Source organism: Methylophilus methylotrophus DSM 46235 = ATCC 53528, from assembly GCF_000378225.1.
Taxonomy (GTDB): domain Bacteria; phylum Pseudomonadota; class Gammaproteobacteria; order Burkholderiales; family Methylophilaceae; genus Methylophilus; species Methylophilus methylotrophus.
The window spans coordinates 1,194,279-1,309,621 of record NZ_KB905141.1 but is presented as its reverse complement, the minus strand read 5'-3'; the positions used below and the strand labels follow the sequence as shown (position 1 = coordinate 1,309,621).

Here is a 115,343-nt window from a genome sequence, read left to right as displayed (position 1 = left end):
TGCAAACTTGACCAAGTCTTCCACTTTAGTCAGGGGTACATTGATCATGTCCGGGTTGGTGGCGGTCCCTGCGTTGCCGGGTGCGACATACACACGGCTCACCTCTTTGTTTTGAGCGACCTTCCATGCCAGCGCGTGCTCGCGGCCGCCGCTACCAATGACCAAGATTTTCATTAATCAGCTACCTTAAATGTTGAATGTGATAAAACAATAATTGACCGCAGATAAACGCCGATATTGTCGAGAGTTGATCGGCGGATAAAATTAATGCCTGAAATGACGGATACCCGTCACCACCATGGCTAATCCACGTTCGTCCGCAGCAGCAATGACTTCTTCGTCGCGCATGCTACCACCCGGGTGGATGACGCAGCTTGCACCAGCGTCGGCCAATACGTCTACACCGTCACGGAACGGGAAAAAGGCGTCAGAAGCGACCACAGACCCCTGCAGGCTCAGGCCTGCATTTTGTGCCTTGATCGCGGCAATCTTGGTGCTGTCCACGCGGCTCATTTGTCCAGCCCCTACGCCCAGGGTCATGCCGTTACCGCAGAACACAATGGCATTGGATTTCACATACTTGGCCACATTCCAGGCAAACAGTAAGTCTTGCATTTGCTGCGGACTGGGTTGCAGCTTGGTCACCACTTTGAGGTCGGCCAATTGCATGTCATGGTTGTCGGCAGATTGCAGCAAAATGCCTGAGCCAACACGTTTGGAATCAACCGCATTGCGGCCTTGCTCCCAGGCGCTTGGGTTTGATGGTAAGGCCCCGCCTTGTGGCAAGGCGATTTTCAATACACGCACATTGGCTTTCGCGGTAAAAATGGCCAGGGCTTCCGGTGTAAAGTCAGGCGCAATCAGCACTTCCACAAACTGCTTGGAAACGGCTTCCGCTGCGGCGCCATCCAGCATCGTGTTAAATGCGATAATGCCGCCAAAAGCAGAGGTTGGGTCGGTTTTGAAAGCCTTACTGTAAGCTTCGAGGGCATTCACACCCAATGCCACGCCACATGGGTTTGCATGTTTAACAATTACGCAAGCAGGACCAGTGAAAGATTTTACGGCTTCCCAGGCGGCATCTGCATCTGCAATGTTGTTGTAACTGAGCTCTTTGCCTTGCAGTTGCTGGGCAGTCGCCAGGCTGCCGGGGGCAGGGTAGAGGTCGCGGTAAAACGCCGCTTGCTGATGGCTGTTTTCACCATAGCGCAAGTCTTGTACTTTAACAAAGTTGCTGTTCATCTGGCCTGGGAACTGGCTCAGTACCGGTTTGCCAGCCGACTCCGTTTCTGCAAAATCAATCGCAGACAGGTAATTGCTAATGGCAGCATCGTATTGCGCAATGCGGTTAAACGCAGCCACGGATAATTTGAAGCGTGTCGCTTTAGAAACTGTGCCATTGTTGGCCTTGAGCTCAGTCACAACTTCGGCATACTGGGCTGCGTCGGTTAACACGGTCACGTCGTTCCAGTTTTTTGCCGCGGAACGCACCATGGCTGGGCCGCCGATATCAATATTCTCAATTGCGTCTTCCAGCGTACAGTTGGCTTTGGCCACCGTGGCTTCAAATGGGTAAAGATTTACTGCCAGCAAATCGATGTTTTCGATGCCGTATTGCTGCATGGCGGCGACATGCTCCGGCAAATCGCGGCGCCCTAACAAGCCACCATGTACTTTGGGGTGCAGTGTTTTGACGCGGCCATCCAGCATTTCAGGGAAGCCGGTAAAGTCGCTGACTTCCTTGACAGGAATGTTGTTGTCGCGGAACAGTTTGGCAGTACCGCCAGTAGACAGGAGTTCAACACCTAATTGATGGAGGGATTGTGCCAGTTCGAGCACACCGGTTTTATCGGAAACACTGATAAGCGCGCGTTTAATCGTCATAATGAATGTGAGTGGAGTTGCGTGATAAAAGTAAAAAGGTCTGATGATGAATGTCACCAGACCGGGATTAATCTATTCCAGGCCATAGACGGCCATTTTTTTTCTGAGGGTATTGCGGTTGATTCCGAGCATCTCTGCCGCTTTGCTTTGGTTGCCGCCTACTTTGTTGAGCACATATTCCAGCATGGGTTTTTCCACGCAGCCTAGCACCATATCGTAAATGGCGTGAGGCGGTTGGCCGTCCAAGTGCGTGAAATACTCATCCAGTGACTCGCGTACGGCGAGGCTCAATTTGCCATCGCTTTGCATTATGCCGCCAACTCCTGGTTATTTTCGGTATCGGAGTCTTCGTTGTCAGCGTATACCAGACGCTCGTTCCTGGCACGCAGCTCGGCAAAAAAGTCGTTGATGGCCTCCAATTGCAACTCAATGGTCTGCAGGGTGTTCATGTTGTGGCGGAAGGCTGCAGAGCCCGATAAGCCCTTGGTATACCAGGAGATATGCTTGCGCGCGACGCGCATGCCGGTGAGGTCACCATAAAATGCGTACAAATCATGCAGATGTTCCAGCATGACCTGGTGAATTTCGTCCACTGTCGGTGGCAGCATATGTTCGCCGGTGTTCAGGAAATGCTCGGTTTCACGGAATATCCAGGGGCGGCCTTGTGCGGCACGGCCTATCATCACTGCATCCGCTTTGGTGTAATCAAGCACAAACTTGGCTTTTTCCGGTGTGGTGATATCGCCGTTGGCGATCAATGGAATCTTGATGGCTTGTTTGACCGCCGCGATGGTGTCGTATTCTGCGTCACCATGGTAGAGGTCGTTACGGGTGCGGCCGTGAATGGTGAGTGCCTGCACGCCAATATCTTCCGCCATTCTCGCGATTTGGATGGCGTTTTTATTTTGCCTGTCCCAGCCGGTGCGGATCTTGAGTGTGACCGGGACATCGACCGCATTGACCACCGCCTTGAGAATTTGCGACACCAGTGGTTCATCGCGCAGCAAAGCAGAGCCTGCCATGACATTGCAGATTTTTTTGGCTGGGCAGCCCATATTAATGTCTATGATTTGGGCGCCATTCTCGACGTTGTGTCTGGCGGCTTCGGCCATCATGGCTGGCTCAGCGCCTGCAATTTGGACTGAAATCGGACTGACTTCGCCTTCATGGTTGGCACGGCGTTTGGTTTTTTCACTGCCGTACAACAAGGAGTTGGAGGTAACCATCTCGGACACAGCCAAGCCTGCCCCCATTTTTTTGCATAGCATACGGAATGGTCTGTCCGTGACGCCTGCCATAGGAGCAACGACCAGGTTGTTTTTTAGTTGATGTGGTCCGATTTGCATGGTATGAATCAGTGGCTACTGATAAGTCAGTGAAAAGACTGACTATTTTAACTGCAAAACGCGGATCAGGGAATCCGTAAAATGAATTATTGCTTATTTTTTACGCAGTTTGATGTGGGCATCAATGAGTTGCATGGCGCGGTCGCGGAATAATGTTCCTTCTGTGTCTTTGACCCACATATGCAGCAGGCCTGAGAAAAATAAATGTGTATCCAGTGCCAATTCAGCTGCCGTCAGTTGTGTGCCTACCTGGCCAATTTCCTGTGCTTTTGCATAGGCCTGTTCCATTTTGTGCACGAGTCCGCTACAGTTACTTAAAATTGACTTCAATACATCGGCAAACTCATCGACATATTCGCATTTGGTCATCATGACTTCATAGGTGGCGCGTGTCGTCTGGTCGTCGTCCAGAATCTGGATAGTGCTTTCCAGATGTTTGCGGATGCGGCCCAGTGGATCTGGATTAGCTTCATCACTATTGCCGAGCAGTGTGTCGTCCATGCGGTCAATCAAAGGCAGGTAGACCTCTTCGCGCATGGCATGAAACAATTCGGCCTTGTTCTGAAAGTGCCAGTAAACAGCACCGCGCGTGACGCTGGCATGTGAGGCAATCTGTTCCAGGCTGGTGCGGCTCACGCCTTTTAACAGGAACATTTCGCGTGCAGCATCAATAATGCGCTGGCGGGTAATTGCGGCATCTTCTTTGGTTTTACGTACCATAGTCTCTATCGCTCTTTAAGCATTCATTAAAGTTTCTTGTATGACGGGTATTTTACCAGTTGCGCCGGGTGAAATATTTGGCAACTTTTTTGCAATACCCCATTTACATACATACATGTTTGTATATAATATACATCCAAGAGTGTATGTAATCAAGTCTATTTTAAAAATTTTTGAGGATAACATGTTGATTTCACAGACTATCCAGCCTCGTCGTACCTTGCTCGTGCTTGCTTTGGGTGTTGTACTGAGTGCCTGCGGCAAATCATCCAACGAACAAAATCCTGCAGCAGGTGGTATGCCTGCGATGCCGGTGACCGTGCAGGCAGTCACTGCGGAAACGGTTCCGATTCAAACTGAAGTGGTTGCACAAACTGAGGGGGCCAAGCAGATTGAAGTGCGTCCTCGTGTTGGCGGTATTGTATTAAAACGTCTATATCAGGAAGGTGAGCCGGTTAAAGCGGGGCAGGATATGTTCCTTATTGATCCCGTGCCTTATCAGCTTCAGGTTGAACAGTCCAGAGCCTTCATTGCCCAGCAGAAAGCACGTATTGAGCAAACAGCACGTGAAGCACAACGTTTGAAAGGTTTGCTGGACAGTAAATCTATCAGCCAGCGTGAATATGACAATGCGGTCTCTGATAACTCAGTAGCCGCGGCGATCTTGTTGCAATATCAGGCACAACTGCGTGAAGCAGAGCTGAACTTGTCTTATACGCATGTGAAAGCACCTGAAAGCGGTATCGGTGGCCGTTTTGTCTTGTCGGAAGGGGCGCTGGCCAGTGCCAATACCACCTTACTAAGTACTATTGTGCAAGTGTCCCCGATCTGGGTACGTTTCAGTCTCTCCGAGTCTGAGTTACAAGCATTGGGCGGGCATTTGACTCCAGGAAAGGTGAAGGATGTGCGTCTGATTCTGGCAGACGGTAGTGAGTATCCCTTGTCAGGAAAAATCAATTTTTCTGCTAGCCAGATTGATCCGGCTTTGGGGACACAACAGTTGCGTGCAGAATTTCAGAATCCTGATAGGGCATTGTTACCAGGTCAATTTGTGCGTGTACGTGTGACCACCGGCAAGCGTGATGGCGTATTCCTGATTCCTCAAACGGCTGTACTGACTGGGCAACAAGGCAAGTTTGTGTTTGTGGCAGAAAAAGACAAAGAAGGTAAAACGGTTGCTGCGGTACGTCCTATCGTCGCGGGTGCCTGGTTTAATGACCGGTGGGCTGTGCTGGATGGCCTCAAAGCAGGCGATCAGGTGATTACTGATAACCTGATCAAAGTGCGTCCTGGCGCACCAGTGGCCCCACATGCACCAGATGCAGCGCCTGCCGCCCCTGCGGCTGCAGGCCAGGAAAAAGCCAAAAGTTAACAAAAATTTTTCTGACGCTTACCTCCTTTTATTGACGGCCTGAGACACAGGTGTCCAGGCCGATTTCAGGAAAAACGATATGACCCGATTTTTTATCACACGCCCGATTTTTGCTAGCGTGCTGTCTATCATCATCGTGTTGGCAGGCCTGGCTGCGGCATTCAAGTTGCCGATTGCCCAGTATCCGCAAATTGCGCCACCAACCGTATTGATTACAGCCACCTATCCTGGTGCCAGTGCAGAAACCCTGTCCAAAACCGTCGCGGCGCCCATCGAGGAGCAATTGAGCGGGGTTGAAAACCTGCTGTACTTTAACTCCAGTTCTGACAGTAGCGGTACGTTGACCATTACTGCCACGTTTGATATCGGTACCGATGTTGACCAAGCAACGTTTAACGTCAGTAACCGTGTGAACATTGCCTTGCCCCGCTTGCCTGAGGACGTACGTAGGACTGGTGTCGTGGTGCAAAAACGCTCCAATGACATTTTACTGGTGGTGATGCTTACCTCAAAAAACAAAGATCACAACCGACTGTTTTTGAGTAACTACGCTACCTTGAATATGCTGGATGAATTCAAACGCATTAAAGGGGTGGGTGATGTCACTATTTTTGGTGGACAAGACTATTCCATGCGTGTTTGGTTGCGTCCCGACCGTATGGCGCAGCTGGGGGTTTCAACCAGCGATATTGCCACTGCCATCAGCGCCCAAAACGCGCAATATGCCGCTGGTAAAATCGGCGCTGAGCCTGCAACTCCCAACCAGCAATTAGCTTTTACTGTAACCGCCAAGGGACGCCTGATTGATCCTGAGGAGTTTGGTAACATTATTATCCGTGCACAGGGTCCGAACGGGGTGTTATACCTCAGAGATGTAGCACGTGTTGAGTTGGGCGCGCAAAACTATAACGTGCAGTCTGCCCTGGACGGGCAAGCAGGGGTGGCGATGCCTATCTTCCTGCAAACAGGGGCCAATGCACTGGATACAGCGAATGCTATCAAAGCTAAAGTTGAGGAGTTAAAAGCCAAGTTCCCGCAGGGCATGGAATACAACATTCCGTATGACACGAGTGATTTTGTGAAGGCCACCATCAAAGAAGTATTTCATACTTTTGGTGAGGCGCTTGTACTCGTCGTGATCGTTGTGTTTCTCTTCCTGCAAAGCTGGCGTGCAACCCTGATCCCGATGATTGCGGTGCCGATTTCGATTATCGGTACATTTGCCGGGTTGTACCTGTTCGGGTTCTCAATCAACCTGCTCACGCTGTTCGCCATGATTCTCGCCATTGGTATTGTGGTGGATGATGCGATTGTGGTGCTCGAGAACACCGAGCGCCTGATGAAGGAGGAAAACCTTAACCCGTTACATGCGGCTATTAAATCGATTGCCCAGGTGCAAGCCGCCGTAGTGGCGATTGTGCTGGTGCTGTGCGCGGTATTCGTCCCTGTGGCATTCCAGGGCGGGATTGCAGGGGAGCTGTATCGCCAGTTTGCCGTGACCGTGGCGATTTCTGTGGTGATTTCGGGCGTGGTTGCGTTAACGCTGACGCCAGCCTTGTGCGCCATGATCCTCAAGAATGATCATCATGAAAATGCATTTTTCCGTAAGTTTAACCAGGGGTTTGGCAAGCTGACACGCTTGTATACTGGTACGGTTAACTTGACTTTGCATCATAAGATCATTGGTGCCATTGTGTTTGGCGGCATGCTGATTGTGATGATTTTCCTGTTCCGTACGGTACCGGGCGGGTTTGTTCCACCAGAAGACCAGGGTTATGTGATTAGTATCGTGGTGATGCCAGATGGTGCGACCCTCAAGCGTACTTCGCAAACCACGGAGAATATCCGTGCAGCGGTTGCCAAGGATCCTGCCACTGCGCATGAATTCGCCGTGAATGGGTTTGAATTGCTGACGGGTGCCAATAAAACCAATGCTGCAACCATGTTTGTGCGTATGACAGACTGGGATGCGCGGACCACCAATGCTGACCAGATGGTAGGTAAGCTGATTGGTATCGGTATGAGCCAGCCCGATGGTATGGGCTTTGCCGTGAACCCGCCAGCGATTCGTGGCCTGGGTTCTGCCGGTGGGTTTGAAGTGTATGTCCAAAGTAAGGGCGATACGGACCCGATCAAACTGTCGCAAGTCATGAACAACTTTATGGACGCGATGCGTGCTGATCCCAAACTGACCGGCATCAACAGCTTCTTCCGCCCAACGGTGCCGCAACTCTTTATTGAGGTGGATGAAGCCAAAGCCTTGTCACAGAATGTGAAGATTGCGGACATTTATGCCACCCTGCAAAGTACCATGGGTTCGCTGTACGTCAACGACTTTAACCGCAATGGCCGTACCTACCGGGTACAGCTACAGGCCGAAGCTGAGTACCGCATGAAGCCTGAAGATCTGGGTAAGGTCTACGTGCGTAGCCAGCCAACGGCCGAGAGTCCGGATGGCAATATGGTGCCGATGTCAGCCCTGGCTAAAGTCAGCAATATTGTCGGTGCCGAGCAACTGGAGCGTTACAACGGTCTGCTGTCTGCCAAGATATTTGGTAGCGGTGCGCCGGGTGTGAGCTCTGGTGATGCGATCAAACTGGTAGAAAAAATCGCCAAGGAAAACTTGCCTGATGGCTATCAGGTTGCGTGGACAGGCCAGGCTTATCAGGAGAAACGCACAGGTTCTGCCGCATTGGTTGCGTTTGCTTTCGCTACCGTGATGGTGTTCCTGATTCTGGCCGCACAGTTTGAAACCTGGGCATTGCCACTGGCAGTGATTATGGCGATTCCGTTTGCCATGACCGGTGCCCTGATTGCAGTGCTGACACGCGGTATGAACAATGACATTTACTTCCAGATTGGGTTGATTACCCTGATTGGCCTGGCGGCGAAAAACGCCATCCTGATCGTGGAGTTTGCCTCACAGAAAATGGAAGAGGGCATGCCATTGGCTGAGGCGGCACTGGAGGCTGCGCGCTTGCGCTTCAGACCGATTGTGATGACGTCGATGGCGTTTGTGCTCGGGATTATACCACTCGTGTTTGCGACAGGTGCCGGTGCGGCTGCGCGTCAATCCATGGGGACGGGCGTGTTCGGCGGTATGTTGCTGGCCACCTTTGTCGCTACCATCTTTATCCCATTGTTCTTTACCTGGCTGACCAATGAGAAAAAAGTGCGTCACCACGGGCATATTGTAGAAGAGGAATCGGTATGAAACCGACGATTAAATTGACATTAAAACCGTTACAACAGTCATTGCTGTTAGGGCTTGCTACCCTGTCACTGGCAGGTTGCCAGGTGCTGGGGCCATTCTACTCACGTCCTGAACCACAAGTGCCGACCCAATATACGGATGGCCAGGCGAGCCAGATGACCCAGGAGCAACAACTGGCGCTGCAACAATGGTGGACACTGTTTAATGACAGCCAGCTCAACCAGCTGGTAGAAACTGCGCTGGCAAAAAACAACAATTTGCAGTCAGCGATTGCACGCATTGAAGAAGCCGATGCCTTTGCACGCGAAAGTGGTTCCAACTTGTTGCCCACTGTGACAGCGACAGGTTCAGGCATACGTAACCGGGTGACTGAATCAGGGATTTTCCCGGTGTTTGGCGAAAATCCGCGTAAAACCTATAAAATCGGCTTGAACGGTAGCTACGAGCTCGATTTCTGGGGCAGGTTGCGCCGCGCAAATGAGGCTGCGCGTGCACAACTGCTGTCAAGTCGTTACGCAAAGGAATCGGTGACCTGGTCTCTTTCCAGTCTGGTGACCAACCATTACCTGATGATACGCAGCCTGGATGCCCAACTGCGCGTTAATGAGCAAAACCTCAAAACGGCACAGGATAGTTTTGACTTGGCGAAGCGCAGGGTTGAAGGCGGCATCGCTACTGTTCTTGATGCGCACCAGGCAGAATTGGTGGTGACCACGTTGCAAACACAGGCACTGGAACTGAAAAGACAGCGTGCTTTAAGTGAGCACCAACTTGGCTTACTCACCACTGATCTTGGCTTGAAAATTCCGGCAGGTGACCTGATGGCTATGCCAGCCCCGGTCACACCGCCAACCGGCCTGCCTTCAGCATTGATGGAAGCTCGGCCGGATGTGCGTCAGGCAGAGCAGGCCATGATTGCGGCGAATGCCAACATTGGGGTCGCGCGCGCAGCCTTTTACCCAAGCATTTCACTGACCGGAACCTACGGTGCTGAAAGTATTGCGCTCAACAATTTGCTGAAATCTCCGGCGCGCGTCTGGTCACTGGGGTTGGATATAAACCTGCCAATCTTTAACGGCGGACGCCTCAAAGCCCGTGAAGACCAGGCCACGGCACAACAGAAGCAAACGCTGGCAAGTTACCAAAATACCTTGCAGACGGCCTTTACTGAAGTGAGCGATGCGTTGTCGAATACCAGTCAGTATCGTGAGCAGGAGTTGCTGGCCCAGTCCAAGGAGAAAACGACCGCCAATATTCTGGCCGTCGCCCAGAACCGCTACCAGGCAGGTTACACCAGCTATCTGGAAGTGCTGGATGCACAACGTAATCACAACGAAGCCACCCAGGCGTTGGTACAAAGCCGTCAAAACACCTTGATTGCCACCGTTGATTTATTCAAGGCATTAGGAGGCGGCTGGAAACCCGAAACCGTGAAACAGGAAGAGTATTACAAAAAGTAATTCTTCAGTGCCTGATCAACAAAAACCGGGATTGCCCATCAGGCATTCCCGGTTTTTTGTTTCCTGCTTTGCAAAACCGTCAAGGCCACTTTAAGATGCTGCCATGCATTCTCCTTCCTTATCCCGCATCGCCTTTGCCAGCTTTATCGGCACCGCCATCGAATTTTACGATTTTTATATTTACGCCATGGCTGCAGCGCTAGTGATTGGTCAGGTATTTTTTCCAGCCAGTGATCCTTCTGTCCAGTCTTTAAATGCCTTATTAACGTTTGGCCTGGCCTTTATTGCGCGGCCGGTGGGTGCATTATTATTTGGCCATTTTGGCGATCGCATTGGTCGTAAAGCCACGTTGGCCGCTTCATTACTCGTGATGGGTACATCCACCTTTTTGATTGGTTTGTTACCCGGGTATGCGACTTGGGGTATTTGGGCGCCCATCTGCCTGTGTCTCTTGCGTTTTGGCCAAGGCATAGGGTTGGGCGGTGAATGGGCTGGCGCTGCATTGCTTGCCACCGAATATGCACCGCCAGGCAAGCGTGGCTGGTATGGTATGTTTCCGCAGCTGGGTCCTTCGATTGGTTTTTTACTGGCGACGCTGACATTTCTGGGGCTCAACGTAGGGCTAAGTGAACACCAATTTGAACAATGGGGCTGGCGCGTACCCTTCATCATCAGTGCAGCATTAGTGATGGTAGGTTTATATGTCAGGTTTAAACTGGCCGAAACGCCGGTATTTGCGCAGGCACAGTCCACCCAACGTTTACATCGCTGGCCTTTGAAAACCTTGGTATTTAAGCATGGGCGCGCCATTGTGCTCGGCGCGCTGGCCATGGCGGTGTGTTACCACCTGTTTTATACAGCCACCGTCTTTTGCCTGAGTTATGGTACACAAACCCTGCATATTGCGCGGCCCGTTTTCCTGGCGTTGCTGTGTATTGCCGTGATTGGGATGGCAATCGCCACCCCGTTTGCTGCCGGGTGGTCAGATCGGCTGGGCAGGCGTCCTGTACTGATGTGTGGGCAGTTGCTGGCGATTGTGTTGGGGTTTACCCTGACGCCCATGCTGGGTAGCGGTGACTGGCTATGGATTTTGCTTTTCCTGTTCGCCGCACTATTTTTGATGGGGGTGACCTTTGCACCCATGGGGGCATTCTTACCTGAACAGTTCCCCGTCGCGGTGCGATACAGCGGTGCGGGTTTGAGTTACCAGTTAGGCGGCATTTTAGGCGCTTCATTTGCACCTGCGATTGCGCAAAGCCTGGTGCAACTGGGCGGTCTGCCCTGGGTGGGTGGCTATATGTCATTGATGGCCGTGATCAGCCTGCTGGCAGTATGGCAAATGCCTGGCAATGCGCACAGCCTCTGAGTCATATCCACGTCACTGCGCTGACAGCAGGTATAATGCAGTTTTTTTCACGGTGAGTCGGCATGTTTACCCATCCTGGATTTAACCCCATCGCATTGCAAATCGGCAGTTTTGGTATCCACTGGTATGGCTTGATGTACCTGGTTGGATTTTTTGGTGGCTTGTGGTTGGGGCAATATCAGGTCAAGCGGTTGCGCAAAATAGACCCCGCTTCTCCCTGGCAGGAACGAGATCCCGACGATATGCTGTTTTATATCGCGCTGGGCGTGGTCTTGGGCGGACGGTTGGGGTATGTGCTATTTTATCAACCAGCTTACTTTTTGCAGCATCCGCTGGAGATTTTTGCCCTGTGGCAAGGCGGGATGTCGTTTCATGGTGGGTTTATTGGTGTCATGGTCGCCATGGCGCTGTTCGCGCGCAAGCGTGGCGTGGCGTGGTTGCAGTTAATGGATTTCGTCGCCCCTTTGGTCCCGATCGGACTGGGCGCGGGCCGCCTGGGTAATTTTATCAATGCCGAGCTATGGGGGCGCCCAACCAACGCTGACTGGGGCATGGTATTTCCCGCGGTCGATCACCTGGCGCGCCATCCCTCGCAACTATATGAGTTTGCATTAGAAGGCATTGTGCTGTTTGTGGTGCTGTGGACTTTTGCAGGCAAAAAACGCCCAGTTGGTGCCATCTCTGCCATGTTCCTGCTCTGCTACGGCAGCTTTCGCTTCCTGGTCGAATTCACGCGAGAGCCTGATAGCTTTTTAGGATTGCTGTCATTGGGCCTGAGTATGGGCCAATGGTTGTGCGTGCCCATGATTTTGACCGGCATCTTGATGATGCGCTGGTCGTATCGCAAGCATTAACGGTCGGGCTGGGTTGCTAACTCCAAAGCACTCAGCCATTCGATTGCATACTCGCGGGATTGATTAGCTTGCCCGCACATTTCGAGGCTGGGTTGCAAGCTGCCGCAAAATGTAGGCCGTTCTGGCTTGCCAAACAATTGGCATTTAAAATCTTGTGTTAAATTAACACAAGGTACACCTGCTGGCTTGCCGTTGGGCATGCCCGGGATGGGACTATGAATGCTGGGAGCGATACAGCATGCGCCGCAGCCTGCTTTGCAATTTATCAAGGAAGTGGATTTCACGGCTGCTTTTACCTATCGCTGATAATCCACATGCTGTAAATCAAAGCCTGCCTGACTTTGCAAGCCATGCATAGTCACGGGAATTTCAAGGGGGAGGCTGGCAAACGTTCTCCCCTCAACGCAAAAATAGACGGGAAACCCTCGAGCAAGCATGGGGCTTGATAATCGCGTGATACAGCCTTTTCGATTATCAAAATAACGTTTTTCATATACCCCCGCAGCGATATATTCTTGTTCAAAACGTGCTGCATCATCGCTATTTTTCTGCCAATGGTCCTCTATGGTTGCTGGCATGCCTGTGAGTTGGGTATACACATCACCGGCCCCGTAGATCAGTGAAAAATATCCTAAAAAATATAGCAGTACCGGGCTGCACACTATTAAAAATAGCTGCTTGTAGCGTGAGAGGTCAGCTTTTCGCTGACGCCACATCAAGCAGTAAAAAGCACCTGTCACCATCGCACTTATCAACAGGTTGCAGTAAAAGCCAGCGCTTTGCCAAGCCGCACTGGGAATAAAGTGATGTGCCAGCGCCCAAAGCAAAAGCAGACATTGCACTGTGAGTAATGCCAAAAGAAACAAAACATGCCTGGGAAGCGCTTGGACTGGAACAACGCCTTGTACTGGGTTGGCGTGGGGAGTGCTTGTTGATTTTTTTCTTTTTTTCGTCATGGCGATGGTAGGCTGGCATGCCAAGGGTAACCCAGCGCTGTCACCCCTGCCTTTAAATCAGTCATTCCCAACATCACTCGTGCACTCGCACCTTTTAACCCAACTTCGGTGGTTCTGCGCTGATTGGTTCTGGGTAAACTAAACAGCTTTAATTCCGGGTATTGCCTCAATATTTCGTGCATCAAATCAATCAAGTCACTTTCCCCAGCCTCGGTCACCACGATGGATTGTTCCAGGTAGTCATTGGCGTGAAAAAGCTGGCTGTAATAAGTCTCCAGCACCCATTCAATCATGGGATGAGCCATTTCGGGAAAGCCCGGCACAAAGTAATGTTCTCGCAGACTAAACCCTGCCACGCGGTTGACCGGGTTGGGGATCAGGTCACATCCTTGTGGAAAGTCTGCCATCAGCACCCGTTTAGGGTAAGCCGCTTCACCATAATGGGCTTCAATATTGGCAACCGCACCGACATGTCGTTCAATAGGCACGCCCGCTGCCGCAGCGGCGCATTGCCGCGTATGGTCATCAGGCGTGGCGCCAATGCCGCCAAAACTGAACACCACATCACCACGCGCCATGCTGGCTTTAAGATGCGAGGTGATCTGTTCCGGAATATCCCCAATAAAATGGGCCCAGCTTAAGTGCAGGCCGCGTGCCGAAAGCAATGAAATCACCTTGTTCAAGTGAGCATCCTGCCGTTTGCCAGACAGGATTTCATCACCAATAATATAAATGCCGAATGAGCGCATAGGTCAACAGAGTGAATAAGTTGCGAAATATTACCTCACCAGACGTTCGTCCCCAAACAGGTTTTGAGGACAACAAAAAAGGCGATGACCTAAGTCATCGCCTTTTGTTCTGGATTGCAATCAGGCTGAGCGCAATAAACGTGAAATGAAAATCAGGAAAACAGCGCCTATGGTCGCTACGATAATGCTGCCTACCATGCCGCCGCTTGCACTCAGGCCGAGTGCGCCGAATAACCAGCCGCCAACAACAGCACCTGCAATCCCCAGGATCAGGTCCCAGATGAGGCCATAGCCATCACCCTTCATAATCAAGCCTGCCAACCAACCCGCGATAATGCCAACTACAATTGTCCAAAGCATGTATGTACTCCCTTGTTGTTGTGATGAGCGCCCATCCTAACTATAAGCTGCGTGGTAATCTGTCAGAGAGCGTAGGAAAAACCTGTCAGAAAAGACTGGCAAGTCAGCTTTTTATTCTATTTTTTCAATCCGACCAATACCATGGCAACCCCTGCTGCCAGCACGATGATACTCAGTGCTTGCGGAATCTCGACATCCTTGGTGATGTCGGCACTGGCTTCGAGTGAGCCAATTTTGGCGACAGTCTCTTTGCTTTCATAACTAAAGCCTTTGAATACCAGACCGGCTGCACCGAGTGCAACCAGGATGATGCCTATCATAAGTGTTGATTTCATTGCGGGTTTCTCCTGTTTGTTAATTGGTTTTTTTGAAATAACACCATACCATAGTAAGGATTAATGTGCGCTTTCCCAGTTACTACCAGTGCCGACTTCAGCCAATAAAGGCACATCCAGTGTGGCGACCCCCTGCATCAATGCGGGCAATTTCTCTTTAACCAAGGATAGCTCAGTCTCCGGTACTTCTAGCACCAGCTCATCATGTACCTGCATGATCAGTTTAGTTTGCAGCTTTTCCTCCCGCAACCACCTGTCTACAGCAATCATGGCCAGCTTGATCAAGTCAGCCGCGGTACCTTGCATGGGAGCATTAATGGCGGCACGTTCGGCACCGTTTCTTCTTTGTACGTTAGCGCTGTTGATTTCAGGCACCCACAAGCGTCTGCCGAAATAGGTTTCGACATAGCCTTGCTGTTTGGCCAGCGTGCGCGTGTTTTCCATATAGGCTTTGACACCGGGGTAACGCGCAAAATAGCGCTCAATGTAGTTAGCTGCCGCGCCGCGCTCGATATTGAGGTTTTGCGCCAGGCCAAACGCACTCATGCCGTAGATCAGGCCAAAATTGATGACCTTGGCATAACGGCGTTGCTCGTTGTCGACGGCTGCTTTGTCCACGCCAAAAATTTCGGCGGCGGTGGCACGGTGGATATCTTCGTTATTGGCAAAGGCGGTCAGCATCCCTGCATCTTGTGAGAGATGGGCCATGATGCGCAATTCAATCTGCGAATAGTCCGCCGAAATGATCTGGCTACCCGCGGGCGCCACAAAGGCTTCGCGGATGCGGCGACCTTCGGCCGTGCGCACCGGAATGTTTTGCAGGTTGGGGTCAGAGCTGGCCAGGCGGCCAGTGATGGCAACCGCCTGGTTGTAATTGGTGTGCACCCGCCCGGTTTGCGCATTAATCATTTTTGGCAGTTTGTCGGTGTAGGTGGATTTAAGCTTGGCTAAACTACGGTGCTCCAGAATCACTTTGGGCAGCGGGTAATCCAGTGCCAGCTCCTGCAGTACGTCTTCGTCCGTACTCGGTACGCCGGAAGGCGTTTTTTTCAACGGCTTGATGCCGAGTTTGCCAAACAGGATTTCTTGCAATTGCTTGGGAGAGCCCAGGTTAAACGGTTGCCCGGCCAATTCATATGCCTGTTTTTCAATCTCCATCAACCGCAGGCCAATTTCATTGCTCTGGCGGTTGAGCATATGGCTGTCGATCAGCACGCCGTTACGTTCCATGCGTTGCAATACTTGCATGCTGGGCATTTCCACCTGCTCATAAATAAAGCGCAGTTTGTCTGACACCGTCACTTGCGGATAAAGGGCGTGATGTAATTGCAGGGTGATGTCGGCATCTTCAGCGGCATATTCAGCAGCGACTTCGACGGTGACCTGGCTGAATGGCACTTGTTTTGCCCCTTTGCCGGCCACGGTTTCGTAGCTGATGGGCGCGATGCCAAGATGGCGCTCGCTGAGTTCATCCATGCCGTGCCCTTTGTGACTCTCAAACACATACGATTGCAACAGGGTGTCATGCGCGATGCCTTGCAGTTGAATGCCATGATTGGCCAGCACATGCATATCGTATTTCAGGTTCTGGCCGACTTTTTGAATGTTTGGGTTTTCCAGGATAGGCTTGAGTTTGCCTAGGGTGGCCATCAAGTCCAGTTGTACAGGCGCGTCAAAGTAATCATGGGTGAGCGGGATATACGCCGCTTCACCAGGCGTCACGCTAAACGAGACGCCGACAATTTTGGCCTGCATGGGGTCGAGTGAGGTGGTCTCGGTATCAAAGCAGAGTAGTTCGGCTTGTTGCAGTTTGGCCAGCCAACTGTCCAGGTCTGCGTCAGTCAGTATGGTCTGGTAGTGGCGGCGCGTATCAGGCGTATAGCTCGGCAGGGAGGCGGAGTTGTTTGCATCAGTAGTGATTGCTGCTGCGACAGGCGCAGCTGGATTTTCAACCACAGGCGCAGTGGCGCCATCGGGCAATTTGTCCAGCTCACGTTTCCAGGTGCGGAACTCAAAATGATCAAACAAAGCCAGCAGTTTGACTTTGTCTGGCACTTGCGGAATCAGTTCGTCAAAATGTTCACGAATCCCAATATCACAGCGGATGGTGATCAGCTCACGTGCCGTTGGCAGCCATGGCAAGGCCTTGCGCAGGTTTTCACCCACCACGCCTTTGATATTGTCGGCATTGGCAATAATGTTATCCAATGAGCCATATTCTGTCAGCCATTTCACTGCCGTTTTAGGGCCTACCTTTTCCACCCCAGGCACATTGTCTGAAGTGTCGCCGACGAGGATCAGGTAATCAATAATTTTGCTGGGTGGAATGCCAAACTTGTTTTCAACGCCTGCAATATCGAGTACGTCATCGGTTTTACGGAAGGCATCGCGCATGGTATTGACCACCGTAATATGTTCATTGACCAGCTGTGTAATGTCTTTGTCGCCGGTTGAGATAATGGTCCTGATGCCTTCTTTTTCTGCCTGTTTGGCCAGTGCACCGATGACGTCATCGGCTTCCACGCCTTCTTCTATGATGAGTGGCCAGCCCATGGCGCGTATGGTTTCGTAGAGTGGTTCGATTTGTACGCGCAGGTCATCGGGCATGCTGACACGGTTTGCCTTGTATTCAGGATACAGGTCATCACGGAAGGTTTTACCTTTGGCATCAAACACACAAGCGCTGTAATCCGAAGGATAGTCCTTGTGCAGGCGGCGTAACATGTTTAGCACGCCCTGAATCGCGCCCACAGGTTCATTGGCTGAATTGCGCAAATCAGGCATGGCGTGAAAGGCGCGATAAAGGTAACTGGAGCCATCTACCAGAAGCAGGGTTTTCATTGTGCGTTCTCTTGAATCAAATCAATGGCGTATTTTACGCATTTCAAAGCGACTTCATGTACACTAATTTGGTTTGTAATATGAAGGACTGATGTATGACCAGCCAAAAGCTACCAAGTATGGTGCAGCCGGAGTTACTTGATGGCGATGATGTGAACCATGAATCGTGGCGAGCGTTTGAGATCATGGCCGAGTTTGTCGGCGCAACTGAAAACCTCAAGGCCATTATGCCGGCAGTCTCTATTTTTGGTAGTGCGCGTACCAAGCCGGATCACCCTAATTACCTGCTCACTGAAGAAATTGCGCGTTTGCTGTCAGATTCCGGGTTCAGTGTCCTATCCGGCGGTGGGCCGGGCATTATGGAGGCGGCCAACAAAGGCGCGTTCCCCGGGCGTGGTGCCAGTGTTGGCCTGAATATCAAATTGCCTTTCGAGCAACACGGCAATGCTTACCAGGACATCGGCATTAGCTTTAAATACTTTTTCATGCGCAAGGTCATGTTTGTTAAATATGCCAGTGCTTTTGTTGTCATGCCGGGCGGTTTTGGCACGCTCGATGAGTTAATGGAAGCGATTACCCTGGTGCAGACTGGCAAGAGCCGCAAGATTCCGATCATATTGGTCAGTAAGCAGTATTGGGCTGGGCTGGTGGATTGGCTACAAAATACGCTGGTGGCAGAGGGGATGGCCTCACCGGCAGATATGGACCTGATACAAGTGATTGATGAGCCACAAAAAATTGTGGACGCCATTTTCAAACACTATGAAACCACCGGTTTTGAACTGACGCCAGCCGAACGCAAGATGTTACTTTATCTATAAGTGAAGGCCGACATCGCTTTATTTAAGATTATTGTGTCTGCAATTACCGCCAGCGGGGTGGTTTTTGCTAGAATAGCCTTCACTGACTAAGGAGTCCTTCATGCGTGATTTTTCCCGATTATTGCTGGCCGCTATCTGCGCGACTGCGATAGCGTTGCCAGCGTGGGCAGCTGCCCCAAAAGATGCAGAACTGCTCGAAGAAGTGCCGTCTCCGCCCAAAGTGATTGAAGGACAACCGATAGACCAGCCGACCGTCAACAAACGCAAAGATGGCGAAAATGATATTGAGGAATACAGCCTGAACGGTGAAGTGTATATGGTGAAGGTGACACCACCAAGTGGCAAGCCTTACTACCTGCACCGCGAAGACCGTAATGGTGACTGGGTGAATGATGGCCCCACACGTCCCCTGTCTGTTCCTAAATGGATCCTGTTCCGATTCTAAATCTTAAACGCCTGCCTTGATTTGCAGGCTAGCCTATCAATATGTCTGTTTTTACCACGCTGAGTTTGGATGAAGTGCGCCAGTGGCTGGCGCCTTTTAATGTCGGTGAGTTGCACACATTACGTGGCATTGCTGCCGGGATCACCAATACCAATTATTTCGTCGAAACCAGTCAGGCGCGCTTTGTGCTGACGGTGTTTGAAAAAAATGATTTTGACGAGTTGCCTTATTTCGTGCACTTGATGACTCATCTGTCACGGCATGATATTCCGTGTCCCAAACCAATTGTGGACCAGAACAACACTGCCTTGCATCGCATTCACGGTAAACCCGCCTTGATGGTGAGTTGCCTGCGAGGCAGCGATGTCAGCCAGCCCAATTTAAAGCAGATTGAGGCGGTGGCACGGACATTGGCGCGCCTGCATGTGGCCGGCTTGGATTTTCATGAGCAGTCGCACAATCAACGTGGCCAAGGCTGGCGTGTCATGACTGCGCAACAGGTGATGCCAAAACTGGCACCTGTCCAGCAGCATCTCTTGCAGGAAGAATTAGAGTTCCAGCATGGCCTGGATTTGTCACGTTTGCCACATGGCGTGATTCACGGTGACCTGTTCCGTGACAATGTGCTTTTTGATGGCGATGTGCTCGGCGGCTTTATTGACTTTTATTATGCCTGCCATGATGTCCTCGCCTATGATGTGGCGATTGCGGTCAACGAATGGTGTGTGGATAGCACCGGCAACTTTGTGGATGAGAAACTGGCAGCATTCATGAATGCCTACCAGTCCGAGCGGCCATTTACCGAGGCTGAAAAAACCCATTGGCCTGCCTTGTTGCGCCGGGCTGCCTTGCGCTTCTGGCTCTCGCGCCTGTATGATTTTTATTATCCGGTGGCGGGTGAACTGACACATGCAAAAGACCCGGCGCATTTCGAACGGGTGCTGTTAAATCGTAAAGCTTTGACTTAATATCAAGAGTATCAAGGGAGACACATGACTGAAACCGGAAGCCAGCGCGGCTTGCGCTGGGTGAAAGAAAGCCTGGCCTTATTCCGAACGCAGCCACATGTATGGATGCTGTGTTCACTCGCCTATATCGTTATTTTCATGGTCTTGCCATCGTTACCCATGCTTGGCTTCCTCGGCTTGGTTTCGGTTGTGATCTGGCCAGTGTGCATGGCGCTGGTGGTCATGCTTTACCGTCAGGTGGATTTGCAAGGCCGTATGTCTCCGCGTGAAGTGATTGAGCATCTGCAACAGCATTTCAGACCGCTGGTGCTGCTGGGTGCCAGTTGCCTCGTATATGCCATATTGGCCACTTATTTGCTCAGTAGTGAGCTGGCCTCGCTTATTTCACATGCGCCGACCAAGGCAGGCATGACAGAGTCGCAAATGACTCAATTTCTGGAAAATACGCTGTCATTTATCGTCAAGGTGATGTTGCTACTGTTGCCACTGTTTATTGCCACCTGGTTTTCGCCCATGCTGATTGCATTAAATGGCTATCCTTTGATCAAGGCCATCAAATCCAGTATTGCCGGCATGCTGCAATATGCGCTGCCCATGGCGGTTTCCTGGCTGGTCATGACTGTAGGCATGCTGGTGGTGATGTTGGGCCTGGGGCTGGTGATCGGGATTTTGGGAGCCTTGATTCCGATGCTCGCACAGTTGCTGATGCCATTGTTGGTGTTTGCCGCCTTGCTGGTGATTAACGCCTTGATGTTTGCCTTTCAATACATCAGCTATAAGGATGTATTCAGGGCTGCGCCACAAGTTTAGCCATGACGCTTAATAATTAGGCAAGGCGCTCATCCGCTGCCCGGCTGGCTGATGGAGCCAGCCGCCGGCGTTCTATAAACAGGCTGTTGCCTACAATTTTCTTGGCCTGTTTCTTGGCATTGCTCATGGCGCCTGCCACTTCGTGATGGCTGGCAAATGCGTCCGGATGCACTTGTACCGCGCCGATGGACAGGCTGCCAAACGGGTAAAAATGCTCATTCCCCAAGCGATCTTCTATTCGTATGCCACCTTGCTGGATATCTTTCAGGTCGTAAAAATCCGGCGTCACCTTGACGATGGTGTCCAGGATGTCATTGCAAGTGGCCTCCCAGCCTTCGCTCTGGAACACCAGTACAAAGTCGTCGCCACCAATATGGCCGACAAAGTCATGTTCATTGTTCACCTGGCTGCTTAACAGGCGGCCGACAAACTGGATCACTTCATCTCCACGACGGTAGCCATAGGCATCATTAAACGGTTTAAAGTGGTCTAGATCACAATAGCAGGCCACAAAGGGGATGCGGCGCTCCAGCAGCTTATCAATATGGGCATTGATAGGCACATTTCCAGGAAGCAATGTTAATGGATTGGCATAGCGCGCGGCGTGGATTTGCATGTTGGTGACTTCGCGTAGCAGAGCATGCCCACTCCCCATGCCTACATACCGCTCACCATCAGCAATGATAAATCCATTGAGCAAGTATTTGGGGTCTGCGGCCAGGATCAGTTCACTCATGGCCAGGATGGACATCTCTTTTTGAACGACCAGGCAGTTAGCGTCCATAAATGTCGTGCATGGCTTCTTGCCATGCAATTCTTTTTGGTAGCGTCGCGCAAACCGGTCTATGGTGTCGTAACGGCTGATCAAACCAATCGGTTTTGACTGGTGATTAATCACGGGAATCGAATTGAGCGTATTTTCACGGTCAAACCAGTTATACACTTCCTCATTGGTCATTTCGGGAAAGGCGGCTGTTTGGTAACTGGCCAGACTAATGACCGTGGCCTGTTTTGCAGTATTCTGATGTTCCGCAAACAGGCGGATAATATTTTTATTGAGCAGGTTGTTGACCTCCTCAGTCAGGACATACTGAAATTTCGGGAAGGGTCGTCCAAACAGGTAGCCCTGCGCAAAGTCTATTTTCAGGTCCTTGATCACCGCCAATTCTTCTTTGGTCTCAATGCCTTCGGCAATGGTCAGCGTATTGGATTCAACCGCGATTTTCTGGATGCCGCGCACAAACTCTAGCTTGATTGGGTCATTGTGTATATTGGCAATAAAATGCTTGTCGATTTTGACATATTCGGGTGAGAGTTCAGACCACAAGCGCAAACCGGACGTCCCTTCACCAAGGTCATCCAGCGCAATCTTGAAACCCAGTGATTTAAAGCGGGTGACCGCGTCACGGAGTACGGCATAGTCACGGATGGTAGAACTCTCGGTGATTTCAATCACGATATCACTGGCTTTGAGCCCGCTACGTGCGAGTTGCGTCAAGCCAAAGGCCAAATGACTGTCGGTGAGCAGCAAAGCGTCCGGGCTGAAGTTGACAAATAGCGGATGCGACCGGTCGCTACGGCTATATTCATTAAAAATGACTTCACGAGCCGTGTATTCCATGTCGATATTCAAACCACACAAGCTGGCTGCATTAAACAGGGCAATCGGTGAGTGGAGTTTGGATTCAACAGGACCCCGGATCAATGCTTCATGGGCAAATACACGCGCCTGTTTAATATCGACAATCGGTTGAAACAGCGGCAGCAGGTTTTTCTGCGCAAGAATGGTCTCGACTTCAAGCTGAGGAGGGGCATATATCATGCAAGCAGTATCGACTGATTTAACTGCTTCTTGATTAAAGCTATGCAAAGGGTTGATGAAATATTTGTGACAGTTACGCCAGAATCAAGGCATTCTTAGACTTGAGTTTTTAGTGACTTTGTAGACGGTCAATGATTCAGTTAAATCGACCACTTTTTGTGTGAGCACACTCAGTGTTTAGCGATTCATGCAGCCCATGAAATACGGTTAACAGGCCCTAAACTTTTTCCAGCTTGGCGTATTCCAGCATTAGTGTTTTGAGACCTGCGCTACCAAAATTCACTTTCACGGCCAGGTCGCTCGCATTCCCTTCATAGCTGACCACCACGCCTTCACCGAATTTGCTATGGCGCACGCTTTGGCCTATCTTGAATGGATAACTGGACTGGACACTTGCAGGTTGAGCGGCAGCCATGGCGTATTGACCGCCCGCTGCATAAGGTTTGGCAACTGGTTTGCTGTTCAGGCGTTTGGTCAGTTCGGCCGGGATTTCATCGACAAAGCGTGAGGGAATGCCGTAACGCACCTGACCATGCAGCATGCGACTTTGGGCATAGGTGAGATAGAGCCGCTGGCGTGCACGAGTGACGGCAACATACATCAGGCGACGTTCTTCTTCCAGCCCGCCATTTTCGTAAGCGGCCTGGTCATGCGGAAACAAGCCTTCCTCGACACCGCTGATAAACACGCTCTGGAACTCCAGGCCTTTTGCGGCATGCACAGTCATCAATTGCAGTGCTTCATGACCAATATCAGCCTGGTGGTCGCCTGCCTCAAGGCTGGCATGGTTCAAAAACTGCGTCAGCAAATCGGCATCTTCATCCATATTATGGTGATTACCCAAATCCTGCTTGCTAAAGGCGACGGCAGCCGTCACCAGTTCCTGCAAGTTTTCGATGCGGTCTTCACCCTCTTTGTCATTCTGGTAATGTGCGATGAGGCCGCTCAGGTTAATGACCATTTCTGCCATTTCACCCAATGTGATGCCATAACCCTGGTCCACCATCTGCCGGATCAGCGCAACAAACCCCTCCACGCCCTTACTGCCGAGCTTGCCTTCCCCCACCTTATTGGTAGCTGCCTGCCACAAACTACATTCGTTCTGGCGGGCGGCTTCCTGCAATTGCTCCAGGCCGCGTGCGCCTATGCCGCGTGGTGGAAAGTTGATGATGCGCAAAAGGGCGGTATCATCATTGGCGTTGGCAATCAGGCGCATATAGGCAAGTGCATGCTTGATTTCAGCACGCTCAAAAAAGCGCAGTCCGCCATAAACCCGATAGGGGATATTGGCAGAAAACAGCGTGTGTTCAAGAATGCGTGACTGTGCGTTGCTGCGGTAGAGCAGGGCCATCTCGCCCAATGGAACCCCTTCTTTTTGCAGCATGTTCACTTCATCGACAATGAATTGTGCTTCGTCAGTATCGTTATACGCCTCGTAAATACGGATCGGCTCGCCCTTGCCAGCGGATGTCCACAAGTTCTTGCCCAGACGGTTGCGATTGTTGGCAATTATGGCATTGGCGGCATCCAGAATATTGCTGTGCGAGCGATAGTTTTCTTCGAGCTTAACGATATTCTGCACGTTAAAGTCGCGCTGGAAGTCATTCATATTGCCAACGCGAGCACCACGGAAAGCGTAAATACTCTGGTCGTCATCACCCACGGCAAAAATACTGTTATGCGCGCCGCCCAGCAGTTTCAGCCACAAGTATTGCAGGCGGTTGGTGTCCTGGAATTCGTCGACCAGGATGTATTGGAAACGTTGCTGATAGTGCGCGCGGATATGTGGCTCACGCTCTAATAATTCATAGCAGCGCAATAACAGTTCAGCAAAGTCGGCTACCCCTTCACGGTTGCATTGCTGGTCGTAGGCGGCATAAATTTCGCGTAATTTCTGACTGTGGCCATCGTAGGCATCTACCGCATCGGCACGCAGGCCCTCTTCCTTGCAGCTGTTGATATAGCCCATCACCTGCTTGGGCGGATATTTCTCATCATCCACATTCATGGCCTTCATGACGCGTTTGATGGCGGAAAGCTGGTCGGCGGTATCTAAAATCTGAAAGGTATTAGGCAAGCCAGCTTCACGGTAATGTGCGCGTAGCATGCGGTTACACAAGCCGTGAAAAGTACCCGCCCACATGCCGCGTGTATTAATCGGCAACATGCTGGTCAATCGCGTCAGCATTTCCTTGGCAGCCTTATTGGTAAAGGTCACCGCCATCAAGCCCATGGGTGAGGTTTGCCCGGTCTGAATCAGCCAGGCGATACGGGTGGTCAGCACACGGGTTTTACCGCTGCCAGCCCCTGCCAGAATCAATGCGGAGACATGCGGCAGGGTGACCGCTTGCAGTTGTTTGTCGTTGAGGCCCTGAAGGAGATTGGTTTCAGATTGCATGTCTTATTATCGCATGACGTGTATACCGGTTGAGTGAAAAATATCTTCATCCTGAAGATGGCTGTTAAGTTGTTGGAACTTTTTAAACCGGTGATTGCTCTTACCAGTACGATGATGATGAATCATCTTTCCGCTTCTTTCCTCCCTGAGCGGAAGCCTTTACGATGAGGCCTGTTGCCCCGATTTACCCCTTAATCGGGGCTTTTTTTGTCTATTGCTTTCATACGCCGCCAGGAAAACCAGTTTGTCGCCACGCTTCATACAGCAAAATCGCTGCCGAGTTTGACAGGTTCAGGCTGCGGCTATGCGGCAGCATGGGTAACCTGACCCTGTGTTCAGGCGCGAAGCTTGCGCGAATGTCTTCTGGCAGGCCGCGTGATTCCGGCCCAAAGATAAATACATCTTCATCTTTGAATTGCAAGTCAGTGTGGCGAGTGCTGCCTTTGGTGGTGAGCGCAAACATGCGTTTGCCTTGTAACGATTGCTGGCATTCGGCCCAGTTTTCGTAAACAGTCAGTTCAGCGTATTCATGATAATCCAGTCCAGCCCGTTTGAGATGTTTGTCCGAGAGTTCAAAGCCCAGCGGTTTGACCAGATGCAATTTGGCACCGGCATTGGCACATAAACGTATGATATTTCCCGTATTGGGCGGAATTTCCGGTTCGAAAAGCACGATATGAAACATTTTTTGCAGCTTGTTTACAAACGTAGGATTAAAATGTTGATGATATGATAGACGAGAAAAGTCTATATAGATAAATAATTACAACGCCATGGCTCGTCCCGAGAAAATTAGATTAGGTGAAATTCTGGTCAGACAGAATTTCATGACCCAAGCTGAGCTTGAGCAGGCGCTGGAAGAGCAGCGCAAGACAGGCCGCCGCCTTGGTCGCGTCATTGCTGAAAAAGGCTATGCCAATGAGCGGCAAATTGCCGAGGCTGTTGCTTCTCAGTTGAATATCCCATTTTTGGACTTAGGGCAGTACGAACTGGATGTGAAGCAGGTTCAAAAGCTCCCTGAAGTTCAATCGCGCCGTTTCCGCGCCATTTTGCTCGAAGAGCGTCCAAACAGTTTCCTCATCGCGATGGTGGACCCATCAGATGTCTATGCATATGACGAACTCGTCAGGTTGCTTAAGCGCGATATTGATATTGTAGTGGTGCAAGAAAGTCTGCTCATGCAGACCATCGACCGTTCTTATCGCCAGACCGAACAAATTTCCTCACTTGCACTGGAGCTGCAAGAGGATCTGGCTGCCAGCAATGTGGATCTCGCCAGCCTGATGGGTGTTGACCTTGGCATTGACGATGCACCAGTAGTTAAGCTGTTGCAAACCATTTTTGAAGATGCCGTGCAGGTACGAGCTTCCGATGTGCATATTGAGCCACAAGACAACAAGCTACTGATCCGTTTCCGTATTGATGGCGTGATGCACTTTCAAACCCAGGCGGATATCAAGATTGCTACTGCGCTGGTGATGCGTCTTAAAATCATGGCGGGTTTGGATATTTCTGAGAAGCGCTTGCCGCAAGATGGCCGCTTTGGTTTTACCGTTAAAGGCCGGGCGGTAGATATGCGTATTTCCACCATGCCAACGCAATATGGCGAAACTGTGGTCATGCGCTTGCTCATTCAGAACACCGGACATTTTCAGCTCGACAAGCTGGGTATGCCAGCAGATTTACTGGTACGTTTTCGCAAGATGATCAACCGCCCGAGCGGGATGGTGCTGGTCACTGGTCCGACCGGGAGTGGTAAAACGACTACTTTGTACTCTGCGCTGAGTGAACTGAATACCCCAGAAACCAAAGTGATTACCGTGGAGGATCCTGTCGAATATCGTTTGCCAGGCATTATCCAAACCCAGGTCAATGAGAAAATTGAACTGGACTTCCCCAAGTTATTACGCGCCATTTTGCGTCAGGACCCTGACATCGTGCTGGTGGGCGAAATGCGTGATGAAGAAACCGCGCAGACTGGTTTACGTGCCTCAATGACAGGGCATTTGGTACTTTCAACGTTACATACTAATGATGCCTCCACTGCGCCCGTGCGTTTGATTGATATGGGGGTGCCGCGCTTTATGGTGGCGATGTCCCTGCTCGGTGTCATGGCGCAACGTCTGGTAAGGCTGATATGCCCGCACTGTGCTACAGAACATACGCCTACCGAGAACGAAACAATTTGGCTCAGTCAGGTGCTGCCTGATGCAACGCTACCGACTAACTTCCGGCATGGCAAAGGATGTCAGCATTGCAATCGCACCGGCTATCTTGGGCGGGTGGGCCTGTATGAGTTTCTCGAAATGACAGATGAACTGGCGATGGCTGCCAATATGCCGGATACCAATGTTTTCATCAAAAAAGCGCGTGAACGCCTCAAAGGCAAGACACTGCGTGACCAATCGCTGCAATTGGCCATTGATGGCAAAACCACGCTGGAAGAAATCATGCGTGTGGATAACCAATTTGAAGAATAGCCTTTATGCCATTATTTGAATACAAGGGACGGACCGAAGATGGCATGATGGTGACCGGCGTACAGGAGGCCGCGGATGTTGACGCATTGGGTGCTGCTTTAATTGGCACCAGGATTACCCCGGTTGAGATTAAGCCTAAAAAAGCAGGTGCGGTTGCCATTAACCTGTTTGAAGAAAAAGTCACTAGCCTTGATGTCATGATCTTTAGCAAGCAGATGTATACCCTGCTTAAGGCAGGGATTCCTATCATGCGTGCATTGGCTGGCATACAAAGCTCGGTAGGTAATCAAAAATTAGCGCAAGTGGTGGGGCAGTTGCGCGTGAGTCTGGATTCCGGCCGGGAATTGTCAGTGGCGATGACTGAGCATCCTAAGGTCTTTGACAGTTTTTATATTAGCATGATCCGGGTGGGCGAAACGACAGGTAACCTGGATAACATTTTTCTGCGTCTGTCCGAACATATTGAGTTTGAACGATTCATGCGTGGGCAAATCAAGTCGGCTTTGCAATATCCTATGTTTGTCTTGACCGCCATGGCCATCGCCGTTGTGGTGATTAATGTCATGGTGATCCCGCAATTTGAAAAAGTGTTTGCCAGCATGCATGCGGATTTGCCATTTATCACCAAAATGCTGATCGCCTTTTCAAACTTTATGCGCAATTACTGGTTTGTGCTGATTGGCATGATTGCTGGGGTGGGCTGGGCGTTTAAAGCTTATGTTAAAACGGCAAGTGGTCGGTCAAACTGGGATCGCATCAAAATGCGTATTCCGATTGCCGGAAAAATCATTTTTAAAGGCACCATGGCGAGGTTCGCACGTAGTTTTGCTTTATCCACTCGAAGTGGCTTGCCGATTCTCTCAGCTTTGAGACTAGTGTCTCAAACGGTTGAAAATGAATATATCTCCGCCAAAATATTAAGCATGTCTGCAGGCATAGAGCGCGGTGAAACCATCTTGCGAACGGCCACCCAAACAGGCGTATTTAATTCGCTAGTTTTGCAAATGATTGCGGTAGGCGAAGAATCTGGCTCGCTGGATACATTAATGCAAGAAATTGCCGATATGTATCAGGCGGATGTTGAGTATGACGTTAAAACCTTGGGGGCGCAGATTGAACCTATTTTAATCATGTTCCTTGGAGCACTGGTATTAGTGCTCGCGTTAGGGGTGTTTTTACCCATTTGGGATATGAGTTCGGTCATGTTGAAAGGTGGCTAATTGTTTATTTGGCGCAACTGAATATGGACCAAAATTGTCTGGCATAGTCTTTGCTTTATGTGATTTAACGCAGTTATAACCTGCCACTGTGACAATAACGGTAGGGAATTTGATTAGGAGTTTAAGTAATGAAAAAACAAGCGGGTTTTACATTGGTTGAGTTGGTCGTGGTAATTGCAGTATTGGGTATTTTAGCAGCAACAGCATTGCCTAGGTTTGTTAATGTTCAGGCGAATGCTCGTGCGGCGAGTATGAACGGTTTGGCGGCTTCTGTAAGATCTGCTGGTAACATGGCCCGCGCTGCATGGATTGCGGGAGGTCAGCAGGGTCTGACTGTTGCCATGGATGGAACAAACGTTGACGTTGTAGCTGCCGTAGGTTACCCAGCCGCTTCGGCGACTGGGTAACCTACGGCAGCGCTACAAAATTTTGATGCAAACTCTTATGCGGTGGCTTATGCAGCACCCGTCGCTACTTTTAATGCGGCTGGTTTTCCTAACTGTTCTTTCACCTACAACGCCAACACAGGTGTGGTCAATACGGCTAACTTGCAGCCAGCTGTAGTAGCCGCCAACTGTAACTAATATGTAGTTTATGCGGCAGTCATCGGGCTTTACACTTGTTGAACTGGTCGTTGTTATCGCTTTGACCAGTATTATGGTTGCAGTAGCGACTCCCCGATTCGCAAACGGTGACATCTTTGAAACCCGCGGTGACGCGGGTTTACTTTCATCTACGCTGCGCTATGCGCAGAAAACGGCCATTGCCCAGCGTAGGAACGTATATGTGATTCACAATGATGCATCGCCTGATACCGTTAGTTTGTGTTTTGATAATACTTGCAATCAAGCGGTGATTAATCCCGAAACGACAGCTGCATATATCTTTACGAGCAGCAAGAATGTAGATATAAATTCTGACAATCCCAGTCTTGGGTTTGATTCACTTGGTCGTGCCATCCCGAACTCAACGGTGAGTTATCAAGCGATCAACAGAAAGAATAACGCGCAATCGGTGACCGTGACTGTCGAGGCGGACACCGGGTACATACACTGACGAGTCGGTCAGTGACAGGCTGGATAATAATGCATCACAACAAACATCACTCTCACAGACAACCAGGCAAATCGGGCATATGCTCGCAAGGGGGTTTTTCATTGGTGGAGATGGTAGTGTTCATGGTGATTGTGACCACCGCCATCGCCGGTGTCATCGGTGCGCTTTCTTTTATGGGGCGCCATTCTGCAGATCCGCTAGTGCGTAAACAGGCAATTGCGATTGCTGAATCTCTCATGCAGGAAATTCAACAAATGCCTTTTACCTTTTGTGACCCGGATGATCCCAATGCGTCTACTGCCACGGGTTATGGTGATTGCGCCAATCCACAAAACGCGACCTTAAATGGCCCCACACCCTCTACAGAGAGCCGTTACAGTGCCACTGATCCATTTGATAATGTGGCCGATTATGGTGGATTTGCCATGCCTGGTGGCGGATGTGCCGGGATTTGCCGTATTGGCAACGCCACTGCTTTGCCGGGCTTAAATCCTTATGCCGCTTCAGTTGCAATTAGTCAGGTCGGCGCGAGTGGTGCATTTTCAGCGCTACCCGCAGATGCGGTGTTGCAGATTGTGATTACGGTCACAGGTCCCGCAGATACCACAATCCGGCTGACTGGATACAGGGTTCGTTATGCGCCGAGAATTTAACCAACCTAAAACCATCTCAGGCTTCACCTTGGTCGAGTTAGTCATCGTCATTGTTGTGATGGCAATTCTCGGTGGCATTTCCGTCACCTTCATCAAAAACTCCATTCTGGCGTATGTGAATTCTGAGGCTTATTATGAGCTCGCCGATCGCGCAGATATCTCATTGCGCAGGATGTCACGCGATATACGCAATGCGTTACCAAATAGCGTCTGGGTATCTGCCGATAATTCCTATGTAGAGTTTGTGCCGATCAAAGCCGGAGGACGTTACCAGCAGGATACGCTGGATTTTGCCACAGCAAACGATAGTTTTAATGTACTTGGTGACTCTGTGCCTTCAGTGGTCGCTGGTGACCAGCTGGTGATTTATAACCTTGGTATTGAAGGGGCCGATGTTTATGCAGGTGATACGATTCGCTCTTTAACGAGCACTGGCAGCAATCTCAATACGCTCTCATTTAGTGGATCAGCCTTTCCATTACCCTCCCCAGGGAGCCGTTTTTATGTGGTGAACGGGGCCGTATTTTACGTGTGCGATTTAGCCAACCGCCGTCTATTGATGTATTCAAACTACGCGATTCCCTCTGCACACCCCTCAAACTTTGCCGGACTCACCCCAAGTATCGTTGCGCAAGATGTCACTGGCTGCAGTTTTACTTACACAGAAGGTGTGATGCAGCATAGCGGCGTGGTAACGGCTCAGTTGGAGCTCAGTAAAAATGGCGGTGTGGTGCGCCTAGTTAACCTGATTAATGTGGTGAATTCGCCATGAAAAATACGCTTCATCGCATAAAAGGATTTATGTTGCCTGTGGCAATCTTCTTAATGGTGATATTGGCGTCGCTTGTGGGTTATTCCATGCGGCTGTCATTGTTGGCCAATCAAGGCACGATACAGGACGTGCAAGGTGCGCAAGCTTACCTGGCGGCTAAGGCTGGTGTGGAGTGGGCGGCTTATCAGGTGATTGCCCCGGGGTCGAGCTCAATGCAAACCTGCCCAACACCACCTGATCCATTTACGATTAATGGCTTTACGATTGCACTGACATGTCATCAAACAAGTCCGACGCCGCAAGACCGGGCAGGGACACAAAATATCGGGATGTATACGATTACTGCGACCGCCTCAAAAGGAGTCGCTGGCGCACTGGATTATGTTGAGCGCAAAGTCACTGTGAGTTTGAGTCGTTGCTTAATGGGCGCAGAAGAGTGTAGTTAAAGGAAAATGAGCATTTTGAAAAGGATGAGAGCAACCATTATATGGCTACTATGTCTATGTAGCGTTTTGATCTGTGAAGGTGTGCAGGCAGCGACTGTGACTTTGAATGCCAATGGGGGCTCCAACTCGACGAATGGTTTGAAAATCTTTATCAACGATAACTCACAGATTCAAGTGCAAAGGCTCAACAGCACTGGTCAGTTATATCAGCCAGATCGAACACCTGCCAATAGCAGGTTAGATAATGGGATTTATATTCGGGGAAATAACCAGATTTATGGCCCGGATCACTTTGCCTACAACGCACCTGCCAACTATACAGCGCAAGCAATGACAGCGGTATCGCCTGCCAATGCATCAGCAGGAAACGCCCAGACAACCCGTTCGCAGTTCACCGTTCCCGGAAACAATGTCGGCGGCGGGCCACAAGTAACAATAGATTGGAGTTACACCTATCCTTTTGACTTTGTGACTGCAAAGGTGACGATTAATATTCCTTTGTTGTATCCCGTTAGCACCAGTAATCCAGTGCGTTATTACCATGTGGTGGATACCTATTTGGGTGGCTCTGACTGTGGTTGTGGTGTTCGATATGTGGATAATAATGGCAAGCAGGTGGCCGGGACATACCCCTATGCAGGAAACTGCTCATCTGGAAGTGGCTCAACCAATATTGCCTGCCCCTCTAGTACAGCGCTACCCGCCAATCTGGATGTGGTTGAAAGTTTCAGGGAGCGAGATGGAAATTTTAGCCGTTATTGTGTAGGGAATTATCAAACATTTTGGTCAAATAATAATTCCACAGCTTGCGCGATAGCTAAAACAGGCCAGTTAGGAAATACAGTCAATACCACCTTAACAGACACCGGCGCGGCGATTGAATATGACTTTACATCGCCTGGCATCCATACGTTTAGCTATGACTTTGTGGTTGGCTCCACGGTGGTCCCAGACTACGACCATCTGGAAATCCGTCACCCAGGCAGTTCTTCTTTATGTCCGGTTGATGTGCAGGTGATGGCTTGTTTGGTTTCTACAATGCCTTGTCCGGATGATCAGCTCATCAACTCAGGTAGCCTTACAGGGACGCTGACCATTTCTCCCAGCTCTCCCACCGTCACGGTGACCCCGGATGCCCAGTTTGATGTCGGGAATGCCGGCTCCATTGACACCCTCACCTTACAGGGCAGCGCTGCAGCCACTTATACCTTGGGAGCAAGCGGACTCAGTAAAGGGCCGATGAATGGCATCAAGTGCTGGAACACAGCGAATAACTCGCAAAGTTGCAGTTTTACGATGACGAGCACGGCTTGCGTGAGTACATTTGAGTGCATGGAAAGTGGTTTAACCTACAATAATCTTAAAAACAATACATCTGCGCGTAACCCGCTTTATACCAAGGTGCTTGGGCAGTCTTTTGATGTTGACGTGGTCGCCCTATTATCTAGTGGTGCACAATCAAGTGGTTATAACTCGAGTTTAAAAGTTGATCTGGTTACGGATAGTAGTAACACGTGTAGCAATAATATTATCGTGACCAAAGATGTCAGTTTCACTGCATCGGATGGTGGACGTAAAAAGGTGACCTTTAGCGCAACAGATGTGACACGTGCTTATCCCAATTTGCGTTGCCAAGTCAGGGACACCAGCCAGAATAAATCGGGGTGTTCTTCTGATAATTTTGCAATCCGTCCGCAGTCTTTATCCATTACCAATAGTAATACTGTGCAATCCGCTTCACCAACAGCTACCGCGACACCCACCTTCCGGGCTGGAGCGAATACCTCTCCTAATGCGGACAGGTTCAGCCTGAGCGCTGCAAGCGGGGAGCAGGGCTACAACGGTACCCCGAAAATTGCTAATGCCTTATTGCAAGCGCATCCTGGAGCACCCGCGGTTGGTATTGTGACTGGTGTATTTGCTGCAGGTAATGCAGGAGCCAGTACAGGTGACAACTTTGCTTACTCTGAAGTGGGGCATTTTAAAATTCTACCGCAAGGGCTTTACGATGATACGTTCACTGCTGTCGATGTATCCAAAGGTGACTGTAATAATAATTTCGATAATGCGGGGGACGGATCGCCCAAAAAATATGGCTGCTTGTTTGGCAATACGACAGACACCAACTACTTTGGCCGCTTTAAACCTTCTAGCTTGAGGGTAGATGCTTCAGCCGTCACGCTGGCCTGTGGCAATTTTGTGTACTATGGACAAGATACAACGCCTACCAGTGCCGGGCCGGGGATAATCACTCCCTTTACAATTACAGCACTCAACTCGTCGAATGCAACGACACAAAACTATACCGGTGATTATGCTCGCATGGCCTTAAACGATTACACCGTGTATCACTTTAGCGCGTCTCCAGCGAATGGCACGACGCTTAGTCAAAGTGCTGCCAGTCCGGCAATCACTAAAATCGCAGATAATACGACGCCGGTTTGGAGTAATGGCACTACCAATGTTCGTGTCAGACATAAATTGTCTCGACCTTCGACTGCCGTCAATCAACAAAACGTGGTGATTTCAGCCGAGTTGCGAGACAGTGATAATGTCAGCTCGGCGATAACTGCATTGAACGGTGGCGGATCACCATTTCGTTATGGCCGTTTAGCCGTCATCCCCGCCCATGGCTCTGAGTTATTAGCCTTGCCAGTACCGATCGAGGCGCAATATTACAAAGATGGCTTTTATGTGCGTAGTCAGGGTGATGCATGTACGACAATTGATAGCAGAAGTATCGTCATGAAAAACTACAAGGGTAACCTGACTGCGTGTGAGACCTTTTTGAATGGTACATATACTGCTAATAATGGCCTGGTGAATGCGCTTCTTGCTGCCCCGAAGGTTGGCTCAGATGGGCGGCCTAATGTTGGTAGTGTTGATCTTGAAGTGAATCTTGGAGATGCTGTTTCAGGGGAGGTCACCTGTCAAAGTAATGCCAGCCCGGTCAGCGCTATCAACGGAGGTAGGGACTGGTTCGGTACAACAGATCCAGTAGGGCGTGCTTCCTTTGGCATCTACAAAGCGCCTATTATTTACATGCGTGAAAACTTCCAATAAGTGCCAAACCACCTAAATCAGGTGGTTTTGTTGTTTTATTCTCCCATTTAATCGCAAGTTTCAGGCACTAAAGTTGCTCCCATAAATAAGGCATGGGTGCATATTTAAGACGAGCAGGTCTTAGATACCATACTATCCCTTAAGTCATGTGACGCATACGAAGAGGATGTTAAGTAGGATTTTTTGTGTATACTTATTTACGGCTATGCTTTAAGTTTATAATGTTGTACATTGATTTTAAATAAAAAATTACTGTGAAAGACAGTCGATTCTCTATGGAATGGTTTAAACGACAAAAGAGCAAGCAGCAAGTGGGGGTCAGCTTTACCGAGATGCATATCAGTACGGTTGCCCTTACGCCGCCCGCAGAGGGGAGCAAACCGGTCGTTTCATTTGCCGCTGTTGAGCAAATGCCGTTACATGCTACTTCCACATTACGTCACTTTGTGACCAAAAATGCCTTGAAGTCGATGTCGTGTAATCTGGTTCTTAATGTGGATCAGTACAATATTGTACAAATTGATAAACCGAACCTGCCTGATAACGAGGTAAAGTCGGCCTTGCGATGGAAACTCAAAGGTCTGCTTGATTATTCTGTAGATCAAGCGGTTGTAGATGGTGTCGACCTGCCCTCAGATCCCTCAGTGGCAAATCGCCAACCTTTGATGTTGGCGATTTGTGCTAAAAAGGCCACGGTGAATGAAGCCGGGAATCATTTGGTCGATGCCGGATTCAACCTGCGCTCGATTGACGTGCATGCATTAGCACAGCGGAATGTCGCCCACTTGCTGGAGCATGAGGAGCGTGCCCTGGTCATGCTGAGTATTTTGCCTCGCGGCTGTTTGATTACGTTTACAGCCAAAGGCGAACTCTATCATACTCGTCTGATTGAGCTTGACCGCGACTTTTTGAATGACCGTGACGAGATTTACCGGAATAATTTTGACAAGCTGGTGCTGGAGCTTCAGCGCTCGCTTGATAGCTTTGACCGTCAGTTTCCTTTCCTGAGTTTAAACCGAATGGTGGTGGCACCTGTGGCTCATCGCGATTATCTGGTGAGTGGCTTAAGTTCCAGTCTGTATGTCCCAGTCAATGTGTTTAACCTGGAAGATATTGTTGAGCTACCTGCCAACCAGGACTTTTCCAGTATGGAGAAACAGGCCATGCTCATGCCTGCTCTAGGCGCAGCTTTGCGTCAGGAGGTGGCCGTATGAGTCAGCAAATTAACCTGTATGAAGGTGGTGGCGTTAAAGCCAAAGAGTGGTTTAGCCTGCCTATGGTGGCTGCCGTTTATGTGCTAACTGCGGTGGTGATGTATTACTTTTATACCGGACTCGCTGCTGAAAACGAGCAATTACAAGTGCAGCGTCACCAAGCCGTTGCACAGTTTGAAACCATGCAGAAAAAAGTGGAGGAGTTTTCGAGAAAGGCAAAGCCTATCGATAACACCAAGCTTGAGGCTGAGTTAAAAACGCTAAAAGCACAACTGGAGATGCAGACCCAGATTCTGCTCATTTTCCAGCAGTCCATTTCAGAACAATCGGCACACTTGATCGACTACTTGCGTGCATTTACCGGGCAACAGCAACCTGGCGTTTGGTTAACCGGTTTCAAGGTCGAGCCTGCTATTCAGCACTTGACACTCGCCGGGCAAGCGTTGCAGTCAGAAGATATTCCAGCTTACCTGGATTTGCTCTCTCACCAGTCTGTATTTGCCGGGACTGAGTTCTCCGGTATCCAGTTCAAACAACTCGAGTTGCACCAGCCGCAGTCGCGATCAGGCGGAAATGCTGGAGCCCCTGCTGCGAGTCCGGCGCCTGCGCCAGTGGCAGAGAGTGCTAATGTCTCGCCTGCAGGTAAAGATGGTGGCGCTCCGTCCGCGTCTCCGGCCTCAACCGCGCCTGTTAATCCACAAGCTGAGAATAGTCTTTCGACTGAAGCGACAGAAGTTTTGCCTGGACTCAAAGTGTATGCCTTTGAGGTCAAAGGCCGTGATACACAAATCATAAACAAGGTGGTAAGTGGCATGAGTTGGGATGAATTTGTCCGCCAGACGGTGCCATCACAACCTGGTAAGCAGAGCGGGGGACAGTAACGCATGCGATCTGAAAAACTTCAGGCAATCAGTCAAAAATGGCAAGCGCTTTCCATGCGTGAACGCTGGATGCTGTTTGGCACCGGCTTGTTTGCCGTGGTGGGCTTGATGGATACCTTTTTGCTGGAGCCGCAGCGGGTGCAACTAGCCAGTACCCAGCAAGAAATTCTCAAGATACAAAACGATACCACCACCCTGACCGAGCAGCTGACCAACATAGCAGCCCAAGCAGCACCGCAGCCAGCGACTCAGGCCTTTCAGCATGAGATTGATGACACCAGGCAAAAAATGGCCAGCCAGGCAGATGAGTTGCTCAAGGTGTCAGCTTTTATGGTCCCACCTCAAGCCATGGTGGAGATACTGAAAAAACTGTTGCAAAAGCATACCGATGTGCAAGTGATTGAGATGCAATCCTTGCCTGTGGTGGATTTTATTGAAACGCGCAGAAAATTATTGCAGGCGCAATCTGCGCCAGGCATTGAAGCGTCATCAACCTCGGAGGAAGCGTGGAAAAACATGCCGCATGTCTACCAACATGCCGTAAAAGTCCATTTAAAGGGGCAATATTTTGCGTTGATGGCCTACAGTAAGTCCCTGAAGGCGATTGGTCGTACGCTGGCTTGGGAGAATGCCGAACTAAAAGGCGGTTACCCTGAAAGCGAATTGATTTTTCAAGTGTATACCCTGAGCGGGGAAAATGCATGGTTGGGGATATAGCATGCGCATATTCATGACATGGATGATATTGGCTATCCTGGCACAAAGCCATGCGGCCGAGCAAATGATAGACCCTACGCAGCCACCCGCAGCCGTACTGCCATACTTGCCTGACGTGCAAGCGGAGTCTGCACAGGCTTGGCAAGTGACAGCTATCCAGGATAACGGCAAGAGTGGTTTTGCGGTGGTGAATGGGCAACTGGTGCAGCTGGGTGAAGCTTACCAGGGTTTTAGGTTGATTTCTGTGAAGCATCAGCAAGCGACGCTTATCAATAAAAATGGTGAAAAAAAAGTTCTGGGTTTGGGATTGGCCAGTTTTGTGGTGCCAGCGCAACCGCCTGCACAGGTGAAAAAAACCAAACAGGCAAAAACAATTAAAAAATAAAGTGAAAACGCCTATGGCAGGCTGAAGAGGCCGCCAGGTGAATATCAATAGAGAGACTGCTATGAAAACTTTAGTGAATACTTTGGGTGTAATGATGATAGGGGCAGGGTTGGCGGGATGTACGAGTAACCCATTTGCACCAACGAATTCCTCTATTAATCCTAAAATACAAAATGAATTGGCGACGGCCGCGGCCAAGGCGCAAGCGCAAGTGACGCCACCTCCCAAAGAGGTCACAGATGAATTGTTTGAGCCACTTAAGATTGAGCCGCCTAAAGCATTGGCGAAACGTGTAGAGCCAAGATTTGACCTGGTGGTTAATAAAGCGCCGGCCTCACAAGTGTTGATGGGGATTGTTTCTGGCAGCCCATACAGTATTGCATTGAGTCCAGAGCTAAAAGGCGAGATCACTATTAATTTGCGCGATGTGACCTTGTTTGAAGCACTGAATGCCTTGCGTGACCTATATGGATATGAATACAAAATGAATGGGAAGCAAATTTTTGTGGAGCCACAAACGTTGCAAACCCGTGTCTTCCAGGTCAACTATATTACCGGCACCCGTAAAGGTACTTCAGCCACCCGCGTAACCTCTGGTACTGCTAGCGGATCTGGCGCCGGTGGCGCGGTTGGGGTAGCTGGTCAGGCAGCGGCGATTACCGGAGCGGCAACTGGTGTGGGTGCCGGTGCGGCTGGCAACGGAGTCCCCGGGGCGGCTGGTGCGTCCAATCTGCAGGTCTATGCTTCTGACGTGAGTATGCGCACCAATAATGACTTTTGGGATGATATTGGCATTTCACTCAGCAGCCTGATTGGTGAAGAAAATGGACGTAAAGTGGTGATCAATGCCCAGTCTGGTCTGATCATGGTGAAAGCGATGCCTAAAGAGATTCGTCAGGTTGAGAAGTTTTTGAGTCTGATGCAGGTAACCGTGGATCGCCAGGTGATTCTGGAAGCCAAGATCATCAAGGTGCAACTGAATAGAAACTCGCAACAAGGCATTAATTGGGCAGCAGCCAGAAACATCCGTGGCCGTGATTACACCTTTGGTAATGTGAACGGCAATACCACGCTGGGAGAAACCGGCACATTGACCAATGGTACACTGAGCAGTACGGAGCCGGGCGCGCTTATAAACAGTGACCCGGTGTCTATAGGTGGCTCAATGTTTGCATTGGCAGTTCAAGGCAGAAACTTCTCTGCGTTGCTTACCTTTCTAGAAACACAAGGTAATGTAGAGGTGCTTTCCAGTCCTCGTATTGCCACCATCAATAACCAGAAAGCGGTGCTTAAAGTAGGGAATGATGCATTTTACGTGACCAATGTGCGCACCAATGTGACAACCACTACTGGCGGCGCCGTGGTGACGCCAGATATCCAGTTGCAACCTTATTTTTCGGGCATCTCACTTGACGTGACGCCACAAATTGACAAGGACGACAACATCATTCTGCACGTACATCCATTTATCAGTGATGTGACCCAGGTCAACCGCACCGTAACCTTGTCCAGCGCGAACGGTGGCACATATACGATTCCGACAGCCTCTTCCAACATCAATGAGACAGACAGCATTGTGCGTACCAAAGATGGTAGCGTGATTGCGATTGGTGGTCTGATGTCAGAGTCAGTCGATAATACGCGTACCAAGGTGCCTGGATTGGGAGATGTGAAGTTCTTGGGTAACCTGTTCCGTCAAAAAGATTTGGCAACCACCAAAACCGAGCTGGTGATTTTGCTGAAGTCTACCGTAGTCCGCAGTGGCGAAAGCTGGGCGCAAGATATGCTTGAAAGCCAGGACCGGGTGGATAAACTGAAAAGTGACGTAGCTTTTTAGGATAAGGTATGTACCTGCAACATTTTGGCCTGAAGGAATACCCGTTTACCATCACGCCGGATACCAGTTTTTATTATGCAACGCGTAGCTTGCAAGAGGCGCTGAATACGCTGTTGATCGCAATACAGTCTGGCGAGGGGTTCGTCAAAATTACCGGCGAAGTCGGCACTGGTAAAACCCTGTTGTGCCGCCGCCTGCTCAAAGCGCTGGCGCCGCATTGCAGGGTTGCATTTATCCCTAATCCTTACCTTGATCCGCATGCCTTGCTCATGACGCTGGCCACCGAGTTTGGCGTGGCATTCAAGCCAGACTTTACGCATCATGACATGATAGACGCCCTTAACCGCAAACTATTGACGTTTGCTGAAGAGGGACAGCATGTGGTGGTGTGCCTGGATGAAGTGCAAGCCATGCCGCTGGAAACCCTGGAAGCGCTGCGTTTGTTAAGTAACCTGGAAACGGAGAAGCGCAAGCTGATCCAGGTGGTGATTTTTGGTCAGCCAGAACTCGAAGAGCGCATCAATCATCCTTCCATACGCCAGTTACGGCAGCGTATTGGCTTTGAATATCATCTCAAGGGCCTGCAATGGTCGGAGTTGGGCTTTTACCTGAATCACCGCATGCATGTGGCCGGCTATCAGGGAGGCATGATTTTTTCACCTGCCAGCTTGCGTCTGCTATACCGCTATGCCAACGGTATTCCACGTCTGCTGAATATCCTGGCTCACAAATCCCTGCTTTCTGCTTTTGGGCGTGGCCAGCAATCTGTCTCAGCCGAAGATGTCAAGGCCGCCATTCTGGATACGCAAGCGAGTGTAAAGGCGCAACATCCATGGTTGGAACACGGTTTTAAATGGTGGCTGACACTACATACGGCCATGGCTGGTTTGGGCCATTGATTGAAGGATTGGAGAGAAACGCGTGAGTTTAATTAACCAGGTTTTGCAAAACGTCGAGGCTCGCGGAAGCGCGGTACTCGATGGCAGGCCTGAGGCAGCGGGTTGGGATACGCAGGTCAAGCCAGTGCTGTTGCATCAGGGCACTTCTGCCCATGCCTGGATCAAGTGGCTGCTATTAGGCTGTCTATTATTGGCTTTGATCGCCGGGTGGCAGATGAATGGCCCATGGCTGCTGAGTTACTTTCATCCTGCCGATCTGACTGAGCCCGCGAGCAAGACCATGATTTCTAAAGTCGCTTCTCCCTCTGCGTCAGTTAAGCAACGGCTTGAAGCGATGCCTGTTCAGGCTGCGTCACCCTGGGAACCTCCCCAATTAACCAGGTCTTTATTTAGCGCATGGCAGGCTGCAGGCTCCCCTGCGTCGGCCAGCCCACTGCCTGTAGGCAATAAGCCAATAGCAAAGCCTGCCCTTGCACCCGTGAACACGGCGGCCACTCAAGTTGAGGGCGAATTCACCATGAACCCGGCTGAAACGGTTGCAGCCAGCCCTGTGGTGTCAGTCATTGAGCCGCCATTAGAGGTTGCGAATGCTGCGAAGCTTGCCAAGAATAACGAAGGTGAGTCAGGCCCAAAAGGTGTGGTTAACAAGCAGGTTCGTCCCGATCAGGAAGTGAATTTGCTGATTCAGCGCGCAGTAGACCATGAACAAAAAGGCCGTCTCAGCGAAGCCTTGGCGACCCTGCGCCAGGCACTCACTACTTATCCGCAGTCGGAAGATGCAAGACAGTTGCTGGCGGCTTACTTGTTCGAGTCCAGGCAGGAAGTTGAAGCGGTGTCGGTCTTGCAAGCCGGTATTAAACAGTATCCCGGGCAAATCGGGTTGGCCAAGTCGCTGGCCAAGTGGCAGTTGTCACATGGTCAGCCGGACGCGGTTTTGCAAACCCTCAAACCGGTTGCCAATGCGCTGATCCAGGATGCAGAGTCGCAGTGGATGCTGGCCATGGCGTATCAGCAAACTGCGCAACATGCAGCTGCTTTGCCGCATTTTGAGCGCGCTATCGCGTTACAGCCAGGCCGCGCACAATCGATGGTGGCGTATGCGATTTCACTTCAGGCTGCAGGCCAGCCGACCCAGGCCTTGCAGCAGTTCCAGCTAGCCTATCAATTGCCACTCAGCGACAGGCTGTCCGACTTTGTCAGCCAGCGCATCCGTCAGCTAGGTGGCACGGTGACAACGCACAGCGAATAGTCCTTGCATGCGAGCCAGGCATGCACTGCTCGTTTTGATCTCAAAAATTAACTTTTCAGCGTGCGCGCCAGCACCAGTGCCGTTACACGTGTTGCCCCTGCGCGTTTTAAAACCTTGGCGACGGCATGCATGCTGGCGCCTGTGGTCATCACATCATCCACCACCATGACATGCTTGCCATGCCATTGCGCATTCGTGGCAAACGCACTACGCAGGCTGCGTGTCCTGGTTTTCATGTCCATGCCAGCCTGGGCTGGCGTATCCACGATTCTTGTACAACCTTCCATCTCTAATGTGACCTGCCAGTGGTGATGAGCCTGCTTTGCCAGTTCCAGTGCGTGATTGAATCCGCGTTCCTTGACCCGGTTGGGGTGCATGGGCATGGCAATCATGACGTCTGGTTGTGCCAAGGCTGGCAGTGTCGGCAACCGGTCAAACAGCCTATTTGCCAATAAATGCCCCAAAGAAAGTTGCTGATGGTATTTGAACTGATGCAGTAAGCGGTCTAATGGGTACGCGTATCGGAAGGCCGTCCAGGTATGATCAAAAGCAGGCGCATGTTGCAAACAGATACCACATAATGCACCTGAGGCATTAGGAAGCGCGCATTGCGGGCAACGAGGCGAGTCATACCAGGGTAACAGTGCCACGCAATGGGAACACAGGATGGAATCTCTCCTGTGATCTGCCGGCGCATGACAAAGTGCACATGGCAAAGTGGATTCCAGCCAAGACTGCAATTTGCGCATTGGGGTGGTTTGACTAATTTTTAATCTATTGTAAAAATTTTTCACGTAAGTTTTTAAACAACATATAATTCGCCCGGAATATTCATCTATTTTTCTTGCGTGGTCATTATGGAACAACAAACTTCTGCTGCCGGCTGTGGCAGCGAAATGCAAACTTCAGTCATTAATCTGGATGGCCTGAAACCATCGGTTAGCTGCCTTCCCACGGTTGAGCGCTGGCGTGTAGAAGACATCATGGCACTGTTTGAATTGCCATTCAATGACTTATTACACAGGGCGCAAACGGTGCATCGTGAACACTTTGACCCTAATGCCGTGCAAGTCAGCACCTTGCTATCGATTAAAACAGGTGGCTGCTCCGAAGATTGCGGTTACTGCCCGCAAGCGGCGCGTTATCACACTGATGTCGAGAATGAGCCGCTAATGCAGCTGGACGAAGTCCTGGCAGCGGCCAAAGCAGCCAAGGAAAGCGGCGCCAGCCGTTTCTGTATGGGGGCTGCATGGCGTGGCCCCAAACAGCGTGACCTGGAACCTGTGCTCAAGATGATTTCTGAAGTCAAAGCCATGGGTCTGCAAACCTGTGCCACCTTGGGCATGCTCAAGGATGGGCAGGCAGAACAACTGAAAGAAGCCGGGCTGGATTATTACAACCATAACCTCGACACTGCGCCAGAATTTTATGGAGATGTCATCACGACGCGCACCTACCAGGACAGGCTGGATACGTTGGACCGTGTGCGTAGCGTAGATATCAATGTCTGCTGCGGTGGCATTATCGGTATGGGCGAAAGCCGTGCACAGCGCGCAGGCCTGATTGCACAATTAGCCAACATGGAACAGCCACCAGAGAGCGTGCCAATTAACCTGCTGACACAAGTAGAGGGCACACCCTTGCATGGTACAGAGGCTTTAGATCCACTGGAATTTGTGCGTACCATCGCCATTGCGCGTATTACCATGCCGACCAGCTTTGTGCGTTTGTCTGCTGGTCGCCAGAGCATGGGCGAGGCCGTGCAAACTTTGTGCTTCCACGCCGGTGCCAACAGTATTTTCTACGGTGAGAAATTGTTGACTACAGGGAACCCTGAGGTTGAAGCGGATAACGCCTTGTTTGGCAAACTGGGCTTGAAGAAGATTTAATGAGCGATTTGTTGGAGTCTTTACGGGCCGACCTTGAAAAGCGGCAAACCCTGGGCTTGATGCGCCAGCGGCGGCTTCTTGACTCGCCGCAGGCAGAACATATCACCGCTAATGGGCAGCCATTTCTGTCTTTTTGCAGCAATGATTACCTCGGGCTTGCGAACGACCCCGCACTAGTGGCTGCCTTGCAACAAGCTGCAGCCGAGGCGGGTGTTGGCAGTGGTGCTTCTAACCTGATTACCGGCCATCACCGTTATCACGACCAACTCGAACAAGCCTTGGCAGCCTTTGTTGGCAAGCCCGCCGCGTTGTTGTTTTCTACCGGCTATATGGCCAACATCGGTGTGATCAGTGCCTTGATGGGGCGTGATGATGCCGTGTTTTCAGACAAGCTGAACCATGCCTGCCTCAATGACGGGGCTTTCCTGTCGCGTGCTACCCATCATCGCTTTCCGCATAACGATGTCGCGGCACTAGAAAAGCTGCTGCAAGCGAGCACTGCACGGCACAAGCTGGTTGCTGCAGATGCGGTTTTCAGTATGGATGGTGATCTTGCGCCGCTGGGCGCATACCTGGAACTCTGTGAGCGCTACGATGCCTATTTGTATGTAGATGATGCCCATGGTTTGGGTGTGCTTGGGCCGCAGGGCCGCGGCTCCCTCAGACATCTGGGCCTGCAATCACCCCGATTGATCATGATGGGGACGCTGGGCAAGGCCGCCGGGGTTGCTGGTGCTTTTGTTGCCGGTGAGCAAGTGGTGATTGACTACCTGATACAGCATGCCAACAGTTATATTTATACGACGCCAGCACCTCCTCCCTTGTCTGCGGCACTCTTGGCCTCTTTAAAGGAAATTGAATACGGTGATGCACGCAGAAAGCAATTGTTCGACATGATTGCGTTGCTGAAAAGTGAGCTGTCACTCACACGCTGGCATTTGTTGCCGTCTGAAACCGCGGTCCAGCCGCTGATTGTGGGCGATAACCATGAAGCCTTGGCATTGAGCCAGTATCTTCAGGCGCGAGGCATCCTGGTCCCGGCCATTCGTCCGCCGACTGTGCCGGTTAATACCTCACGATTACGTATTTCATTATCAGCAGCCCATCGTGCTGAGGATGTGCGTGCCTTGATCAGTGCTTTACATGCGGCTGAGAGCGATATTCCTGCCGGAGCACAGGCATGAGTTGCTTTATCGAAATGATGGGTCAAGGCAAACCCCTGGTCTTGTTGCATGGTTGGGGAATGAACAGTGCCGTCTGGGAGCGCATCACCAAACGTCTGTCCGCTAATTATCGTCTGTTCCTGGTAGATTTGCCTGGCATGGGTCAAAGCCGCCCGGTCTATCCATATCATTTGCATAGCCTGGCTGAAGCGGTGGCGGAGGAAATTCCCGGTGTATCCAGCATCCTTGGCTGGTCTCTCGGTGGCTTGGTCGCGCAGCAAATTGCGCTCAATCAGCCAGATCGCGTAGAAAAATTGATTCTGGTTGGTACTAACCCCTGCTTTGTCAGCAAGCCGGATTGGACGCATGGGATAGAAGCTCGTCATTTCGAGCAGTTCAATGAGCGTTTTGCCAAAGATTTTAATGCTACCTTGCTTAATTTCCTGACCTTGCAGTGCATGCACGCCAGGGATGCGCGTAGCACGGTACGTCAATTACGCATCGCCTTTGGCGCCAAACCTACGCCTACGCAGGATAGCCTCAACCAGGCACTGGATATCCTGCTACAGACAGACTTGCGCGAAGAAGTTGGCCGTTTGTTCCAGCCGACACTTATCATACACGGTGACCGGGATACACTGGCCCCGGTCTCGGCTGCACACTGGCTGGCCATGCATTTGATGAGGGCGCGTTTGCGTGTGATTGCGGGTGCCGCACATGCACCCTTCCTGTCACATGCCGATGCCTTCTGCGAGACTGTTGAAGCCTTTATGGCTGATGAGTCAGCCCTTCGGTCGGCGGAGAGTTAAATGCAGGATGTTTACCAGATCGACAAGTCGCGTATGCGGCAGTCGTTTCATCGTGCCGCCAAACACTATGATGCAGCGGCCATTTTGCAACGGCAGGTACGTGAAGAAATGCTCAGCCGCCTCGATGTCGTCAAGCTTGAACCTGGTGTGATCCTGGATGCTGGTTGCGGGACCGGCCATGGCCTCAGTGCCTTGCTTAAGCGGTTCAAGAAAGCCCAGGGGATTGCCCTTGATATCGCCGAAGGCATGTTGTCTCGTAGTAAAGCGCTGTTCCCCTGGTACCGTTTCTGGCAAGCCTCACCGCGTTTTGTCTGTGCCGATATCGAGGCTATGCCCATCGCCACTGCCAGTGTGGATATGGTGTGGTCTAACCTGGCGGTGCAATGGTGTAATGACATGGATGCCGTATTGCGGGAGTTCAGGCGCGTGCTCAAGCCTGAGGGGTTGCTCATGTTTGCCACGCTGGGGCCGGATACGTTGAAAGAGTTGCGTGCCGCGTCTGGCAATGATCATACACATGTCAGTCGGTTTATTGATATGCACGATATTGGCGATGCCCTAACGCGTGCGGGCTTTAGCGCACCTGTGCTGGATGTCATGCATTACACGCTCACATACGACACGGTTGAATCTGTAATGCGTGATCTCAAAGCGATTGGTGCGCACAATGCCACAGTCGGGCGGGCCAAAGGCTTGAGTGGAAAGCGCTTTTTACAAAATTTGCGTCAGGGCTATGAGGTCTTCAGGCGCGACGGTAAGTTGCCAGCGACTTATGAAGTGGTGTTTGTGCATGCCTGGACCGGCAGCCAGCCCTATACCGCCCCAGGCATCAGCCCGGTACAGTTTGTGCCGCGTAAAGATAAACAAAGGTAAGTCATGCGCCCCATGCCACGTCATTTTTTTGTGACCGGGACCGATACTGGCGTGGGTAAAACCACGGTCACCGTACGCCTGATGCAACAACTGATCGCACAAGGCCTCACTGTCATTGGCATGAAGCCGGTCGCTTCCGGCTGTGAATGGTTAGATGGTCGCTGGCAAAATGAAGATGTTCGCCAGCTCACCGCGGCTTCCAATGTGAAGGCGCCGCCAGAGTTGATTAACCCCTACTGTTTTGAGCCAGCGATTGCACCGCATATCGCCGCAGCACAAGCAGGCGTCGCCATTGACCTGAATATTATTCAGGAGGCTTATACGCAACTAACCACCCTAGCCGATGTGGTCATTGTCGAAGGGGCTGGCGGCTTGCTGGTACCGCTGAACAGCAGCCAAACCATGGCTGACCTGATCCAGGCACTGGATATTCCTGCGCTGATGGTCGTCGGCATGCGTTTGGGCTGTATCAATCATGCCTTACTCACGGTGCAAGTATTGAAGCAGCGCGGTATTGATTTTTGCGGCTGGGTGGCGAACAGTATCGATCCGCAGATGTCTATGCCAGAAGAAAACTTGCAGACCTTGATACAAAGCCTGCAACAACCTCCCTTGTTGCAAGTCCCTTTTCAGGAATCCTCGCCTTAAATGGAATCTTCGCTACTTACCCGCATAGCGTTGCGCGCCTCGGTGCCTCCCGTCACCAAAAGCCTGATCGCATTGAATGTGCTAGTGTTTGTCGTGATGTTGTTTGGCGGAGCCGGTTTCTGGCATTCGCCGAATACGGTTCAATTGACCTGGGGTGCCAATTTTGCCCCGGCCACGGCAGATGGGCAATGGTGGCGGCTGGTATCTGCCATGTTCCTGCATTTTGGCGCCTTGCACCTGGGCATGAATATGCTGGCCTTATGGGATGGGGGCAAACTGGTCGAGGGTATGTTTGGTGCAGCGCGTTTTCTTGTGATCTACTTGATCAGTGGCGTAGGCGGCAACCTCTTGTCATTGGTTATACAGGGCAACGACGCCGTGTCTGGCGGTGCATCGGGTGCTATTTTTGGCATTTATGGCGCGCTATTGGTTTACGTCTGGTTCGCCAGGCGACAGATGCAGGCACAGGAATTTCGCTGGCTGTTTTGGGGCGCGCTGCTGTTTTCTGCGCTCACCATTGTGATGGGATATATCATTCCCGGCATTGATAATTCTGCCCATATCGGTGGATTTGCGACAGGGATTGTGATGGCGACACTTCTCTTGCCCTCCAGCATCTTGCCGGGCAGGCAATTAAGTATCACGCAGTGGTCGGCCGGTGCAGCCTGGGTCGTCGCATTGTTTGTACTACTCACTCATTTACCAACCCCCAAATATCGCTGGCAAGAAGAAGTGGCGATACAGAAACAAGTGCAAAAACTCAACCAGGTGGACCAGAAGGCCCAGCAAAAATGGCGGCAGATTATGCTGGAGGGGCGTGAGGGCAGCCTGAGTTTTGATGACATGGCGACACAAATTGATACTGAGGTCGCCACGCCTTACGAAGAGAGTTTTGAGAAGTTATCAAACTTAGCGGATGACCCCAAGCTTCCTTCTGCGGCTTTGTTGGAGCAAGCCAAGGCCTATGCCCTGAAACGCAGCGAAGCCAGCAAAGCCGCGGCTGAGCAGTTGCGCAATATGCCGTTCACGCCGGGCCGTCCTGCACAGTGATCCACGTTAGCGGTGGCGCTAAAGAAACCCCCATCAGTCAATATAAACCTACAAATCCGTCGCATCGCGCTGTTGCCTGTACTTATTCTGCTGTTTAGGGCTATGAAATTTGGCATGCAGGCGATCTGCACGGTGGAATGCCTGTCGCCAGAAATCTTCACTTTGTGGCAAGTAATGGGCCTTGAATATCTGCCAGTCTTGCCGCGTAAAGCCGAAATCCATGCAAGAGAAAATCAATCCGGCGATATCCTTGCGCACGGCTGTGCCATGGGGTGAAACGCCTTGCAGTACTCGGTGCAGATCGAGTAAATAAAATGCGGTCTCTGCTGTTAAGGGCGCAGATTTCTGTAACGCGATATGGCAAAGGTAAAAGTCACGGTGACACATGCCCGCAGCATGGAATTTCTTCGCCAGTTTCGCGACTGCGATTAGCATGGCCTGGCGGGTTTCTATAGAGGCCGGTTGTGTCTGCCAGCTTTTGCAAATATCCTCCAGCGAATGAATGTCCCCCAGGTCTTCAGTCAGCAGGAAGGAGCGCTGACTGGCGGCACATTGACCTTGTATGCCGTAAGCCGCGATGGGGGTGGTGGCGATCCCAATTTTTTCCAGCGCCTGGATAGCCCGCACTTCCGTCATCGCACCGATGATAGGGCGTTTGAAACTCAGCCAGTTTTTGGTGATCTCACGCCAGCCAGTGGCTTCGTGCTGCTTGATAAAATAGGATTGCCCGGCGATGGCGATACGCATGGTTCTGCGGTTGGCCGCAGCGCGTACGGTATATCCCTGCAGCGACATAAAGTCTTCAAAAGAATACCCCTGCAATGCCTGTGCGTGGCCTGGCGACAGCCAAAGTGTGCTGTCGTGTGAGGGCTTTTCTGGCCGATGTGAAAGTGGTTGCAATCTGTTTCCTGAAGCTAACTGGATCAGTGTCCGGGCTTCTGCCTTTCCCGGGTTGTCGCGCATGAGTTGCGCAGCATAACTGAGTCCCGCCTGGCTGAATCGTTCCCTTTCCGTCGCTAAAGCCGTCGCGAGTTCCCGATTAAGCGTCTCCTGGCTGAACGGGCCGGGAATGAGGATGCCGGCGCCGGCTTTGGCGATATGCGGCGCATAACCGCATACTTCTGTCGTGATGACGGGTAAACCGCTGGCCATGGCTTCGAGTAATACATGACCGGCCAGCTCGCGCCTGGCCGGGTGCACCAGCCAATCGCAGGCTTGCATCAGTTGCGGAATGTCATCGCGGCCGCCCAGTACCTGCACCTGATTGCTTAAACCTTGTGCCTCAATATGTTTTTGCAGCCAGCGCGGGTTGTCCTGGCCGATAATCAGCATACGTACCTTGTGTTTGACGCTTTCAGGTAAAGCGGCAATGGCAGTCACTGCACGGTCTGCGCCTTTGGTTTTGAAACCGGAGCCCACCAGCAATAAAGCAATCTGCTCAGGCAAAATGCCAAATGTTTCCGCCAACCATTGCATTCTTTGTGCGCGCTCAAATGCCTGGAAGCGCTGTGGATCCAAGATTGGCGGAATCAGATGGAAGCGATCATCGGGTGTCTGGTACCAATGCTGGAAAGTCTGCTGTTCCTGTGGGGTGAGCGTGAGGATGTGTGTGTTGCTGGCAGGCGAAAAAATAGCTTCTTCCGCTTGCTGGAACCAGCGATAACGGCTGGTGAGCCTGTACCACCATGGGCGTTCTTCATGCGCTTTGGCGATAAAGCAGGAATCGGCAGCGAAATACACATCGATAGGCTGCATGCGGTTAAAACCCACTACCAGATCAAATGGTTCTGCCTGCACGGCCTGCTGCATGGTACTGATCAGGCTGGCATGCTTGGTATGGTTACGCCAGCCGCTACTGTCACATAACTTTACTTTGATATCCGCAGGTTGCAGGCCTTGCCACTCCCCGGTGAATATCGTCACCTCATGCCCCAGCGCGACACAGTCTTTTGCGATACGCAGCATATCGCGCTGCACCCCGCCATAGGGAAAGTATTTGAAAATGAGAAACGCAAACTTCATGCGATGGCATTGTATGCGAAAATAGCGGCCATGAAACGCATCCTGATTGTCAAAACAACCTCCATGGGTGATGTGATCCACGCTTTGCCCGTGGTTGAAGATATCCTCCAGCACTTTCCAGACGCACAGATTGACTGGCTGGTAGAGGAAAGTTTTGCCGATATTCCGCGCCTGCATCCGCGTGTGCAACAGGTGTTTACGGTAGCGGTGCGCCGCTGGCGCAAACAGTGGTGGCATTGCCAGACCTGGCGTGAAATTTCCGCTGTCAAACAGACGGTGGCTGCACAGCCTTATGATTTGGTGCTTGATGTACAGGGCCTGGTCAAAAGCGCCGTGATGTCTACCTGGGCGCATGGCCCACGCTATGGCTACGACAAACATTCCATCCGTGAACCCCTGGCCAGCCGGTTCTACCAGCATACATTTGACATTCCTTACCGTCAGCATGCAGTGATCCGCATGCGTACACTGGCAGCACTCGCATTAGATTATGCTGTCCCTGATGACAACCCTGCGTATGGTCTTTCTACGGATGAGCATCATACTAAAAAGCCCGTTTTCCTGGCATTGCATGCCACCAGTCGTGACAGCAAGTTATGGCCGGAAGATCACTGGGTCGATTTAGGGCAGCATTATGCAGCGCAAGGGTTGCAGATGTGGTTACCGTGGGCGAGTGCCAGTGAGCAAGCACGGGCAAAACGAATAGCCGCCGAAGTACCGCAAGCAATGGTGCTGCCTAAACTCAGCCTGCAACAGTTGGCCGGTCAAATGCCACAGGCGCAATTTGCAGTGGGCGTGGATACCGGTCTTTCACACCTGGCTGCTGCGCTGGATATTCCAGTCGTTGCCCTGTATACCGACACCGAACCAGCGTTTACCGGTGTAGCAGGTGGCCGCAAGGCGCCTGCCATCAACCTCGGTGGTAAGGGGCAATTGCCCACCGTCAATGCCGTGATTGATCATCTGACCGCCATGACCTTGCCAGTCGCGCACATTTAAAATCACAAAATTCACGTTTAACCCTTGAAATCAGTAGGGGCATCCCCAACATTGGGAAGATATTGAGAGGAAAGTGTTGGTCACCTCTCAGCCAGAACAGTGTTGAACAAGAAGGGGAGTCCCATGCAAGAACCAAATACACCTGCCGAGGTGAACGCAACTGAGTCTGCAGTGAATGACGCTGCACCAGAAATCCATGTAGAAGACAATCAGGCAACGCGCATTGCCGAGCTGGAAGCAGCACTGGAAGAAGCCAAGGCACAAGTCTTATATGTTAAAGCCGAAGGTGAAAATATCCGCCGTCGCACGCTGGATGATATTGATAAAGCCCGTAAATTTGCGCTGGAAAAATTCAGCGGTGAGTTGCTGGCAGTGAAAGATAGCCTGGATGCCGCATTGGCGGTAGAAAGTGCTGAGGTTGATAGCTATAAAAGTGGCGTGGAATTGACAGCCAAACAATTACTCAGCGTATTTGAAAAATTCAATATTGCTGAAATCAATCCCGTAGGCGAAAAGTTTGACCCTAACAAACATCAGGCGATCAGCATGGTGCCTGCTGAAGGTGAGCCGAATACCGTGTTAAGTGTATTGCAAAAAGGCTACAGTTTGAATGAACGCGTATTGCGTCCGGCGTTAGTGACTGTGATTCAGGCCAAGTAAATCAACCACATTTTAAATAGGGGCTTGAAATCTTTTCAGGCGTCCCAATTATTACATCATTGATGTTCTGATTAACGAATTTTAAGGAAAACATAAAGATGGCAAAGATTATCGGTATTGATTTGGGAACGACAAACTCATGCGTCGCCGTGATGGAAGGTGGCAAGCCACGTGTGATTGAGAACGCTGAAGGCGCGCGTACCACGCCTTCTATTATTGCTTACCAGGAAGACGGCGAAATTCTGGTGGGTGCACCAGCAAAACGTCAGGCAGTGACTAACCCCAAAAATACCCTGTTTGCGGTGAAGCGTTTGATTGGCCGTCGCTTTGACGAAAAAGAAGTGCAAAAAGACATCGACCTCATGCCTTACACCATTGCCAAGGCTGACAATGGTGACGCATGGGTAGAAGTGCGTGGCAAAAAACAGGCGCCACCACAAATTTCTGCCGAAGTGTTGCGCAAAATGAAGAAAACTGCTGAAGACTACCTGGGCGAAGAAGTGACCGAGGCCGTGATTACCGTGCCCGCTTACTTTAACGATAGCCAGCGTCAGGCAACTAAAGATGCAGGCCGTATCGCTGGTCTGGAAGTAAAACGTATCATCAACGAGCCAACGGCAGCGGCACTGGCATTTGGTTTGGACAAACAGGAAGGTGACCGCAAGATTGCGGTATATGACCTGGGTGGCGGCACTTTCGATATTTCGATTATTGAAATTACTGAAATCGACGGCGAGCACCAGTTCGAAGTGTTGTCTACCAATGGTGACACATTCCTCGGTGGTGAAGACTTTGATAACCGCATCATCGACTTTTTGGCTGACGAATTCAAGAAAGAAAACGGCTTGGACTTGCGTAACGACTTGCTGGCAAAACAGCGTCTGAAAGAGGCGGCCGAAAAAGCCAAGATCGAATTGTCTGGTGCACAGCAGACTGAAGTGAACCTGCCGTACATCACGGCTGATGCGACCGGTCCTAAGCACTTGGTGGTGAAAATCACTCGTGCCAAGCTGGAGTCATTGGTGGAAGACCTGATTGAGCGAACCATCAGCCCATGTAAAACGGCATTGAAAGATGCAGGCGTGTCTCCTTCAGATATTTCTGACGTGATTTTGGTGGGCGGTCAGAGCCGGATGCCTAAAGTGCAAGAAAAAGTGAAAGAGATTTTTGGCAAGGAACCACGTAAAGATGTGAACCCGGATGAAGCCGTGGCCGTAGGTGCTGCGATCCAGGGCGGCGTACTGAAAGGCGACGTGAAAGACGTGTTGCTGCTGGACGTGACACCATTGTCCCTGGGTATTGAAACCCTGGGTAGCGTGATGACCAAGCTGATCAAGAAAAACACCACGATTCCTACCAAGGCATCACAAGTGTTCTCGACAGCTGAAGACAACCAGAATGCGGTGACTATCCATGTGTTGCAAGGTGAACGCGAAATGGCTTCCGGCAACAAGAGCCTGGGCCAGTTTAACCTCAGCGACATTCCACCTGCACCGCGTGGCATGCCGCAAATTGAAGTGACTTTTGATATCGATGCCAACGGTATTTTGCATGTGTCTGCCAAAGACAAGGCCACTGGCAAAGAAAACAAGATCACCATCAAAGCTAACTCCGGCTTGTCTGAAGAAGAAATTCAGCGCATGGAAGAAGATGCGGCTAAATATGCTGACGAAGACAAAAAACTGCGTGAACTGGTCGACGCCCGTAACCAGGCGGACAGCGTGTTGCACAGCGTGAAAAAATCGTTGGCTGAGCATGGCGACAAGATTGAGGCCGATGAAAAAGCCAAGATTGAAGACGCAATTAAAGACCTGGAAGCGGTAGCTAAAGACGGCGACGATAAAGAAGTGATTGAAGCCAAGACCAATGCTTTGATGGAAGCTTCACAAAAACTGGGTGAAAAGGTCTATGCCGAGCAACAGGCACAGGCCAATACCGAGAGTGCACAAGCTGAAACTGAAAAAACAGTGGAAGGCGATGTGGTGGATGCCGAGTTTGAAGAAGTGAAGAAAAACTAAGCTTGAAAACGGCGGGTAGAAATGCTCGCCCTTTTTTCAATCATGCCGGCAAACACACTACGCTGACTGCGAGTGTGTTTGTCTTTATGGCGCAAGCGCATTAAACGGAAAAACTATGGCAGCTGCAAAAAAAGATTATTACGAAGTGTTAGGTGTAAACCGCGACGCCAGCGAAGAGGAAATTAAAAAAGCCTTTAAAAAACTGGCCATGAAGTTTCACCCGGACCGCAACCCGGATAACCCCAAAGCCGAAGAAAGCTTTAAGGAAGCCAAAGAGGCTTATGAGATATTGAGTGACGAGCAGAAGCGCGCTGCTTATGACCAATATGGCCATGCCGGCGTAGACCCCAGCATGGGCGGTGGCGGTGGATTTGGCGGATTCAATTCTGGCAACTTCAGTGACGCGTTTGGCGATATTTTTGGGGATATTTTCGGTGGTGCGCGCAACCAGCGCTCGAATGTGTACCGTGGTGCGGATTTACGTTACAACCTGGAAATTTCGCTGGAAGATGCGGCCAAAGGGACTGAGACCAAAATCCGTATTCCGGTACAGACCACTTGTGAAACCTGTCACGGTTCAGGCGCGCGTCCAGGGACATCCCCTGTGACTTGTACCACCTGTAACGGTCACGGCCAGGTACGTATGCAACAGGGTTTTTTCTCTGTACAGCAAACCTGTCCCAAATGTCATGGCACCGGCAAAATGGTGAAAGAGCCTTGCCCAACTTGCCATGGCGGTGGTCGCGTCAAACAGAATAAAACGCTGAATGTGAAGATTCCAGCGGGTGTCGACGAGGGGGATCGTATCCGCCTCAGCGGTGAGGGTGAAGCTGGCGTCAATGGCGGCCCAACGGGTGATTTGTATGTGGTGGTGCATCTCAAGGAACACCCGATTTTCCAGCGCGAAGGTGCAAACCTGCATTGTGAAATGCCTATCAGCTTTAGTACCGCGGCCTTAGGCGGCGAAATTGAAGTGCCGACGCTGGATGGTGCAGCCAAGATGAAGATACCGGCTGAAACGCAAACAGGCAGTGTATTCCGTTTGCGCGGCAAGGGTATCAAGCCCTTACGCTCCAGCGAATATGGTGATTTGATGGTGCATGTGGTCGTTGAAACGCCAGTGCGCCTGACAGAAAAGCAGAAAGAACTGTTGCGTGAGTTTGAAAGTAGTACTCAGGCAGATGCGGGAAAACATAGCCCCAAGAATAAAAGCTGGGTAGATAAAGCCCGCGATTTTTTTAGCTAGTCTACATGCAATTGCGGCCGATAGTGAGGCAGAGTTAAATCTGCTAAACTATTGGCAGTTTCCTTTTTATCGATTTACTTAAAACGATCTCTGCAAGCTGTTGTTTTTATTAAAGTTACAATTTGATAACAATTGAATTTTGACTTTTACAATTCAGTTACAGCTTGGTCAAATTACTGCAATAACTCCTCCCTATACTAAACCCATCTTTAAACGAAACACAAAATGTTTCGTTTGATGGCTAGGTTTAGTTGATTTTCAACACTAGCATTGATTTCCTCCTGATCCAAACCCCCTTTTAACCCGCATTAGCGGGTTTCTTTTTTTCTACCGTCCCCTTTTCCAGATCTCTACGATCGCTGGGGTGGTCTCTGCCGACAACATCGTTTATGATGCATGCAACGCTTGTGGTATTTCATGTAAAAACAGCGACTGTGTTCATTTGATGATGTTGAAGATTGCCATTTTTAATCAGAAAGCAGGTGTCGGAGCAACGACAACTGCACTCAATCTGGCCGCGGCTTGCCAGCGCAAGCGGCGTCAGCTGTTGGTGCTGGATATGGACCCACAAGCCAGGCTGACTGAGGTGTACAAACATACCGGGCTGGATGTGCAGCAACATTTACTCAAGTTTTATCAGGATGAAACACCGCTTGCCAATCTGATTCAACCATTGCGCAATGGCTTGCAGATTATTCCGGCAAGCCCTGAGCTAATGAAAGTAGACTCACAATTTGGACGCGGGCCGACGACACTGAATCGGCTGGGCAAGGGCTTGGCAGAACTTGCGCAAGGGCACCCAGCACTGGATGTCGTCATGGATTGTTGTCCTTTTGTAGGCGTGATCTCCCTGAGTGCCGTGTTTGCCAGTGATCTTGTTCTGGTACCTGTCGCCACCGATTATTTGTCTATCCACTCTGCGGTCAAGATGGATAAGGCCCTTAATGCCCTGCAACCCGTGTTAAAACGAAAAATACAGCGCCGTTATTTACTGACGCGAGCGGATAAAAGCAAGCCCATGACTGTCGAGGTAGAGCAGGAAATGCGCCGCTTGTTTGGAAGTGAAGTGCTGATCAGCAAAATCCTCGAGCATAATGCCTTGGCGGACAGTACGCGTATGGGACAACACGTGTTCGAATACGATGTTGAAAGCGATGCCGCACAGGATTACATGGCGCTATATTTTGAGTTGCAGGATGTGATGAAGCAGCTACCCCATGCCCAATCAATTGCAGCCTGATAGCTAGGGGCCTGTTAACGCTATTTCAGTTGCCGCTGCTGGAGAGCATTTATTCTTACGCAAGGCGGAAAGAGTCGCAGAAATAGATTTGGCGTAACTGGCTACGTAAGCGATAGACAACTTAGCGAAGCGAATCAATGACTTCAGCCCGCAGGGTTACCTGTCATCAGCGCTCTCCGCGTTGTTCGGCGCTTGTTGGGAATCACCAAACTGCGCTTCTCACGCCTTGATAGCACTGATGACAGAGGCAACATCGACAATTGAAATAGTGTTAACAGGCCCTAGGTTTCACGTCTGCTACTCAGCCATTGCCGCCGCCAGAACACCAGTAACATCGCCAGGGCAATCAGCAGCATTATCAATATCGCCCACCAAAAACCTTGAGGGTCTTTTAACCACGGCATCTGTTCAAAGTTCATCCCAAAAATACCCGCAATCAGTGTCGCCGGCATAAACAGCATGGCGACAACAGTGAGTGCGCGTACTTCCAGATTCACGCGCTGGCTGAGGCTGGTCATGTAAATATCCATCAGGCCACTCAAGGTGTCCCGGATGGCTTCCAGCGATTCCGTGAAATGCACGGTGTGGTCATACAAGTCGCGCAGGTAGGGCAAGGTTTGCGGGCTGAAAAAACCGTGTTCATTGCGGATCAGGCTATTGAGCACTTCACGCAAAGGCCACACAGCACGGCGTAACTGTATGGTCACATGTTTCAGGCGGTGGATGTTCTGCAGGTCTTCCGGACTGGGGCGATCTAGCAGGTGATTTTCGAGCTGTTCGGCATCGTCGTTGATCGCTTCCAGTACCTGGAAGTAACGTTCCATCAGGCTGTCCAGCAAGGCGTAGCATAAATAATCTGAACCGCTTTGACGCAATAAGGCCTGGCCCTGGCGTAGCCGCTCCCGCACAGGCTCGAAGCTGCCAGAAGGTCTTTCCTGGAAAGTAAGCAGCCACTCACGTCCTAAAGCCATGCTGATTTGTTCTGAGCTGACACTCATACTGCCTGCCTCATAGTAAAACAAACGGGTTTCCAGAAACAGGTAATCGGTGTAGGTATCCAGTTTGGGGCGTTGCTCAGTATTTAAAATATCATCCAGCACCAGTGGATGCAGCTTGAAGCGCCGGGCGACCGCTTGCAGGACCGGAATGTCGAGTACGCCATGGACATTGATCCAGGCCACGTGGCCAGCAGGTGGTTGCCAATGCTCGATATCCTGCATGGTGAGTTGTTGTGACAGGATATCTTGTGCGTTATAGCAAATTTTATGGATACAGGCGTTTGGTAACGGTGTGCCTTTAGGTGTTTCTGCCAGTGTCGGGCTGTTGGTGCCTAGAAGTTTATGTTTGCGGTGTCTGCGTTTAGCCATCGTTATTCCAAATCAAATTACCAGTGCCTATTGCTGGCCCAGCATAAGCGTTCACGGCCTGGAAATCAACCTGCGGCGGGTGTGGCGGCAGTCTATGCTAAAATAAAGAAAATTATTCAGTAGGAAAATCGCATGTCTGGCAATACCATCGGCACCTTGTTTACCTTGACTTCATTTGGGGAGTCACATGGCCCTGGCATTGGCGGTATTGTGGATGGGTGCCCTCCAGGACTCGAGCTTAGTGCAGCCGATTTGCAAGTGGATCTTGACCGCCGTAAACCGGGAACTTCTCGTCATGTGACACAACGTAATGAAGCCGATGAGGTTGAAATCCTCTCTGGGGTATTTGAGGGTAAAACTACCGGTACCCCGATAGGCTTGCTGATCCGCAACACCGATCAGCGCTCGCAGGATTACAGCAAGATCATGGATACTTTCCGTCCTGGACATGCTGACTATACCTACAGCCAGAAATACGGTATCCGTGATTATCGTGGCGGTGGCCGTTCCAGCGCACGTGAAACCGCAGTACGCGTGGCCGCAGGTGCCATCGCCAAGAAGTGGCTCAAGGAAAAATACGGCATCCAGATTCGTGGTTATCTCAGCCAGATTGGTGAGATCGAGATCCCATTCGTGAGCTGGGAGGCAGTGTCACAAGAGGGCAATGCTTTCTTCTCACCCAATGTCGAAATCCTGCCGCAACTGGAAGCCTATATGGACCAGATCCGTAGTGAGCGTGACTCAGTGGGCGCGCAAATTACTGTGGTCGCTGAAAAAGTCCCTGTAGGCCTTGGAGAACCTGTATTTGACCGGCTGGATGCCGATATTGCCCATGCCATGATGGGCATCAACGCCGTCAAAGGCGTTGAAATCGGTGCGGGGTTTGATTCAGTCGCACAGCGTGGCAGTGTCCACAGTGATGAACTTACGCCAGAGGGCTTCGCCACCAATCACGCTGGTGGTGTGCTGGGCGGCATCTCCACCGGTCAAGATATTGTGGTCAATGTCGCGTTCAAGCCCACTTCGAGCATCCCGCAACAGCGCCACTCCATCAATCAGGCCGGTGATGCGGTCATGATGCAAACCACAGGCCGTCATGATCCATGCGTAGGCATACGTGCGACACCGATCGTAGAAGCAATGCTGGCACTGGTGTTGATGGATCATGCCCTGCGCCACCGTGGTCAGAATGCAGACGTGCATACCAGCGTTCCAAAATTGTAAGGTTACCTCCGCTCGAGCCAGGGGCCTGAGCAATATCCATCCAAACGCGAGTATGTCATGAGTCACGCCTTACACTTTAACCTCTCGCGTTTCTATTTTATTTACTATTTCTTTGTCGGTGCGTTTGTCCCTTACTGGGGGCTATACCTGACGGCAGAATCTTTTTCCCCGGCCGATATTGGCATCCTGATGTCACTGTTCCAGTTGAGCCGCATTATCGCGCCTAACCTTTGGGGCTGGTTGGCGGACCATACACGGCAGCGCGTGCGCTGGATACGCATGACCGCCTTTTTGGGGCTACTGGGGTTCATAGCCATTTTCTGGGCGCATGATTTCACCACCATGTTTATCGTGATGGTGGCTCTAAGTTTGTTTACCAGTTCAACCCTGCCTTTGTCTGAATCCTTGGTGCTGGCGCATCTGGCAAGCACTAATGGCCATTACAGCAAAATCCGGTTATGGGGTTCATGGGGCTTTATCGTGGCTTCGGTGCTGTTGGGTTATTTGACCGACTGGTTTGGCATTGGCAGCCTGCTCTGGTTTATCCTGCTGGTGCAATGTACCTTGTTTGCACTGACCTGGAAGCTGCCGGAAGCCCATGTGCCGCCGCATGCCCATGACGATTTTTCAATCTGGCAAATTCTTAAACAACCTACAGTGATGTCACTTCTTATCGGTTGCGCCATGATGGTGACGGCGCATGGCCTCATGTACAACTTCTACTCGATTTATCTGGCAGAGCATGGGTATAGCAAAGGCATGATAGGCTGGCTGTGGTCGCTGGGCGTGATTTGCGAGATTGGCATTTTCGTGAAGATGCCATGGATCATGGCACGCTTTAAACTGAAAACCATTTTACTGGCCAGCCTGATGATAGGGGTTGTCCGTTTTGCCATGATGGGCCTGGTGCCAGACCAGTTAGTGCTGCTGTTGCTGGCGCAGACCATGCATGCGTTCACGTTTGGCAGCTTCCATGCCGCTTCGGTCGAGGTAGTCACGCAATACTTTAATGGTCGGCATCAAGCCAAGGGGCAGGCTATTTATAACAGTGTCGCGTATGGTGTGGGTGGTGCCTTAGGCGGACTACTAGGCGGCTTTGCCTTGCAGTATCTGGGCGGACAAATGACTTTTACTTTAGCGGCTTTATTTCCGCTGCTGGGTGCCATTATTGTCACTTTAGGATTACATTTATCGCAGCCCTACGCCCGCAAGGGCATGTTTAGTCATTAGCGACGAGATACTGTAGAAATAAAAACAGCCCGTGAAAGGGCTGTTTTTGAGATACGACTTGATTAGTTGACGCGCTTATCGCGCTCAATCAAAGCGTATGCGCTGTGGTTATGAATAGACTCGAAGTTCTCTGACTCAACCACATATTTGACGATGCGCTTTTCAGCGTTCAATTGTGCAGCGACGTCGCGCACCATGTCTTCCACAAATTTTGGATTGTCATAGGCGCGTTCTGTCACATACTTCTCATCCGGGCGTTTTAGCAGTCCATACAGCTGGCAAGAAGCCTGTTCCTCAATCAGCGTAACCAGGTCTTCCAGCCACATAAACTCATTGAGCAGGGCTGTCACAGTGACATGGGAGCGCTGGTTGTGAGCGCCGTAATCTGAAATCTTTTTGCTACATGGGCACAAACTGGTCACTGGCACCATTACTTTAACGGTAATCTCGAACTGACCGTTCTTGATTTCACCAATAAAAGTGACTTCGTAGTCGAGCAGACTTTTCACACCAGAAACAGGCGCGGCCTTGTTAATGAAGTAAGGAAAGCGCATTTCGATGTAGCCGGATTCGGCTTCCAGGCGCTCCACCATTTGGCGCAAAATGGTTTCAAAAGAATCAATCGAGATGGCGTGCTCGTTCATGTTGAGAATCTCAACAAAGCGCGACATATGCGTCCCTTTGAAGTTGTGCGGTAAATGCACATACATATCAAATACCGCCACGGTATGTTGTTCACCGCCGGTTTTGTCTTTCACGATGACTGGATGACGAATAGACTTGATGCCTACTTTATTAATGTCCAATTGGCGCACATCAGGTGTATTTTGTACGTCTTCAATCATCGTAGGAATAACGGGTTGGTTCATCAGGTGTTCCATAGCGGGAGTGCCCGCCTGTTGATTAATAGTTGAGTTTACTACTCGGAAATTAATTTCTCAATAGCTGTGCAAATGCCAGCTCTATCTAGACCGCATTCAGCCAGCATAGTTTCATGGTTGCCATGTTCGATAAATTGATCTGGTAACCCTAAGCAACGCAACGGTTTAGTAATGCAGTGCGCTTGCAGGCACTCCATCACTGCGGACCCTGCGCCACCCATAATGGCATTTTCTTCTACTGTGAGTAGGTAGTCATGCGTGCGTGCCATTTCCAGTACCATGGACTCATCAAGCGGTTTGATGAAACGCATATTCACTACCGTCGCGTCCACGGATTCTGCCGCTTGTAGTGCTGGTTGCAGCATGCTGCCAAAGGTTAATATCGCCACTTTTTTACCTTGGCGCTTGAGTTCGGCTTTGCCGATTTCCAGGGTCTCCAGCGTTGGGGTAACAGCGGCACCGATGCCGCTTCCACGTGGGTAGCGCACAGCTGCAGTGCCTGGATAGTGATAGCCCGTGGTCAGCATCTGGCGACATTCATTTTCGTCGCTAGGCGCCATGATCACAATGTTGGGGATGCAACGCATAAAGCTCAGGTCAAAACTACCGGCATGGGTAGGACCATCTGCGCCAACCAGCCCTGCACGGTCTACCGCCAGCAACACATCCAGCTTCTGCAAGGCAATATCATGAATCAACTGGTCATAAGCGCGTTGCAAAAAGGTGGAGTAAATGGCCACGACAGGCTTGAGACCATCACAGGCCATGCCCGCGGCAAAGGTCAATGCGTGTTGTTCGGCAATGCCAACGTCAAAATAACGTTGCGGATAGGCCTCGGCAAAACGGTTGAGGCCGGAGCCATCACACATGGCAGGGGTGATCCCTACCAGTTTCTCATCCGCCGCGGCCATATCTACCAGCCAGTCACCAAAAATCTGTGTGTATGTCGGGCGCTCACTATGGCTCAGGCTGTGGCCATTTTGCGGGTCAAACTTGCTGACACCATGGTACTTATTCGGGTTATCTTCTGCCGGGCTGTAGCCTTTGCCTTTCTGCGTGACCACATGCAGGAATTGCGGGCCTTGCAACTGGCGGATATTGCTCAAGGTATCTACCAGCGTATCAATGTCATGCCCATCAATCGGGCCGATGTAATTAAACCCGAACTCTTCGAACAGCGTGCCTGGCGTGACCATGCCCTTGGCATGTTCTTCGGCGCGGCGGGCAAACTCTTTCACTGGTGGAATGATATCCAGCACTTTTTTACCACTGCGGCGCACGCTGTCATACAGCTTGCCAGACATCAGGCGCGCCAGGTAATTATTGAGCGCGCCCACATTGTTGGAGATGCTCATGTCGTTGTCATTGAGGATGACCAAAATGTTGGTATCCATATCACCCGCATTATTCAATGCCTCGAATGCCATGCCCGCTGTCATTGCCCCATCACCAATGATGGCAACACTGCGGCGGTGAGAACCTTGTGCTTTGGCTGCGACTGCCATGCCTAACGCTGCGGAAATCGACGTGCTCGAGTGGCCCGTGCCAAAAGTATCAAATTCACTTTCATCACGTTTGGGGAATCCGGCAATGCCGCCTGCTTTACGCAAATTAGCCATGGCTTCACGGCGGCCAGTCAGGATTTTATGCGGATAGGTTTGATGGCCGACATCCCACACCAAACGGTCATCCGGCGTGTTGTAAATGTAGTGTAAGGCAATGGTGAGCTCCACCACTCCCAGGTTGGAAGATAAATGCCCACCAGTTTGTGACACACTGTGAATCAAGAAAGCGCGTAACTCAGCTGCCAGCACTTTGAGTTGAGCGCGCTCAAGTTTGCGTAAATCTGTGGGCGAATGTATACGGGACAGCAGCGATGTCATGATTAGAATGGGCGCTCACAAATGAATTTGGCAATGCCTCTCAGTGGGTCGGCTTTGCAGTTAAAGCCGGACAGCAATTGCATGGTTTGCTCGTACAAGGTGTTCACCAGTACTTTGGCTTCCTCTAAACCGAGCAGGCTAACGTAAGTCGACTTTTCCTGTAACGCATCTTTGCCCGCGGTTTTTCCCAGCGTTTGCGTATCTGCCGTCGCATCCAGGATGTCATCAACCACTTGAAACGCCAAGCCCATATGCTGGCTGTAATGCTCTAGAGCATGTATCAATGCTGGAGGCGTTTGAGGTGCTGCGTAAGCACCAAGTAGTGTAGCGGCCCGTATCAGTGCCCCGGTTTTATACTGATGCATAGTTTCAAGTTCGCGACGTGAGAGCCGCTTGCCCGTACTTTGCAAGTCAATGCTTTGTCCGCCGCACATACCCCTTGAGCCGGTTGCCTGAGCCAGCACTTGCACTTGTTTGAGCGCTTGTGGTGCCTGTGTTTCGGCAATGCATTCAAAAGCCAAGCTTTGCAGTGCGTCCCCGACCAAAAGTGCTGTGGCATCATCATACTGCTTGTGACAGCTTGGCTTACCACGTCGTAAATCGTCATCATCCATACAGGGCATATCATCATGCACTAATGAAAAAGCATGAATCAACTCTACCGCGGCAGCGCTTGCGTCAGCCGCCATCCTTGATGTCCCTGCCAGCTCTGCCCCTGCATAAGTCAGTAATGCCCGAACACGCTTTCCACCGCCTAGGACCGCGTAGCGCATCGCCTGGTGCAAACGTTCCGGCAATGCTTGCTCGTCTGGTACGATTCGTGCAAGTACCTGCTCCACATGCTGTTGATGTGCCGCTGCCCAATGATCAAAAACAAAAGCCGGGTTAGTCATGAATAAAAGGCGAAAGAGGGCGTGCTTTAATTCGGTTCGAAAGGAGTGAGTTGTTGCTGCTGATTCAATATCATGACCGTCTGTTCGGCTTGCTGTAGTGACTCCTGGCAGGCTTGCAGCAACTGCATGCCTTCCGTATAGGCGTTTAACGCAGCTTCCAGCGGCAACTCGCCTGACTCCATGTTTTTTACAATGGTATCCAATGCAGCGAGTCTTTCGGCAAAGGTTTGTTGATCATTCACCGCAGATGGTGAGGTCTTGGAAGCGCTCATGAAAATTAGCCTGTAAAAACGCCAGCTATTTTAACAAAACTCCCCAGTCTTGCGGGATTATTCTCAAGCGTGACTAGGCCTGGGCGGGTAACACGCGCAGCAGAAAGTCGCGTATATCGTTGATCTCTTCTTCACAAACGCTGTGCGGCATTTCATATTCGTGCCATTCAACCTCATAACCAGCCGCTTCCAGCGTCTGTTTGGATGATTGTGCGGTGCTGAGCGTGATCACGCTGTCATGCCGTCCATGCGCCATCCAGATTGGTAAGTGTTTATTGGCGGGGTGTTGCTTCTCTTTAAGTTGATTTTTTAATGGCAAATAAGTGGATAGTGCTAATACGCCCGCCAAAGGTTGGTCAAAACGCGTTGCGGTGTGCAGAGCCATGGCGCCACCTTGTGAGAAACCTGCCAGTAAAATGCGTTGTGCAGGAATACCTCGCGCAATCTCAGCTTCAATCATGGCGTTAATTGTCACCTGCATGTGGTTGATGCCAGCTTCATCTTGTGGGCTATCAGGCTGTAGCCCAAAAATGTCATACCAGGCACGCATCTCGTAACCGTTGTTTAGTGTGACAGGACGATAAGGCGCGTGTGGCAGGATAAATTTTATATGGGGCAGATTGAGCATTTCCACCACTGGCTCAAAATCGTGACCGTCGGCGCCTAAGCCGTGCATCCAGATGATGCTTGCTAAAGGGTTTTTATCAATATTAATTTCAATTATAGGGATGCCCATTAGTATTTCTCATCTCACACAATGAAGAAATTGAATTGTAATGAGTGTGTGCGTTGAATGGATAAATTAATCCAACCTTCATTAGGTTGAAGCTTAGGAACAAACTGCGGTAGCGAGAATGCAGGTCGTGGTTTTGGAACCAGGAGATTTTGCAGTTGCTGAAATGGTTGTTGATGTAATGACTGCTGGAGTATCACATGCTCCACTGCTGCTTACTGGAAGGGATCTTCCGGTTTTATCTGCCAGAATATAGTTGTTAGTGAACTCTTTGGTTTGCATTGCGCACGAATTATCCGCAGCGTCCTTCGCGTAGTCTTGATATGCAGGAATCGCAATTGAGGTAAGGACGCCAATGATTCCAACTACAAGCATTAGCTCAATAAGAGTAAAGCCTTGTTGGTTCATTTTCAATTGCATATTCCTTACAAAGGTCTATGGCTTTAGAATAAGCCTTAAATGCCTGACTGGGCATTTAAGGCGTTGGGATCAATTATGCGGATGTGCAAACACCAGTTGCAAGTACGCATGTGGTGGTTTTGCTACCAGGTTCTTTGGCCTGAGCCGAAATTTCAGTTGCGCTGATGGTTGCTGCAGCTCGGCATGCGCCAGGAGTGCTTGTTGGCAATGTTCTAGCAGTTTGTTGTGCTAATACATAATTATTTGTGAAGCCCTTAGTTTGCACTGCACAAGCATTGTCTGCTGCATCGCGGGTGTAATCCTGATATGCCGGAATAGCCACAGAAGCCAAAATACCAATAATGGCGACCACGATCATCAATTCAATCAGGGTAAAGCCTTGTTGTACGTGTTTTTTCATCATAATTTCCTTTTGAGTCAAGTTTAAAGTCAAAGTCTTCTGTTTCATTCACTGCTTTTCCAACAGTGTTCGCTAAACCCTAAAGCAACAGGTGTGCCAGCTAGGATTTTATGACTATAACTCATTGAAAAATATGAATTAAGTGGTTTTTTTCGCTTAATTCTTCGATTTAAATATGCGCTTGGTGGGTTAGGTTAATTAGGTTGCAGATGACGTAAAGTGACAACCTTCGCCAATCTTTGGCAATTAGAAGTGATGTTTTTTGTCAGGTAGCGATTGGCAGAATGCAAAAAAGGGACTGTGTGGTACACAATCCCTTCATTGAGTGCCAATTTTCAGCTTTTGGCCAAAAACTGCATTTGCAAAAAACAATGTTGTTTACAACGTAAGACTTACCAGAATTTCCACCAGGGTTTACTGTTGCCTTGCGATTTTTTTCCAGAACCCTGGTTAATTACTTTCCCGATTCGGCGACCTTTTTCAGGCTTTCCAGGCCTGGATCAAAGAATTCGTTGATGGCTTTAGTGGCTGCATCATCGTTCTGCTCCGGTTTTGGAATATTGGAAGAGTCGGCGCGGGTATAGCTGCCTTTGACAGTCACCACAGATTCATTGCCGCTACCAGTCACGGTGATGGTTGGGTAAAAGTTAGCCAGTTGCAGTGTGCTTTTTTCCAGGATGTACTCATATTTCAAGCGCATGCCTGCGTCATCGGCTGAACGCAGTTTTTCGTACATCACGCCGCCATTTTTCAGTTTGACTGTGCGGTAAGTTGCGTCGTCACCGTTTTCATCTTTTTTCTGTTCAATGGTGGTGGACTCAACGCCTGCGTGCCAGGCTTGCACATTGCCGAAGTCTTTTAACAATGCCCAGACTTTTGCCGGAGCAGCCTTGATGGTCACGGTTTTTTCAAAACGTAAGGCAGCCGCGCCGTGTGCGCCAGCGGTCAGTGGAATTAATGGCAATAAGGAAACGGCAATAATGCCGAGAATTTTTTTCATTACATTTCTCCTGATATTTACAGACTTTTAAAACTGAAATTAAGCGGTACTTATATAAAGTTAGGTATATAAAAGTAGATGGTCTTGAGTTTTAAAAACAACCCGTGACTTTACCTAAAAAAAAGCTTCTTTGCGACTAATTCATGGGCGATCCTGTGAAAAAAACGATTTTTATTTAGCTTCCAATATAAATTGCCCAAAAGACCGGCACAGTTTGGGGCTGGCGATGGTGCTGGTGACGGTGTTGGTATGACTGTCAATCAATGAAACCGTATCGGAGCCCCAGTTGGCGACCACCACCTGCTGGGTGGCTTTATCGTATTCGATGCCCTCAGGGAACTCGCCGACAGTAATCGTTTTAACGGTTTTGCCATTATTCAGGTCAATCACCGAGACGCTTTCTGCGTGGTTGTTGCTGACATACGCCCAGCGACCATCCGGGCTAATGGCCACGCCATAAGGGTGCTGCCCGGTTTTGATTGTGCTCGACTGGTAAGTGTCCACATTGAGTAGCGTGAGTGTGTTGCTGACGACATTAACGACGAACAATGTGCGTCCGTCCGGGCTCAGGGAGAGCGCAAATGGATGCAGACCTACAGGGATTTGAGCCAGGGTTTTCAAGGTTTTGGTGTCTACCACGGTGACATCATTGCTATCCCTGTTGGCAATAAACAGTTTCTTGTCATCTGCGCTGACCAGCATGCCAGAGGGTGTTTTACCGGCCTTGAATGCTTTTTGTTTTTCTGGATAGCCTGTCTCTATCGCGATTACTTGCTCGCCTCCCCAGTCGGCGACATACAGGGTGTTTTCGTCGCGGCTTAAGGCAATACCAACCGCTTGCACATGTACAGGAATCTCAAGGATTTTTTGTTGTGTGACGCTGTTAATCACGGAAACAGTCTGGCTATTGGCGTTGCTGATATAGACACGGCGCTGTTTCGCTGCGATAGCCACGCCTACGGGCGCTTTGCCTACTTCAATGGTATGTGTAATTTGCTTTTTCTGTGTATCCAGTACTGATACCGTATCGCTGCCTTGGTTAGTGATATAGGCTAAATTACCAGCCATGGTATTCAAACTAAGGCCTGTCAGCAGGAGGGCGCATATGAAAAATTGCAAAGATATATATTTGCAGTCAGGTCTTCTAGTTCTTGAAGGTGAGGTGGTTAAACCGTGCATGAATTCAAAACGCCTTTGATGCTCGCAGGTTGACAGGTGGATAGCAAAAAATACTTTATCCAGATATTTAAGATTTTATCTTCATTTTAAGGTGTATTTCTAAAAGGGTGGATATGACGGTTGTCCTTTCATTAAAAGGCAAAATGTGAAAAAATTGCAGCAAATATTGAAGGCAGTTTTTTATGTTAGATCGTGATGGATACCGTCCAAACGTCGGGATTGTGTTATGCAATGCGCACAACCAGGTGTTTTGGGGCAAGCGTATCAGGGAACATGCATGGCAGTTTCCACAAGGCGGCATCAAATATGGTGAAACGCCTGAGCAGGCCATGTATCGGGAGCTGATGGAGGAGGTGGGCCTCAAGCCGGAGCACGTCAAAATTTTGGGGCGTACACGTGACTGGCTACGCTACGATGTCCCCACCAGCTGGGTTAAGCGCGAATGGCGCGGTAGTTACAAGGGCCAGAAGCAAATCTGGTTTTTATTGCGACTGACGGGCAGGGATTCTGACGTTTCCTTGCGTGCTACTGAGCATCCAGAGTTTGATGCATGGCGCTGGAGTGACTACTGGGTGCCACTGGAAGACGTGATTGAGTTCAAGCGTGAGGTTTATCAAATGGCCCTGAACGAGTTGGCTACATTTTTGCATCACTCGTCCCGGCGTATTGGCGGCAAGCCGCGCAAGCCAGCAGCGGTTTCCAAAAAAGAGCCTCCTATTGTCACGCCAGAATAATCCTTTAGTCTTGGTTTTGCTACATCCATATCGCGGATGAACGGTCCTGTGGCAGGATCCACGTCGGCCGCAAGCCATGACAGGTGTAGCCGTTAGGGTATTTCAGCAGGTAATCCTGGTGCTCTGGTTCGGCCAGCCAGAAATCACTGGCAGCAGTGATCTCAGTCACCACATCCCCGGGCCAAATGTCTGAAGCATTCATTTCATTAATCAATTGCTGCGCAATTTCTTTTTGTGCCGGATTGGTATAGTAAATTGCAGAGCGATAAGACGGCCCCAAGTCGTTTCCCTGGCGGTTTAGGGTGGTGGGGTCATGAATCTGGAAAAAAAACACCAGCAATTGCCTGAGGGTGATGCGGGCCGGATCGTAAATAATTTCTATTGCCTCCGCATGATTGCCATGGTTGCGGTAAGTGGCATTCGCTACTTCGCCACCGGTGTAGCCGACGCGGGTATTGATAATGCCCGGCAAGCGGCGGAACAGGTCTTGCATGCCCCAAAAACAGCCGCCAGCGAGAATAATGGTGTCTTGCATAAAGCTCTCTTTCCATGTGTTTGGTGTTTTACGTATCTGTGCTGTGATGTGTGAATCACTTTTCAGCTTTGTCGTGTATCAAATCAAATACTTACAATCTGTCCAGTATAGGTGGTTTAGGTTAAAATGCTGAGTTTTAGTTCTAAGCAATGTTGGGGAGCATATGTCAGTCAAGGTAGGCATTAACGGGTTTGGACGAATTGGCCGTATGGCGTTACGTGCGGCGATTGAGCAAGCAGAGTTCAGCAATATCGAAGTGGTCGCTATTAATAGCTCATATGATGTTGAATACATGATGTATTTGCTTAAATATGACTCTGTGCATGGCCGTTTTAATGCTAAGGTTGAAGCTGACAATGGTGCGCTGGTGGTGAATGGCAAGCGTATCCATTTAACGGCAGAGCGAGATCCAAACAATATTGACTGGCGTAAAGGAGGGGCTGAGGTGGTGATTGAATCTACCGGTGCCTTTTTAACGCAGGACAACTGCCAGCCGCACCTCAACGGTGGTGCCATCAAAGTGGTGCAGTCTGCACCCGGCAAAGACGATACGCCGATGTTTGTCTATGGCGTGAACCACACCGAATATGCTGGCCAGGCAATTATTTCAGCAGCATCTTGCACTACTAACGGGTTGGCACCCCTGGCAAAAGTGTTGCATGATACCTTTGGTGTCAAGCGCGGCCTGATGACCACGATTCATGCTGCCACGGCATCCCAACTGACCGTAGATGGCACCTCCAAAAAAGACTGGCGCGGCGGACGCAGTGTCTTTGAAAACATTATTCCTTCGAGTACGGGTGCAGCCAAGGCAGTGGGTAAGGTAATCCCGGCCTTGAACAAGAAGTTAACAGGGATGTCCATGCGCGTGCCTTCTGCGGATGTGTCGGTGGTTGACCTGACCGTGGAACTTAATAGCGAGGCTACTTATGAGGCGATTTGCACAGCCATGCAACAAGCGGCCGATGGCCCGCTAAAAGGCGTGCTGGAGTATACCAATGACAAAGTCGTTTCCAGTGACTTCCGCAGCAGCCCTGCTGCCAGCGTGTTTGATGCAGATGCCGGTATCATGCTCGACCCGACTTTTGTTAAAGTGGTTGGCTGGTACGACAACGAGTACGGTTATACCTGTAACCTGCTGCGCCTGGTTCAACACATTGCTTAATCATGCACGGGGCTTTATGCCCCGTTTGCTTTTTGCCACGATTTTCACCTTACCAGTTTATATTCAAGCGGTAGTGACCGCTCAAGGGAGACCTGCATGAAATTTATCAAAATGACTGACCTCGACTTGCGTGGTAAACGTGTGTTCATCCGCGCCGACCTCAATGTGCCGGTAAAAGATGGCGTGGTGACCAGTGATGCCAGAATTGTAGCCAGCATGCCCACCATTGAATACGCCTTGAAAGCGGGCGCTAAAGTCATGGTGACTTCGCATCTTGGCCGCCCAGAAGAAGGCGTTTACAGTGAAGAAAACTCATTGAGGCCAGTGGCGGATGTAATGAGCAAGCTGCTGGGGCAGCCAGTACGCCTGGTGAAAAACTGGCTGGCCCCCAATGCGCCTGAAGACAGCCTGACCACAGCAGATGGTCAGCTCATTTTGCTGGAAAACTGCCGGTTTAATGTAGGCGAAAAGAAAAATAATGATGATCTGGCCAAAAAATACGCCGCCTTGTGCGATGTATTTGTCATGGATGCTTTTGGCACTGCACACCGCGCAGAAGCCTCTACACATGGCATTGCCAAATTTGCGCCTGTGGCCTGTGCCGGAATTCTGCTCACTGAAGAGCTGGATGCATTGAGCAAAGCCTTGCTGGCGCCCGCCCGCCCGCTGGTAGCGATTGTGGGGGGCTCAAAAGTCTCGACCAAACTGACCGTGCTTGAAAGTTTGTCTGACAAAGTGGATCAGTTGGTGGTAGGCGGCGGTATTGCTAACACCTTCCTCAAGGCTTCTGGTCAGGAAGTCGGTAAGTCTTTGTGTGAGGATGACCTGGTGGATACCGCGAAGTGCCTGATGGATAAAATGGCGGCGCGTGGTGCCTGTGTGCCTATTGCTAAAGATGTGGTGGTTGGCAAGCAGTTTGATGCCAATGAACCTGCTGTCAAAAAATCAGCAACAGAAGTTGCCGTAGACGAAATGATTTTTGATATTGGGTCACAATCAGCAGCTGAGCTGGTGGACATCATTATGAAAGCTGGCACTGTCGTATGGAATGGTCCGGTGGGTGTGTTTGAGTTTGACCAGTTTGGTGAAGGTACTAAAACCATTGCCAAGGCCATCGCTGAAACCAAGGCCTTTACGCTGGCAGGTGGGGGTGACACCATTGCGGCCATCCAGAAGTACGACATTTATGACAAGGTATCTTACATCTCGACGGCTGGCGGGGCTTTCCTGGAGTTTCTCGAAGGCAAGACTCTGCCGGCTGTGGCTATTCTGGAAGAGCGCGCCCGTTAATTGCGAGATTTGCCTGGGTTGTAAGTCATAAGCTGGCTGTTGGCGTGGCGGTTAAACCGATAACGGGACAGTCAGCCTGTGATGCTTATCGTACACTTCTACACGGTTCCTGCCTTGCTTCTTGGCGACATATAAAGCCTTATCGGCCTGTTCAATCAGCAGGTTGCCATCTTCACTAAAATTCAGCGACTGGTTTCGGGCATGCTGCTCCTTCTGCCAATGTGAGTGATTTAGGCCAAGAGAGGCCACGCCTATGCTCACTGTCATTAAGCGGTGTCCGGCAAATCGGATATCTAGCGCCATGACTTTTTGCCGGATACGCTCAGCAATTTTGGCAGCCTCCTGCTGGGTAGTTTGCCCCAATACCAGGACAAACTCCTCGCCACCGTAACGCGCCGCCAGGTCGCCCGGACGGTTAGTATATTTCCTAAGGATATTCGCCAGTTGACGCAAGCACTCGTCACCCGCTGCGTGGCCCATGCTGTCGTTCAACTGTTTAAAGTGATCGGCGTCCACCATCATCACGCTCAGGCTGGATTGGTGGCGAATGGCGCGTGACCATTCGTCATGCATGAATTGCTCCAGTCTTCGACGGTTGGCCAGCCCGGTCAGAGGATCAGTCAGTGTCAATGCTGAGATGCGATCTTCGGTTTGCTTGTGATGGGTGATATTGGTGAGCGACAGTAGAAACAATTTGCCATCAGCCAGGGCCGTTTGTATCGGTTGCAAGTTCAGGGTCAGCCAGGTGGGATGCTGCGTGGGGGTGTGACACAAATAGTCAGTGGTAAAGTGATTCTGGGTGCCGTCAAGTACCCGCGCAATGCCATCCAGTAATTCCGGCTGGTTGGTATCCTGATTGGCGCGGCAGATATCCAAGTAACTGATGCCAAACCAGTCGGTTTCTATGTCTAGCCCGTAAAACAGCCCAAATGAACGCCATGCCTGATTCACATATACAATACTGCTCGATTCATCGATCACTGCAATTTGCAGTGGCAATGTGTCCAGAATACTACTCAGTAATTGTTCTGCGATGTTCACAAAATATCCGGCAGGTAGTTGAAACTCACAATTGTTAAGAGCTTGCTATTCCCATTCTAGTGAAGCAGAGGCTGCCTGTCTAATCTGAATGCTATCAAATTAGCACTAAAATTGCTTGTCTACTGACTATTCATGGCGAAGGAGTCAAAAATGGGCATTAGAGTGGGCATTAACGGGTTTGGCCGTATTGGCCGGATGGTGCTGCGCGCCGCATTAAATCAGGCAGAGTTCAAGGATATCGAGGTTGTTGCCATTAACGGCATCGAAGAACCTGAACATATGCTGTATATGCTCAAATATGACTCTGTGCACGGAAGACTGGCACAGGAAGCTCATTTAGAGGGCGGTTTCCTGGTGATTGATGGTAAAAAAATCCGTCTCACTGCACATGCCAAACCGGCAGACATTGACTGGCGGTCTGAGCATGTCGATGTCGTGGTGGAATGTACGGGTGTTTTCCTGACCCAGGAAAGCTGTGCTGCCCATATTGCAGGTGGTGCACGTATCGTAGTCCAGTCCGCGCCTGGCAAAGACGATACGCCAATGTTTGTCTATGGTGTCAATCATTACCACTACCGCGGAGAAGATATTGTCTCGGCAGCGTCTTGTACGACTAATGGCTTGGCGCCCATTGTTAAGGTGTTACATGACAATTTTGGGGTCAAGCGTGGCTTGATGACTACCATACACGCAGCGACTGCCACCCAGAAAACGGTTGATGGTACTTCTAACAAAGACTGGCGTGGCGGTCGAGGTGTTTTCGATAACATTATTCCTTCCAGCACTGGTGCGGCCAAGGCGGTTGGTAAAGTAATCCCGGCACTTAACAAAAAACTCACCGGGATGTCCATGCGTATTCCTTCCGCGGATGTGTCTGTGGTTGATTTAACGGTAGAGTTGCAACAGAGCACCACTTATGAAGAAATTTGCGCCGTCATGCAATATGCAGCCGAGCGCGACCTGAAAGGCGTGCTAGGCTATACCGATGAAGCCGTCGTTTCCAGTGATTTTAGGGGTTATCCGGCCGCCAGTGTGTTTGATGCCAGTGCAGGCATCATGCTGGACCCCACCTTTGTCAAGCTGATAGGCTGGTATGACAACGAGTATGGCTATACCTGCAATCTGTTGCGCTTAACGCGTTATGTCGGTTATGCCAAGCTGTCGATGACGGATTTGCCGCAAACTGAGCAGCAAGAGGCCGTTGCCGCTTGAGCTATTCTTGAAATATCAATAGACAATTTATTCGCCTGCAAGGGCGTGGCGCATTTATAATGTTGTTTTTATTTGTGTGATAGACATGATGCGTGCGCCTTTGCTCGAAACCTCCATCAAAAGCCTGAAAAAATTGCACCAGGGTAAGGTGCGCGATATTTACGATATTGATGACCACACCATGTTGCTGGTGAGCACTGATAGGTTAAGTGCCTTTGATGTGATTTTGCCAACGGGTATCCCGCACAAGGGCGCCATGCTGACGCAAATGGCAAACTTCTGGTTTGAGCAATTGCGAGATGTGGTGCCCAACCATTTGACCGGCATTGCGCCAGAGACTGTGGTTGCGACTGATGAAGTGGAGCAGGTGAAAGGGCGTGCTGTGGTGGTGAAAAAACTCAAGGCCTTGCCACTGGAAGCCATTGTGCGTGGTTACCTGGTAGGAAGTGGCTGGAAAGAATACAAAGCCAAAGGCACGGTTTGCGATATTTCTTTGCCGGCTGGACTGCAATTGGCTCAGCAATTGCCCCAGCCTCTGTTCACCCCTTCGAGCAAGGCTGCCGTCGGTGAGCACGATGAAAACATCAGTGTCGCACAAGTTGAGGCACTCATTGGTAAAGACCTGACAGTGCAAGTCGAAAAAGCCGCCATTGCCTTGTATACCCGTGCTGCCGAATATGCGCGTACCAAGGGCATTATTATTGCCGATACCAAATTTGAATTTGGTGTTGACGAACACGGTATCTTGCATGTGATGGACGAAGTGTTGACCCCGGATTCTTCACGCTTCTGGCCAGCAGACCAATATCAGGTGGGCAGTAACCCGCCTAGCTATGACAAGCAATATGTGCGTGACTGGCTGGAAAGTTGCGGTTGGGACAAGACGCCGCCCGGCCCGGAACTGCCAGCGGATGTGGCACAACGTACTTCTGATAAATACATGGAAGCATTTGCCAAGTTGACCGGTCGTACCTTGCTGACGGAGTAATTGCACTGAGATGGGATTGCGTGCGCAACTGGCGACATTAGCTGGCCGGTTTAAAACAGAGGTGTTGTTTTACCGTGCATTGCATGCCCATCCGCAAACGCCATGGCTCGCCAAAGCTCTGCTCTGGTTGGCGTTAGGATACTTAGTGCTGCCATTTGACCTGATCCCGGACTTTATTCCGGTGATTGGTCAATTAGATGAGTTGGTGATTATTCCGTTATTGCTTTATCTGGCACTCAAACTAACACCTGTCAGTGTCAGGCAGGCATGTCGCGAGTTGGTGTCAGCTGAGCAAGATCAAAAATAGTGCTATTTGCCTGCAAGGCGTCATATTATTCGCCTATAATGGCGATTTTTTGTTGAAATGGGTTTAACAAGATGTCTTTGAATTTGGTGCCAAGCGGCAAAGATTTACCGCACGACTTTAACGTCATTATCGAAATTCCGGCCAATGGCGACCCGGTTAAGTATGAAGTGGACAAAGAAAGTGGTGCGCTGTTTGTGGATCGTTTCATGGGTACTTCTATGCAGTATCCTTGCAACTATGGCTATATTCCACATACCTTGGGTGACGACGGAGACCCGGTGGATGTGCTGGTGATTACGCCAGTGCCATTGTTGCCTGGTGTTGTGGTTCGCTGCCGCGCATTAGGCATGCTGAAAATGACAGACGAAGCGGGTGGCGATGCAAAAGTGCTGGCCGTGCCTATCGAAAAAGTATGTGGCCTCTATGCCTACCAGAAAACCTTGAGCGATGTTTCTCCATGGCGCCTGGATATGATTGCGCATTTCTTTGAGCACTACAAAGACCTGGATAAAGGTAAATGGGTAAAAATCGAAGGCTGGGTAGGCATTGAAGATGCGCACAAGGAAATTACCGATGGTGTTGCCCGTTATAACGAGGCGGAAGTAAAGCCAGCGTTCTAATCTGGAGCGTGCATGATAAAAAAGTCGGCCCAGGCCGACTTTTTTTATTGCTCTCTGTGATGTGCGTGATTTAGTGTAACAATGGTACGATCAGCAACGCCACAATATTGATAATCTTGATTAAAGGGTTGACTGCCGGACCTGCCGTATCCTTGTATGGGTCGCCGACCGTATCGCCAGTGACTGCGGCCTTGTGTGCGTCTGAACCTTTGCCGCCGTGATGGCCATCTTCAATATATTTCTTAGCGTTATCCCATGCGCCACCGCCAGTACACATGGAAATCGCTACAAACAGGCCGGTGACAATGGTGCCCATGAGTAAGCCACCAAGCGCGACCGGACCCAGGAACAGCCCCACAAGAATAGGCGCGGCAACGGGTAACAGCGAAGGTAGCATCATTTCCTTGATCGCCGCACTGGTCAGCATATCTACCGCCTTGCCGTATTCAGGTTTGGCAGTGCCCTCCATAATGCCCTTGATTTCGCGGAACTGACGGCGGACCTCTTCCACCACGCTACCAGCAGCGCGGCCCACTGCTTCCATCGCCATGGCGGCAAACAGGAAGGGGATCAGGCCACCGATAAACAGGCCGATAATCACCTTCGGGTCACTTAAGTCAAAGCTGGCGGTAATGCCCGCACCTTCCAGTTTGTGTGTGTAATCTGCAAATAGCACCAGTGAGGCCAGGCCAGCAGAGCCAATCGCATAACCTTTGGTGACCGCTTTGGTCGTATTGCCGACGGCATCCAGCGGGTCAGTCACATCACGCACGCTGCTAGGCAGCTCCGACATTTCGGCAATGCCACCGGCGTTGTCGGTAATCGGGCCGTAAGCATCCAGCGCCACCACAATACCCGCCATGCTCAGCATCGCCATCGCAGCAATCGCTACCCCATACAAACCTGCCAGGTGGAAAGAGACAAAAATGGCGATACAGACTGAAATGACAGGCAGGGCGGTCGACTTCATCGAGACGCCTATGCCCGCAATAATGTTAGTGGCGTGCCCGGTGGTAGAAGCTTGTGCGACATGTTTGACTGGTGCGTAATCGGTACCGGTATAGTATTCGGTAATCCATACCAGGGCTGCGGTCAGTACCAGTCCAACGGCGCAGGCGCCAAACAGGGCTTGGCTAGAGACGGTCACTTCACCGTGGGTGTAACCTTGTGGAAATACATACTGTGTCACAAAGTAAAAAGCAATCAGCGACAATATGCCAGCCACTGCTAAGCCTTTGTAGAGCGCGGGCATGACATTCTTCATGCCAGGTGAGGCTTTGACGAAGAAGCAGCCAATAATTGAAGCAATGATGGACACTGCGCCTAACAAAAGAGGATAAATGACCCCATTGGCACCGGCTTCAGCGGCCATCAGTCCGCCAAGGACCATGGTAGCGATCAGTGTGACGGCATAGGTTTCAAACAAGTCCGCCGCCATGCCTGCACAGTCACCTACGTTGTCACCAACATTGTCGGCAATGACCGCGGGATTGCGTGGGTCATCTTCCGGAATGCCTGCTTCCACTTTGCCGACCAGGTCTGCGCCCACATCAGCACCCTTGGTGAAAATGCCGCCACCTAAACGTGCAAATATGGAAATCAATGAAGAGCCGAATGCCAGGCCGATCAATGGGTTTAAATCAGTCGCTTGTTCCGCGCCAAGATAAAAATAAAATCCAGCCACGCCCAACAGGCCCAAACCCACAACCAGCATGCCGGTGATCGCACCACCTTTAAAAGCGACGTCCAGCGCAGGACCTATGCCGTTGGTAGCCGCTTGTGCGGTTCGAACGTTGGCCTTGACGGAAACGTTCATACCAATAAAACCACAGGCCCCTGACAGCACGGCACCCAGTACAAAACCAATTGCGGTTTGTGGCGTTAAGAAGATGCCAATTAAAATAGCCAGTACGATGCCGACCAGGGCGATGGTTTTATATTGCCTTGAAAGATAAGCGGCTGCGCCTTGCTGAATAGCGCCCGCAATTTCTTGCATGCGTGCGTTGCCTGCCGGTAAACCTGAAATCCATTTGCTCATTACTACACCATAGAGTACCGCCAAAACTGCTGCACCTATGGCTAACATTAGTGCGACTGACATGACTTCTCCTGTTCCTGATGAAACTGCGTTGAACGTAATGACACCTTATTGGCCGGTCACAAAGTTGTAAACAAAATGTAACGGGTTGGACCATTATTGCACTATTAAAGTGCGTCTACAAGCGCGTTTTTGGGGCAATTTTGAAGGGTAGTTGTTGCAGTCAATCGTGACGTTGATGATTGATAAAATGACGTAAAGCAGCTTCCAGTGCTGGATTGTTCGCTTCATTTGCATAGGTTTCCAGCGTGCTTAAAGCACGATTTGAGGGCGCTTTAATGCGTTTATGCTTGCTTTGCGGGCGAGATTTTACTTGCACTTTGACCTTAATTGCGTTAAGGTTTAAGCCTTTGATTTTCCGGGAGTTTTGGCAAAAATCCCGGATTTTTCGCAAGAGTTGGGCTTCCATTAGCCTGATTCTGCTGGCCACCGCGCCCGATTGCACAGCAATCGTCAGAGCGCCATCATGTAAAGCCAGTACATGCGAAAACCTGGAGAATTCCGGGGCAACTGCAGACCAGCAATCTTGTAGCTGCTGGCGATCATCCGCCTCCTGTAACAAAGGTTTGAGGTCGTGATGGTGTTTGAAAATCTGGTTGATTTTGAACATGGCGGATTGTCCACAGAATGCTTGAATATTGTACACCACGCAGGTCGTCCGTTTGGGTCTGCCATCCAGCCGCCCGTGAATAACGAGAGTTCGTAGCATGATTAATATCATTATTGTTTCAGAAAAAATGGCCAAACCCAAAACGCTGGGTGTGTTTGAAAGTTTGGGCATAGTGCTGGCACTGATTCTGGTCCCTGTAGTACTCACATTGCTATTTATTACCCCGCAGCAAGTGATTAAATCCCAGGGCGTGAAGGCGATGCTGCCCCCACATTTGCGTGGTGCCATGTTGTCTACCCAAAGCCACCTGGATGCCTATGCCAAGCAGATTGGTGAGTTGCAGGCACGGATATTGCGGCTGGATGCCCAGAACCAGCGGTTATCCAAACTGGCAGGCGTCAAGTCAAGTGCCGAGCCTATCAACCAAAGAACACCAGTCAATGACTTGATGGGGCAGGGTGGACCCTTGGTGAAAGATTCGCCTTTAAGTGAAGAGGACCTGAAGACAATTATTGAGCAGATGTCGGCCGATCTCGATGTTCGTGATGAGTTCCAGGGCAAACTTGAAGCCAAACTGTTGCAGAGTAGCGTATTGCGCGAAATGTTGCCAAATAGCAGTCCTGTAGGAGTGGCTTACAGTTCTTCTAGTTATGGTTGGCGCATTGACCCGTTGAGCGGGCACCGCGCATTTCATGAAGGTTTGGATTTTCCGGCGTCAGTCGGTACTGCGGTTTATGCAGCAGCCGATGGGATTGTGACCACGGCGGTACAAACATCTGACTATGGCAATTTGTTAAAAATTGACCATGGCTCAGGTCTGGAAACCCGGTATGCACACAATTCTAAATTGCTGGTCAAGTCAGGAGAGCGCGTGACCAAAGGGCAGAAAATCGCCCTCATTGGTAGTACTGGCCGCTCCACCGGTCCGCATTTACATTATGAAATCAGGCTCAATGGCAACCCACTCGATCCGCGTGAATATCTCAGGAACCACTCCTGAGTAAAGTAGTGATTGATGCAATAGTTGAGACAACCTCCCTCTATATCTTATACAATCTCGGTTTATTTCTATTAACGCCGCGCATGCGGAAATCGGTGTGACTCATGTTAGCCTCGTTGTTTAAAAAGTTATTTGGTAGTCGGAATGATCGACTGGTCAAGCAATATCACCAAATCGTCAAACAAATCAATGCCCTGGAGCCTGATACACAGGCGCTCACAGATGAGCAATTGCGTGCAAAAACCGAAGAGTTCAAGCAGCGTTATGCCAATGGTGAAACATTAGAGAAGCTGTTGCCTGAAGCATTTGCCGTAGTGCGCGAAGGTGGTAAACGTGTCTTGGGCATGCGACATTTTGACGTGCAACTGATTGGCGGCATGGTGCTCAATGCAGGCAAGATTGCCGAAATGCGTACCGGTGAAGGTAAGACGCTGGTAGCGACATTGCCAACATACCTGAATGCCTTGACTGGTAAAGGCGTGCATGTTGTGACAGTGAATGATTACCTGGCCAAACGCGACGCCGAATGGATGGGCAAGCTGTATAACTTCCTGGGTCTGACAGTGGGGATCAACCTGTCACAAATGCCCCATGATGCCAAGCAACAGGCCTATGCCGCTGACATTACCTATGGCACCAATAATGAGTTCGGCTTTGACTATTTGCGCGACAACATGGTGTTCAGTAAAGAGGAGCGCGTTCAGCGCCCATTGCATTATGCGCTGGTGGATGAAGTGGACTCTATCCTCATCGACGAAGCTCGTACGCCACTGATTATCTCCGGCCAGGCAGAACACAGCGTGGATTTGTATGGCGCCATTAATGAAGTTGCCAAGCAATTGGTGCGTCAGCAGGTGGAAGACGGTGAAGGCGATTTCTGGGTCGATGAAAAGGCGCAGAGCGTGACCATGAGTGAGGCCGGTCACGAGCATGCTGAGCAGCTATTGGAGCAAACCGGATTGTTAACAGCGGGCTCCAGTTTGTATGAGCCAGCCAATATCACCCTGGTACATCACCTGTATGCTTCCCTGCGTGCACAAAACCTGTATCACCGTGACCAGCATTATGTCGTGCGTAATGGCGAAATCGTGATTGTCGATGAGTTTTCTGGCCGTATGATGCCGGGGCGCCGCTGGTCTGATGGCCTGCATCAGGCGGTAGAAGCCAAGGAGGGTGTAGCCATCCAGAAGGAAAACCAGACACTGGCTTCGATTACCTTCCAGAATTACTTCCGCATGTACCAAAAACTCAGTGGCATGACTGGTACAGCAGATACCGAGGCCTACGAGTTCAACCAGATTTATGGTCTGGAAACGGTGGTGATTCCAACGCACCGGCCAGTACAGCGTATTGACGCCATGGATAAGGTGTATCGCACTGGCATGGAAAAGTACAAGGCGGTCATTGAAGACATCAAGGAGTGCCAGGCTAAAGGCCAACCTGTACTGGTAGGGACCACTTCAATTGAAAACTCTGAACTGATTTCCAAGTTGTTGACGCAAGCCAAGCTGGAGCACCAGGTGCTCAATGCCAAACAACATGAACGTGAAGCGACCATTATCGCCGAAGCTGGTCGTCCTGGTGTGATTACCATTGCAACCAACATGGCGGGCCGTGGTACCGATATTGTGCTCGGTGGTAATTCAGAAAATGAAATTCATGCCATCCAGCAGGATGATAAATTATCCGAGGCTGAAAAAACAGCCAAGGTGGCGCAATTGAAAGCAGAATGGCAGCAACGCCATGATGCGGTATTGGCTGCAGGCGGCTTGCATATTATCGGGACTGAACGTCACGAGTCCCGCCGTGTCGATAACCAGTTGCGTGGCCGTGCCGGCCGCCAGGGTGATCCGGGCTCCAGCCGTTTCTACCTGTCCCTTGAAGATCCATTGTTGCGTATTTTCTCTGGTGAACGTGTGGCAGCGATCATGACCCGCCTCAACATGCCTGAGGGTGAAGCGATTGAGCACGCCATGGTGACGCGTGCGATTGAAAACGCACAACGCAAGGTAGAAGGCCGTAACTTTGATATCCGTAAGCAGTTGCTGGAATACGATGATGTTTCCAATGACCAACGCAAGGTCATTTACGAGCAGCGCAATGAGCTGCTGGAATCGGTTGATGTTGGCCAAACGATTCGAGCCATGCGTGAGGATGTGATTAATAGCCTGTTTAATACGTATGTGCCGCCTGGCAGTGTTGAAGAGCAATGGGAGATTCCAGCACTTGAGCAAGCTTTGCAGGCAGAGCTGTCTATCAGCCTGCCCGTGGCTGAATGGCTGGAAAATAACCCAGACCTGCATGAAGAAACCTTGCGTGAGCGTATCCTTAATGCTGCTAATGAGAGTTATGCAGAAAAAGAGGCGATGGCTGGCAATGACAATATGCGTAATTTCGAGCGCGCAGTCATGCTGCAAAGTCTGGATAACCACTGGCGCGAGCATCTGGCGGCGTTGGATCATTTACGCCAGGGCATACACCTGCGTTCTTATGCGCAGAAAAATCCCAAACAGGAGTACAAGCGTGAGGCGTTTGAGTTATTTGAGTCCCTGCTCAATACCGTCAAGAGCGAAGTAACGAAAATCACCATGCAGGTACAAGTGCGCTCACGTGAAGAGCTTGAAGAGGAAGAGCGTCGTGCAGAGGAAGCCATGCGCGCGGCAGAAGTCGGTAATTTGCAATACCAGCACACCGATTACAACACTGACAGCGCGGCATCATCACCGAACTTACCGGAAGGTGTGCGCGTGGGACGTAATGATCCCTGTCCATGCGGCTCTGGTAAACGGTACAAAAACTGTCATGGGGCTTTGAGCTAAACTAGTCACGTCTAAGGAAAAAGTATGTCTGACCACGAAATTCCATCTCCCTGTGTAGGAGTTTGCAGTATTGATGAAAGCAATGGCTTTTGCCAAGGCTGTTTCAGAACCCTGGATGAAATCCGTCAGTGGTGGGATCTGGATAACGCCGGTAAAGCAGAAGTGATCAAGCTCGCGAATGCACGTGAGTCAGCAGTCTTCGGCGAATAGCGGCGCTATACCGAATAAAAAAGCCGGCAACCGCCGGCTTTTTTATTATTCCTCGTCTCGCCGGTTACATCTCTGCCAACGGGTGATTTGCGAGCGTATTGGATTGTGTATCCAATTTACTAATCACCATCTTGAGAGAGGCATTTAAACTTTGTAGCGCTTCTACATCTAGCGTGGCCAATACCTGCGGCAGAATACCGTCCAGTGGCTGTGGCGCATTGGCTAATAAGGCCTGACCGGCTGGTGTCACTATCAAACCGACTTTGCGCTGGTCTTCTGCTAGGCGCTGTTTTTTTACCAGCTGTTTTTTCACCAGCTTCTCTACCAGCAAACTGCAAGTGGATTGGTGGATGGCAAGGTTGTCAGCCAGGCGCGAAACACCGAGGTCTGGATGTGTATAAATTTCATGTAACAACCAAAGCTGAGAACCTGAGATGCCGCAAGAAGCTTCAATTTCCCTAAAATGTTGCCTGACCGTACCGAAAATAATCCTGAATTGTTTTAAAGCATCTTTGGCGAGTGAGTTTTGCATAATTAATTAAATGTAAATATTATGATTATTTTATCATTTTCCTTTGTGAAGTAATAATTAGCGAGGGTGGTTGAATGTAAAAACCAGAAACGAAATATGGTTTTAGACAAAAATGTTGTTTTTACAAGAGTTGCAACCTCCCAAGAGATTACTCTATTCGCTCGTGAACCTGTTTAAAAGGATTGCTGATTGGAAGTTGCTACTCTGCCATCTGTCCTGAGAGCCTGCTGTTGATAAAGCGTATAGAGCGTTTGCAGACCAAATCTGATAACGGATTCCGGATCTAAATGGGGCAGGCTTTGGGCCAGGTCTTGCAAATGTGCCTCGGATGTCTTGGTGTGTGTTTGCAATTGCTGCAGTAACTGGAAGGTGACCGCATTGAGTTGTATAAACCGAATCCGGAAGTCTGGGTCACGGTAGACCAGTAAATAGGTCGCTACAGGGGAGATTGCTCGCCGCTTTCTGGAGAGTTGATGAACAGCGAAATCATACTGTAACAGCTGATGTACGGCTGGCAATTCCACTTCACAGTGCAAAAGTGCACCGGCTTCTGCGATAAGTGCCGCAGGCAATGCCGCAGCTTTCGTCTCTATTTGCCGACTCAGCACCAACTCTATCCACTCATAATGGGCAAGTTGCGCGGTATAGTCTGGTATCTCTGGTGATTTTAATGATTGTAAAAAATCGACAAAACTGCCTGCAATATCCTGAAACAGGGGGCTTTTGAATTGCTGTGAGGAGAAACACTGCCTCACCAGTTTGCCAAAACGACGTTTACCCAGGATGCTCAGCAATACCGGGAAACAGGTGCTGACACTGGCAACAAAGTTATTAAAGACGATTTCACGATAGATGCTTATACGTTTGCTGTCTACGCCAGCAGGTTTGGCGTGAATGACCGGCTGACGTAAGTGTGCTGTAAAGGCAGCCTGGTAGGTTTGAAATGCAGCGGGCATCATGCGATCTTATCCATCAATGACTGATGCGTAGCCTCTGCGTGATGCTGCAGAGAAACAATATGATCCACTTCCTGCATCAGGTCCGCTAATGGCGGGAAATTGCTGTCGCGTTCCAGCACCGTAGGAAAGCCTCCCAACCTGTCATAAGCATATTTGAGTAATTGCCACACCGGGTCAGCAATCGCTTCGCCATGAGTATCTACCAGCAGGCCGGGCGATACCTGCAAATGCCCGGCCATATGGCCGTAAACCACACGATCAACCGGTATCTTGTCCAAGAAAGCATATGGATCAAAACCAAAGTTGACGCTATTCACGTACACATTATTGATATCCAGGTGTAAGTCACAATCAGCTTCCGTCAGCACGGCATTGATAAAATCTATTTCGTCCATCTCGGAGATGGGCGCGTCCACATAAAAGGACGTGTTTTCCACAGCAATGCGCCGCTGCAAGATATCTTGAGTCTGCCGGATGCGTTGAGCCACATATTTAATGGCTTCTTCCGTAAATGGAATGGGCAGCAAGTCGTAAATGTAGCCATTAGATAAATCACTGCAATAGCTTAGGTGTTCGGTGTAGAGGGGGATCTCGAATTCGTTCAGAAATCGATGGACCTGCTGCAAAAAAGGGATGTTAAGCGGATCAGGCCCGCCCAATGATAGGCATAAACCATGACATACGATAGGATAATGTTGCTTTAACCAGTCCAGCTCGGCCGCATATTTGCCGCCCGCCGCTATCCAGTTCTCCGGCGCAATTTCGAGGAAATGCAGCTGCGACAGCCAAGGTTTCCCTTGTTGCTCCATGAGCTGGGGCAGCAGCTCGCGCTTTAGCCCCAGCCCAGCTCCACGAATATCAGACCGTTGTGCCAAGGGTATCTGTCTTGTTTATTTGCTGGCGTGGCAGGCGCCTTCTTTCATTTTTTCTGCCGAACAGCTGCCTTCTTTCATCTTCTCGGCAGAGCAGGCACCTTCCTTGGCTTTATCGTGATGACAGGCGCCTTCTTTGGTTTTGCCGCTTGTGTTGCCATGCTTCATATTGGAACCGCATTTGCCACTACTACATTTACCTTCTTTGGTTTTGCTGTCGGAGGCATCTGCCACCTGATAGCCCTGGGCGAGTGTTTTTACTTCAAACGGATTTTCTGCATGGACAGAGGCGGCGGCCATAGACAAAGCAACAGCACCGGTAATTGCAGCCATTTTATGGGTAGTCATGAGGGTTCCTTTTTAACAGGGTTAAACAAACATCAGTAAAATTTGTCCAGTTGCTGCGCAATACGTTCCCTTGCCGCCAAAGACAATGCAATGTCGCTGCTTTCGGTCACTTGTTGCTGCCAGCCTTGCATGTAGCGACGAATCAATTTGAGTTGCTGCGTGAAGCGTCGGCAATACACACAAATCAGCAGGTGTCCCCTGACAGCCAAACGCTCACGCCAGGTCAGCGGGCGGTCAAGTGATTGCGAGACCAGCAGGCTGGTTTGTTTGCAATTCAGCATCTCTTCTTCCGTTTCACCATAGACAATTTACCAGTGCAACTCCAGGCACTTGCGTAACCCCATACGGGCGCGGTATAACATGACCCATGCATTGGTCGCGGTGATGCCGAGTTCCTTACATATTTCATCATTATCCATCTCGTCGACATCGCGCATGGTGAAAATGGCCGCCAGTTTCTGTGGTAGACGTTCCATGCATCGCTGTAACACTTTAAGAAACTGGGTTTGCTGCAGCGCATCATGCGGCACATCCCAGGCTTGCGGTTTTTCCGCCCAATGCCCGGTGTCATCAAAAAAATCATCCATATTGGCATCTTGCTCACTGAGCAATTCAGAAACGGGTGTTTCCCGTATCTGTTTGCGCATGCAATCGATGATTTTGTGTTTGAGAATGCCTGTTAGCCAGGTGCGTGGGCTGGATTGTTTGGCAAAGTTTGGATTTTTGATTGCAGCGAGCAGTGTCTCCTGCACTGCGTCCTCGGCCTGATGCACGTCACGCAAGCGCGCCAGTGCAAAACGGTAAAGATAATCGCCATGTTCTTTCAGCCAGTCATGCGGGTTAGATTTCATGCTGGCTATTGAAGCACAGTTTACCGCTCGACGGAATATTCAGTCCGTCAATATTTGACTATCCTCATTTGTATACATACCTAATTTTGTAAAGTGATGCGGTTGAGCAAAATGTTGATGCTTTCAGAATTTCCCAGTCAGCCATGGATGAGGGGTTCACCTTGCACCGCAGGCATAAAGTTTGCCAATAAATCCACATCCTGCGAGATAATCAAATGAATTCGTACCACCTACAGACTGCATATGATTAATACCAACCAGATTGCGCGTATTGCCCTGATTACCCTGCTGATCATCGGCTGTGTATTTGTTTTGCATGCTTTTATGGCTGCTATGTTATTTGCAGCGGTACTCTGCATGTTTAGCTGGCCGCTATATCACCGTATCTGGTTGCAATTGGGCAAGCGTGATGCCTTGGCCGCTGTGATAATGACCTTATTCCTGCTGCTTGCGTTGATTCTGCCGATGGCCTATCTTGCCGTGCATCTGACCGATTCAGCCACGCTCTTACTGAATGAGGCGCGGCTCCTCCTGCAGAGCCTGCCGTCACACGCGCCCCCTTGGGTGGTGCGCATCCCTGTGATAGGGACGCAGCTTGCTGACGCATGGCAAAGTGCATTAGTAAGCAATGAAGCCTTGATGCGGATGACGCATCAATATGCCGTGCCCTTGCGCAGTTATTTGTTGCGTGCAGTACAGTTGGTGATGAGCGGTTTTATGCAATTGTTACTCGCTGTGTTCATTGCTTTCTTTTTTTATCGCGATGGTGCTCGCATGGCCCACGCTGTCAAGGTGATGGTCAGGCGGCTGGGAGGTGCCTTGGGTGAGGAAATGCTGCAATTGTCTTGCATGACAGCCAAGGGTGTGATGCTGGGTATATTTGGGACCGCATTAGCACAAACCACTGTGGCTCTCTTTGGTTTTTGGTTTGCGGGGGCACCGATGCCTTTGCTGTTGGCTATGGCGACCTTTTTTCTGTCAGTCGTCACGGTGGGACCGCCTTTGGTTTGGGGCGGGGCTGCGCTATGGCTGTTTAGCCATGGCGAACCAGGCTGGGCGATATTTTTAGGGTTTTATGGCTTGCTGGTGATCAGTAGTGTGGATAACGTCATCAAGCCTATCCTTATTAGCCATTCTTCACATTTGCCCATGCTGTTGGTTGTACTGGGGGTACTGGGTGGCGCGCTTGCGTTTGGCTTTATTGGAATTTTTCTGGGACCAACTTTATTGGCGGTGGGCTTGACGCTTGTTTCACATTGGGTAGCCTTGCAAAACAAGCATGCAGACGACGTAGACATTGCGTCAAGCTAACAGGCTTTGCGTTTGCTAAGCCAATCGTTGCAAGAAATGGCCTTATTTATGTGGCTCGATGTTGGCACGCTGTTCTATCAAGGTTAAATAATGTGCCGCGTCCAGTCCTGTCTGATTACGCTGTGCCAGCCAGATAGTTTCAGCCAGGCATTCCAGCAAGGCATGTTGCGCCTCGTGTTCTTCCTGGAAATGTGTACACAGCTTGCCATAAGCCTGTGTAATGCCTGTCGGCTGGTTGATGCTGATTTGCTCTTGGATGGAGAGATGCAAGCTCATATGTAAAAAGGGGTTGGTTTCGCCCATTTCCGGGTAATAAGCTTGCTGCAAGTAATGTTCGGGCTCATCAAGGATACTGTGGTATTCAGGATGCATATGCATGATGCCGACAGCCATTTTCTCTAGCTCGGTCAGTGTTTTCTGTTGTTTGAACTTCGCCCAGGCATCAAAGAAAAACTGGCGTACTTCTTCACGGCTAGGATTGAACAAGGCCATACTCACGCTCCTGCCGGTGGCGTCACCGGATGTATTTGCTTGTCGTGAAATTCACACAAGTCGGCAATGCAGCATTCCCCGCATTTCGGGTTGCGGGCCACGCAGGTGTAACGGCCATGCAAAATCAGTAAATGGTGGGCATCTTTCAAAAACTGCTTGGGAGTCGTGTTTAAAAAACGTTTTTCCACCTCCAGCACATTTTTCCCTGGCGCCAGTTTGGTGCGGTTGCCGACGCGAAACAAATGCGTATCAACGGCAATGGTGGGCTGGCCAAATGCGGTATTGAGGATGACATTGGCTGTTTTGCGCCCAACGCCAGCTAGCGCTTCCAGCGCCTCACGGTTATCTGGCACTTTGCCACCATGCAGAGCGATCAATTGCTGGCAACATTTGAGTACATTATTCGCCTTTGCATGGTAAAGGCCTATGGTCTTGATGTAACTTTCAAGACCTGCCAGCCCCAAATCCAGGATAGCCTGCGGTGTGTTGGCCACCTTGAACAATTTGCGGGTGGCAATATTGACACCTTTGTCTGTCGCCTGTGCAGACAAGATGACGGCAATCAGTAATTCGAACGTGGAGCTATGCTCCAGCTCAGTGGTTGGATTGGGGATGGCTTGGGCCAGCCGCTCAAATATCGCCAGTCTTTTTTGTGCATTCATAAAACGGTTTCAATCATAGGTCACAGGGTCAACCTGTCTTTTGCGCTTTGACGCGCGCCATGGCTGCGGCAATGGCATTTTTCTTGAGCACCTCAGTTGAGGGTGTCTCGGTCGTAGCAAGCGTCTGGTTGCGTTTGCTGTAGGTTTGGGCGGTCTCCCGTTTTTCAAGGGCGAGGCGAGAAAGGCGTTGCTGGTGGCGTTGTCTCGCTACCGCGGCTTCAGCTTCATTCATGGCGGTAGCCCGACCGGGAATCGTTTGCATCTGTATGCAGTCCACCGGGCAGGGCGGTAAACATAGCTCACAGCCAGTGCATTCCTGGGAAATCACCGTATGCATCAGTTTGGATGCGCCCAAAATGGCATCAACGGGACAGGCCTGTATACACAGGGTGCAGCCGATGCATGTTTCCTCATCAATCAAGGCCACCGCTTTGGGTTTGGTGATGCCGTGGGCCGGATTTAATGCCTGGAAAGGACGTTGCAGTAATTTGGCAAGCGCATGAATGCCCGCTTCTCCTCCAGGCGGACATTGGTTGATATTGGCCTCTCCGCGGGCGATCGCTTCAGCATAAGGTTTGCATCCCTCGTAACCGCATTGGCGGCATTGAGTTTGCGGTAATACCGCGTCGATCTTTGCAATGAGGTCGACAAAGCGTTCTGGCAGCTCAGGCGCAGTCCCTTCGACTTCAATCATGTGATGGCGGTGAGTCTGCATTCGGTCCTGGCTAAATAGCCGTTTAAGATGGGTTGCTAAGAGTTTTATTATAACCGAAACCTTGCTTTTCCTTTGGCCGGGAGCTAGGCGGAAAAAGCTTGCCGCAGTTGGGTGCCAGTGATTTTGCCGCCGTCTTGCGCTTGTATCCGTCCAGATACAGCAAGTAGGCGCGTTCTTTGGCGTTAGACCGGATAATCAGTTAAAATATTCGCTTTATTCTTAAAGATGGCGCTAGGTATGTTAACGGGCAGTTTGGTCGCAATCGTGACCCCCATGTTTGAAGATGGACGTTTGGATCTGGACGCCCTCAAAAAGCTGGTCGACTTTCATGTAGAGGCAGGGACAGATGGTATTGTCATCGTTGGCACGACTGGCGAGTCGCCCACGGTGGATGTAGATGAGCATTGTCTGCTGATCAAAACCACGATCGAGCATGTCGCCAAGCGCGTGCCAGTCATTGCCGGTACTGGCGCAAATTCCACTGCTGAAGCCATTGAACTGACTGCCAAGGCCAAGGCGCTTGGCGCAGACGCCTGCCTGCTGGTGGCACCGTATTACAACAAGCCCTCGCAAGAGGGTTTGTACCAGCACTTTAAAGCCGTGGCTGAGGCGGTCGATATTCCGCAAATTCTCTATAATGTGCCAGGCCGCACCGGTTGCGACTTGTCTAACGACACCGTATTGCGCCTGGCGCAGATTCGCAACATTGTCGGGATTAAGGATGCGACTGGAGGGATTGAGCGCGGTACCGATTTGTTGTTGCGTGCACCAGCTGATTTCGCCATTTACAGCGGGGATGATGCCACTGCGCTGGCCCTGATGTTATTAGGGGGGAAAGGCGTGATTTCGGTCACGGCCAATGTCGCGCCCAAATTAATGCATGAAATGTGCGAGCATGCTTTGAATGGCAACCTGGCCGCAGCCAAAGCGGCCAATGCCAAACTGTTTGCATTGCACCAGAAGTTGTTTGTAGAAGCGAACCCGATTCCAGTGAAATGGGTATTACAACAAATGGGAATGATTGCCACTGGCATCCGTTTGCCGCTGGTCAATTTATCCAGCCAATATCATGAAGTATTGCGCAACGCCATGAAGCAGGCAGAAATTGCCGCTTGATCGGCTAAAACTAATTTAGGGTGAAACAAGTGAAATACATGAGTCATGTTTGGTTACAACGTTTGGTGCTGGCCAGTCTGGTCACAGCGCTTTCAGCGTGCGATTCCATCCCGTTTATTGATAATAGTTCTGACTACAAGGGCGCAGGTCGCTCCAGGCCACTTGAAGTGCCGCCAGACCTGACCGCGGTGCGTACCAGCAGTACTTACAATGTGCCTGGTAGCACCAGTTACTCTGCCTATAGCCAGAACCAGGAAGTGCAAGAGCAGAATGGTCCACAGCCTGTGCTCGCAGATATGAAAAACGTGCGCATGGTGAAAGCAGGCCAGCAGCGTTGGCTGGTGGTCAATGCGCCTCCGGAAAAAATCTGGCCGATTGTGCGTGATTTCTGGCTGGATCAAGGCTTTGCTGTCAGGGTAGAGAATCCTGAGCTTGGCGTGATTGAAACCGAGTGGTTGCAATCTGATGCCATCAAGCCTAAGGAAGATAACCGTGGCTATGGTGAAAAGTTTGATGCCTGGCTGGATAAACTTTCTGGTTTTGCCGACAGGCGTAAATTCCGTACGCGTCTGGAACGTGGGGAGAAAGACGGCACCACCGAAATCTATATGACGCACCGTACTGTCGCCGGTGCACCGGATGATGGCAAAAATTATGTGCAGACCCAATTGGGTGTCATTGATACCGGTTATCGCCCCAACGCGGCTGAAAACAAGAACAATGCCGGTAAAGAGTTTGATGCTGACTTGGATGCAGAATTACTCCGTCGAATGATGGTGAAATTAGGTCTGGATGAGCAGAAAGCAGACCAGGTGATGGCACAATCTGCTTCAGACAAGCGTGCAGATGTGGTCAAGGAGTCTGACCAGAGCGTCACCTTGAAGTTGAATGAGCCGTTTGACCGTGCCTGGCGCCGTGTTGGCCTGGCCTTGGATCGTATTGGTTTTGTGACCGAAGACAAAAACCGTTCCGAGGGCATTTTCTACGTACGCTATGCAGACACGGATGCAGAAGATCCGATCAAGCAGAAAAAAGGTCTACTGGAGCGCCTGAAGTTCTGGGGTAGCGATGATGATGAGAAGAGCACTACCCCGGCGGATGTGAAGCCGGGCGACAAGACCAAGTTCTGGAAAGGAACATCTGATGGGGATAAATCCAGCAAACAGTATCATATCCAGGTACTGGAAAATGCAGATGACACCACTGATGTTTATGTGTTGACCCCTGAAAATAAACGCAACACCTCCACCACGGCCAACCGCATTATTTCACTTCTCTATGACCAGTTGAAGTAAACGGAGCAGGCTGTGCGATTCGCATCACTAGGTAGTGGCAGTGCAGGTAATGCCACTGTGGTAGAAGCCGGGGAAACCCGGCTTTTGCTTGATTGTGGCTTTAGTGTCAAAGAAACGGTGCAACGCCTTGCGCGGTTGCAGTTACAGCCTGAGCAGTTGACGGGTATCCTGGTAACGCATGAGCATGATGACCACGCGCGTGGCGTGTTCAAGCTGGCCGCACGCTATCAAATCCCAGTATGGCTGACGCACGGGACGTACAGCATGTGCCAGCGTTATTTGCCCTCACAGGCCGTCAATCTTCATATCATAGATGCACATACCACGTTTGCACTGCATGAGATTGAAGTTCAGCCTTATCCGGTGCCGCACGATGCGCGGGAGCCTGCCCAATTCGTGTTTGGCGACGGAAATCATAAGCTGGGCGTGTTGACGGATGTTGGGAGTGTTACGCCGCATATTGTGATGATGTTACAAGGTTGTGATGGGTTACTGCTGGAATGTAATCATGACCTGGAGATGCTGCGTACCGGACCCTATGCACATTCACTCAAGAAACGGGTAGGCGGCTGGTTAGGGCACCTGGATAACCAGACGAGTGCGCAGTTGTTAAGCCAGCTGGACAATAGCAAGCTCAAACATCTGGTGGCAGCGCACCTGAGCGAGAAAAACAATACGCCTGCCTTGGCAAAGCAGGCGTTGAGTGAGGTCTTGCAGTGCGCGACTGAGTGGGTGCAAATTGCCAGTCAGCAAGAAGGGCTGGGCTGGCGTTCTTTACAACCCACCTAGTTGTTTAATCCAGCACTGTAATTTCTTCTGATAAACGTATGATGCGCTCTACCGGTGTCACCCAGACGATGCCGTCACCGACATTGCCAGTATGCGCCACTTCAGTAATGGTTTGTAATATGCCCTCTACCAATTCATCCGGCACCACCATGTACAGGTAGACTTTAGGACTGTAGTCCGTCAACTCCTCCCGTACGCCAATACTGGGTTTCTGCAAGTGTGGGCCACAACCTTCCATTTTGTTGACTGACATGCCGGGAAATCCCTTGATATTCCGCAGGGCCGAGCGAATTTTTGGCAGTCTCGCAGGTTGTATGACGGCTTTAATTTCTTTCATATAAAGTGTCCTTAGCGCTTTTGATATCGGCAATCATGGATTATGCCTCTATTCTGCTTTCTTCAAACTTACGGTACAAGGTGGGCACCACGATTAATGTCAGCAAGGTAGACGTAATCAAGCCGCCAATCACAACAATTGCCAATGGACGCTGCACTTCAGAACCTGGCCCTGTGGCAAACAGGAACGGCACCAGACCCAACATGGCCACCGTCGCCGTCATCATCACCGGCCGGAAACGTTGGGCACAGCCTTTGCGGATAGCCTCTAGCTGATCCAGGCCTTCTTCGCGTAGCGTGCGGATATACGATACCAGCACCACTGCATTGAGTACGGCGATCCCCCACAAGGCAATGAAACCTACTGAAGCTGGGACGGACAGATATTCACCTGTCACGAACAAGGCAATCACGCCACCGATAGAGGCAAATGGCAGCACCAGAATAATCATGGTGGCAAAGCGTATCGACTGGAACAGCAAGAACAGCAAGAAGAAAATCGCTGCAATCGTCACTGGAATAATAATCATCAGGTGGCCCATGGCACGCTCCATGTTCTGGAACTGGCCGCCATATTCCAGGTAGTAACCATCAGGCAACTGCAGGCGCTGATCAAGCACTTGTTGCAGTTCAGCGACGAAGCCGCCCAGGTCGCGATCTTTCACGTTCACACCAATCACAATCCTGCGCTTGGCCAGTTCGCGGCTGATCTGTGCCGGCCCGTCCTTGACCTCAATATCTGCCACATCATCCAATGCCACGCGGGAACCATTCGGTGAAGTCAGCATGATATTGCGGATAGCTTCTTCATTGTTACGGAAAGACTCCGGATAACGCACGGCTGCTGAGAACCGGCGCTGGCCTTCGAAAATCTCGGTAGCAATCTTGCCGCCAATCGCTGTTTCAACGATATCGTGCACATCGGCAGTGTTAATGCCATGACGGGCAATGGCCTGGCGGTCAATTGTAATATTCAGGTATTGCTGCCCTGATACCTTTTCCACCTTGATTTCGGTGGCGCCTTTTACCGTACCGGCAATCCTGGCAATTTCGTCTGCTTTTTGTTTCAGCGTATCCAGGTCTTCACCAAAGATCTTGACTGCCACATCGGCACGAACCCCAGTCAGCAACTCATCCACGCGGTCAGAAATCGGCTGCGCCATGATGATTTGTACACCAGGGATGTATTTCTCCAGCACTGCACGCATCTTCTCGGCAATGTCATCCTGCGTCCAGCCTTCCGGCCATTCTTCACGGGGTTTCAGGCTGATGATAGGTGTGGATTCGTTTTGTGCCTGCGCGTCCGCCGGGCTTTCGCCGCGACCAAGACCAGAGATGGCAGATTTCACGCCTGGCACTTGCTCCATGATTAGCTTCATCGCCTTGTTTTCCATTTTCATGGACTCTTCCAGCGAAATATTGGGCACACGGTTAATCCCCGGTACGATAGAACCTTCTTTCATTTCCGGGATAAAGGAAGTACCCAGGAACGGGAACAGGGCAATCGTGCCAATAAACAACAGTGCCGAGAAAGTAATCGTTTTCTTCTCGTTTTTGAGCACCCAGTTCAAGGCCGACAGGTAGGGTTTCTTGATGGTCTGTATCAGCTTGGTATCTTCACCGCTACCCCCTTTTAATACATAAGAGCACAGCGCAGGTGTCATGGTCAGCGACAAGACCAGCGAGACAAACAAGGCGATGGCAATGGTGTATGCCAAAGGCGCAAACATTTTTCCCTCCATGCCTTCCAGTGTCATCAATGGCAAGAACACCAGGATAATGATGCCTACACCAAATAACACTGGGGTTGCCACTTCACTGGCGGCCTCAAGCACAACGCGGATTTTGCTTTCGTCCTTGCGGTGACCCAAGTGGTGGAAGGCGTTTTCAACCACCACCACCGAACCGTCCACCATCAGGCCAATCGCGATCGCCAGCCCACCCAATGACATCAGGTTGGCAGAAATACCGTAATGATTCATCACCATAAAGGTAATCAGTGGCGTCAGCACCAGGGTGCCCACCACAATCAGGCTGGAACGCACATCGCCCAGGAAAAGGAACAGAATCACAATCACCAAAATAATGCCTTCAATCAGCACCTTGGTCACGGTGTGCAGCGCCGCATCCACCAGTTCGCTACGGTCATAATAAGGCACGATTTGCAATCCGTGAGGCAGCATGCCTTTGCTGTTGATTTCTTCTACCCGCGCCTTGATACGGCTCACCACTTCTTTTGCGTTACCGCCACGCATCATGATCACGATGCCGCCTACCGATTCGGTGTCGCCGTTCTTAAGCACCACCCCAACACGTACCTCGTGGCCGATGGTGACTTCTGCCACATCACGGATGTAGACCGGGATGCCATTTTCTTCTTTGAGCACCATATTGCGGATATCGTCCAGGTTTTGCACCAGGCCCACACCACGGATCAAGTATTGCTCTGCATAATGCGGAAGAATGCCGCCGCCGCTATTGGCGTTGTTGCGCGCCAAGGCTTCATACACATCTTTGAGCTTGATGGAGAAATGCGTCATCCGATCCGGATTGACCAATACCTGGTACTGTTTGACATAGCCGCCTTGTGAGTTGATCTCGGCCACGCCAGGAATGCCGCGCAGCAATGGGCGTACAACCCAATCCTGGATAGCGCGTCTTTCTGTCAGATCTTCCCGCGTTAGTTCTTTCTTGCCATCATCTGGTTTGTCCAGCGTGAATTGGTAGACTTCGCCGAGGCCGGTGGAGACAGGGCCAAGGATAGGTGTGACGCCTTGCGGCATACGCTCCATCACTTCCATCAGGCGTTCCATCACCAGTTGCCGGGCAAAATAGACATCGGTACTGTCCGTAAATACCAGCGTAATCAGCGATAGGGCATTTTTGTTCACCGAGCGCATTTCAGTGAGGCCGGGCAGGCCGGTCATGGCGATTTCCAGCGGGACGGTAATGAAACGTTCTACTTCTTCAGGAGATTTTCCGGTTGCCTGCGTCGCAATCATGACTTGGACGTTGGTCACATCCGGAAATGCATCGACGGACAGTTTTTTAACCGCAAATAAACCGGCGCCGATCAGGGCGATGGCAATTACCAGCACAATGAGGCGCTGCTTGAGAGCGCCTCTGATCATCGATTCAATCATGCTTTACTCCATTTCTTTGCGCTTACGCTCGTTATTGACGTGGAAAGCGCCGTCCAGCACGATTTGATCACCTGGTTGCAAGCCTTGCAGTACTTCTCTCTGGCCCTCGTAGGTGCGTCCCAGTGTGACGGGTATCAGTTTGTATTGCGTGGGTTTCATGGTTTGCACAAACACATGGTCCGCATTGTTTTCACGCACCACGGCCGTCGCAGGGACTGCCACCACTTTTTCCGGTTTGGCCTCAAGCAGGATAGTAATCAACATGTCAGGCTTGAGCAGCATTTTATTGTTGCTGATATTGGCACGTGCCATCACCGTACGTGTGGCCGGGTTCACAATATCGCCCACAAATGCCAAGGTGCCAGTCAGTTCGGCATCATCCAGCGCAGGGACCTCGATATTAATGCTTTGGCCTTCGCTGATATGGGCAATTTGTTGCTCGGGAATTTCGGCTACAGCCCACACATGCGACAAATCCGCAATCACAAATAATTCTTCTGCCGGGGCCACAACCTGGCCCAGACGGGCCTTGCGTTCAATCACCGTCCCGGTGATTTTGGAGTTGACCTGGCTAGTAGACATGCCACTATTGGCGAGGCCTAGCTGAGAGATGCTATTTGGCGTCATGCCCAACACTAGCAACTGGTCACGGGCGGCATTGAGTTCTGCATTGGCTGCATTCAGATCGCCTTCTCGACGTTGCAATTCGGCCTGACTGATGACATCTGCTTCCAGCAACTGTTTTGCACGATCAACTGCCTTTTTATGTAATTGCATCTGCTGGCTGGCTTTAATATAGCTCAATTGGTATTGCGCCAGCTCAGTACTTTTAATCGTTGCCAGGCGTTGGCCCGCTTTGACTTCGTCACCCAGGTTTACGTCCAGTGTGCTGATACGGCCAGTAATGGACGCGCCAGCGCGGGACTCAAATTGTTCATCGACCTGGATGCGGCCAGGAATGCGTAGCGTATCCACAAACTGTATTTCAGTCACAGGGCCAGTTTTTACGTTGGCTTGTAGTTCTTTGGTCAAGGTGACCAGGCTAGGGTCGACGACTTCTTTCGTTTCTGGTGCCGGAGCTGGTTTTTCGGAGCACGCCGTAGACATGACGGCCAGTGCGGCAGTTAACAAGGTTGAAAATAACACGCGAGACATCACCATCCCCTTAAGGTTGAACCAAATCAGAACCGATGAAACGTTCGATTTGCAATACACTGAAAAAATAATCGAATTTGGCAATCAGATAGTCCCGTTTGACATCACGATTGACGCGTTGCGCATCCAGGTATTCCAGGATGCCGCGTTCTCCGAATTTATAAGCGGCTTCTGCACGACTCAAGGTCGCTTGTGATTGCTCCAGCAGGCCATTTTCAAATACTTTGAGCTGGTTGCTTGCGATCACGTTACGTTGGTATGCGCTATCGATCTCTTTGCGTAATACCTGTTTTTGCAGACGAATATTGGCATCAGCTTCTTCTACCCCGGCTGCTGCCTGGGCAATCTGGCCTTCACGATGGTTCCAGACCGGTAATGGCAAAACAACGCCCACACGGAATGTGTTCAAGTCCGGATCCTGGGTAAAGTCAGACTTCAAAGTAAGCCCTGGAAAACGCAAGGCCTGCTCAAGCTTGAGTTTGGCTTCAGCACTGTCTTTCGCTGTGATGAGTTGCTGCAAGTAAGGATTGTTCTCGGCAGATTGCCGTAACTCTGTGATGTTAGGCAATTCAGAAATCGTAGGAAGTTCAGATTTGACTTCAAAGTTGTCGGGCATATTGCCTATCATGCCGCGTAAAATCGCCTTGGCTTCATCAATACGTGTTTGCGCGCTGGCGTAATCCCGCTCTGCTGCCAGCAATTCAGTATCGGCCTTGATGAGCTCGTATCTGGCCGCTTCGCCTACCTCAACCTTGCGTTTGATTTTGGTTTGAATTTCCTGCAAGACACTCAGGTTGGCGCCTAGCATTTGCAGAATCTGCTGACGCAGCAGAACGGTTAAGTAGGCTTGCTTGATCAGGTTACGCAAGTCGAAGCTGGTGGTTTGTATGCCTTTTTCTGCATAGGTCAATTGTTGCTCGGCTAGTTCACGGCGGGAAGTGCGAGTGCCGGGAAAATCCAAGGGTTGCGAGATAGTGACACCGTAGTTCCTTTCGGTGGCGCCTGGCGTTGGCACGCCGCGGTATCTGGCCGGGCCAGCCATCAACTCAAGGTCAGGGTTATAGAAAGACCTTGCAACGGTGATACCGGCAGCTGCGGCTTCAACTTGTGCCTTGCTGATCGCCATCATGGGGTTTTCGGCGACAGCTTTATCTAGTAATGTTTTTAGGTCGAAAGTGACTTCGGCAAAGGCAAGTGAAGGCACGCAACAACATAGCCACATTAGCCTGCGCGCTGTTCGCCAGCGGGTTTTACTCAACATAATAATCCTTCTGGGATGACTGTACGCCTATCATGGCACAGTCACCTTAATTAATAATTAAAATGATATACAGGCAGCCAAGCATGCCTGTGTGTGCAAGGATTGTTAGTGGATTTGGGGCGGCCGGTCTAGCCAGAAAGCAAAGAGGGGATAGTAATCAGGTAGCTGATGTTCTGGAGCGTGATTGCTGGTACGTTGTACCGGGTAGCTGAAAGCCGGTAACAGAATTTTATCTACATCGACTTCTGCGATTTCGAGCATATCGATACTGTTGCTGGCATCACCAAAATCTGCCGTCAACACATCATCTACAGCATTGGATAACATTGCTTCACTGGCGCTGTTCTGTAACAGCGATGCAGTGACTACGGGTTCCGCAGCAGTGGTCTGCAAGGCGAATACCAAACATAATAGATGTAATAGATAAAAAATTTTTTGCATGTACAAAATCATGACTGACAGTCATTGCTCAAGGTAGCAATTACCGTACCAGAGATGAATATATGCGTAACGTATTGATTTTATACTAAACGATAATATATTGATACCCATATGCGTGGGGTTTTCGCCACAAAGCGCACCAAATTTGTGCGCTTTGTGGCGAGGTTTTATTGCAAATTGAAGATTATGCGGAAATGGTTTCTTCTTTAAAAATCAGTTGAATCTGATCTTTATCGTCGATATCGATGTGTACGTGCCCACCATCGCTCAAGCGGCCGAACAGCAATTCATCTGCTAATGCTTTACGTATGGTGTCCTGAATCAGTCTAGCCATCGGACGCGCACCCATCAGTGGATCAAATCCTTTTCTACCCAGGTAGGCCTTGAGTTCATCACTGAAGGTCACATCGACTTTTTTCTCGTGCAACTGATCTTCAAGCTGCATGAGGAATTTGTCTACCACGCGCAAGATGACTTCCTGGTTAAGTGCGCCGAATGAAACGGTCGCATCCAAACGGTTACGGAATTCAGGGCTGAACAATCGTTTCAGATCGGCCGCTTCGTCAGTCACATCCTTGCTGTTAGTAAAGCCTATGCTGGCTTTTGACAGGTTCTCTGCGCCGGCATTGGTCGTCATGATAATCGTCACATTGCGGAAGTCCGCTTTGCGGCCGTTGTTATCGGTCAGCGTGCCATGGTCCATCACTTGCAGCAGGATATTGAAAATATCCGGATGTGCTTTTTCAATTTCGTCTAACAACAATACGCAATAAGGTTGCTTAGTCACCGCTTCAGTCAGTAAGCCACCCTGGTCAAAGCCAACATAGCCGGGAGGCGCACCAATCAGGCGCGATACCGCATGACGCTCCATGTATTCGGACATATCAAAGCGAAGCAATTCAATGCCCAGGATATAAGCCAGCTGTTTGGCAACCTCGGTTTTACCAACCCCGGTTGGGCCTGCGAACAGGAAACTACCGATAGGCTTGTTGCCATTTCCCAAACCGCTACGAGCCATTTTCACAGCAGACGCCAGTACTTCAATTGCCTTGTCCTGACCAAACACCACGGCCTTGAGGTCGCGTTCCAGGGTCTTCAGGGCATTGCGGTCATCCGTGGAAATATTTTTGGGCGGAATGCGCGCAATCTTGGCAATGATTTCTTCAATCTCTTTATTGCCAATCACTTTCTTCTGCTTGCTCTTGGGCAAGATACGCTGGGCAGCGCCAGCCTCATCAATCACATCAATGGCCTTGTCTGGCAAATGACGGTCATTGATGTATTTGGCAGATAACTCAGCAGCAACGGTCAAGGCACTGGCGCTATATTTCACGCTGTGGTGCTCTTCAAACTTAGCTTTCAGGCCTTTGAGGATCTCAATGGTTTCGGCTACGCTCGGTTCTTGCACGTCGATTTTCTGGAAACGGCGTGACAAAGCATGATCTTTTTCAAAGATGCCACGGTATTCCTGGTAAGTGGTCGCACCTATGCATTTGAGTGAGCCGTTTGATAAGGCCGGTTTCAGCAAGTTGCTCGCATCCAAGGTGCCACCACTGGCGGAACCGGCGCCAATCAGGGTATGAATTTCGTCAATAAACAAAATGGCATCCGGTTTTTCGGCCAGTTGTTTCATGACGGCTTTTAAGCGTTGTTCAAAGTCGCCGCGGTATTTGGTCCCAGCCAACAGAGCCCCCATGTCGAGCGAGTAGACAGTCGCATTTTCCAATACTTCAGGAATGTCGTTGCTGACGATGCGCGAGGCCAGGCCTTCGGCAATCGCTGTTTTACCCACGCCAGCTTCACCCACCAGTAAAGGATTATTTTTGCGGCGGCGGCACAGGGTCTGGATCACCCGTTCCAATTCCAGGCCACGGCCAATCAGCGGATCAATCTTGCCTGCCAGCACCTGTGCGTTCAAGTTTAAGGTGAAGTTTTCCAAGGCACCTGTGCTGACGCTTTCGCCTTCAGTATCTTGCTCGGTGCTGGCAGATTTTGGTTCGTTTTCCTGAATTTTCGCCACACCATGCGAGATGAAGTTGACAACATCCAGGCGTGTCACGCCTTGTTGGTGCAGGAAAAATACGGCATGCGAGTCTTTTTCGCCATAAATGGCAACCAGCACGTTCGCGCCAGTCACTTCTTTTTTACCGGAAGACTGTACATGTAGCATGGCGCGCTGGATGACGCGCTGGAATCCCAGGGTTGGCTGGGTGTCTACCTCGTCAGAGCCAGCCACAGTAGGCGTATGTTCTTCAATATACTGGGTCAATTCACTGCGCAGTGTGTCAAATTTGGCCCCACAGGCACGCAGTACCTCTGCGGCTGTCGGATTATCCAACATAGCCAGTAATAGATGCTCAACCGTAATTAGTTCGTGACGCTTTTGTCGTGCGTCCATAAATGCCATGTGCAGGCTGACTTCAAGTTCTTGAGCAATCATGATGACTTTCCTTAATACACTACACTACACTAAACTGCAAAACGCCTCGTTGCGGATGTCACTGCTGCAATTTGGCAAAACCTGTCTGTTTATTGTTATCGTGCTTTTCTTCAAAAAATTCAATGCCCCAAGGTTGCTTTTTACTCAAGTTTAAATGAGCGAAGCGATCCAGAAACACTGGCTATCATGCTACCACCACAATACACCTATTTAACCCAGAGTGTACTAGTGTATTTGCCTTGTATTCTCACAATGCCTTTACAAGCATCAAGCGGCCTCAATCACGCATTGCAAGGGATGTTGTGCTTCGCGGGCAGACTCTAGAACCTGATGCATTTTGGTTTCCGCAATGTCCTGTGGGTACACACCACACACACCCATTCCCTCGGTATGTACTTTGAGCATGATTTGCGTGGCTTGTTCACGGGACTTGTTAAAAAACCGCTCAATGACGGCCACAACAAATTCCATTGGGGTGTAGTCGTCATTGAGTAACAACACCTTGTAAAGTTCTGGAGGCTTGGGTTTGGCGACCTGGGACTCCAGAGCCAAGTCACCATCACGCTTGGGTCGTACCATAGTTTTGTATACCTATCTTAGAACTTATTTTGCGCCTTGTATTAAAAAATTCAAGAGCGGATGCGAGAGAAATCAGGGTTTAAGGGTAAATTTTGACGCGTTTGACAACACGATCCTGTGCGTCAAGAATTTCCAACTTGTACTGATCAATTTTAAAGCTGGTATTGGGCTCGGGGATATCCTCAAAATGCTCCAGAATTAAGCCATTCAATGTGCGTGGACCATCTGTTGGCAGAGAGAGTTTCAATTTGCGATTGAGATCGCGCAACAAGCTACTGCCATCCACCAGCCAACTGCCGTCTTCGAGCTGATGAAAGTGGCTGGCATGCTCGGGCGATTGGGTGGTAAATTCGCCCACTACCTCTTCCAGAATGTCTTCGAGTGTCAGTAGACCCTTGAATTCACCATACTCATCCACGATAAGCGCAATGCGCTCATGACGTTTCTGGAACTGTTGTAATTGTGTGTAGAGTGGCGTGCCCGAGGGAATGTAATAGGGCAAACTCATGGCTGCCTGTAAAAGGGCTTTGGTCGGCGCTTTGCCTATGTGAAAGTCACGTAGCAGTGGCAATACCTTGCGCACATGCAAAATACCGACAATATCTTCATGATCTCCCTGACGGACTGGCAGGCGTGAATGGTGGCTGCGTACCAGCTGCTCCATGATTTGGTCTATTGGTTCATCTAGGTCGATAAATTCAACCTGGGTGTGGGCGGTCATGGCATCGTCCACAATGATGTCTTCCAGATCCAGAAGGTTGAGTAATATCGTGCGATTTTGAGAGGGGATGTACTGTCCGGCATCACTGACAATACTGCGCAGCTCTTCGGTGGTCAGGGCGTGTGATTGGTCTTTAAAACTGACTTTGATGCGCAGTAATCGCAAGATGGCAGACACAAACAAATTAACAAACCAGACGACTGGATAAAGTACTCTCAGCAGCGGATAGAGAATATAGCTGCTAAATAAAGCCAGCTTTTCCGGGTGGGCAGCCGCAATCACTTTGGGTGAGATTTCGCTGAATACCAGAATGGCAAATGTGACGGATAATGTGCCAAACATCAATATCCATTCACCTTCACCAAATAACTCTACCGTAATCAGTGTAACCAGAGTGGCAGCAGAGGCGTTGGCAAAATTATTGCAAAGCAGGATGACACCCAGTAATTTGTCGGTTTGGGAGAGTAGCTCGCTCGCCAGTTTTGCGCCTCGATGGCCTTCGTTCATCAGGTGACGCAGGCGATAACGATTGACCGACATCAGGCTGGTTTCGGCGATAGAAAAAAAGCCTGAGAGTAACAATAAAACAGCTAGCGTCACCAGCTGCCATGAAATCGGAATGTTGTCCAAAAGTGTGGAGTTGAAAACAAGAAGCCACTAGTGTACCCACCAGTGGCTAAAAATCCAAGCCTAAAAGAATCAAATAATAGTTGCGCTTAAGGTGCGATGGCTGCTTCGTCTTCCTTGGGTTTTTTCTCAGTGTCGCCAATCAGGTTGGCGCGGTTCACACCCAGCCACATGGCGATTGGGCAGGCAACCAATACCGAAGAGTAAATGCCGAACAAAATGCCGATTGTGAGTGCCAGTGAGAAGTTGTGCAGGGTTTCGCCACCAAAAAACAGCATGGAACAGACCATGGTTTGTGTCATCAAGTGCGTGATAATCGTACGCGACATGGTACGCGTAATGGCGTTGTCAATAACCTGTACCGCACTGGCTTTACGCATTTTTTTGAAGTTTTCACGCACGCGGTCAAACACCACCACGGATTCGTTGACCGAATAACCCAAGACGGCCAGGATTGCCGCCAATACCGTGAGGTTGAACTCCCACTGGAAAAAGGCAAAAAAGCCCAGGATGATGATCACGTCATGCATGTTGGCGATAATCGCCGCCACGGCAAAGCGCCATTCAAAACGTAACGCGAGGTAGCCCATGATACCGGCACACACCAGTAACAAGGCCAAGGCGCCGTTCTCGTACAGCTCCTCACCCACCTGGGAACCTACCGACTCTACCCGGCGCACTTCTGCCCCTGCATCCGCACCTTTTAGCGCAGTGGAGATTTTTTCCGATAGCTGTGCAATGGATAATTCTTTTTTGACTGGCAATCGGATGAGCACATCCTGGCTGGAGCCGAAGTTTTGTACCGTCACATCTTTTAGACCCACCCCATCCATCACCTGGCGGATTTGCTCAATATTCGCCGCCGCCGGATAATGTACTTCCATCACTGTACCACCGGTAAAATCCACGCCGTAATTGAGGCCACGGTGCAGCAGGAAGAAAACCGCCAATACAAAGGTAATCAGCGAAATCGAAGTGGTCAGACGCCCGTAACTCATGAACGGGATGTCTTTTTTAATTCTGAATAATTCCATAATCTGTACTCAATAGGTTGTGACAGCGATTAACCGATTTGCAGTTTTTCAATCTTGCGGCGGTAACCATACAATAGGTTGACCAAGGCGCGAGAGACCAGCACGGCGCTAAACATGGAAGTCATGATGCCCAGCACGTGGACAACTGCAAAGCCTTTGATCGGGCCAGTCCCGAACATAAACAGCGCCAGGCCAGCAATCAAAGTGGTCACGTTGGAGTCCAAAATGGTATCAAACGCACGGTCGTAACCGGCGTGGATACTGGCTTGCGGCGTGTTGCCATTACGCAGTTCTTCGCGGATACGCTCGTTGATCAGGACGTTAGCGTCAATCGCCATCCCCAGTGCCAGCGCAATCGCGGCCAGGCCGGGCAGGGTCAGCGTCGCTTGCAACATGGAAAGAATCGCCACCAGCAACAGCAGGTTGACGCCCAATGCCATCACTGACACGCCACCAAACACCAGGTAGTACACCATCATCATCACGGCAATTGCTGCAAAGCCCCACAGGGTTGAATGTACGCCGCGCTTGATATTTTCTTCACCCATGCTAGGGCCAACCGTACGCTCTTCGATGATTTCCATCGGTGCTGCCAGCGCACCGGCACGCAGCAGCAATGAAATATCGGTCGCTTCCTGTGCGTTGGCCATGCCTGAAATCTGCACACGGCCACCGCCGATTTCTTCGTTGATGACTGGTGCCGTAATGACTTCGGTGCTGCCTTTTTCAATCAGCAAAATCGCCATGCGCTTGCCCACGTTTTCACGGGTCACGTTTTTAAAGATGCCAGCGCCGCGGCCATCCAAAGTCACGTTCACCACAGAGGCACCATTCTGGCCATTCACACCCGGCCCAGCGTCGGTGATGCGGTCACCGGTCAGGACTACGCTTTTCTTAACCAGTACAGGGCGGCCTTCACGGTCACTAAACAATTCATCACCAAAAGGTACCTGGCCATTTTGTGCTTTTTGCAGCGTGGCCATATCAGATTTCTCTTCATCCACCATACGGATTTCCAGTGTAGCCGTACGGCCCAGGATTTCCTTGGCTTTAGCAGTATCCTGCACGCCAGGCAATTGCACCACAATGCGGTCCAGGCCTTGCTGCTGCACAATAGGCTCAGCCACGCCCAGTTCATTGATCCGGTTATGCAAGGTTTGCAGGTTCTGCTTAAGCGCAAACTCCTGGATGCGTTTTTGCGCCATGACGCTCATGCTGGCGGTCAGGCTGATATCTTTATCACTGCCGGAAATTTTGTAGGTCAGGTCAGAAAAATCTTTAGCCAACAGGTTGCGTGCCCTGGTCGCTTCGGCTTCTGATTCAAATTTCACCACCACGACCTGTCCTTGGCGCTCAATACCGTAGTAGTTGATTTTTTCCTTGCGCAAAGACATGCGGAAGTCACCAACAGTGCTTTCAGCCGCTTTGTCAAGTGCCGCTTTCATATCCACTTGCAGCAGAAAATGCACACCGCCACGTAAGTCCAGACCTAAATACATAGGTTTGGCGCCTATGCTTTGCAACCAGCCTGGCGTTTGTGGCACCAGGTTGAGCGCAACGGTATAGTCTTTGCCGAGGTTGGCGACCAGCTTGTCTTTTGCCAGCAACTGCGTATCCGTCGTGGCAAAACGTACTTTGACACCACTGGCATCCATAAACAGCCCGTCAAACGGGATGTTAGCCAGTTTCAGCGTGCTTTCCACTTTCTCCAGCAGGCTCTCGTCTAGCTTGAGGGATGTTTTTGCCGGGCTGATTTGCACTGCAGGTGATTCACCAAAAAAGTTTGGGATCGTGTACAGCAGGCCAATGATAATCACTGTGCCGATCAGTACGAATTTCCATATCGGATAACGGTTCATAAGAAACTCTTGGTCGGAATGAAAGACGCGTAGTCTTTGTTCGTATAAATGGTTTGTTTAAATGGATTTCAGGGTGCCTGGAGGCAGCAGGGTTTGTACAGTATGTTTCTGTACATTCACTACTGTATTGGCCGCAATTTCAATGCTGACAAAGTTTTCACCCACTTTAGTCACCTTGCCGACAATGCCTCCGGTTGTGGCCACTTCGTCGCCCGCTTTTAATGTTTCCAGCATCGATTTATGCTGTTTAGCCTGCTTGATTTGCGGGCGGATCAACATAAAGTAAAACAATACAAAAATCACCACCATAGGCAAGAAGCTCATGATGTCGGTGGCAGGTGCGGCAGCTGCGTATGCGTTGCTGATAAACATATTTTTTGTTCCTGAATCAATCTACGAGATAACTCGCGATTCTAGCACAGGCGAGGGAAGAATAAATGGCGCGGTGTGATTCGAGAGTGTATGCAAGTAGTTTAGTAAAAAGGGGTGAAGGCTGTCCGGCGTAAGGTCTGACAAGAGTAGACCATGCCCTGCGCCTGCGGAACGGCTGGTTTTTGTAGAGCCAACGTGCCCTGCAACAAATCGTCATTTTGGCGGAGGCAGGATTCAGGTAACGTGAATACTTAGTTCAGCGGTAGGGTGGGCATATATGCCCACGCGGGTGATGGGTGATTGTTTGTCACGCATTATTTCGCCTCTCGGCGAGTTACTTTTCTTTGCTTGCACAAAGAACAAGTAACCAAAAGAAAGTGCACCCCAGCTTCCGCTTTTATTCTGTGCTACTCGGCTTGCCGGGCGTCCATCGAAACTCGCCCTGACAAGCCACACAGAACGTGGCTTGTTGCGGAACTCGAACAGTCGATGACCGAAAGCTCCCGCCAAGCCTGCGTTGCTCGGCGCGTCAGATGGAGGCCCGAACACCATGCGAGCACCACCCTCATTGGAGTGAATAAAAGAATTGGTGTTTTCCAACCTTCCAAACTTCAACAGTGTGGCTTTGACGAGATAAATCCCATCCCATCACGCTGAGTAGCGGAGACAAAGTAAGAAAAAAGGGAGCGACTGTTTGAGCTCCGCGACAGCTTGCGTGGTGTGCAAGCTGTTAGGGCGAGTTTCGTGACCGCTTACTTTGTTGATAACTAAGACTGCGAAGCAGTCTGTTACGGCGTAGGCTAACTTGCGCAGCAATGTTAAGCGCAGCGGCCGTAGCCAACAACACAAGGGAGCCGTTAGGCCGTGATGGCTGGGTGCCCTCTTCTTTGGCTTCGGCCGCCACTTTGTGGCTTAACCTAAAGGTTAGCCTTCACCGCAACACTGCGTTAGTTGTGGTTACTTTCTGTGGGGCAAGCAACAGAAAGTAACTCGCCTACAGGCGAAATAAAGTGTGTAATAAGAACGACCTTTTGTTCTAATCATGCCTAGTTGCGACTCACTCATGCGCCAGATTGAGTCTTCTACAGTTCGGAGTTAACGTTTCTCCGCTCGCTTCCGAGCAAACTCCGCCTTAAACGCCTCAAAGCGGTTCTCTTCAATCGCTGCACGCATCTCCTGCATCAACACCTGGTAGTAATGCAAGTTATGAATGGTGTTCAAACGTGCCCCAAGAATTTCACCTATGCGGTGCAAATGATGCAAATAAGCCCGGCTGAAGTTCTGGCAGGTGTAGCATTCACACTCATCATCCAATGGGCGCGTGTCCGTCTTATAGCTGGCATTTTTGATTTTAACATCACCATATTGCGTGAACAGCCAGCCATTACGTGCGTTGCGGGTTGGCATGACGCAGTCAAACATATCAATGCCGTAGCTGACTGCATCGACCAGATCTTCCGGCGTACCCACACCCATCAGGTAGCGCGGTTTGTCTTTTGGCATTTGGGGTGCAGTGTGCGCCAGGATGCGCAGCATGTCTTCCTTGGGTTCACCCACAGACAAGCCACCAATGGCGTAGCCGTCAAAGCCAATCGCTTCCAGGCCTTGGCGTGAAATGTCGCGCAGGTCTTCGTACATGCCGCCCTGGATAATCCCGAATAACGCATTACCATTGGTTGGCGTGTTGTCTGAACGTAAATGGTTCACTTCGTCAGGGCCACCCACCATGGTGAGTGTGCGTGTGATGGTCTGGGTTTGGTAGACATTAAACGCATCCCGGCTGCGTTGCGCCCAGCGCAGGCTGAGTTCCATAGACTTGCGTGCCTGGTCGTGGCTGGCTGGGTAGGGGGTGCATTCGTCAAAAATCATGACGATGTCACTGTTGAGCACGCGCTGTATGCGCATGGACTCTTCAGGTGTTAAAAAGCAGCGGTCACCGTTGATGGGTGACTGGAATTTCACCCCTTCTTCGGTGATTTTGCGTAACTCTCCCAGGCTCCATACCTGAAAGCCGCCAGAGTCTGTGAGGATAGGATTGTTCCAGCCCATGAATTTATGCAGGCCGTCATGTGCCGCAATCACGTCTAGACCTGGGCGCAGCCACAGGTGAAAGGTATTGCCGAGCACGATGTGCGCCTGGATGTCATTGAGTTCTTGCGGAGACATGGCCTTGACCGTGCCATAAGTGCCCACGGGCATAAACGCCGGGGTTTGTACTTCACCATGCGGCAGGCTGACCGTGCCACGTCGAGCAAGCCCATCGGTATTGTGTAAGGAAAACTGCATGAAAATGACGTTAAATAGCTGAAATAAACCAGCATTTTAGCACAGCGTGATGACTCCTCCTGACCATGTATGAGTGCTTTTTCGTCGGTTGACCGTGCTTGCATTTTTTGTCATTGCCCGCAACAATGCGCATATCTCTATTGTTGATCTTTCTTATGTCTGACTCACAAACCCGCTTATCAAAACGTGAAGAACATACCAGTTTGCGTCAGCGTGGCATTTACCTGCTCCCCAATTTATTCACCTCCGCGGCATTGTTCGGTGGGTTTTATGCCATCGTTCAGGCGATGAACCAGCATTTTGAGCAATCGGCGATTGCGATTTTTATCGCGATGGTGATGGATGGTCTCGATGGTCGCGTGGCGCGCATGACCAAAACCCAAAGTGCATTCGGTGCAGAATACGACAGTTTGGCTGATATGGTGTCTTTTGGAGTGGCGCCAGCATTGATTATGTACGTGTGGGCATTGCAGCCCATGAATAAACTGGGCTGGATTGCCGCGTTTATTTACTGCGCCTGTGCAGCGTTACGACTGGCCCGTTTTAATACCAAGCTCGATGATCCATTTCAGGACAAGCGGTTCTTCCAGGGCTTGCCCAGTCCGGCGGCCGCTGCCTTGCTGGCTGGCTTTGTCTGGGTCTCCTACGAATACAATATTGATGGCCGCGAGATTTTCTTTGGCGCCTTGCAGGTCAAATGGATTGCCTGGTTCCTGACCATCTTCGCGGCCGGTTCCATGGTGTCTGACCTCAAGTTTTACAGCGGCAAGGATATCAACCTCAGACATTCGGTGCCGTTTGTAGCCATCCTGGCGGTAGTCATGGCGTTTGTGCTGATTTCATATAGTCCGCCAGAAGTTTTGTTCAGCGTAGTATTCGTTTACGCTTTGTCTGGCTACTATATGTGGATACGTGGCAGGTTAGAGGCGAAAAAAGCGGGCTGATGCAGTGCCGGTCAATCGAAAGCGCGCCCCAAGAGGCGCGTTTTTTATGCATCTTATCAACTGGGTAAAACATCTAAGATTGTGGTCAATTATAGGACAAGCGAGTAAAATTCACGCCTATCAGATTAGGAACATACATGGAACAAATTATTATTTTTGACACCACGCTGCGTGATGGAGAGCAAAGCCCGGGCGCCGCGATGACCAAAGAAGAAAAAATCCGCATTGCCCGCCAGCTGGAAAAGCTGGGCGTGGACGTGATTGAAGCCGGCTTTGCTGCCGCCAGCCCGGGTGATTTTGATGCGATCTCTGAAATTGCCAAAGTGATTAAAACCTCTACCGTGTGCTCACTGGCCCGTGCCAGTGAAAACGACGTGCGACGTGCGGGTGAGGCGATCCAGCATGCGGCAAAAGGCCGTATCCACACCTTTATTGCAACCAGCAAAATCCACATGGAAAACAAGTTGCGCATGACCGAAGACCAAGTGGTTGAACGGGCTGTGCAAGCCGTGAAATGGGCGCGCGAATACACCGAAGACGTGGAGTTTTCTGCCGAGGATGCGGTCCGTTCAGAGATAGATTTCCTGGTACGTGTGTTTGAGGCCGTGATTGAAGCCGGTGCCAAAACTATCAACGTGCCGGATACTGTTGGCTATAGCATTCCTTCCGTGTGGGGTGAGCGCATGGCCGAGCTGATCAAGCGTGTCAAGAACTCTGACAAGGTGATTTGGTCTACCCATTGCCACAATGACCTGGGCATGGCGGTGGCTAACTCCCTGTCTGCCGTCATGAACGGCGCGCGTCAGGTGGAGTGCACCATCAATGGCCTGGGCGAGCGCGCCGGCAATGCCAGCCTCGAAGAAATCGTTATGGCGATTAAGACCCGCAGTGATATTTTCAACCTGACCACGCGCATCGACACCACCCAGATTGTGCCTGCTTCCAAGCTGGTGTCGACGATTACGGGCTACCCGGTGCAGCCGAACAAGGCGATTGTCGGGGCCAATGCGTTTGCACACGAGTCAGGCATTCACCAGGATGGCGTGCTCAAACACCGCGAAACTTATGAAATCATGCGTGCTGAAGATGTGGGTTGGGGCGCGAATAAACTCACCTTGGGTAAATTGTCTGGCCGTAATGCTTTCCGCACGCGCTTGAAAGAGCTTGGCATTGAGCTTGAAAGTGAAGATGCACTCAATGCGGCGTTTTCGCGTTTTAAAGAGCTGGCGGATAAAAAATCCGAGATTTTTGATGAAGACTTGCACGCATTGGTGAGTGATGAAGTGGTGCAGGATACCGCCGAATTGTTCAAATTGGCTTATCTGCAGGTCGCGTCACAAACCGGTGAAATTCCGCATGCGATTTTAACCTTGGGCGTTGATGGCGCAGAGCAGCGTACGGAAGCCAATGGTGGCGGCCCGGTCGATGCGACCTTCAAGGCGATTGAAAACGTGGTGAAAAGTGAATCCGAATTGTTGCTTTACTCTGTGAACAACATCACTAGCGGCACGGATGCGCAAGGTGAGGTCACGGTGCGTCTCGCTAAAGGTGGACGCATCGTCAATGGGCAGGGCGCGGATACTGACATTGTGGTTGCTTCTGCCAAGGCTTATTTAAATGCATTGAATAAGTTGTATGCCAAACCGGAAAAACTGAATCCGCAAGTGTAATCACGGTATTGGCAAACGCTTGCTGTGGACCAAACAGCAAGCGTTTTTATTTTTTTGGAGAAAGGTTAAGTCGAGATGGCGCAGAAAAATCAATGGTGGCTGGTGATCATTGCGCTGACCTGTACCTATTTCATCTGGGGCTCCACCTATCTCTTCATCAAATACGCCATTGAGAGTTTTCCGCCTTTTGTCATGGTGGGTATCCGATTCACGATTGCCGGTGCTTTGTTGTATGGCATCTTGCGCAGCATGGGGCATGCAGCACCTACGCTGGCGCAATGGCGTGGTGCAGCTTGGGTAGGATTATTGCTGCCCGTACTCGGCAATGGTACCGTCTCGAATGTGCAATTACATGTCTCGTCTAGTGTTGCTGCGTTGTCGATTGCCACAGCACCTATCTGGATGGCTGTTTTTTCCAGCTTGTGGGGGCACAAGATCAGCCGCCGCGAGTGGCTGGGGATAGGCATTGGCCTGGTCGGGATTTTGTTATTGAATACTCGTGGTAGTTTGCAAGGCGACTGGCTCAGTGCCGGTTTGCTGATGTTTGCGGCGGCTTCGTGGTCGCTGGGCTCGGTGTGGAGCAAGCATATGGCCATGCCAAGCGGCTTGATGGGTGCCGCCAGCCAGATGTTATGCGGCGGACTGATTTCATTTTTATTCAGCGTCGCGTTTGACGAACATTTGCCCGCCCATATTTCGACACAGTCATGGGCTGCGATAGGCTTTTTAATTGTGCCAGGCTCCATGATTGCCTTCTCGGCGTACCATTGGCTGTTGCATCATGTGCGGCCATTGGTCGCCAGCAGCAATACCTTTGTCAATCCGGTGGTGGCCTTTGTGGTCGGCGTCTGGTTTGCCAATGAGCATATCCATGTCATGGAATATATTGCGTTGGCCGTGATCCTGGTCGGCGTGTTTCTGGTGCTGACCTCAACGACTGAAGCCGTGCCCGAGGAACAGATTGTTTAATTATTCAAGAAGTTGATTTTATGAAACAAAACCTGGCGTTATTTGATTTGGACAACACCCTGCTGGCCGGGGATAGTGACTATAACTGGAGCGTGTTTTTAATTAGCGAAGGCTTGCTCGATGCCGAGCAGCACAAGTCACGCAATGAACAGTTCTACGAGGATTATAAAAACGGTTGCCTGGATATTTATGCCTTCCTCAAGTTCCAGTTACAGCCTTTGGCGCAGAATCCCAAAGCTTTTCTGGATGAACTGCATAAAAAATACATGGAAACAGTCATCCGCCCGATGATGACGCAAAAAGCCCAAGACCTGGTCAACCAGCATAAAGCCAATGGCGATTTGTGTATGGTGATTACGGCGACCAACAGCTTTGTCACCAAGCCAATTGCCACTGCCTATGGTATTGAACACCTGATCGGCACAGACCCTGAAATGGTCGATGGACAATTTACCGGTGGCGTCAGTGGCACACCCAGTTTCCAGCAGGGTAAAGTGACGCGCCTGAATGAATGGCTGGCGGCCCGTGGGCAAACGTTGGTGGACTTTGAAACCAGCTATTTCTACAGTGACTCACACAACGATTTGCCATTAATGAAACTGGTGACCAACCCGGTGGCAGTCGATGCGGACCCCACATTGACCGCGTATGCCAGCGAACATGGCTGGCCGCATATCAGCCTGCGCTAAGGTGCATCATCGCTGGCGCTAAGGTGCATCATCGCTGGCGCTAAAAACTCAGTGTCAGTGCCGTGACAGCCATCAGGTTGTTATCGACCAGTCGCGAGCCCTCTTTGTCAAAGATTTCGTCGCGGCTGTTCAACTTGCGTAACTCGTTGCGCCATGCCATGCGCGGGTGAAATCGGTAATCCATATTGACTGAGTAACCGGTGGTCTGGAAACCATTGCTGGTACCAGTATTGATAATCACACCGTGCCTGTCGTTGTAATGTTCCAGCCTTGCCGCAAATTGCAGCCGGTCTGAATAAGTATACCGCAGCACAATATTCGGACTATACCAAATGTTGTATTTGTCACTGCCAGGGGCCACCTGTTCAGCGCCGATATCAAAAGCCGTCGTCAACCCCCAGTGTTCATTGAGCTGCCACTGCACGTAAAAATCATGAAAATAGCGCATCTGCCGCTGGGCGTCGGATTTATCGTTGCCGATAAATGAGCTGCTATTAATCGTGATTTTGTCACTCGGTTTATAGGTGAGCTGGTGTCCAATCGAAGGCGTAGTATTGTCGTTGGGTCTATGAATCCGTTGCCAGCCAGTGAGTAATAGTCCACTCAGCAGCCACTTGCCATCTGGTGTGGTGTAACTCAGCTTGGCCCCGGTTTCAAAATACGGGGAGTTATCGGCCATCAGGCTACGTGTGAGGGTCCAGTTATCTATGCCAATTGCGCTCTCAAAACCAAGATGCGAAGACATCACGCCCATGTCCAGCCAAAGGTCATGGGCATCGGAAAGCTTGATACCGATATTGGCTTCATAAAGGTTGCGCAGGCCATGCGGCTCGGCTGCGTAGTTGGCACGCATATAAGTGCCTGAGCCCAAAGCCAGGTTCGCGCGTACACGTTCGGTTGATAGTGCGGCTTTGAGGACGCCCAGGTTGATGCTTGGGCTGTCAGTCACATTGTGGCTGTACACAAACCCGGGCCGCCTGTCATTGTCCGGCTTGTTAAAGTCATGAATCAGGTAGGTTTCCAGATATGCGCTGAAATGCAAGGGTGAGCTGCCGGAAGTGGCTGGCTGTTCTTCGGCCCCGGCTGAGAATGTCATGCAAAATAGGGGCGCAACTAATAATAAAGATGGTTTCATGCTCACTTCCAATGTCTATGCGATCAAGACGGGGTCAGCAGAATATGTCGCCGATCCTATCAATCGCATAAACATAGCATGAGGTCAAACTGTTGATTTAGCCGGAAAGCAATCAAAAAACCACTTACTTTTAATATGGCTTAGCGGCCCAGCACTACATGCAGCACAAAACGGCTACCAATGTAAGCCAATAGCAGCAGTACGAATCCCATTAAGGTCCAGCGTGTCGCAGTTTTTCCGCGCCAGCCGTATTTAAAACGGCCAAACAGCAGCCAGGCGTAAATCAGCCATGAGGCAATCGAAAAAATGGTTTTGTGGTTGAACTGCAAGGGCTTGCCAAAAATTTCTTCACTGAACAGCATACCGCTAATCAGGGTAATGGTCAGCAAGACAAAGCCAACATGCAATACTTTAAATAGCAAAGACTCCAACACCATCAGTGGCGGAAATTCTGGCAAAGCCAACCAGCTGTTTTTCTTGTGCAGTGCTTGCTCGGCCATGCGCATGAGGCAGGCGTGCAGGGCGGCGAAAGTAAAAAGGCTGTAGGCGACCATAGCAATCAATATGTGCAGGTTGAACAAGGTGAAGCCGTGTGTGTCTACATAATAGTCTTTGACCGCAAAGCCCGGCATGAGTACGAATAAGGCTGCAGGTGGTAATACAAAAGCTTGCAGGCTACGTAGAGAGTGTTTTAAGTCGGCTAGCCAGTAAATCAGCACCGTCAGCCATAAAATAGCCGAGAGTGCATAAAAAACACCCAGGTTCAGTGAGCCGATGGCAAAAATATCGCGGTACAGCAAGCCGCCATGCATGACCAGGCCCAATGCCACCATGGCACTGTGTAATTGAAACGGAAACGAATTTTCATCCACCGGTTTGCCCTGTGTGGCAATGCGCCAGTAGTCGAGCGCCACGGCCATATAAACAAACGCGACAATCAGGTAAGGAAGCAGGTGTTGAGTCATGCCTGGCATTATGGCAAAACTCGCCGCATTCGACCAGCACGTCGCCAAGGTCTTGCGAATGATTGCCATGACTTTATTTTAGGGATGGGCTTGCATGAGGTAAAATTCAAGCCATTACCTATTCATGAATTGTGAAAGAAAGGCATTCCATGCTGGAAAACCTGACCGGCCGTTTGCAGGGCGTTATTAAAAACCTGCGCGGCCAGGCACGACTGACCGAAGACAACATTGCTGACGCCATGCGCGAAGTGCGTATGGCGCTACTGGAAGCCGATGTGGCGTTGCCCGTGGTGAAAGAATTTATTGCCCGCGTCAAAGAGCGCGCCAATGGCCGTGATGTGCTGCAAAGCCTGACGCCAGGCCAGGCCGTCATTGAAGTGGTGAATGAAGAACTCACCGAGCTCATGGGTAAAGCCAATGAAGGCCTCAACCTGGCTGCGGTGCCACCTGTGGT

109 protein-coding genes and 1 pseudogene (2 of these 110 cut by a window edge) are annotated in these 115,343 nt (G+C 50.5%); 56 read left to right on the top strand and 54 right to left on the bottom strand.

All coding sequences use genetic code 11. The annotated features are described in order from the left end of the window. From purD to F463_RS0106360, 5 genes are all read right to left on the bottom strand, one after another. Window positions 1-174, bottom strand: the 5' portion of a protein-coding gene (gene purD / locus F463_RS0106380) for a phosphoribosylamine--glycine ligase (protein WP_018986231.1). The gene continues 1,095 nt to the left of window position 1, outside the view; 174 of the gene's 1,269 nt are visible here — the first part of the coding sequence; it begins with the start codon at window positions 172-174; the stop codon falls past the left edge of the window. A gap of 90 nt (window positions 175-264) precedes the next feature. Next, complete coding sequence (gene purH, locus F463_RS0106375; protein ID WP_033413215.1) at window positions 265-1,884, bottom strand: bifunctional phosphoribosylaminoimidazolecarboxamide formyltransferase/IMP cyclohydrolase; 1,620 nt, start codon at window positions 1,882-1,884, stop codon at window positions 265-267. 72 nt (window positions 1,885-1,956) lie between these two features. Further along, window positions 1,957-2,193 (bottom strand): helix-turn-helix domain-containing protein, encoded by a 237-nt coding sequence (locus F463_RS0106370; protein ID WP_018986229.1) that lies wholly within the window; start codon window positions 2,191-2,193, stop codon window positions 1,957-1,959. Beyond that, window positions 2,193-3,230 carry a tRNA dihydrouridine synthase DusB gene (gene dusB / locus F463_RS0106365; protein ID WP_026295371.1) on the bottom strand — a complete coding sequence of 346 codons (1,038 nt, stop codon included), beginning with the start codon at window positions 3,228-3,230 and terminating at the stop codon, window positions 2,193-2,195. Before dusB ends, F463_RS0106370 begins: the two co-directional genes overlap by 1 nt. Window positions 3,231-3,323: 93 nt before the next feature. Beyond that, window positions 3,324-3,950, bottom strand: a complete 627-nt coding sequence (locus F463_RS0106360; protein WP_018986227.1) for a TetR family transcriptional regulator — start codon at window positions 3,948-3,950, stop codon at window positions 3,324-3,326. A 184-nt stretch (window positions 3,951-4,134) separates the two neighbouring features. Here F463_RS0106360 and F463_RS0106355 point away from each other — a divergent pair, with 184 nt between their 5' ends. From F463_RS0106355 to lgt, 5 genes are all read left to right on the top strand, one after another. Next, window positions 4,135-5,322, top strand: coding sequence for an efflux RND transporter periplasmic adaptor subunit (locus F463_RS0106355; RefSeq protein ID WP_026295370.1), 1,188 nt, complete (start codon window positions 4,135-4,137; stop codon window positions 5,320-5,322). Between the two features lie 79 nt (window positions 5,323-5,401). Next, entirely contained in the window at window positions 5,402-8,536 is a 3,135-nt protein-coding gene (locus F463_RS0106350) for an efflux RND transporter permease subunit (protein ID WP_018986225.1), read from the top strand. After that, complete coding sequence (locus F463_RS0106345) at window positions 8,533-9,996, top strand: efflux transporter outer membrane subunit (protein ID WP_018986224.1); 1,464 nt, start codon at window positions 8,533-8,535, stop codon at window positions 9,994-9,996. The genes F463_RS0106350 and F463_RS0106345 overlap by 4 nt, the downstream gene beginning before the upstream one ends. Window positions 9,997-10,099: 103 nt before the next feature. Continuing rightward, a complete protein-coding gene (locus F463_RS0106340; protein WP_018986223.1) occupies window positions 10,100-11,362 on the top strand; it encodes an MFS transporter in 1,263 nt (420 codons plus the stop codon). 62 nt (window positions 11,363-11,424) lie between these two features. Beyond that, complete coding sequence (lgt, locus tag F463_RS0106335; protein WP_018986222.1) at window positions 11,425-12,216, top strand: prolipoprotein diacylglyceryl transferase; 792 nt, start codon at window positions 11,425-11,427, stop codon at window positions 12,214-12,216. On the opposite strand, the gene F463_RS15145 is transcribed toward lgt, so the two are convergent. From F463_RS15145 to polA, 6 genes are all read right to left on the bottom strand, one after another. Next, window positions 12,213-12,482 (bottom strand): YkgJ family cysteine cluster protein, encoded by a 270-nt coding sequence (locus F463_RS15145; RefSeq protein ID WP_081620800.1) that lies wholly within the window; start codon window positions 12,480-12,482, stop codon window positions 12,213-12,215. The two genes, lgt and F463_RS15145, sit on opposite strands and share 4 nt — an antisense overlap. A gap of 30 nt (window positions 12,483-12,512) precedes the next feature. Next, on the bottom strand, window positions 12,513-13,073 hold the full coding sequence (locus F463_RS0106320) for a hypothetical protein (protein WP_211209181.1): 561 nt from the start codon (window positions 13,071-13,073) through the stop codon (window positions 12,513-12,515). A gap of 95 nt (window positions 13,074-13,168) precedes the next feature. After that, window positions 13,169-13,921: a competence/damage-inducible protein A gene (locus tag F463_RS0106315; RefSeq protein WP_018986219.1), complete on the bottom strand. Its 753-nt coding sequence runs from the start codon at window positions 13,919-13,921 to the stop codon at window positions 13,169-13,171. Window positions 13,922-14,041: 120 nt separating this feature from the next. Further along, a complete protein-coding gene (locus F463_RS0106310; RefSeq protein WP_018986218.1) occupies window positions 14,042-14,281 on the bottom strand; it encodes a GlsB/YeaQ/YmgE family stress response membrane protein in 240 nt (79 codons plus the stop codon). Between the two features lie 116 nt (window positions 14,282-14,397). Next, window positions 14,398-14,616 (bottom strand): hypothetical protein, encoded by a 219-nt coding sequence (locus F463_RS0106305; protein WP_026295369.1) that lies wholly within the window; start codon window positions 14,614-14,616, stop codon window positions 14,398-14,400. A 60-nt stretch (window positions 14,617-14,676) separates the two neighbouring features. Next, window positions 14,677-17,457, bottom strand: a complete 2,781-nt coding sequence (polA, locus tag F463_RS0106300; protein ID WP_018986216.1) for a DNA polymerase I — start codon at window positions 17,455-17,457, stop codon at window positions 14,677-14,679. Window positions 17,458-17,552: 95 nt separating this feature from the next. Here polA and F463_RS0106295 point away from each other — a divergent pair, with 95 nt between their 5' ends. The 4 genes from F463_RS0106295 to F463_RS0106280 all read left to right on the top strand — a co-directional run bounded on the left by F463_RS0106295 (window position 17,553) and on the right by F463_RS0106280 (window position 20,501). Then, complete coding sequence (locus tag F463_RS0106295) at window positions 17,553-18,278, top strand: LOG family protein (protein ID WP_018986215.1); 726 nt, start codon at window positions 17,553-17,555, stop codon at window positions 18,276-18,278. A 100-nt stretch (window positions 18,279-18,378) separates the two neighbouring features. After that, window positions 18,379-18,723: a DUF2782 domain-containing protein gene (locus tag F463_RS0106290; RefSeq protein ID WP_018986214.1), complete on the top strand. Its 345-nt coding sequence runs from the start codon at window positions 18,379-18,381 to the stop codon at window positions 18,721-18,723. Window positions 18,724-18,764: 41 nt separating this feature from the next. Continuing rightward, window positions 18,765-19,691, top strand: coding sequence for a homoserine kinase (locus F463_RS0106285; RefSeq protein WP_018986213.1), 927 nt, complete (start codon window positions 18,765-18,767; stop codon window positions 19,689-19,691). A gap of 24 nt (window positions 19,692-19,715) precedes the next feature. Next, window positions 19,716-20,501 (top strand): BPSS1780 family membrane protein, encoded by a 786-nt coding sequence (locus F463_RS0106280; protein ID WP_018986212.1) that lies wholly within the window; start codon window positions 19,716-19,718, stop codon window positions 20,499-20,501. A gap of 16 nt (window positions 20,502-20,517) precedes the next feature. Here the strand turns inward: F463_RS0106280 and F463_RS0106275 are convergent, their stop codons facing one another. The 3 genes from F463_RS0106275 to trmL form a co-directional block, all read right to left on the bottom strand. Next, on the bottom strand, window positions 20,518-22,323 hold the full coding sequence (locus F463_RS0106275; protein ID WP_018986211.1) for a GGDEF domain-containing protein: 1,806 nt from the start codon (window positions 22,321-22,323) through the stop codon (window positions 20,518-20,520). Window positions 22,324-22,540: 217 nt separating this feature from the next. Beyond that, complete coding sequence (gene uvrD, locus F463_RS0106270; RefSeq protein WP_018986210.1) at window positions 22,541-24,721, bottom strand: DNA helicase II; 2,181 nt, start codon at window positions 24,719-24,721, stop codon at window positions 22,541-22,543. 220 nt (window positions 24,722-24,941) lie between these two features. Then, the gene (gene trmL, locus F463_RS0106265) at window positions 24,942-25,406 is read right to left on the bottom strand and encodes a tRNA (uridine(34)/cytosine(34)/5-carboxymethylaminomethyluridine(34)-2'-O)-methyltransferase TrmL (protein ID WP_018986209.1); all 465 of its coding nucleotides are present in this window, start codon (window positions 25,404-25,406) and stop codon (window positions 24,942-24,944) included. Between the two features lie 88 nt (window positions 25,407-25,494). Here trmL and F463_RS0106260 point away from each other — a divergent pair, with 88 nt between their 5' ends. The 15 genes from F463_RS0106260 (at window position 25,495) to F463_RS0106190 (ending at window position 41,593) form a co-directional block, all read left to right on the top strand. Beyond that, complete coding sequence (locus F463_RS0106260; RefSeq protein ID WP_026295368.1) at window positions 25,495-27,201, top strand: GspE/PulE family protein; 1,707 nt, start codon at window positions 25,495-25,497, stop codon at window positions 27,199-27,201. Between the two features lie 5 nt (window positions 27,202-27,206). After that, a complete protein-coding gene (locus F463_RS0106255) occupies window positions 27,207-28,421 on the top strand; it encodes a type II secretion system F family protein (RefSeq protein WP_018986207.1) in 1,215 nt (404 codons plus the stop codon). 128 nt (window positions 28,422-28,549) lie between these two features. Then, window positions 28,550-28,828 (top strand): type II secretion system protein, encoded by a 279-nt coding sequence (locus F463_RS15245; protein ID WP_018986206.1) that lies wholly within the window; start codon window positions 28,550-28,552, stop codon window positions 28,826-28,828. Between the two features lie 187 nt (window positions 28,829-29,015). Next, window positions 29,016-29,477 (top strand): GspH/FimT family pseudopilin, encoded by a 462-nt coding sequence (locus F463_RS0106245; RefSeq protein ID WP_018986205.1) that lies wholly within the window; start codon window positions 29,016-29,018, stop codon window positions 29,475-29,477. A gap of 110 nt (window positions 29,478-29,587) precedes the next feature. Next, entirely contained in the window at window positions 29,588-30,130 is a 543-nt protein-coding gene (locus tag F463_RS0106240; protein WP_018986204.1) for a hypothetical protein, read from the top strand. After that, window positions 30,114-30,902 carry a prepilin-type N-terminal cleavage/methylation domain-containing protein gene (locus F463_RS0106235; protein ID WP_018986203.1) on the top strand — a complete coding sequence of 263 codons (789 nt, stop codon included), beginning with the start codon at window positions 30,114-30,116 and terminating at the stop codon, window positions 30,900-30,902. The genes F463_RS0106240 and F463_RS0106235 overlap by 17 nt, the downstream gene beginning before the upstream one ends. 29 nt (window positions 30,903-30,931) lie before the next feature. Beyond that, on the top strand, window positions 30,932-31,348 hold the full coding sequence (locus tag F463_RS0106230; RefSeq protein WP_018986202.1) for a hypothetical protein: 417 nt from the start codon (window positions 30,932-30,934) through the stop codon (window positions 31,346-31,348). 24 nt (window positions 31,349-31,372) lie between these two features. Next, the gene (locus F463_RS15135) at window positions 31,373-34,411 is read left to right on the top strand and encodes a DUF6701 domain-containing protein (protein WP_245545139.1); all 3,039 of its coding nucleotides are present in this window, start codon (window positions 31,373-31,375) and stop codon (window positions 34,409-34,411) included. Window positions 34,412-34,686: 275 nt separating this feature from the next. Beyond that, complete coding sequence (locus F463_RS0106220) at window positions 34,687-35,625, top strand: hypothetical protein (RefSeq protein ID WP_018986200.1); 939 nt, start codon at window positions 34,687-34,689, stop codon at window positions 35,623-35,625. Next, on the top strand, window positions 35,622-36,506 hold the full coding sequence (locus F463_RS0106215; protein WP_018986199.1) for a PilN domain-containing protein: 885 nt from the start codon (window positions 35,622-35,624) through the stop codon (window positions 36,504-36,506). Before F463_RS0106220 ends, F463_RS0106215 begins: the two co-directional genes overlap by 4 nt. A gap of 3 nt (window positions 36,507-36,509) precedes the next feature. Continuing rightward, window positions 36,510-37,223 carry a type II secretion system protein GspM gene (gspM, locus tag F463_RS0106210; protein ID WP_018986198.1) on the top strand — a complete coding sequence of 238 codons (714 nt, stop codon included), beginning with the start codon at window positions 36,510-36,512 and terminating at the stop codon, window positions 37,221-37,223. A 13-nt stretch (window positions 37,224-37,236) separates the two neighbouring features. Continuing rightward, window positions 37,237-37,608, top strand: coding sequence for a hypothetical protein (locus tag F463_RS0106205; protein WP_018986197.1), 372 nt, complete (start codon window positions 37,237-37,239; stop codon window positions 37,606-37,608). A gap of 61 nt (window positions 37,609-37,669) precedes the next feature. Then, a complete protein-coding gene (mshL, locus tag F463_RS0106200; protein ID WP_018986196.1) occupies window positions 37,670-39,445 on the top strand; it encodes a pilus (MSHA type) biogenesis protein MshL in 1,776 nt (591 codons plus the stop codon). Between the two features lie 8 nt (window positions 39,446-39,453). After that, window positions 39,454-40,344 (top strand): ExeA family protein, encoded by an 891-nt coding sequence (locus tag F463_RS0106195; RefSeq protein WP_018986195.1) that lies wholly within the window; start codon window positions 39,454-39,456, stop codon window positions 40,342-40,344. A 22-nt stretch (window positions 40,345-40,366) separates the two neighbouring features. Further along, entirely contained in the window at window positions 40,367-41,593 is a 1,227-nt protein-coding gene (locus tag F463_RS0106190; RefSeq protein ID WP_018986194.1) for a tetratricopeptide repeat protein, read from the top strand. A gap of 47 nt (window positions 41,594-41,640) precedes the next feature. On the opposite strand, the gene F463_RS15130 is transcribed toward F463_RS0106190, so the two are convergent. Continuing rightward, window positions 41,641-42,045, bottom strand: coding sequence for a ComF family protein (locus F463_RS15130; protein ID WP_245545148.1), 405 nt, complete (start codon window positions 42,043-42,045; stop codon window positions 41,641-41,643). Between the two features lie 123 nt (window positions 42,046-42,168). Further along, window positions 42,169-42,342 (bottom strand): annotated as a pseudogene (locus F463_RS15125) (double zinc ribbon domain-containing protein); the annotation flags it as partial. 108 nt (window positions 42,343-42,450) lie between these two features. Here F463_RS15125 and bioB point away from each other — a divergent pair. Genes bioB through F463_RS0106155 form a run of 6 tightly spaced genes read left to right on the top strand, consistent with a single transcriptional unit; the run spans window position 42,451 to window position 48,025 of the window. Beyond that, on the top strand, window positions 42,451-43,482 hold the full coding sequence (bioB, locus tag F463_RS0106180) for a biotin synthase BioB (RefSeq protein WP_018986192.1): 1,032 nt from the start codon (window positions 42,451-42,453) through the stop codon (window positions 43,480-43,482). Next, window positions 43,482-44,666, top strand: a complete 1,185-nt coding sequence (gene bioF / locus F463_RS0106175; protein ID WP_018986191.1) for an 8-amino-7-oxononanoate synthase — start codon at window positions 43,482-43,484, stop codon at window positions 44,664-44,666. Before bioB ends, bioF begins: the two co-directional genes overlap by 1 nt. Beyond that, complete coding sequence (gene bioH, locus F463_RS0106170; protein ID WP_018986190.1) at window positions 44,663-45,454, top strand: pimeloyl-ACP methyl ester esterase BioH; 792 nt, start codon at window positions 44,663-44,665, stop codon at window positions 45,452-45,454. The genes bioF and bioH overlap by 4 nt, the downstream gene beginning before the upstream one ends. Beyond that, on the top strand, window positions 45,455-46,327 hold the full coding sequence (gene bioC / locus F463_RS0106165) for a malonyl-ACP O-methyltransferase BioC (protein ID WP_018986189.1): 873 nt from the start codon (window positions 45,455-45,457) through the stop codon (window positions 46,325-46,327). It abuts the gene before it with no gap. A gap of 12 nt (window positions 46,328-46,339) precedes the next feature. Continuing rightward, window positions 46,340-46,975: a dethiobiotin synthase gene (bioD, locus tag F463_RS0106160; protein WP_018986188.1), complete on the top strand. Its 636-nt coding sequence runs from the start codon at window positions 46,340-46,342 to the stop codon at window positions 46,973-46,975. After that, window positions 46,976-48,025: a rhomboid family intramembrane serine protease gene (locus F463_RS0106155; RefSeq protein ID WP_018986187.1), complete on the top strand. Its 1,050-nt coding sequence runs from the start codon at window positions 46,976-46,978 to the stop codon at window positions 48,023-48,025. It abuts the gene before it with no gap. Window positions 48,026-48,073: 48 nt separating this feature from the next. Here the strand turns inward: F463_RS0106155 and rfaP are convergent, their stop codons facing one another. Beyond that, complete coding sequence (rfaP, locus tag F463_RS0106150; RefSeq protein WP_018986186.1) at window positions 48,074-50,047, bottom strand: lipopolysaccharide core heptose(I) kinase RfaP; 1,974 nt, start codon at window positions 50,045-50,047, stop codon at window positions 48,074-48,076. Between the two features lie 3 nt (window positions 50,048-50,050). Between rfaP and waaC the strand changes: the two genes are divergently transcribed. The 5 genes from waaC (at window position 50,051) to F463_RS0106120 (ending at window position 56,210) form a co-directional block, all read left to right on the top strand. Continuing rightward, complete coding sequence (waaC, locus tag F463_RS0106145) at window positions 50,051-51,046, top strand: lipopolysaccharide heptosyltransferase I (protein ID WP_018986185.1); 996 nt, start codon at window positions 50,051-50,053, stop codon at window positions 51,044-51,046. Between the two features lie 123 nt (window positions 51,047-51,169). Beyond that, complete coding sequence (gene grpE / locus F463_RS0106140) at window positions 51,170-51,706, top strand: nucleotide exchange factor GrpE (RefSeq protein WP_018986184.1); 537 nt, start codon at window positions 51,170-51,172, stop codon at window positions 51,704-51,706. 98 nt (window positions 51,707-51,804) lie between these two features. Then, complete coding sequence (gene dnaK, locus F463_RS0106135) at window positions 51,805-53,724, top strand: molecular chaperone DnaK (protein ID WP_018986183.1); 1,920 nt, start codon at window positions 51,805-51,807, stop codon at window positions 53,722-53,724. Window positions 53,725-53,839: 115 nt separating this feature from the next. Continuing rightward, a complete protein-coding gene (gene dnaJ / locus F463_RS0106125; protein ID WP_018986181.1) occupies window positions 53,840-54,970 on the top strand; it encodes a molecular chaperone DnaJ in 1,131 nt (376 codons plus the stop codon). A 445-nt stretch (window positions 54,971-55,415) separates the two neighbouring features. After that, window positions 55,416-56,210, top strand: a complete 795-nt coding sequence (locus F463_RS0106120; protein ID WP_018986180.1) for a ParA family protein — start codon at window positions 55,416-55,418, stop codon at window positions 56,208-56,210. Between the two features lie 281 nt (window positions 56,211-56,491). Here F463_RS0106120 and corA read toward each other — a convergent pair whose 3' ends face one another. Further along, a complete protein-coding gene (corA, locus tag F463_RS0106115) occupies window positions 56,492-57,577 on the bottom strand; it encodes a magnesium/cobalt transporter CorA (protein WP_018986179.1) in 1,086 nt (361 codons plus the stop codon). A 132-nt stretch (window positions 57,578-57,709) separates the two neighbouring features. On the opposite strand from corA, the gene aroC reads away from it, so the two are divergent. Continuing rightward, window positions 57,710-58,801, top strand: a complete 1,092-nt coding sequence (gene aroC / locus F463_RS0106110) for a chorismate synthase (RefSeq protein ID WP_018986178.1) — start codon at window positions 57,710-57,712, stop codon at window positions 58,799-58,801. Window positions 58,802-58,858: 57 nt separating this feature from the next. Next, window positions 58,859-60,031 carry an MFS transporter gene (locus F463_RS0106105; RefSeq protein ID WP_018986177.1) on the top strand — a complete coding sequence of 391 codons (1,173 nt, stop codon included), beginning with the start codon at window positions 58,859-58,861 and terminating at the stop codon, window positions 60,029-60,031. 62 nt (window positions 60,032-60,093) lie between these two features. Here F463_RS0106105 and folE2 read toward each other — a convergent pair whose 3' ends face one another. From folE2 to F463_RS0106060, 9 genes are all read right to left on the bottom strand, one after another. Further along, complete coding sequence (gene folE2 / locus F463_RS0106100) at window positions 60,094-60,900, bottom strand: GTP cyclohydrolase FolE2 (RefSeq protein WP_026295359.1); 807 nt, start codon at window positions 60,898-60,900, stop codon at window positions 60,094-60,096. A gap of 50 nt (window positions 60,901-60,950) precedes the next feature. Continuing rightward, window positions 60,951-62,795 carry a 1-deoxy-D-xylulose-5-phosphate synthase gene (dxs, locus tag F463_RS0106095; protein ID WP_018986175.1) on the bottom strand — a complete coding sequence of 615 codons (1,845 nt, stop codon included), beginning with the start codon at window positions 62,793-62,795 and terminating at the stop codon, window positions 60,951-60,953. Window positions 62,796-62,797: 2 nt separating this feature from the next. Further along, window positions 62,798-63,688 carry a polyprenyl synthetase family protein gene (locus F463_RS0106090; protein WP_018986174.1) on the bottom strand — a complete coding sequence of 297 codons (891 nt, stop codon included), beginning with the start codon at window positions 63,686-63,688 and terminating at the stop codon, window positions 62,798-62,800. A 26-nt stretch (window positions 63,689-63,714) separates the two neighbouring features. Beyond that, complete coding sequence (xseB, locus tag F463_RS0106085; RefSeq protein WP_018986173.1) at window positions 63,715-63,960, bottom strand: exodeoxyribonuclease VII small subunit; 246 nt, start codon at window positions 63,958-63,960, stop codon at window positions 63,715-63,717. A gap of 73 nt (window positions 63,961-64,033) precedes the next feature. Continuing rightward, window positions 64,034-64,696, bottom strand: coding sequence for an alpha/beta hydrolase (locus tag F463_RS0106080; protein ID WP_018986172.1), 663 nt, complete (start codon window positions 64,694-64,696; stop codon window positions 64,034-64,036). Between the two features lie 93 nt (window positions 64,697-64,789). After that, window positions 64,790-65,113, bottom strand: coding sequence for a pilin (locus F463_RS15240; RefSeq protein WP_018986171.1), 324 nt, complete (start codon window positions 65,111-65,113; stop codon window positions 64,790-64,792). Window positions 65,114-65,186: 73 nt separating this feature from the next. Further along, window positions 65,187-65,513: a pilin gene (locus F463_RS15235; protein WP_026295356.1), complete on the bottom strand. Its 327-nt coding sequence runs from the start codon at window positions 65,511-65,513 to the stop codon at window positions 65,187-65,189. A gap of 454 nt (window positions 65,514-65,967) precedes the next feature. Next, the gene (locus F463_RS0106065) at window positions 65,968-66,513 is read right to left on the bottom strand and encodes an SRPBCC family protein (RefSeq protein WP_018986169.1); all 546 of its coding nucleotides are present in this window, start codon (window positions 66,511-66,513) and stop codon (window positions 65,968-65,970) included. Window positions 66,514-66,684: 171 nt separating this feature from the next. Continuing rightward, window positions 66,685-67,581 (bottom strand): YncE family protein, encoded by an 897-nt coding sequence (locus F463_RS0106060; RefSeq protein WP_018986168.1) that lies wholly within the window; start codon window positions 67,579-67,581, stop codon window positions 66,685-66,687. A 293-nt stretch (window positions 67,582-67,874) separates the two neighbouring features. On the opposite strand from F463_RS0106060, the gene F463_RS0106055 reads away from it, so the two are divergent. Further along, a complete protein-coding gene (locus tag F463_RS0106055; RefSeq protein ID WP_018986167.1) occupies window positions 67,875-68,426 on the top strand; it encodes an RNA pyrophosphohydrolase in 552 nt (183 codons plus the stop codon). A gap of 19 nt (window positions 68,427-68,445) precedes the next feature. On the opposite strand, the gene msrA is transcribed toward F463_RS0106055, so the two are convergent. Next, window positions 68,446-68,961, bottom strand: coding sequence for a peptide-methionine (S)-S-oxide reductase MsrA (gene msrA / locus F463_RS0106050; protein ID WP_018986166.1), 516 nt, complete (start codon window positions 68,959-68,961; stop codon window positions 68,446-68,448). 163 nt (window positions 68,962-69,124) lie between these two features. On the opposite strand from msrA, the gene gap (F463_RS0106045) reads away from it, so the two are divergent. Both gap (F463_RS0106045) and F463_RS0106040 read left to right on the top strand, forming a co-directional pair. After that, a complete protein-coding gene (gene gap, locus F463_RS0106045) occupies window positions 69,125-70,126 on the top strand; it encodes a type I glyceraldehyde-3-phosphate dehydrogenase (RefSeq protein WP_018986165.1) in 1,002 nt (333 codons plus the stop codon). Window positions 70,127-70,222: 96 nt separating this feature from the next. After that, window positions 70,223-71,416 carry a phosphoglycerate kinase gene (locus tag F463_RS0106040; RefSeq protein ID WP_018986164.1) on the top strand — a complete coding sequence of 398 codons (1,194 nt, stop codon included), beginning with the start codon at window positions 70,223-70,225 and terminating at the stop codon, window positions 71,414-71,416. A 51-nt stretch (window positions 71,417-71,467) separates the two neighbouring features. Here the strand turns inward: F463_RS0106040 and F463_RS0106035 are convergent, their stop codons facing one another. Further along, the gene (locus F463_RS0106035) at window positions 71,468-72,457 is read right to left on the bottom strand and encodes a GGDEF domain-containing protein (RefSeq protein ID WP_018986163.1); all 990 of its coding nucleotides are present in this window, start codon (window positions 72,455-72,457) and stop codon (window positions 71,468-71,470) included. A gap of 150 nt (window positions 72,458-72,607) precedes the next feature. Between F463_RS0106035 and gap (F463_RS0106030) the strand changes: the two genes are divergently transcribed. The 4 genes from gap (F463_RS0106030) to ppa all read left to right on the top strand — a co-directional run bounded on the left by gap (F463_RS0106030) (window position 72,608) and on the right by ppa (window position 75,584). Next, window positions 72,608-73,669 (top strand): type I glyceraldehyde-3-phosphate dehydrogenase, encoded by a 1,062-nt coding sequence (gap, locus tag F463_RS0106030; RefSeq protein ID WP_018986162.1) that lies wholly within the window; start codon window positions 72,608-72,610, stop codon window positions 73,667-73,669. A gap of 88 nt (window positions 73,670-73,757) precedes the next feature. Then, window positions 73,758-74,657 carry a phosphoribosylaminoimidazolesuccinocarboxamide synthase gene (locus F463_RS0106025; protein WP_026295354.1) on the top strand — a complete coding sequence of 300 codons (900 nt, stop codon included), beginning with the start codon at window positions 73,758-73,760 and terminating at the stop codon, window positions 74,655-74,657. A 10-nt stretch (window positions 74,658-74,667) separates the two neighbouring features. Beyond that, window positions 74,668-74,964: a YkvA family protein gene (locus tag F463_RS0106020; protein ID WP_018986160.1), complete on the top strand. Its 297-nt coding sequence runs from the start codon at window positions 74,668-74,670 to the stop codon at window positions 74,962-74,964. Between the two features lie 71 nt (window positions 74,965-75,035). After that, window positions 75,036-75,584 carry an inorganic diphosphatase gene (gene ppa / locus F463_RS0106015; RefSeq protein WP_018986159.1) on the top strand — a complete coding sequence of 183 codons (549 nt, stop codon included), beginning with the start codon at window positions 75,036-75,038 and terminating at the stop codon, window positions 75,582-75,584. Window positions 75,585-75,654: 70 nt separating this feature from the next. Here the strand turns inward: ppa and F463_RS0106010 are convergent, their stop codons facing one another. After that, a complete protein-coding gene (locus F463_RS0106010) occupies window positions 75,655-77,685 on the bottom strand; it encodes a sodium-translocating pyrophosphatase (protein ID WP_026295353.1) in 2,031 nt (676 codons plus the stop codon). Between the two features lie 160 nt (window positions 77,686-77,845). After that, window positions 77,846-78,391, bottom strand: a complete 546-nt coding sequence (locus tag F463_RS0106005; RefSeq protein WP_245545137.1) for a DciA family protein — start codon at window positions 78,389-78,391, stop codon at window positions 77,846-77,848. Here F463_RS0106005 and F463_RS0106000 point away from each other — a divergent pair. The 3 genes from F463_RS0106000 (at window position 78,390) to F463_RS0105990 (ending at window position 82,321) form a co-directional block, all read left to right on the top strand. Next, on the top strand, window positions 78,390-79,292 hold the full coding sequence (locus F463_RS0106000; protein ID WP_018986156.1) for a M23 family metallopeptidase: 903 nt from the start codon (window positions 78,390-78,392) through the stop codon (window positions 79,290-79,292). The genes F463_RS0106005 and F463_RS0106000 overlap by 2 nt on opposite strands. A gap of 104 nt (window positions 79,293-79,396) precedes the next feature. Beyond that, window positions 79,397-82,111, top strand: a complete 2,715-nt coding sequence (gene secA, locus F463_RS0105995; RefSeq protein WP_018986155.1) for a preprotein translocase subunit SecA — start codon at window positions 79,397-79,399, stop codon at window positions 82,109-82,111. 24 nt (window positions 82,112-82,135) lie between these two features. Then, window positions 82,136-82,321, top strand: coding sequence for a DUF1289 domain-containing protein (locus F463_RS0105990; protein ID WP_018986154.1), 186 nt, complete (start codon window positions 82,136-82,138; stop codon window positions 82,319-82,321). 64 nt (window positions 82,322-82,385) lie between these two features. On the opposite strand, the gene F463_RS0105985 is transcribed toward F463_RS0105990, so the two are convergent. The 6 genes from F463_RS0105985 to F463_RS0105960 form a co-directional block, all read right to left on the bottom strand. After that, window positions 82,386-82,853: a MarR family winged helix-turn-helix transcriptional regulator gene (locus tag F463_RS0105985; protein ID WP_018986153.1), complete on the bottom strand. Its 468-nt coding sequence runs from the start codon at window positions 82,851-82,853 to the stop codon at window positions 82,386-82,388. Window positions 82,854-83,026: 173 nt separating this feature from the next. Beyond that, window positions 83,027-83,812, bottom strand: a complete 786-nt coding sequence (locus F463_RS14155) for an HvfC family RiPP maturation protein (RefSeq protein ID WP_018986152.1) — start codon at window positions 83,810-83,812, stop codon at window positions 83,027-83,029. Beyond that, on the bottom strand, window positions 83,809-84,687 hold the full coding sequence (locus F463_RS0105975; RefSeq protein ID WP_026295351.1) for an HvfB family MNIO-type RiPP peptide maturase: 879 nt from the start codon (window positions 84,685-84,687) through the stop codon (window positions 83,809-83,811). Before F463_RS0105975 ends, F463_RS14155 begins: the two co-directional genes overlap by 4 nt. A 15-nt stretch (window positions 84,688-84,702) precedes the next feature. After that, entirely contained in the window at window positions 84,703-85,032 is a 330-nt protein-coding gene (locus F463_RS0105970) for a hypothetical protein (RefSeq protein ID WP_018986150.1), read from the bottom strand. Window positions 85,033-85,064: 32 nt separating this feature from the next. After that, complete coding sequence (locus F463_RS0105965; protein WP_018986149.1) at window positions 85,065-85,313, bottom strand: zf-HC2 domain-containing protein; 249 nt, start codon at window positions 85,311-85,313, stop codon at window positions 85,065-85,067. A 27-nt stretch (window positions 85,314-85,340) separates the two neighbouring features. Beyond that, a complete protein-coding gene (locus F463_RS0105960; protein ID WP_018986148.1) occupies window positions 85,341-85,883 on the bottom strand; it encodes a sigma-70 family RNA polymerase sigma factor in 543 nt (180 codons plus the stop codon). A 243-nt stretch (window positions 85,884-86,126) separates the two neighbouring features. Here F463_RS0105960 and F463_RS0105955 point away from each other — a divergent pair, with 243 nt between their 5' ends. Continuing rightward, a complete protein-coding gene (locus F463_RS0105955) occupies window positions 86,127-87,194 on the top strand; it encodes an AI-2E family transporter (protein ID WP_018986147.1) in 1,068 nt (355 codons plus the stop codon). Between the two features lie 42 nt (window positions 87,195-87,236). Here the strand turns inward: F463_RS0105955 and F463_RS0105950 are convergent, their stop codons facing one another. The 3 genes from F463_RS0105950 to F463_RS0105940 are packed head-to-tail and all read right to left on the bottom strand — an operon-like array spanning window position 87,237 to window position 89,042. Next, the gene (locus tag F463_RS0105950; protein WP_018986146.1) at window positions 87,237-87,686 is read right to left on the bottom strand and encodes a DUF1841 family protein; all 450 of its coding nucleotides are present in this window, start codon (window positions 87,684-87,686) and stop codon (window positions 87,237-87,239) included. Between the two features lie 2 nt (window positions 87,687-87,688). Then, complete coding sequence (gene nth, locus F463_RS0105945) at window positions 87,689-88,348, bottom strand: endonuclease III (protein ID WP_018986145.1); 660 nt, start codon at window positions 88,346-88,348, stop codon at window positions 87,689-87,691. A 28-nt stretch (window positions 88,349-88,376) separates the two neighbouring features. Continuing rightward, the gene (locus F463_RS0105940) at window positions 88,377-89,042 is read right to left on the bottom strand and encodes an RnfABCDGE type electron transport complex subunit B (protein ID WP_018986144.1); all 666 of its coding nucleotides are present in this window, start codon (window positions 89,040-89,042) and stop codon (window positions 88,377-88,379) included. Between the two features lie 258 nt (window positions 89,043-89,300). On the opposite strand from F463_RS0105940, the gene dapA reads away from it, so the two are divergent. The 3 genes from dapA to F463_RS0105925 are packed head-to-tail and all read left to right on the top strand — an operon-like array spanning window position 89,301 to window position 92,263. After that, window positions 89,301-90,179 carry a 4-hydroxy-tetrahydrodipicolinate synthase gene (gene dapA, locus F463_RS0105935; protein WP_018986143.1) on the top strand — a complete coding sequence of 293 codons (879 nt, stop codon included), beginning with the start codon at window positions 89,301-89,303 and terminating at the stop codon, window positions 90,177-90,179. A gap of 38 nt (window positions 90,180-90,217) precedes the next feature. After that, window positions 90,218-91,474, top strand: coding sequence for an outer membrane protein assembly factor BamC (bamC, locus tag F463_RS0105930; protein WP_018986142.1), 1,257 nt, complete (start codon window positions 90,218-90,220; stop codon window positions 91,472-91,474). Between the two features lie 12 nt (window positions 91,475-91,486). Continuing rightward, window positions 91,487-92,263, top strand: a complete 777-nt coding sequence (locus F463_RS0105925; protein ID WP_018986141.1) for an MBL fold metallo-hydrolase — start codon at window positions 91,487-91,489, stop codon at window positions 92,261-92,263. A 4-nt stretch (window positions 92,264-92,267) separates the two neighbouring features. Here F463_RS0105925 and F463_RS0105920 read toward each other — a convergent pair whose 3' ends face one another. From F463_RS0105920 to tgt, 12 genes are all read right to left on the bottom strand, one after another. After that, on the bottom strand, window positions 92,268-92,600 hold the full coding sequence (locus F463_RS0105920) for a P-II family nitrogen regulator (RefSeq protein WP_018986140.1): 333 nt from the start codon (window positions 92,598-92,600) through the stop codon (window positions 92,268-92,270). 40 nt (window positions 92,601-92,640) lie between these two features. Further along, complete coding sequence (locus F463_RS0105915; RefSeq protein ID WP_018986139.1) at window positions 92,641-95,742, bottom strand: efflux RND transporter permease subunit; 3,102 nt, start codon at window positions 95,740-95,742, stop codon at window positions 92,641-92,643. A gap of 3 nt (window positions 95,743-95,745) precedes the next feature. Next, window positions 95,746-96,897: an efflux RND transporter periplasmic adaptor subunit gene (locus F463_RS0105910; RefSeq protein ID WP_018986138.1), complete on the bottom strand. Its 1,152-nt coding sequence runs from the start codon at window positions 96,895-96,897 to the stop codon at window positions 95,746-95,748. A gap of 10 nt (window positions 96,898-96,907) precedes the next feature. Then, the gene (locus F463_RS0105905; RefSeq protein ID WP_245545136.1) at window positions 96,908-98,158 is read right to left on the bottom strand and encodes a TolC family protein; all 1,251 of its coding nucleotides are present in this window, start codon (window positions 98,156-98,158) and stop codon (window positions 96,908-96,910) included. Window positions 98,159-98,263: 105 nt separating this feature from the next. After that, on the bottom strand, window positions 98,264-98,599 hold the full coding sequence (locus F463_RS0105900) for a hypothetical protein (RefSeq protein ID WP_026295348.1): 336 nt from the start codon (window positions 98,597-98,599) through the stop codon (window positions 98,264-98,266). A 184-nt stretch (window positions 98,600-98,783) separates the two neighbouring features. Beyond that, entirely contained in the window at window positions 98,784-101,039 is a 2,256-nt protein-coding gene (clpA, locus tag F463_RS0105895; RefSeq protein ID WP_018986135.1) for an ATP-dependent Clp protease ATP-binding subunit ClpA, read from the bottom strand. Between the two features lie 267 nt (window positions 101,040-101,306). Continuing rightward, window positions 101,307-101,618 carry an ATP-dependent Clp protease adapter ClpS gene (clpS, locus tag F463_RS0105885; protein ID WP_018986133.1) on the bottom strand — a complete coding sequence of 104 codons (312 nt, stop codon included), beginning with the start codon at window positions 101,616-101,618 and terminating at the stop codon, window positions 101,307-101,309. 79 nt (window positions 101,619-101,697) lie between these two features. Then, on the bottom strand, window positions 101,698-102,969 hold the full coding sequence (locus tag F463_RS0105880; protein ID WP_018986132.1) for an HlyC/CorC family transporter: 1,272 nt from the start codon (window positions 102,967-102,969) through the stop codon (window positions 101,698-101,700). An 86-nt stretch (window positions 102,970-103,055) separates the two neighbouring features. Then, window positions 103,056-104,000, bottom strand: a complete 945-nt coding sequence (gene secF / locus F463_RS0105875) for a protein translocase subunit SecF (RefSeq protein ID WP_018986131.1) — start codon at window positions 103,998-104,000, stop codon at window positions 103,056-103,058. Window positions 104,001-104,029: 29 nt separating this feature from the next. Then, window positions 104,030-105,859 carry a protein translocase subunit SecD gene (gene secD / locus F463_RS0105870; protein WP_018986130.1) on the bottom strand — a complete coding sequence of 610 codons (1,830 nt, stop codon included), beginning with the start codon at window positions 105,857-105,859 and terminating at the stop codon, window positions 104,030-104,032. 57 nt (window positions 105,860-105,916) lie between these two features. Beyond that, window positions 105,917-106,231: a preprotein translocase subunit YajC gene (yajC, locus tag F463_RS0105865; RefSeq protein ID WP_018986129.1), complete on the bottom strand. Its 315-nt coding sequence runs from the start codon at window positions 106,229-106,231 to the stop codon at window positions 105,917-105,919. A 1,095-nt stretch (window positions 106,232-107,326) separates the two neighbouring features. Continuing rightward, entirely contained in the window at window positions 107,327-108,517 is a 1,191-nt protein-coding gene (gene tgt, locus F463_RS0105855; RefSeq protein WP_018986127.1) for a tRNA guanosine(34) transglycosylase Tgt, read from the bottom strand. Window positions 108,518-108,672: 155 nt separating this feature from the next. On the opposite strand from tgt, the gene pssA reads away from it, so the two are divergent. The 4 genes from pssA to F463_RS0105835 all read left to right on the top strand — a co-directional run bounded on the left by pssA (window position 108,673) and on the right by F463_RS0105835 (window position 112,789). Continuing rightward, on the top strand, window positions 108,673-109,461 hold the full coding sequence (gene pssA / locus F463_RS0105850; protein WP_018986126.1) for a CDP-diacylglycerol--serine O-phosphatidyltransferase: 789 nt from the start codon (window positions 108,673-108,675) through the stop codon (window positions 109,459-109,461). A 137-nt stretch (window positions 109,462-109,598) separates the two neighbouring features. Next, complete coding sequence (locus F463_RS0105845; RefSeq protein WP_018986125.1) at window positions 109,599-111,131, top strand: 2-isopropylmalate synthase; 1,533 nt, start codon at window positions 109,599-109,601, stop codon at window positions 111,129-111,131. A 75-nt stretch (window positions 111,132-111,206) separates the two neighbouring features. Then, complete coding sequence (gene yedA, locus F463_RS0105840) at window positions 111,207-112,100, top strand: drug/metabolite exporter YedA (protein ID WP_018986124.1); 894 nt, start codon at window positions 111,207-111,209, stop codon at window positions 112,098-112,100. Between the two features lie 20 nt (window positions 112,101-112,120). Then, window positions 112,121-112,789, top strand: coding sequence for a histidinol-phosphatase (locus F463_RS0105835; RefSeq protein WP_018986123.1), 669 nt, complete (start codon window positions 112,121-112,123; stop codon window positions 112,787-112,789). 40 nt (window positions 112,790-112,829) lie between these two features. Here the strand turns inward: F463_RS0105835 and F463_RS0105830 are convergent, their stop codons facing one another. Further along, window positions 112,830-113,924 (bottom strand): porin, encoded by a 1,095-nt coding sequence (locus F463_RS0105830; RefSeq protein WP_018986122.1) that lies wholly within the window; start codon window positions 113,922-113,924, stop codon window positions 112,830-112,832. A gap of 140 nt (window positions 113,925-114,064) precedes the next feature. Beyond that, the gene (locus F463_RS0105825) at window positions 114,065-114,898 is read right to left on the bottom strand and encodes a cytochrome C assembly family protein (protein ID WP_026295347.1); all 834 of its coding nucleotides are present in this window, start codon (window positions 114,896-114,898) and stop codon (window positions 114,065-114,067) included. Between the two features lie 140 nt (window positions 114,899-115,038). Between F463_RS0105825 and ffh the strand changes: the two genes are divergently transcribed. Continuing rightward, on the top strand, window positions 115,039-115,343 hold the 5' end (the start) of the coding sequence (gene ffh, locus F463_RS0105820) for a signal recognition particle protein (RefSeq protein ID WP_018986120.1). Its footprint extends 1,057 nt past the window's final position; the window shows 305 of its 1,362 coding nt (coding positions 1-305); the start codon lies at window positions 115,039-115,041; its stop codon lies off the right edge, out of view.

Bases quoted from the DNA above. Each gene is read 5' to 3' on its own strand.
- purH (WP_033413215.1), bottom strand. From the start codon at position 1,884: ATGACGATTAAACGCGCGCTTATCAGTGTTTCCGATAAAACCGGTGTG.
- F463_RS0106370 (WP_018986229.1), bottom strand. From the start codon at position 2,193: ATGCAAAGCGATGGCAAATTGAGCCTCGCCGTACGCGAGTCACTGGAT.
- dusB (WP_026295371.1), bottom strand. From the start codon at position 3,230: ATGCAAATCGGACCACATCAACTAAAAAACAACCTGGTCGTTGCTCCT.
- F463_RS0106360 (WP_018986227.1), bottom strand. From the start codon at position 3,950: ATGGTACGTAAAACCAAAGAAGATGCCGCAATTACCCGCCAGCGCATT.
- F463_RS0106355 (WP_026295370.1), top strand. From the start codon at position 4,135: ATGTTGATTTCACAGACTATCCAGCCTCGTCGTACCTTGCTCGTGCTT.
- F463_RS0106350 (WP_018986225.1), top strand. From the start codon at position 5,402: ATGACCCGATTTTTTATCACACGCCCGATTTTTGCTAGCGTGCTGTCT.
- F463_RS0106345 (WP_018986224.1), top strand. From the start codon at position 8,533: ATGAAACCGACGATTAAATTGACATTAAAACCGTTACAACAGTCATTG.
- F463_RS0106340 (WP_018986223.1), top strand. From the start codon at position 10,100: ATGCATTCTCCTTCCTTATCCCGCATCGCCTTTGCCAGCTTTATCGGC.
- lgt (WP_018986222.1), top strand. From the start codon at position 11,425: ATGTTTACCCATCCTGGATTTAACCCCATCGCATTGCAAATCGGCAGT.
- F463_RS0106315 (WP_018986219.1), bottom strand. From the start codon at position 13,921: ATGCGCTCATTCGGCATTTATATTATTGGTGATGAAATCCTGTCTGGC.
- F463_RS0106310 (WP_018986218.1), bottom strand. From the start codon at position 14,281: ATGCTTTGGACAATTGTAGTTGGCATTATCGCGGGTTGGTTGGCAGGC.
- F463_RS0106305 (WP_026295369.1), bottom strand. From the start codon at position 14,616: ATGAAATCAACACTTATGATAGGCATCATCCTGGTTGCACTCGGTGCA.
- polA (WP_018986216.1), bottom strand. From the start codon at position 17,457: ATGAAAACCCTGCTTCTGGTAGATGGCTCCAGTTACCTTTATCGCGCC.
- F463_RS0106295 (WP_018986215.1), top strand. From the start codon at position 17,553: ATGACCAGCCAAAAGCTACCAAGTATGGTGCAGCCGGAGTTACTTGAT.
- F463_RS0106290 (WP_018986214.1), top strand. From the start codon at position 18,379: ATGCGTGATTTTTCCCGATTATTGCTGGCCGCTATCTGCGCGACTGCG.
- F463_RS0106285 (WP_018986213.1), top strand. From the start codon at position 18,765: ATGTCTGTTTTTACCACGCTGAGTTTGGATGAAGTGCGCCAGTGGCTG.
- F463_RS0106280 (WP_018986212.1), top strand. From the start codon at position 19,716: ATGACTGAAACCGGAAGCCAGCGCGGCTTGCGCTGGGTGAAAGAAAGC.
- F463_RS0106275 (WP_018986211.1), bottom strand. From the start codon at position 22,323: ATGATATATGCCCCTCCTCAGCTTGAAGTCGAGACCATTCTTGCGCAG.
- uvrD (WP_018986210.1), bottom strand. From the start codon at position 24,721: ATGCAATCTGAAACCAATCTCCTTCAGGGCCTCAACGACAAACAACTG.
- trmL (WP_018986209.1), bottom strand. From the start codon at position 25,406: ATGTTTCATATCGTGCTTTTCGAACCGGAAATTCCGCCCAATACGGGA.
- F463_RS0106260 (WP_026295368.1), top strand. From the start codon at position 25,495: ATGGCTCGTCCCGAGAAAATTAGATTAGGTGAAATTCTGGTCAGACAG.
- F463_RS0106255 (WP_018986207.1), top strand. From the start codon at position 27,207: ATGCCATTATTTGAATACAAGGGACGGACCGAAGATGGCATGATGGTG.
- F463_RS15245 (WP_018986206.1), top strand. From the start codon at position 28,550: ATGAAAAAACAAGCGGGTTTTACATTGGTTGAGTTGGTCGTGGTAATT.
- F463_RS0106245 (WP_018986205.1), top strand. From the start codon at position 29,016: ATGCGGCAGTCATCGGGCTTTACACTTGTTGAACTGGTCGTTGTTATC.
- F463_RS0106240 (WP_018986204.1), top strand. From the start codon at position 29,588: ATGGTAGTGTTCATGGTGATTGTGACCACCGCCATCGCCGGTGTCATC.
- F463_RS0106235 (WP_018986203.1), top strand. From the start codon at position 30,114: ATGCGCCGAGAATTTAACCAACCTAAAACCATCTCAGGCTTCACCTTG.
- F463_RS0106230 (WP_018986202.1), top strand. From the start codon at position 30,932: ATGTTGCCTGTGGCAATCTTCTTAATGGTGATATTGGCGTCGCTTGTG.
- F463_RS15135 (WP_245545139.1), top strand. From the start codon at position 31,373: ATGAGAGCAACCATTATATGGCTACTATGTCTATGTAGCGTTTTGATC.
- F463_RS0106220 (WP_018986200.1), top strand. From the start codon at position 34,687: ATGGAATGGTTTAAACGACAAAAGAGCAAGCAGCAAGTGGGGGTCAGC.
- F463_RS0106215 (WP_018986199.1), top strand. From the start codon at position 35,622: ATGAGTCAGCAAATTAACCTGTATGAAGGTGGTGGCGTTAAAGCCAAA.
- gspM (WP_018986198.1), top strand. From the start codon at position 36,510: ATGCGATCTGAAAAACTTCAGGCAATCAGTCAAAAATGGCAAGCGCTT.
- F463_RS0106205 (WP_018986197.1), top strand. From the start codon at position 37,237: ATGACATGGATGATATTGGCTATCCTGGCACAAAGCCATGCGGCCGAG.
- mshL (WP_018986196.1), top strand. From the start codon at position 37,670: ATGAAAACTTTAGTGAATACTTTGGGTGTAATGATGATAGGGGCAGGG.
- F463_RS0106195 (WP_018986195.1), top strand. From the start codon at position 39,454: ATGTACCTGCAACATTTTGGCCTGAAGGAATACCCGTTTACCATCACG.
- bioB (WP_018986192.1), top strand. From the start codon at position 42,451: ATGGAACAACAAACTTCTGCTGCCGGCTGTGGCAGCGAAATGCAAACT.
- bioF (WP_018986191.1), top strand. From the start codon at position 43,482: ATGAGCGATTTGTTGGAGTCTTTACGGGCCGACCTTGAAAAGCGGCAA.
- bioH (WP_018986190.1), top strand. From the start codon at position 44,663: ATGAGTTGCTTTATCGAAATGATGGGTCAAGGCAAACCCCTGGTCTTG.
- bioC (WP_018986189.1), top strand. From the start codon at position 45,455: ATGCAGGATGTTTACCAGATCGACAAGTCGCGTATGCGGCAGTCGTTT.
- bioD (WP_018986188.1), top strand. From the start codon at position 46,340: ATGCCACGTCATTTTTTTGTGACCGGGACCGATACTGGCGTGGGTAAA.
- F463_RS0106155 (WP_018986187.1), top strand. From the start codon at position 46,976: ATGGAATCTTCGCTACTTACCCGCATAGCGTTGCGCGCCTCGGTGCCT.
- rfaP (WP_018986186.1), bottom strand. From the start codon at position 50,047: ATGAAGTTTGCGTTTCTCATTTTCAAATACTTTCCCTATGGCGGGGTG.
- waaC (WP_018986185.1), top strand. From the start codon at position 50,051: ATGGCATTGTATGCGAAAATAGCGGCCATGAAACGCATCCTGATTGTC.
- grpE (WP_018986184.1), top strand. From the start codon at position 51,170: ATGCAAGAACCAAATACACCTGCCGAGGTGAACGCAACTGAGTCTGCA.
- dnaK (WP_018986183.1), top strand. From the start codon at position 51,805: ATGGCAAAGATTATCGGTATTGATTTGGGAACGACAAACTCATGCGTC.
- dnaJ (WP_018986181.1), top strand. From the start codon at position 53,840: ATGGCAGCTGCAAAAAAAGATTATTACGAAGTGTTAGGTGTAAACCGC.
- F463_RS0106120 (WP_018986180.1), top strand. From the start codon at position 55,416: ATGATGTTGAAGATTGCCATTTTTAATCAGAAAGCAGGTGTCGGAGCA.
- corA (WP_018986179.1), bottom strand. From the start codon at position 57,577: ATGGCTAAACGCAGACACCGCAAACATAAACTTCTAGGCACCAACAGC.
- aroC (WP_018986178.1), top strand. From the start codon at position 57,710: ATGTCTGGCAATACCATCGGCACCTTGTTTACCTTGACTTCATTTGGG.
- F463_RS0106105 (WP_018986177.1), top strand. From the start codon at position 58,859: ATGAGTCACGCCTTACACTTTAACCTCTCGCGTTTCTATTTTATTTAC.
- folE2 (WP_026295359.1), bottom strand. From the start codon at position 60,900: ATGAACCAACCCGTTATTCCTACGATGATTGAAGACGTACAAAATACA.
- dxs (WP_018986175.1), bottom strand. From the start codon at position 62,795: ATGACATCGCTGCTGTCCCGTATACATTCGCCCACAGATTTACGCAAA.
- F463_RS0106090 (WP_018986174.1), bottom strand. From the start codon at position 63,688: ATGACTAACCCGGCTTTTGTTTTTGATCATTGGGCAGCGGCACATCAA.
- xseB (WP_018986173.1), bottom strand. From the start codon at position 63,960: ATGAGCGCTTCCAAGACCTCACCATCTGCGGTGAATGATCAACAAACC.
- F463_RS0106080 (WP_018986172.1), bottom strand. From the start codon at position 64,696: ATGGGCATCCCTATAATTGAAATTAATATTGATAAAAACCCTTTAGCA.
- F463_RS15240 (WP_018986171.1), bottom strand. From the start codon at position 65,113: ATGCAATTGAAAATGAACCAACAAGGCTTTACTCTTATTGAGCTAATG.
- F463_RS15235 (WP_026295356.1), bottom strand. From the start codon at position 65,513: ATGAAAAAACACGTACAACAAGGCTTTACCCTGATTGAATTGATGATC.
- F463_RS0106065 (WP_018986169.1), bottom strand. From the start codon at position 66,513: ATGAAAAAAATTCTCGGCATTATTGCCGTTTCCTTATTGCCATTAATT.
- F463_RS0106060 (WP_018986168.1), bottom strand. From the start codon at position 67,581: ATGGCTGGTAATTTAGCCTATATCACTAACCAAGGCAGCGATACGGTA.
- F463_RS0106055 (WP_018986167.1), top strand. From the start codon at position 67,875: ATGTTAGATCGTGATGGATACCGTCCAAACGTCGGGATTGTGTTATGC.
- msrA (WP_018986166.1), bottom strand. From the start codon at position 68,961: ATGCAAGACACCATTATTCTCGCTGGCGGCTGTTTTTGGGGCATGCAA.
- gap (WP_018986165.1), top strand. From the start codon at position 69,125: ATGTCAGTCAAGGTAGGCATTAACGGGTTTGGACGAATTGGCCGTATG.
- F463_RS0106040 (WP_018986164.1), top strand. From the start codon at position 70,223: ATGAAATTTATCAAAATGACTGACCTCGACTTGCGTGGTAAACGTGTG.
- gap (WP_018986162.1), top strand. From the start codon at position 72,608: ATGGGCATTAGAGTGGGCATTAACGGGTTTGGCCGTATTGGCCGGATG.
- F463_RS0106025 (WP_026295354.1), top strand. From the start codon at position 73,758: ATGCGTGCGCCTTTGCTCGAAACCTCCATCAAAAGCCTGAAAAAATTG.
- F463_RS0106020 (WP_018986160.1), top strand. From the start codon at position 74,668: ATGGGATTGCGTGCGCAACTGGCGACATTAGCTGGCCGGTTTAAAACA.
- ppa (WP_018986159.1), top strand. From the start codon at position 75,036: ATGTCTTTGAATTTGGTGCCAAGCGGCAAAGATTTACCGCACGACTTT.
- F463_RS0106010 (WP_026295353.1), bottom strand. From the start codon at position 77,685: ATGTCAGTCGCACTAATGTTAGCCATAGGTGCAGCAGTTTTGGCGGTA.
- F463_RS0106000 (WP_018986156.1), top strand. From the start codon at position 78,390: ATGATTAATATCATTATTGTTTCAGAAAAAATGGCCAAACCCAAAACG.
- F463_RS0106005 (WP_245545137.1), bottom strand. From the start codon at position 78,391: ATGCTACGAACTCTCGTTATTCACGGGCGGCTGGATGGCAGACCCAAA.
- secA (WP_018986155.1), top strand. From the start codon at position 79,397: ATGTTAGCCTCGTTGTTTAAAAAGTTATTTGGTAGTCGGAATGATCGA.
- F463_RS0105990 (WP_018986154.1), top strand. From the start codon at position 82,136: ATGTCTGACCACGAAATTCCATCTCCCTGTGTAGGAGTTTGCAGTATT.
- F463_RS0105985 (WP_018986153.1), bottom strand. From the start codon at position 82,853: ATGCAAAACTCACTCGCCAAAGATGCTTTAAAACAATTCAGGATTATT.
- F463_RS14155 (WP_018986152.1), bottom strand. From the start codon at position 83,812: ATGATGCCCGCTGCATTTCAAACCTACCAGGCTGCCTTTACAGCACAC.
- F463_RS0105970 (WP_018986150.1), bottom strand. From the start codon at position 85,032: ATGACTACCCATAAAATGGCTGCAATTACCGGTGCTGTTGCTTTGTCT.
- F463_RS0105965 (WP_018986149.1), bottom strand. From the start codon at position 85,313: ATGCTGAATTGCAAACAAACCAGCCTGCTGGTCTCGCAATCACTTGAC.
- F463_RS0105960 (WP_018986148.1), bottom strand. From the start codon at position 85,883: ATGAAATCTAACCCGCATGACTGGCTGAAAGAACATGGCGATTATCTT.
- F463_RS0105955 (WP_018986147.1), top strand. From the start codon at position 86,127: ATGATTAATACCAACCAGATTGCGCGTATTGCCCTGATTACCCTGCTG.
- F463_RS0105950 (WP_018986146.1), bottom strand. From the start codon at position 87,686: ATGGCCTTGTTCAATCCTAGCCGTGAAGAAGTACGCCAGTTTTTCTTT.
- nth (WP_018986145.1), bottom strand. From the start codon at position 88,348: ATGAATGCACAAAAAAGACTGGCGATATTTGAGCGGCTGGCCCAAGCC.
- F463_RS0105940 (WP_018986144.1), bottom strand. From the start codon at position 89,042: ATGATTGAAGTCGAAGGGACTGCGCCTGAGCTGCCAGAACGCTTTGTC.
- dapA (WP_018986143.1), top strand. From the start codon at position 89,301: ATGTTAACGGGCAGTTTGGTCGCAATCGTGACCCCCATGTTTGAAGAT.
- bamC (WP_018986142.1), top strand. From the start codon at position 90,218: ATGAGTCATGTTTGGTTACAACGTTTGGTGCTGGCCAGTCTGGTCACA.
- F463_RS0105920 (WP_018986140.1), bottom strand. From the start codon at position 92,600: ATGAAAGAAATTAAAGCCGTCATACAACCTGCGAGACTGCCAAAAATT.
- F463_RS0105915 (WP_018986139.1), bottom strand. From the start codon at position 95,742: ATGATTGAATCGATGATCAGAGGCGCTCTCAAGCAGCGCCTCATTGTG.
- F463_RS0105910 (WP_018986138.1), bottom strand. From the start codon at position 96,897: ATGTCTCGCGTGTTATTTTCAACCTTGTTAACTGCCGCACTGGCCGTC.
- F463_RS0105905 (WP_245545136.1), bottom strand. From the start codon at position 98,158: ATGTTGAGTAAAACCCGCTGGCGAACAGCGCGCAGGCTAATGTGGCTA.
- F463_RS0105900 (WP_026295348.1), bottom strand. From the start codon at position 98,599: ATGCAAAAAATTTTTTATCTATTACATCTATTATGTTTGGTATTCGCC.
- clpA (WP_018986135.1), bottom strand. From the start codon at position 101,039: ATGATTGCTCAAGAACTTGAAGTCAGCCTGCACATGGCATTTATGGAC.
- clpS (WP_018986133.1), bottom strand. From the start codon at position 101,618: ATGGTACGACCCAAGCGTGATGGTGACTTGGCTCTGGAGTCCCAGGTC.
- secF (WP_018986131.1), bottom strand. From the start codon at position 104,000: ATGGAATTATTCAGAATTAAAAAAGACATCCCGTTCATGAGTTACGGG.
- secD (WP_018986130.1), bottom strand. From the start codon at position 105,859: ATGAACCGTTATCCGATATGGAAATTCGTACTGATCGGCACAGTGATT.
- yajC (WP_018986129.1), bottom strand. From the start codon at position 106,231: ATGTTTATCAGCAACGCATACGCAGCTGCCGCACCTGCCACCGACATC.
- tgt (WP_018986127.1), bottom strand. From the start codon at position 108,517: ATGCAGTTTTCCTTACACAATACCGATGGGCTTGCTCGACGTGGCACG.
- pssA (WP_018986126.1), top strand. From the start codon at position 108,673: ATGTCTGACTCACAAACCCGCTTATCAAAACGTGAAGAACATACCAGT.
- F463_RS0105845 (WP_018986125.1), top strand. From the start codon at position 109,599: ATGGAACAAATTATTATTTTTGACACCACGCTGCGTGATGGAGAGCAA.
- yedA (WP_018986124.1), top strand. From the start codon at position 111,207: ATGGCGCAGAAAAATCAATGGTGGCTGGTGATCATTGCGCTGACCTGT.
- F463_RS0105835 (WP_018986123.1), top strand. From the start codon at position 112,121: ATGAAACAAAACCTGGCGTTATTTGATTTGGACAACACCCTGCTGGCC.
- F463_RS0105830 (WP_018986122.1), bottom strand. From the start codon at position 113,924: ATGAAACCATCTTTATTATTAGTTGCGCCCCTATTTTGCATGACATTC.
- F463_RS0105825 (WP_026295347.1), bottom strand. From the start codon at position 114,898: ATGCCAGGCATGACTCAACACCTGCTTCCTTACCTGATTGTCGCGTTT.